This window comes from Enterococcus sp. BWT-B8 (genome assembly GCF_020567625.1).
In the GTDB taxonomy this organism is placed as follows: domain Bacteria; phylum Bacillota; class Bacilli; order Lactobacillales; family Enterococcaceae; genus Enterococcus_L.
In genome coordinates this window covers 657,624-772,966 of the sequence record NZ_JAJDJV010000001.1, presented here as the reverse complement: position 1 = coordinate 772,966, position 115,343 = coordinate 657,624, and the positions used below count along the sequence as shown (strand labels likewise).

Below are 115,343 nucleotides of genomic sequence, written 5' to 3'. Positions count from 1 at the left end.
TTCAGTTTATCTGCAAACAAATTTAAAAAAAATTGTTTGCAGATAATAAGTATCTTATTATATAAAAGCTACCCATAGTGCTAATTAAAATAGTTTAAACATGCAAAAAAAGAAAGTTCTTGCTACACTAGCCTCAAATCGGCTAAGAAACAAGGTAAGAAAGTATGCAAGAACCTTCCAACTCTCATTTATAACTTTCGAAAATTTACTGCTTCGAGTATCACGGTTGTATAAAGAATATACTCCTGATACAGTCAAAAACCGAAAAAACAAACATTTAGCGAAACAATCGGATGTCGTTATTCTAACTTGTTATCTTTTTGGCGTTCTTCATTCATGTACAACGCTCATTGGCATTTATCGTTTAGCTTGCTCTATTTATGGAAACGAGCAAATCGTCTATCTAAACAAGGGATTACCTTGCTTGCGATTCCTAGAAAATCTATGAAAGAAGCGAATAAAATAGATTATTCTCCCTTCAAAAAACAAAGAAAAGCAATTGAAACCGTCTTTTCTTCTTTAGAAATCCTTGGAATAGAGGGGATTCACGCACATTGTATTCAACGTATTATGACAAGAGTACAACTAACGGTTCTGCTTTATAATCTTTTGTTGGCTGAAGCACATAAAGAAGATAGTGAAACATTAAAATTTTCAATTGGACTTGAGAAATTAAGTGCTTAATTAACTAGCACTATGGGTAAAAGCTGTTTTTGAAGAGGAGCTTGTCAATTAAGTGTTTGTTTTAGAGTTGGTTAATTGTAATAAGATTTTTTTACTTAAACATTAGAGCTGCTAAATACGAACAGGTGTGCTATAATAATGTAGCTAGAAAATAGAAAATAGAAAAGAGTGTGTTGCATGACAAAATCTGTAAGTTCTTCAATTGAAAACAAGCAAACTATTGCTGCGTTTTTCTCTGGTGTAGGAGGAATTGAGCTGGGTTTCAAAAATACTGGCAAGTTCAGAGTGGTATATGCAAATGAATTTGATAAGAATGCAGGTATTACTTATCGAGAAAACCATCCTGATACGCCGCTTGATGAACGAGATATTCATGATGTAACAAAAAAATTATCTGAAGTTCCAGATGCAAATTTGATTGTAGGAGGCTTTCCTTGTCAAGCTTTTTCAATAGCAGGGTATCGAAAAGGTTTTGAAGATGAGCGTGGAGATTTGTTTTTTGAGTTGCTCAAAGTTATTAATGCAAAAAAACCTAAGGCTATCTTTATTGAGAATGTAAAAAATATGGTGACTCATGACCAAGGAAATACGTTTAAAGTTATTCGCGAAGCTTTAGTTATGAGTAATTATTTTATTAAATGGAAAGTTTTGAATGGGAAAGATTATGGAAATGTTCCTCAAAATAGAGAGCGTATATATATTGTGGGATTTCAATCAAAGGAAGCATATGATGCTTTTTATTTTCCTGATAAAATTGATCTAACTAATAGTTTGGAAACAGTTATTAATTTTGGGTTAATTGTAGATGAACGTTATTACTATAATGAAGAAAAAACCCCTTTTTGGGATAAACTCCAATCTAACATCATCTCACAAGATACAATTTATCAATGGAGAAGACAATATGTTCGTGAAAATAAATCTGGAGTTGTTCCAACATTAACTGCTAATATGGGGACTGGGGGACATAATGTTCCTTTAATTTTAACAAATGATGGTCAGATACGAAAACTAACACCCAAAGAAACATTTAATGTGCAAGGTTTTCCAGCAAACTTTAGATTACCTGAAATATCTAATGGACAATTATATAAGCAGGCTGGTAATAGTGTTGTAGTTCCTGTAATAGAACGAATTGCTGAAAAAATAGATGAAGCTTTGAGAAAAGCAACTAATACACGTATTGATATAGCGCAAGGAAAATTTTCTGTTATGCATACTATTATGCATGGCCGATTCAGTGGACAATCTGAACTTGTTCAAAATGTGAATACTACAGATGAATTAGAGAAGTTTGAGAAGGAATATGGAATTCAGTTTATGAGTCACGAAGATTATATTCGTAATGTACAAAAAAATAGATATATGGATTTTTACAACTATGAATAAGTAATATTATTTCTAGAAAAATAAGAATTTTATTGATTTAAAACTAGCTTAACTATGATAGGCTAGTTTTTTTTTGCTATACTAGGAATATAGAAAAAAATAAGAGCAGGTGAATTATAGTATGTGGTTTGAATTAAATAAAACAAAAAAAGAAAAGTATAAAGATCTTATTACAAATTTTGCTAGCTTAAGTGAAGCATTTTCACAAAAAGCTGAAGGAGATGTTGATACTAAAATAGATGAATCAGTTGCTCCAATTGTAAATTCAAAGTTTCAAGAAACAGCTTTTCAACGATCTTTTGGAGCAATAGGGGAAGATATAGCAAATACAAGTTATGACGTTTCTTTAAAAATTGATGAAAATCATAAATATTTAGTTGGAATTAAATCGTTTGGCATACATTCTGGAGAACAAAAAATCGCTCAATTTAAAGCAAGCAGTGTTTCAGAAGGCTGGAGCATTATTTTAGCAAAAGCTAAAAGTAATGCTGAAAGGTTAAGTGATAAGAAATTAGCTGATAAAGAAAATGAACCGTTGTATAAAGAAGTTGCATTGAAAATTGCCAAGTTGCGCAATGAACGAATTGCTTCTTCAAAGGAGCTTATAAAGGGATTTGATACCTCTGATGAGGTATATATTAAATCAATCTACCATGTTCTTATGCCTTCAAAAAAGGGGGAAATAGCAGAGATACACGTTGGAGAAACTGACTATCTGCCAATTGATATCAATGCTATTAAAATTCTTGGGTCAACTACTTTAAGAAATCCAGTTAATTTTAAATTTACTGATGGACAGAATGTTTATAAATATGCTGATGCTGACTCACAATTATTTATGAACTTTCAAAATAGAGAAATTATTGTTGATACTTGGAGTGTTAACTATGTAGAAGATGCATTTTCTTTCTTTGAAAACCTGCATAAGCAGACTTTGGAAATACCAAATGAAAAGAAAATTGGAGAAACTGTTTCTTGGATGATTGCAAATGAGAACGGCGAGGTAGAAGAAAACTCTGGATATAACGGTTTTGATGGAGCTTCAAAACTACCCAAAACAGATAATTATCGTAAAAAACGCATATCCTCTTTTAAGAAAAAATATGAAAATGAATTGTCAAGATCAGATATGGGATTTATTATTTCTAAATTACAAACTATATTGCTAAAAGAATATCCTGCAAAGGACGATAAAAGAGAGATGAAACGTATTAGAGATAAGTTGCGTGATAGAGTCACTTCATTGAAAAATGAAGAAATTAAACAAGCAGTTTTTGCTATGGTATATCGACCAGTAAGTGAGATGTATATCCCAATTCCTGATTCTAGAAAATTTCATAACTCTCATCCAGATTTTTTTGGTAAAAGTATAGGAACCTTCAAGAGTAATTCTAGTAAGCTTGCGTTAAACAAAAATGAACGAATATTTGACTTAGAATTTTTACCAAGTGAAAATAGGATTGTTGCATACATCAATCAAGATAATGGTAAAAGTATTCAGTCAATAGGCCAACAAGATATTTTAGGAGAATGGATTTTACGAGGAGTATTTCAATTAAAAGAATATGAACCATTAACAGGGCAAAGACTGGATGAGTTGGGAATAAATGCTATTCGCTTAATCAAGTATGATGATAATGATAAAAAAATTGGATTAGAGTTTATATGGATTGATGTTGAAAATCCCCCTGAAGATGCTATTGGCTGGGTAAGTCGAAAAAAGAAGAGTTAAATTACAAAGATTTATTCTCTATTTTTTAATATAGAAAAATAATTGTTGGAAATAAAAAAATGAAGGTGGATTATTATGATCGAAACTAAAAAGTATAGATCACAAATGATGTCTAGAATTAGATCTACTGGAGGTAAGGCAGAGACTCTTTTGGCAAAAAGCTTATGGCATGAAGGGATTAGGTATTTTAGGAATTATAAAAAATTACCTGGAAAGCCAGATATTGCTATTACAAAACATAAAATTGCTATATTTGTTGATGGGGAATTCTGGCATGGTTATGACTGGGAAAATCAAAAAATAAAAAGAATACACACCAATCGGGAGTATTGGATTCCTAAAATTGAAAAAAATATTGAACGAGATAAAAAAGTAAATCAAGAATTAAAAAGCTTAGGATGGACAGTAATACGATTTTGGGAAAAGCATGATGTTTGGAAAGATTTAGATGGATGTATCGAAAAAATCAAAGCTGAAATTACTCAAAAATAGATGCATAGGTAATACATAATTCTATTTAAGATTAAATGGGAAAAAATAATTAATACAGGTATTTTCTGAACAGGAATTTTGATGAAGTAAGATACAAAAAGGAATCAAGAGAGAAAAATCAACAGAACTAAAAATCAAGGAGGAACAAGTTTATGATCAGACATATTGTCGCGTGGCATTTTAAGGATAATTTTACCGATGAGGAGAAGACAAGCCTTGGACAGAAGATAAAAGAAGAGCTGGAAGCATTGAAAAGTGTTATTCCAGGAATTGTTTCATTGGAGGTCATTACTGAGCTGTTGGATACAAGTACACATGATGTCGTTTTGTGCAGCTTGCATGAGGACGAGGAAGCGTTAAAAGCATATCAGACGCATCCGGAACATATTCGCGTAGGCGGTTTTATAAAATCGGTAACAGCGAATCGAGTTTGTGTTGATTTCAAACAAAAGAGTGTGGGACAATAATCAGATTTTTTTCTGACTATTGTCCCACACTCAAATAATAATAGTTATCTTTTTTATCTTGTAAGTTCTCTAGACCAATCTCATTACTGATAAGAAAATAACTATCGTAATCACAGTCAACTGCCAGCCATTCAGTTTCTTTGTTAAAAAAACTTTCTTTCCATAAAGCATTGTATAGCTGATATTCAGCAAGAGAACGGACCACCAGCTAAAGAGCCCGACGCCTACCTTGTTATCCATTTGAGAAAACACAACAGTAAGAATCAGAAAAAGCAATCCAGCCAGCATTAGTCCGAGGCTTAGAACTTTCTTTTGAAATGGAACATATATTTGAGGTGCTGGAGCTTCATGTCGTTCTGTTTTATTAATAGGTGTCTCTACAGTTCTGGATGTAGGTTCATTTGCAAATGCTGTATGTTTCGTCCTATCTTTTATTAAATAAGAGGTGTTGCAATAATTGCAAACGAAGGAATCACCTTTTTTTGTCAGCTCATTGCTGCCGCAAGCCTCACAGTATAATTTATCCATATCCATACCAACTTTTCATATTATTTGTTTCCTGGATAGTATACCCTTGGGAAAGTAGGAGAAGCAACTCATTTTTTTGTATGATAAATGAATGATTGCAAATATGAGCATTTTTTGGAGCTGTCAGATAAATGAATGGAGTAGAGCTAAACGCTGAAGCTGATCAAATGCAGAAAGTGTTTAGTGTTTGCCGTATTCAGTCATTTGTTGAGCTTCTTACCTGCAATCATTTGTCTGAGCTGTTCATTTTCTTGTTTGATATGCTGCTTGTAATCAGCATGAAAAATTTGAAAAAGCTGAGCGCAGGCGTGGTACTCCTGGATAATTTTTCGTTTATTTACTGGACTGCTTTGGTCGGAGAAAAACTGTTCGAGAACAGTTAAGGGTTCCTGCCAGGAAGTTAATCTTTCCATTGTTTCCTGCAGGGCAAGGAGATCATGATAGGGGATTGCTTTGATACAGTAGGGCTGATTTTTCATTTTGATTTTCCTTTCTTCTTTTTATATGATGAGATAGATTTTACGTTTTATTTTAGAAATTCGACAATTTTGTCAGATTCTGGCAGAAAAATGTATCATCGTGTAGAAATCTTTTGAAAAGTTCGGTACAATAAAAGAGCTGATGCTTTGCATTGGCAAAGGGCAACTTGTTTAGATGGTTACAGCCATTTATTCAGGGCTTTGTTGTTCGGTTGGCGCCGGATGACGAAGTGCCCTTTTTTATTTTTCATAGTTCTGGATATTAAATCAACAGGATAGAAAAAAAGACGATAACAGGAATGTCCTGATACCGTCTTCAACAGTCTGCAAATAAACCTGATTCTGCTTTAGTATGGGAATAGGAGAGCCGTGAATTCTAAGGATGGGAGAATTCCAAGCATACTAAGGAAAATAAGAATTATTTGGACTATTGGCGACTTGCATGGACAGTTACAGCTGTTTCTACAAGGCTTCATTAATCCGGTTGGCGCCGAATCAAGAAGTGCCAATTTTCTATATTTAATTGTTATTAATTTCTATCCTGCATCTTTAGTATAGGTGAAAGAATCGGCGGTTGCAAGGCGAACAAAAATTAAATAACAACGGAGTTTCGGTCCTTTTATATTATAAAGAAAAAATAACAAAAGAAAATTTATTCATTAATAAGGCCTTCGATTTTCAACGGAAAAATTGAATGAGACAGGAGAAATTTCTATAAGCTCTCTTGGATTAGTGGGGGTTAAAAGCAGCTGCTTTTTCAGACATGCCCTGATTCTCTTTGTTGGTTTCATTTGTATTTTTTCAGATTCTTTATAATAATCATAGAAAGATATGTTTTATAGTGAAATACGTCACAAATAATAAGATAAAGATAAACTAAGAGTTGATACGGACTGTAGAGGGATCAATCTTTAAAAATAAAATGCTGTCTTTTTGTTTTTTAGTAAGAAAAAGTGATCATAAGAAAGACAATTTTGTTATACTGTGAGTAGATGGAATAAAAATGGAGGAACGTAAATGTCAGCTAATGAAAAAATTTCTGCAGCTAATTATTTGACTGTAGACAATGTGGACAGATATCGAAAGATTATGAGCTTTTTCTATCAACGACATTTGCAGATGAATGGTTTATTATATCGGCTGGATATTCTGAAAATGATGCAAAATGAGTATGATTTATCTTATTCAAGTCAGGAAATAGATCAGGATCTTCAAAATCTGGTTGACTGGGGAAACATCACGAAGAGACAGGAATTGATTCGACCGAAATCAATTGAGGAATATCGCAATAAGCACTTTCGTTACCAAATTTCAGAAACAGGAATTCTCTTTGAAGAGCTTTTGGTAAAGGTAAGTAAACTGAAAGAAAGTACGCGGGGAGAGCTGGATAAAAATAGATTTGTGCAGTTATTGGATGCTTTAACAGAATTGAAGAATATCTCTGAAGGAGACGGGTTGGAACTTGCCAGAACATGGGAGAAGGTTCGGGAAATCTTTATGAAAATTCAGAAAGATACGTCTGATTACATCGGTTACATTAACAGTAACGAGATTGACAGTCAGATAAAAACAGAAAGTTTTTTGCTGTATAAAGACCAGTTTATCAACTATCTCAGAGAATTTATTATTAAACTCCAGGAGCTGTACTACAAATTAAGACATTCAATTGAAGCGATAGCACCGGAACTTCAAGCGGATATCCGCTTAAGTCTTTATGAAAAAGAAAAACGGACCCCTCATCTTGAAGCGATCGATGCTGAAGAAATTGCTGAACGCTTTAATGGTGAATTATTTGCGTTAACTACCTGGTTTTCCGGAACAAAGGAGCGTGAAAGTGAATATAATTCTTTAATGCGTCAGACAGAGCAGATGATTGCCAAAATGACGGGACTGATCCATTATTTTGGTCAGGAGCTGAAGCAGTATCGCAGTAGAAAAAAAGATTATCTGCAGTTGGCAAACTGGTTCGCAGCAGCGGAAACGTTAGATGAGGGGCATCAAATGTTTGCGGCAATTTTTGGTTTAAGCCATACACGACATATTTTTGTGCCGGAACCAAGTGAAGCTACAGGCAGCAAGGATGACAGCTGGCAGCTTTCACCAGCTGAATTAGTTCTTGGAAAGCGTGGAAGAGGAGGCGGTGGTGAAAGAAAAGCACGGTCGTTTAAATTAAAAAATAAAGAGCAGGAAAAACAGCTTGAAAATTATTTGACTGTTGAAAAAAAGAAAGAACAACGTGTAAGCAAATATTTTAAAAACGGAAAAATTATTTTCTCAGAACTAACTGATTTAGATAAAGACTCACGAAAAATTTTTTTAAAGTGGATTAGTCAGTCAATAGGGGATTCCCAGCACCTTGTTAATACAGAACTGGGCTTTCCGGTAAAAATAACAATTCATAATGACCGACGAATTAAGATATCCTCTGAAGATGGCGTCCTGGAAATGCCGGAAGTCATTATTGAAAAGGAGGGACAGTAATGGAGCCAGCAGAATACACCCGTGGATTACGTCTGCTTTTTGAAAATTTTTGGATCATTAAAAAAGATATGCCGGCAGAGTATATTTTTCTCAAGCGTCATCAAAAAGCACTTGAAAAGGAAATCTGGCAGCGGTTCGGATTATATCTTGTTGTTCGCCCTCAGTTTATCCAATTATTGAGACGGCCGCACACGCTGGCTTCATGGATGGGGCTTAGTGAATTTACTGATAAAATGGACTATGTTCTTTTTGCTTGTGCTATGGGATATATAGAAGAGCGTGAGCCGGGAACACCTTTTATGTTGAATGAATTGATACAGGAAATCGACCATTTGCTGCCGGAGAACTTATTCGTTGATTGGACTAACTATCAGCATCGGAAAAGCTTGGTTAGAGTATTAAAAAAGATATTGGATTTGAAAGTAATCGAAGATATTCAAGGAACTGCAGATGAGTTTGAAACAAATGTTGACAGCCGGGAAGTGTTGTATATTACGACATCTCAAAGTAGATACTTTTTAGGCAAATCACCAGCCTCTTATCGGGACTATGACACCTTCTCTGCTTTTTGGAAAGACGTTAATCAGTCAAAAGGAATCGAGAAAAATCAGGAGCTGTATCAACGCTTGATGATGGAGCCGGTTATTTTGCGAACGAAGGAAAATGAAGAGCTCTTTATTCGCTTAAGAAATTATAGAAAGTATTTTATGGATTTTGCCGATCAGCAAACTATTTTTCAATTTGAACTGACAAAGGATATGGCCTTGTTCACGACAGAGCAGCGGGATGGTATGGAAGAAGTATTTCCCAGTCGAAAAGTGATTGATGAGCTGCTGATTCAGTTGGCAACAATTTTTCAGAAAAAAGAAAAGTCTGTTGATGAGTATGGGCTGGTACGGCTATCTAGAGGAGAGTGGCTGGAGCTGGTCAAGGAGTCGCGAAAAAAATACTTGAATTACTGGTCAAAGGAATTTGAAGAAATGTCTCTTGAGCTTCTTGCAGAAAAATTACTGATACGGGCTGAAGAATGGCAGTATGTCATTGAACGAAATGATTCTGTAGTAATCACACCGCTCTTTTCAAGAATAGCAGCAGTAATGGAGGAGAATTGAAATGAATGAGGCAACGAATAAATGGCAAATGAATCGTGTGGGATTGTTGAATTTTTGGTATTATCAAAATCAGGTTTTTGACTTTGCTGGTGGGAAAATGCTTTTACGGGGAACCAATGGTTCAGGTAAATCATTAACGATGCAAAGCTTGTTGCCGGTGCTGCTGGATGGTGTAACAGCAGCTGCCCGTTTAGATTCGTTTGGGAGCCGGTCGCGAAGAATGGAGGATTACCTTTTAGGAGAAAAAGGTGTTTCAGATCGGGATGACGGTATTGGTTATTTGTACCTTGAATTGAAGCGAGCTGATCGGGAAGAGTATTTGACCTGCGGGATTGGGATGTCTGCCAAGCGGGGCGGGAAATTGACGAAATGGTTTTTTATACTGGAGGACAATTCTCGAATTGGCACGGATTTTTTTCTTCATACCGAAATTAGAAAAGAGGAGTGGCAGCCCTTATCCCGACGACGATTAATTCATGCGATTGAAGGTCGGGGCCGTGTGTTGGATCGGCAGGGAGAGTACAAGGAGTATATTAATGACCATGTATTTGGTTTTGAAACACTTGAGCAATTTGATGAGCTGATTGCTTTACTGATTAATTTACGCAGTCCCAAGCTGTCAAAGGAATTTCGCCCGACAGTTATTTATGAAATTTTAAAAAATTCCCTGCCTCAGCTGACAGAAGATGATTTGCTTCCGTTATCTCAGACAATTGAGAGTATTGATTCGAATCGAGAGCGTTTGGAAGAACTGGTTCGTGAACAAAAAGATTTGAGGAGCATTACCTTAAGCTATCAAAAATACCGTGATGAACTAGTGGGACAGATAAGCGGAAAATGGCTATCTCTTTCTTCAAATTATAACAAAGAAACGCAGCTGCTGAAAAAAGACAGAACTGAACTGAAGAAAAAGCAAGCCCGTCAACAGGAAATTGGCACACTCATTCAGGAAAAACGGATATCTCTTGAGGTGGCACAAAGAACGATCCAGGAGTTGAGTCACCATGAAGGCTTTCAATTAGTAGAGCGAGGGCATGAGTTGGCAACAAAGATTGAACAACTTGAAATGGATCATTCACAGCTTCAGGAGCAACTGAAAAAGAAACGGCTGAGAGTAGATCAGCAGCAAAGAAAAGTTGCAGAATATCAGAGCAGACGGGATCAGCTGGAACGAGAAACAGTTGCTTATTTAAGCAGCGGCGAACAATATACGGAACTGCTGAATATGGAACTGCTGCATCAAGAGATGACGAAAAAAATGACAGATGTATTTAGTCAAGCTGATTTCAGCTATTGGCAAAATGAAGTGAAAAAGAAGCGCGAGCACTTTGAAAAGGTACTTGAAACAATGAAGCATACGCAGTTATTAAAAGAACTTTATCAGGAGCGAGATAAAGAATTTGGCGCCTTGCAGCAGCTTATTGATGAACAGCATCGGGATATTCGGCAATGGCAGGATGTACAGGTGCGAGAAATTGAGCGATGGAAGGATTCATTTGATACATGGCGTAAGCAAATTCAGATGGAAATCACTGAAACCAAGTATGGAGAACTGTTATTTAATATTGATCAGTTGGCGGAAGCCCATTCAAAAGAGGAAATAGTTGTTCGCCCGTTATATGAGGAATATCAGCGGAATGTGAAAATTATCGGGCAACAACAGCTTCCTTTAGAGCATAAGCTGAATGAACTTGGAGAAGAAACAGCAGCTGCTGTTTCAGCAATAAAGAGATGGGAAAAAGAAGAAAAGCCATTGCCCGTCAGGTCGGAGGCTAGAAAAATAAATCGAGAAACGCTGAGAGAAAGCAATGCCGTTTGTCTTCCTTTTTTTGAAGCAGTCGATTTCAAAAAGAGTATTTCAGAGCCGCTGAAAAATAAATTAGAAGGGGCATTGGCTTCATCAGGGATTCTGGATTCTCTGATCTCAGCAGATGAATTGATTCTTTCTGATGATTTAAAGCTCACGCCCAATCCTCAATTTTTTCATGCCACATTAGCTGATCATATGGAAGTAATCTCAGATTTGCCAAAGGATATTGAACAATTGACAGCAGATATTTTGCAGACTATTTTAGTGGATGAGGATTTATCGGAAGGAACACCTCAGATATTCACAGATGGGTCCTTTCAAATGACAACCATCAAGGGAGCAGCTGATCCAAACTATCTGGCCTCATTTATTGGTGCTGCCAGCCGTGAACGATACCGACAAGAGCAAATCAAATTGCTTCAGGAGCAAATTGCTGCTGCTGAAGAAAAGAAAGAATTGATTAAAAATCAGCTTCTTCAATTGGAGCAGCAGCGATTGGCGGTTGAAACAGCTTATTTAGAGTATCCTAAAGGGGATGAAGTATATACAGCGTTTGATGAGAAACTTAAGGCTTTGACGAAGCTGGAAACTTATACACATGATGCTGAGTTAAAACAACAGCAGGTCATTCAAGCGAAAAAAGATCTAAGTAAACAGCAGATTTTTGAACAGGAACTAACTTATGGGGATGGGATCAAGCCGACGCTTTCTGCCTATCAGGAGGCATTGAAATATATTGCTGATTATATGGACGATATTGGAGATGCCTATCGTAATTATCAGCAAAAATATGGTATTGAACAGTTTCTTTCTGAGACGCGTCAAAACCTTGCGGACAGCCAAGAGGATGAAAAACATTTGAATCAGGAGTTAATTGATTTATCTAATTCTCTCAGTAAATCAAATGAACTTTTGAAAGCAAACTTAGCACAGCAGAAAATTCAGAATGTCGAAGAATTGCAAAGAGAACTGGAAAAATATAAAAAAGATGAACGTGCACTTTCCAGAACCTTGGAACAGCTGAATCATGAAGACCGGCAGCTGATTGGACTGGTGTCTCAGCTTGCACAGGTTGTATCTGATAAAGAAGGCATAGTAGAAGGATTGAGGATTGAGGAACAAAAATGGCATTCTCTGTTGAAGGCAGAAGCAGGATACAAGAGTGAGGCGCCTGAATTTTTTAAGAAATATGCACAGGAAAAAGCAAGGAAGCTTGATATTGAACAGCTGCGTAAACAGGAGCAGGACTTTGATCGAAATTATACAATTGCAGGAGATCAGTTGAGAGAATACAATCCCAAAATTATTCAGGAACGCTCGATCCCTTTGAATACGGAAGAAGAACACAAGGAATTAGAGACGGACTGGCAAATGTATAACTTTCAAAAAAGACTTGTTTTTGAACTGGAGGAAGAAATACAAACGCCCTTTGAACTGCAGGAAATTTTACTGGAGCAATCTGACAGGCTTCAACTTTATTTGAAAAAAGAAGATGAAGATCTATTTAAGCAAATTATTTTTGATTCAGTAGGGAAGGTGCTGCGAGGATTAATCGAAAATGCATTTAAATGGATTGAAAAAATGAACCGACTGTTATTGGACCAGAAAAATTCCTCTGGATTATCTTTGTCGATTCGCTGGAAAGAGCTTCAGGGAGATTCAGCAGAGGAACTGGATACAAGAGATTTGCTTCAGTTGTTGAGAAAGGATCCTGTAACCCTTTCAGAAGCAGATATAGCATCAATTGTTACCCATTTTCAAGCCAAAATAAGTCTGGCAAAGGATATGTTGGAGCTGGAGGAGGCAACGGATGATTCTTTATATAATGCAGTGAAAAATGTATTGGATTATCGTAATTGGTTTGATTTTGAATTAAAATATAAACGAGCCAATAAAGGGTTTCAGTGGCAGCCGTTAACGGATAACCGCTTCTTTATTTTTAGCGGAGGAGAAAAGGCTGTAGCGATGTATTTGCCTCTGTTTGCCTCAGTATATTCCCGCTACCAGGAAGCTTCAGAAAATGCACCCTATATCATTACCTTAGACGAAGCATTTGCTGGAATTGATGATTTGAATATTTCAGAGCTTTTTAAAGCCTGTGAGGAATTAGGTTTTAATTATGTAATGAATTCTCAGTCACTTTATGGAGAGTACAGCACAGTTTCTCAGTTAATGACGTATGAATTAGTCCGTCCGTTGAATGCCTCCGTCGTTTCTACTGTAAAATACTACTGGAATGGAAATAAAAAGGTTATGATACTGGAGGGAAATGAGTGGAGCAGCGTTTAAAAGAAGCGAAAGCTTATTTTGTAGATGAAGTCTTTCAATTGTTGGCTCAAAAGTTAGAGAAGAATTATTATCAACAAGGGACTTTTGGGAAAACTATTGGCAAAAAAGAATTTTCAACAGTGGATATGTCTCCGCTGATTCGTTTTTTGGGAATTCCTGATCATGAATGGATAAAGAAGAAACGTCTGTCTATTAAAACACTAGAGAACAGCCTGCTAAGCAGCCGCTTTCAGCTTTCAATAGTGGAGTTTGTTACATTGCTTTCTGGAAATGACCTGTTTACAAAAGAAGAGGAACAGGCTCAAAAGGAGTCTGCCTATTTAGAATTCTTAAAAGCGGTCAATCAAATTTCGCCTGTATTTAAAGAATATCTTGATGAGAAGCAATTAAAAAGCTGGCATCAAATGGTTCCCAAAAATAACTTGACAGCTTTTAAAAATGTTAGCCTGGCATTGAATAATATTCCAGCAGTCTTTACGCGGTTGCCGGTATTTGCTTATAAAATGACTGGTGATCCACATGCGTTTGATGAGACGCAGCAATCAGGGCGCCTGTTGTTACAGATGCTGGGGAAAATGTATCCGGAGGCAAGTTGCTTAGCTGAAAAGAGAGAGCTGTCAAAAACGGAACAATTCAATGAATTGTTAACAAAGGTTTTCCTGCTGCGAGATGATATTATGAACTTTGTTGCCGTCAACGGTTTAATAGGGAATGACAGGAAAGGTCAAAATATCATGTGGCTTGAGGCAGTTAAGAGGCACAGCTCGTGGAATGTTCCATTGAAGGAGCTATTGGAAATGCAGCAAATTTTTCCTGCATTTGGCAATTATGTTGTAGTAATTGAAAATTCAGGGGTTTATTCTATTTTGCTTGACCGTTTTCCTGAGCTGCCAATGATCTGTTCAAATGGTCAGTTCCGTTATTCCGTTTGGGTGCTGCTGCGTAAATTAATTGATAGTGGCGTCACTCTATATTATTCAGGGGATATGGATCCGGATGGCTTGTTGATGGCAGACAAGCTTCTTCAGATATTTCCTTCTCAAGTTCAGCTGCTGGCTATGAAAGAATCACTGTTTCATAAAGCAGCAGTAAAACGGTCGTATGATCCTAAAATAGTGAAGAAACTGCGACAATTGAAATCCTCTGAATTAATTCAGCTTAAACCGTTCATTGAATCAGGAAAAATTGCCTATCAGGAAGGGTATATTCAGGAATTGATCGAAGAAATTAACCATTTATACAAGGGAAGCTTTTAAGCACTTGTTTTGAAAAGAAATATAAAAAATATTATTAGGATAGAACCTGTCTGAAACCACTAGTGGTGAATAGTTTCTCTGCTTTTATACAACTTGTTTTGTTTAAAGAAATGATGAACAGATTCACTGACAGAGTTCTCAGACCTATCTTAGTATGTTGAAAGGAAGCTGCTTATATGAAAATTGGATTTATTGGAACAGGAAACATGGCAGGTGCAATCGTACAGGGAATTGTTGCCCAAAATTTTGTAAAAGGAGAAGAGGTTTATCTCTTTGATATTCTGACAGACAAGGTTCAGGAGCTTGGCTGTCAGATTTCCGGAAATGTCTGCTCTTCAGCAGCGGATGTTATCAAGCAGGCAGACGCAATTGTTCTTTCTGTAAAGCCGAATATTATTCAAAAGGTCATGGAAGAGACAAAGACAATTTTGCTGGATAAAAAACCGTTGCTGATTTCAATTGCTGCTGGAACAACTTTAGATAAATTAGCCGGACTTGCCGGAACAAATGATTTGCCGATTGTTCGTGTGATGCCCAATGTCAATGCGATGATCGGAATGGGTGCAGCTGCTGTAACCGGTAATGAGACCGCATCCAAAGAGCAGGTTCAGTATGTTGTGGATTTGTTTAATGCAGTCGGAAAAGCTTGGGAAGTAGACGAAAAAGATTTCTCTGCCTACACTGCGTTGGCAGGAAGCTCTCCGGCCTATGCGTATCTGTTTATTGACAGCTTGGCTCGTGCTGGTGTTAAGCATGGATTGACAAAGGATAAAGCATTGGAATATGCAGCACAGGCTGTATTGGGCAGTGCGCAGATGATTATGGAGTCAAAAGAAAATCCATGGACCCTGATTGATAGAGTTTGTTCTCCTGGCGGTACGACGGTTGCCGGATTGCTGGCTTTGGAAGAAGAAGCATTCATCTCAACCATTGTGAAGGGAATTGATGCAACCGTAGCCAGAGATGAAGAAATGAAAAAAATGTGAATTTCAACAAAACATGATGGGCGAATCTGAAAACAACGGAGGAACTAGGTTTGCTCCCACGCATCACTGAATGCTCAGCCCATGTTAGGGGGACATACAAGACGTGCCAACGCTTTTCTAAATAGACGCGTTTGTAGGAAGAATCGAATAAGGTGAGGCTTGTAGATACAAGGATTTTCTGTAGTAAACATCCATTTAGTATAATTGCCAATCCCACTTTTGTAGGAACATTTAGTGGGATGTATGATTCGTTCCTCATAAGTAAAAAAGGAAAAGTTTCAGATGTATGCTTAGACACTACTTCATATTCAGAGAAAAGTTTTTGAATTTTTTTTCCCGTATCAGCCAAATCAACAACCTGCAGCATTTCGTCAATCATTGAATAATCATGAATCCCTTTCTGGATACAGATGATTTTCATGTTTTCGTAAGCAGACAGCTTTGCGTAGGCAGCGGGTTCTTCAATCACAGCAACAATAGACTGTAGTGCCTGAGAGTAGCCAGCTTTTTTTACTTTTTCCCATTAAGACGATTTTGCCGCCGGATTCTCTGGAAAGACCAGTAATTCGTTTCGTAAGCATTGTTTTTCCTGAATCGTTACATTCAATTTAATCTATAATTATCTCCTTTTTTGACTGTTGATGAGACAGTCCTCAATGCATGCTCTTTTCCTAAGCGTTTCGATTCATTTTTTAATGAGTAAGATAGGCTCATTTATAGTTATTCGCTCTTTCTTGTACTGTATTTTATGAATGTCTACTCTTTTTTTGGAGTTGCTCCGTTTCTTTCAATATCTTTCCTGTACCAGCTGTTTCTTAACCAATTCTTAAATCATCAATAAAATGGGTTCACAGAACATAGGAAGAAAAAATTCAATGTTCATTTTTCGGAAGCGTCCCCAAATAGGAAGAGGTATACTAACTAAGTGTAATAAAGGATTCAGTATTAATTCAGCATCAATCACAAAAGTCAGCTATTCTATTTTTTCGGCAACAGTACAATATAGAAGGAAAAAGCAAAGGCAGAGAAGCTGAATGGAAAAAGGAAGAGGGAATTTAGATGATTACCGAAGAAGCCGTAAGAAAAGAATTTTATCAGGCGCTGCTTGAACGAAAAACAGAATATGATGGGATTTTTTTTGCGGGAATTAAAACGACAGGTGTTTTCTGTCATGCCACTTGTCCAGCACGCAAACCTAAATATGACAACTGTCAGTTTTATGAAACAGCAGAAGAAGCACTTTTGTCAGGCTTCAGACCTTGTAAACGGTGCAGGCCATTATCATTTCCTCGTGAGATCCCTGAAACGGTTCAGAAAATGGTGGATTTGGTAGAAGCCCAGCCGGAAAAGCGTTGGAAGGACAGCGATTTTTCAGCACTTGGGATTCACGCTGCGACAGCCAGAAGACAATTTAAAAAGGTGTATGGAATGACATTTGTACAATATGCCAGAGCAAGAAGGATGGGGATCGCAATGAAAACAATCAAGAATGGCGAAAAAATTATAGATACACAACTGGATATGGGCTATGAGTCCACCAGCGGATTTCATGATGCATTTACAAAAATTATGGGAAGAAAACCTGTTCTTTCGAAGGCAATGAAAGTATTGTATGCAGATTGGGTGGATACTGTTTTAGGTCCGATGATGAGTATAGCGGATGATGAATTTCTTTACTTATTGGAGTTTGTCGATCGCCGCGGCTTGGAACGGGAAATTGAACGGTTGAGAAACCGGCTCAGTGCCCAGATCATTCCAGGAAAAACAGCGGTCTCAGAGCAAATCAAAAGAGAGCTGGATTTGTACTTTAAAGGAGTGCTGACAACATTTAAAACACCCATCACTTTAATGGGATCAGATTTTCAAAAAGATGTCTGGCATCAGTTGCAGTTGATTGAACCAGGGCAAACCTCGACGTATAAGGAGCTGGCAGAAAAAATAGATAACCCTAAAGCTATTCGAGCAGTGGGGACTGCGAATGGAGCGAATCAGCTGGCAATTATCATTCCCTGCCATCGGGTGATTCAAACCGGAGGGGGGCTTGGCGGATATGCTGGTGGGCTGGAAAGAAAACGCTGGCTGTTGAATCATGAAAGGAAGAACAGAATGAAGTAAATTTATGTAGGGATAAGCGGATAAATGAATCTTTCAGAAAACTTTGGAAGGTTCGTTTTATTTTTCTGTTCGTCATATAAAAAATAGCTTAGAAGTTTTTCAAGTTTTCAAGATAATAAGCAATTGTAAGCAGCTTTGTTTATTTCAACGTTTTAATATGTCAAGATACGATGCGTAAAAGCAATTTAAAAGTAAATTTTATACTTTGGCATACAGCTTTTCTTACAGTTGAATTGTTATTTAAATTTTGAGCTTTTTGTTTGGATTCATTCGTATTACATGATATAATTTTTTCGATTAAAGAAAGGGAGAATAGAAATATGTTATCAAAAAAATTAGCATTAGTAGGTTTAGCAGGAGTAGCAACTTTGGTATTGGGAGCATGTGGAGCAGATAATGATACTTCAAGCGACTCAACATCAACTTCAGAAACAACAGAAGTAAGCTCAACAAGCAGCAGTGCAGATGTGGTTTCAACTGCTTCAATCAGTGATGATCCTGCAGTATTGGAAGCAGCATTGTCAGCAGACGGCAACTGGCTTATCGCAGCAACAAGTGATGTAACCTTTGAGTCTGATGTAACAGTTGCCGGAGAATTCCATGATAAAGGGGAAGAAAGCGGCGACATCTACAGAAAACTGGCATTGTATTCTCAAGATGCAGATCGTAATGTGACTGCAGAATACACAATTACAGTTCCAACATTGACTGTAGAATCTGAAAACTTCAATATCGTTCACGGTACAGTGAAAGGTGATATCGTTGTTAAAGCAAATGGCTTTGTTTTAGACGGAGCAACAGTTGAAGGTAACGTTGTGTTTGAAACACAAGAATATCAAGATTCAGCAGACGTAACTAAAAATGATTCATCTGTAACAGGAACAGTGACAGTCAGCGAATAATTTTATTTGAGAGATTGTTAATAGCAGTAATTTAAAAAAGATGGGAGATAACTCTAAGAGTCTTCTCTTATCTTTTTTTGCGTTTAAGCGGAGAGTGTAAAAAAATCGTGTAAGTAACCCCTATCCTGGGAATGAGGTTGCTTTACGATTTTTCTTTTCCTGCAATAAAGGAGAGAGGGGATGAATCCATGGCGAAAAAGAAACAGAATCCTGTCCCCGTAAAGCTGGCTGAATCCATTCTGAATGTTTACAAATCTTACCAACCTGAATCCGTTGAGGATATGCAGGAAACACTAAAAGACACGTTTTGTCCGTTGTTTGAAAAGATACTGCTGGGAGAGCTAACGAATTACTTAGGCTATGACACTCATTTAAAATAAGACAAAGAACACGGAAATCAACGCAATGGTTATGAAAATAAGGTGCTTAAAACTAGTTTTGGTAAAATGTCTGGAATGGCAACCCTTTTCTTTTGCTAAAAAACACCAGTGAAATGAACCTTTTTCAGGTATTTCATTGGTGTTTTTCTATGGACCTATGTCATAGTTCTGTTTTCTATAAAAAATTAACTCTGAAACAGATGATTTAGACAGTTATCTATTTTCTATCCAAACCTGTTTTAAATAATCAAACGTTAATTCTTTTGTAGTGGCAACCAAGGGGATGTCTGTGCCTAAATCTTCTGTTTTTCCAACGCCCACCGGCAAAGCGCCGCTTGTTTTGATTGATGCAATACCGGCCTGTGCATCTTCAATACCAATGCAGTCTTTTGCTTCCAGACCAAGCTGCTGTGCAGCAGCCAGATAAATATCCGGAGCGGGCTTCCCGGCTGCAACGGATGCAGGATCAACAATTGCATCAAAATAGTCTGAAAGCTTCATTTTATCCAAAAGCGTTGGACCATTTTTACTGGCAGAAGCCAAAGCAATTTTGATTCCTGCTTTTTTCAGTTCTTTCAGCAAGTCCAATATTCCGGGATAGACATCAGCGGGGGATACCTGTTGAATCATCGTTACATAGTTGTCATTTTTCTCTTTGGCCAAGGACGCAAATTCTTCTGCCGTATAGCGGTCAGACTGATCTCCATGTGCTAGAATCAGCGCAAGTGAATCTTCTCGGCTGACCCCCTTAAGCTTTTCGTTAAATTTTCTGTCAATGGTAATTCCCAACTGATCAGCCAGTTTTTTCCAGGCACGATAGTGGTATTCGGCTGTATCTGTTATGACGCCGTCTAAATCAAATAGTACGCCTTGAAACATAGGATGATTCCTCCTCTATAATGTGTTTGTTCTATTTCTGTCACTGATGCATTCTGCTGATTACTGGATTTACTTATGGAAACCTGCTTTGCTCATCGTGAGAAATTGCTGCACAGAGCAGTGGCAAGATAGAATCCAACTCCTCTTTAACAGTTTAAGCTGAAAAAAGCATACCTCCTTTTTTGTTAAATTTCCATTATCTCAGTCTCTACTTTAATAATAAGTGCAAACGATTTCGTTGTCAATTTTTAAAAAATAGCCTTCCAATCGTTGATTCCAGTTGTTTTAATGGTTTTTAAAAGAAAAATCGTGTTGTTGTTTACTTTTTATAAAGCAAGATATATAATTAATAACGAAAACGGTTGCGCTGATATCGAATAATTACTGTTCATTTTTAATGTCTTAAGCAATTATCGTGTGTTTATTAAAGAAGAGGTGGGAGAATGTGAAAAAATATTTTAATTTTGAATTTCTGCAAAAATTTGGAAAGGCTTTAATGGTCGTTGTAGCAGTGATGCCGGCTGCCGGACTCATGATCAGTCTGGGAAAATCACTTCCGTTAATTAATCCTGATCTTGGAGCACTGGTCACTACAGGCGGTGTTATCGAAAACATCGGTTGGGCAATTATCGGCAATTTACATATACTTTTTGCATTAGCCATTGGCGGGAGCTGGGCGAAAGAAAAAGCAGGCGGTGCTTTTTCTGCTGGAATTTCATTTATTTTGATTAATCGAATAACAGGTTCTATTTTTGGGGTTACTTCAGATATGCTGAATAATGAAGACGCTTTTACTCACACGTTATTTGGAACAAAAATTATGGTGAAAGGATTCTTTACCAGCGTACTGGAAGCGCCTGCATTGAATATGGGGGTTTTTGTTGGAATTATTGCCGGCTTTGTCGGAGCAGCAGCCTATAATAAATACTACAGTTACCGCAAGCTGCCGGATGCTCTGTCCTTTTTTAATGGTAAACGTTTTGTGCCATTTGTGGTAATTATCTGGTCTGTACTGGTATCACTGCTCTTAGCAGTAATCTGGCCGACTATTCAGGCAGGGATTAATAATTTTGGCTTGTGGATAGCTCAATCACAGGAAACAGCTCCTGTCCTTGCACCGTTTTTATATGGAACGCTGGAACGTTTGCTGCTGCCATTTGGACTCCATCATATGCTGACGATCCCTATTAATTATACGCAGTTGGGCGGCACTTATGAAATCCTCTCGGGAGCGCAGGCGGGAACTCAGGTATTCGGCCAAGATCCGTTGTGGCTGGCATGGGCAACTGATTTAGTTAACTTGAAAGATGCTGGTGATGCCGGTCAGTATGCTTATGTTTTGGAAAATTGGACACCGGCCCGTTTTAAAGTCGGGCAAATGATCGGTTCATCCGGAATTTTGATGGGGATGACATTGGCAATGTATCGAAATGTTGATGCAGAAAAACGCCACAAATACAAATCTATGTTTGTTTCCGCTGCTTTAGCTGTTTTCCTGACCGGTGTAACTGAACCGCTGGAGTTCATGTTTATGTTTGCGGCAGTTCCGTTGTATGTTGTGTATTCTGTGATTCAGGGTGCGGCTTTTGCCATGGCGGATATTGTCTCTCTCCGAGTACATTCATTTGGCAATATTGAGTTACTGACACGGACGCCGATTACAATTAAAGCTGGACTGGGAATGGATTTGGTTAATTTTGTAGTTGTCACAGTGCTGTTTGGTGTGATTACTTATTTTGCAGCGAATTTTATGATTAAAAAATTCAACTTTGCGACACCGGGCAGAAGCGGCAACTATGAAAATGAAGGTACTGAAAGCTCAAATATTGACGGGACAGTAATGAACGCCGATCAGCAAATCATCAATATAGTAAATCTGTTGGGTGGACGTGAAAATATTGCGGATGTTGATGCGTGTATGACAAGATTGAGAGTTTCCGTGAAAGATCAAGAGAAAGTCGGAGATGAGCAGTATTGGAAAAAAGCCGGTGCAATGGGCTTGATTTTGAAAGATAATGGTGTACAGGCAGTTTATGGACCTAAAGCGGATGTGCTGAAGTCGGATATTCAAGATTTATTAGAATCAGGTGTCAAGATTCCTGAGACTGATTTTGAACAGGAGTTTATTAAGGCAGCAACAGGTGTATTTAGCCATACCGAAGAAGCTTCAGGGCTTATAAAAGAATTGAGAGCTGTTGCAGACGGTGAAGTGATTTCAATCGAAGAAGTACCTGATGAAGTATTTTCACAAAAGATGCTGGGCAACGGCTTTGCGGTCGAACCTGTATCAGGAACCGTCTATTCACCAATAGATGGAGAAGTAGTCAGTGTTTTTCCGACAAAACATGCGATCGGACTGAAAACAGAAGAAGGCTTGGAAGTACTGATTCACATGGGTTTGGATACCGTTGAAATGAAAGAACCAGCTTTTGAAATCTTTGTTCAGGTTGGACAGAAGCTGGCAGCAGGAGAAAAAATAGCGCACGCCGACTTGGCAAAAATCAAGGCTGAAGGGAAAGGAATTACGATAATTGTCGTCTTTACCAACAGTGAAAAAGTTCAAAAATTTACACTGGATAAAAAGGGGAGGCAATCAGGAAAAACAGTGATTGGCTCCGTAACAGTATGAATTAGATATAAAATTTAATAGGAACCTGAAAATTAAGAATTATTGATTTTTTGTTATGCATGCTGTGTTTTATTGTAAAACAGTAGAGGCGGCATACTGTGATATTTTTAATAATTCAATGAAAGTCGCAGCAGCTTGGAAAAAAGAAAGGACTGAATTGATGCGGGTAATGACCTTAAATACACACAGCTGGATGGAATCAAAGCCTTTGGAAAAACTCGAAGTACTGACAAAAGTAATCCTTGAAAAAGATTATGACTTGATCGCATTGCAGGAGGTTAATCAGCTGACTTCTTCGGAAACTGTTGAAACAGACGCTTATTTTGATACAGGAGCTCTTGCGGAGTATACGATTCATGAAGACAACTTTGCTTTTCTTCTTGCAGAAAAACTAAAGACGGCGGGCACTTTTTATTACTGGTCATGGATGCCTGTGCATCTGGGGTATGGGCAATATCATGAAGGATTGGCACTGTTTTCTAAAGTACCTGTTAAGGCTCAAGGGGCTATTGTTTCAAAGGAAAAAGAGTTTTCTGATTATCGGACGAGAAAGCTTCTTCTGGGCAGAACTGTTTTAGATGGACAAGAGATTCTAGCAATCTGCTGTCACTATTCCTGGTGGTCAGAAGAAACAGCGAAGGGATTCCAATACGAGTGGGGGCAAACACTTAAATTATTGGATAAAATCAAGTGTCCAAAACTTTTATTGGGTGATTTTAATAATCCAGCTGAGTATCAGCAGGAAGGGTATGAGTTAGTAACTAAAAGCTTTTTAGATAGTTATGCAGCTGCGGATACAACGAATAGTGGATTTACTGTATCTAAAGCAATAGATGGCTGGTCCGGTAATCAGCAGCAGCTGCGAATGGACTACATTTTCAATGATGAAAATTTCTATGCCGAAGCCTGTGAAGTTCTTTTTGATGGACGAGGAACCCCGATAATAAGCGATCACTATGGAGTGGAAGCAGAGCTGTTCTTCTCAGAATTAATAGAAAAAGAAAATAATACGGTCAAAGCAGAAGCGGAAAGTCTCTATTAGTTGAATTTCCATATTTTTCGCTAACAATCTTATTATATTAGTCGTTGTCGAAGCTGTTTTGTAAATAAATGAAACACGCTTCGAAATACCGTTAGTTCAAGAATCTTCTATATTAATTTCAAAAATTGGGGGTAAACTCAAATCTATTAGTATTGACAAAGCAACCGTTTGCATTTATTCTTATTAAGATAATGACAGAATTTTCTATAAATAATGAATGATTCTTTAATAATAATAAAGAGGGAAGAACTATGAGTGTGACAATTAAGGATGTAGCCAGAGAAGTAGGGGTGGCGCCTTCAACTGTTTCGAGAACGCTGCAGGATCATCCAAGTATTTCAAAAGAGACGAAAGAGCGTGTAAGAAAAGCCATGGATAAGCTTGGGTATGTTCCAAATGCCTCAGCGCAAAATCTGGCGAAGAAATTTTCCAATACAATTGGCGTTGTCTTCCCTGTTTTATCTTCTGATGACAGGAAGAGCAATCCTTTCTATCTGGAAGCAATTACGGCTATGAATCAGGAGGCGGGGAAGCAGGATGTGACTATCTCATTTGCTTCGGGTGAGACGCAGGAAGAACTGTTGGAAAATGTTCAGCTGATGTATAAACAAAAACGAGTGGATGGTTTTATTCTGCTGTATGTCAGAAAGAATGATCCGGTCTTACAGTATCTGGTTGAACAGAGCATCCCTTATACGGTGATTGGTCAGCCCTATCAATACAGCAACGGCACCAGTTGTGTGGATAATGACAATCAGCTTCTGGGAAGAACAGCCACGCAATATTTGATTGATAAAGGTCACAAAAGAATTTTATTTGTGACCAATTATGAGAAAGAAAATGTGTTTCAGGAACGCTGCTATGGGTATCAAAAATCAATGGAAGAATCTGGTTTAGAGCCATTTCCTTATGCAGTGTTGAAACAGCCGAGTGATTATATAGAATTTGAAGAAACGTTGAAAAAGTTGGAGCCGACAGCCTGTATGGCTATTGATGATATGTTTGCCTTACGTGTAATTCAGCTGGCTAATTTGTATGGCTATAAGGTGCCGGATAATTTATCGGTGATTAGCTTTAATAACTCAATTTTCACCACACTGATTCATCCCTATATCACCTCTATTGATATTCACACGGAAGAACTTGGAAGGATAGCGGTACAACAGTTTATTCAGCAGCTTAAAGCTCCACAGGCAATGAAGCAGAAAGTCCTGATTCCGCATACATTGATTGAAAGGGAGACGGTGTTGGACAGGGCAAAAGCATAAAAAAATTTAGTTGAAAATCCGTGAGTTCAGAAATTTTATTGTCTGGCTTCATGGATTTTTCAGCTTTAGAAGTGGTTGAAAGGTTCTAAGCAATTATCGTTTCCAGCGCCCAACTAATTGTATCATTAAAGACAGTCTGGTATTCCTTTACTGTTTTTTGTTTGTAATCAAGTGATCGCTGATAATTAGCAGCGATACCACGTTCAATATAATTTTGGAACAATGCAGAATCTATCGGAAATATATCTTATCTTGAAAAAGCTGAAAATAAGTAAAATATAAAGATTTAGCAGGGAATCTGAAAGGTGAACGGAAATAATTTCTCTTCAGGTTTCTTTTTTGAGGATACGGCCAAAAGCTGTGTAGATGATTTAATAAATATTTTTTTGTAAAATTGTGTATAACTGAGCATAGATAGAGTAAGATTGTTTTGTATACATGTTTGTTAGCTGTTGGAGAAAGTTGTTTATGAAAGGACAGAAAAAAATGAAGCTGATTTTAGATAATGTAACTAAAGGATTTGATGGGAAAACCGTATTGGAAAGTACTGGCTTTACTTTTGAAACAGGTAAGATTTATGGATTATTAGGACGTAATGGAGCGGGGAAGACAACGCTGTTTAACTGCATCTCCCGTAATCTTGTTCTTGATGGAGGAACAATTGGTGTCGAACGTGATGGAATGATAGATACTGACTATGAAAATACTGAAATCGGATTTGTTTATACACAACCACATTTGCCGGCTTTTATGACCGCTTATGAGTTTGTAAAATTTTTTATTGAGATAAACAGCGCTCGAATAAAAAAGCCAAAAACACCTGAGGCTTATCTGGATTCAGTGGGAATTCAACAGGAAGATCAGCATCGTCTGCTCAAAGATTTTTCTCATGGGATGCAGAACAAAGTGCAGATGCTGGTGACATTGATGATTCAGCCTCCGGTACTGTTGTTGGATGAACCGCTGACATCTTTTGACGTGGTGGCAGCTCACGAAATGAAGGAACTTATTTTAGAGATGAAAAAAGAGTCCATCATTATTTTTTCCACACATATTTTGCAGCTGGCGCAGGATCTGTGCGATGAAGTGGTACTTTTACATCATAAAAAGCTCAGTCCAGTCGATTCTTTCAGAATTCATGATAAAGATTTTGAAGAGGAAATTGTGGATTTGTTATCAGATAAAGCTGCTGAGCAGCCTGTTGAAGAAAGCGGGGAGTGAAGATGAACAGCTTAAAAGTTTTTCTGGGAAATTACTGGTTCTTTAAACAGACTAAAATTGCATCTAAAGTAAACGGTCTTCTTTATTATTTGAAAAAGCTGCCTTTTTTAGGAAAGCATATTCCTATTGAAATTTATAAAAGCTATGGGATCAAAGAGGGGATTGCAATACTGGTTTTGATTTTTGATTATCTAAACAGCTTCTTAGCCAAATTTGTTTGGCTGGGTATGTATTTGGGCTTTGCTTACTTGGTACGAACATTTATTTTTGGAGAGCCTTCAGCGACTTTCTTTGATGTGCAAACAATGAATTTGGGTCTATTCTTTTGGTTCGTTTTCGTACCGATTTTCCTGGGCTTTTACATAGGCTATTCTTTTACAGCAGAGAAGCCGCTGGTTGATTTTATTGAACAATTTGGCTTAGCCAGAACGACCGTCGTTCGAGGAAATATGCTTTTAAACACAGCTATTCAAATGATTGCTTATATTCCGGCAGCGCTGGTTTACGGGTTTATTCTTGGCAACCCCCTGGCAATACTTTTCTTTATTATACTTTCTTATGCAGGGCTTAACTACGCCTTTAGATACTTGGGCCGTATTATTTTTACTTGGAATCTGTCGAAACGTGTCCGTCTCATTTTAGGAACAATTGCGGCTTTTGTGATTTTAGGATTTACTGTGATATTTGTATGGATAAGGCTTTTTGAGATGCTTATACCATTTCTGACGTCAATGATTGGGAATAGCTTATTTTTAATTTTTCTTATAATCGTCCTGTATCAGTTGCTGTATTTCAAAAAGGAAAATGAGTACCTTTTATACTGGATTAACCAGGCAACGATTAGCCTTGAAAAAATAGCAGAGCAGGCAAGTGACAGAAATTCTTATGTTGGTGAAGGTCTTGCTATGCAGAAAAAACTGACAATGACAGCAACTAGCCAGTTTGAGCATTTGAAGGGCAATGAATATTTGAATGCCTTGCTTTTCAGTCGTTACAGAAGTATTTTGAATAAAGCCCTAAGGTTTCGCTTTTACTTTATTGGAGCTGCCTGGGTTCTTGCAATGATTGCCAGCTTTGCGGGGTTGTTTAAACAAGTAACGGCACATGAAATGACGGCGACATTGCCCATCCTCTTTTTTCTGATGTATCTGATGACTTTTGGGAAAAAAGTAGTCCAAATGGTTTTTGTAAACTGTGATGTATCGATGCTGTATTATCCGTTTTATCGGGAGTCAGGGACAATCTTAAGAGGATTTAATTATCGTTTCAGTCAAACATTCTATTACAATGGTATTTTATCTTTAGGGATCTTCAGTGTCTACCTGCTGCTGAGTGCGATGAATCAGTTTTTCCTGACATGGGAGTTTTTTGGAGTACTTATTCTATTGCTTGTATCACTTTCTTTGTTGTTCTCATTTCACGAGCTGTTTGTGTATTATTTGCTTCAGCCGTTTACAGGAGATATGGCAATTTCGAACCCTCTTTATAAAATAATTGCAGGGATTTTCTATGGAGTTTCTTATATGAATACACAGCTCCAAGTAACCGGATTTTATTATGCGCTGGTTGTTTCAGGACTAAGTTTGCTTTATGTAGGAATCGGATTTATTGTTATTTATAAGAAAGCACCTCAAACCTTTAGAATTAAATCCTAGAGAAAGAGAATTGAAGAATAAATATAGGAGGTCGGGACAAAAGCGATCAGCTCCGAGAATTAAGAAGGAATATCCGAAAATTGTCAAGGAACACTATTCATAAAATGAATAGTTGTGAATTGATACCTCCCTGGAGGTCTTCATATTTTCAGGATAGTTCGGCTTAATTCCGAAGGAGTTGCTCCTGCGGTTACTCGTCGCAAAAAGAATTTTTGCTTTTGTACCGCCGTTTATTCGGGTTTAGATATGAAGAGAGTTTGGAACTTTGATTCTGTCCCAAACTCGTTTTTTTGAAGAAAAAATGAACTGAAGCACAAACAGAATAATTGTAAAAAGCGTCTGCTGCTATAGTTTTACAAACAAAAAAAGCCTAACAACATAAATTGTCAGGCTCGAAATTTAATGGTTTAATTAAGCTTTGTTAACGTTAGTCGCTTGAGGGCCACGTTGACCATCTTCGATATCGAAAGTAACTGCTTGACCTTCTTCTAAAGTTTTGAAGCCGTCACCTTGAATAGCTGAGAAATGAACAAAAACGTCGTTTCCGTTTTCAGCTGTGATAAATCCAAAGCCTTTGTCTGAGTTGAACCATTTTACTGTACCTGTTTCCATAATAAAAATCCTCCTTATGTTTCCATAAATATTTTGCAATTACTTGAAGGGTGAAAATGTGGAGGATGTTTACTTTAAAATGAAACAACTACACATATACTACCGAACAAAAACTACATCTATTACTATAACACAGAAACTTTGATTTGCATAGAGAATAGCTGACTTATTAAATTTTTCATTAGTATAAAAGAAGTTTGTTACTATTGTTATTTTTTCTGTTATAATACAAATATGTTAAGCGATAAATATGAAAGCAAAACAGAAATCACATTGATGAAATCTATTCCGAAGGCGCAGTCTTGGAGCTGCATAGATTTGAAAGCAGGAAGGGTTCAAGTTGTATAGATGAGATTGATTTTTCGTTAGCTAATAGATAGTTTTTACCTGATTTTCTAACTAATACAATATTTGATCTACCTTAATAAGAAATAAGAATACTTAACTAGTACCCGGAATACTGACAAACCAGTATTCCGGGTACGTCTAATTTCAGAGGATAATTTATAAACTTTATTTTATAGAAATGTGTAAATAAGCTGTACTATACAAATGAAGAACTATTTTATAGGAAGGAGATGGGGATGTATGATGAAGAATGAAGAAATTCAATTAGTTAAACCACTGACAAATTCGGGACAGGGCTATAATGATGTGAATCAACATGTTGAAAAGTATCGAAACATAGCAGCTCGGGAATGTAGAAAGTAAAATTTTCAGATTAATTCTCAGGATGAATACAAGCCTGATATATTAAAAGACTTGTTTCATCATTTAGGAGTTGGCTGTTATATTGAATCAAATTTCTTTATGAAATTTAAGAAACTATCTGCATAAGAATACTTGTCTAATGAAAAAGAAAGTGTTGTTCCAAGAGATGGATTTATTTTTTTATTATATTTGTAATTGAGCCCAAAATATGTAAAAGGAACTATTTACTTTAAACTGGTGCGAATCGCTCTTTTGCTTTTATATTCCCCATTTTTTAGTGCTTCAGCAGCCGAAAGTAAAATAAACAGTTTCTTTCATTGACAGCTCTTTTTTAAAATAATAAATGTTAAAAAATTTGCAGTATAAAAAAGCAAGCCGCTGATGAATAACAACGACTTGCTTCACTAAGCCTACTTATTCTAATATCGTAAGATTCCCAACAGTGATTTTTCATCTGGTGAAGATGGCTGGTCAAGGACAAAAACATTTCCACCCGTTTCAATCACTTGATAAGCAGTATTGTTTAAAAGCTTGCGGTAATCGAATTCTTTTGATGTCATTTTATTTGTCTCATTCACAAAATTTGATGTTGAAATAAAGAAATGTGACAGACGACCTTCTGCTGCTGCAGGTACAATGTCTACCATTTGATCCAGAAATTTCTTATCCAAAAGCTGATTGTTATTTTGGGTCTGTTGATTTTCCAGCTCCTGATTAATTTTTTTCGCTCCTGCTTTGATGTCTTTTATGGAAGCTTGAGCAGGTGAGAGTGAAACAGAAGGTGAGGCTTTAAAGTACGGATTTTTTGCTACTTTCTTAAATATTGTTTGGTTCTCAGGCAATGCATATAAATAAATTGGAAGTTTATTAGGGTTATCAAAAGCATCTTTTAAATAGGCATCAATTGCCTGATAGTAATTTGTCCAGTCAATTTCCACCTCTTCGTCTTTTGGGTTTACCCCGTGGTAGATAACGCCTTCTTTTCCTGAATTGGCAGCACTGGCACTTCCTCTACTGGAGTAATTTAAGTTTCCACCGGTTAATTCATCACCTAAAGTGCTTACCATGTCAGTCGGTGCAGTTTTAGGAAGCTCGACTGCTGATACTTCATGATTGTTAACCAGATAAATTGACAAGGAATCTCTGTTTAGTGCAAGAAGATAATAGTTATGAGCAAATTGATTATCTTTGATAATACCAAGCAGATAAGGTTTCTTACCAACATAGTACTGATTGTCTACAGGGACATTTTGTTTATAAATAAATGTTTGATCCTTGGTGAATATAATAGTGAGACTTTTGGTATTATTACGCCAGAATGCTGCATCTGCTTCTAATGTATCGATTTTTTCCTGAAATGGTGCCCAGTCAAAGTCGCTGAAACGTTTTTCAAAGCGGGCTTTTGCAGACTTTCCAAGGTTCTTAAAAGCCAGAATATCTTTATTGACATCCTGGTGGGCGACATGCACATTCAATACAAATGTGACAAAAGGACCTTGAATTTTATCCGAGAACAATTCATTAAAACGAGTTTTTCCATTATCTGACATAATCAATTCCTCCTATAGTGAAATGTTTTCTATCTATATAAAAAGTGTAGCATAGAGGGGCTAAAGTAGAAAATGATATGATTAGACATTGAAGATATATATTCTATTCTTTTCTCATGGAAATTTTAATAAATCCATATGGATTCCTCATGTGATTCTCTATGGTTTATATTAGAATTGAGCTATGCCAATTATCCCGAATTGGTTTTTCATACTTACTCCTACCAAGAGTAAATAACAACCTTCATTTCCACCACATTACCCGATGTGGTGGTTTTTTGCAGCTTTTTTTCAAAAGCTTTCTGTCGATGCTTATTTGTGTTTAAAGATTTTTCGGTTTTAATGTTAGTATATTCAATAAATTCTTATATGAAGTCAATTTGATATGCAGCACTTCAAAGCAAGCAATAATGAGTTCTTGTATTTCCAAGATTTTTTGATGGACAGATAAAACTGCCTCTATAGGGATTCTCTCTAATTAGAATAGAAAGTCATCCGTAATTTTTTCGCAAATCTCCGTTCTTATGTTTTGATTCTTTGAGTATTTGAAGATAGTCTCAGAAGCAGTTCATTCTGCACCTCTCACAGGTAATTTTCTTTATCATAAATTATACTATATTATTATTTAATAAATACGCAGGAATATTACTGCTCAGTTATTTTTGAATCAATGTTTTTTTACTTCAAATCAATCCTGTACTAAAATGTTTTTTTTCTGTTATACTTTTAAATAGAAGATTGAATGAACGAAGAGATCGTTATTTCTAAAGTGAAGAAGGGAGAATTAATAATGAAGTTGATTTTTCATGGACATTCTTGTATAGAAATACAACTGGACGATGGAACCAATATACTGTTGGACCCCTTTATTACCGGGAACCCTGTATCAGATTTAATTGCTGATGAAGTGGAAACAGATGTAATTCTTGTTACACACGGACACGATGATCATATTGGCAACATGATTCCTGTCGGGAAACGAAATAATGCGAAAGTAGTAAGTATAGTGGAGATTGCTGAATTTGCTGCTGAACAAGGACTTTCCAGCCATGGAATGAATCTGGGAGGGAAATATGATTTTCCATTTGGACGAGTGACATTTGTCCCGGCGTTACACAGCTCCTGCTACAAGTTTGAGAATCAGAAGCTGTATATGGGAGAACCTGCTGGAATTATTTTTCAGGCTGAAGGAAAGACAATCTATCATGCGGGAGATACTGCACTTTTTTCAGATATGAAGTTGTTGGGTGAGCTGTATGAGATTGATGTGGCTTTTCTGCCGATTGGCGATAATTTTACAATGGGACCGGAAACAGCTGTGATTGCCGCAGATTATTTAAAAGCAAAAATAGTCGTGCCGATTCATTACAATACGTTTGACTTAATAAAGCAGGATGCGGAAGCCTTTGTTCAGAAGTTGAAAAACAACTCAGGGAAAATATTGGCAGTCGGTGAAATGATTGAACTCTAGGAGGATAATATGGCGACAAAACATGATCAGATTTTACAGCATATTGAAGGTTTACCGATTGGCGATAGAATTTCAGTAAGAAGTATTGCAAAAAATCTTGGTGTCAGTGAAGGAACCGCCTATAGGGCAATCAAAGATGCTGAAAACATAGGGCTTGTTTCAACTATTCAGCGGGTGGGAACAATTCGTATTGAACGTAAGCTGAAAAAGCATATTGAAAAATTAACCTTTGGTGAAGTTGTTCGAATCATTGAAGGCGATGTTCTGGGAGGTTCAGGCGGCTTAGATAAAGTTCTCAACAAGTTCGTTATTGGAGCTATGACCAAGAAGGCGATGCTGCGTTATATCACTCCCGGCTCCCTGATGATTGTAGGAAACCGGGATGAAGTACAGAAATTGGCTTTGGAAAATGGCGCAGCGGTCCTGATTACTGGTGGTTTTGATACAACAAAGGAGATTGAAAAGCTGGCTGATGAATTGGAAATGCCGGTTTTACGGACTACTTATGATACATTTTCAGTAGCAACTATGATCAATCGGGCTTTAAGTGATCAGTTGATTAAAAAGGATATTATGCTGGTCAGTGATATCTATACAACACTTGAAAAAACTAATTATTTAACAGTATCCAACACAGTAGCAGACTACAAGCATTTGTCAGAGGAAACGAAACATTCCCGATTTCCTGTTGTAAATAAGAATATGCGTCTGGTGGGCATCATTACAGCAAAGGATGTAATCGGAAAAAATGATACTATGCTGATGGACAAAGTTATGATAAAGGAACCAATTGTTGTTAAGAAAACAATGAGTGTAGCTAGTGTCAGTCATCAGATGATTTGGGACGGACTGGAGGTCATGCCGGTTGTCAAAGATGATTTTTCCTTGGTGGGTCTGGTTTCCCGTCAAGATGTGATGAAGGCAATGCAGCTGGTACAGCGGCAAACTCAAATCGCAGACACGATTTCTGATCAAATTTCAGGAGAAATTGTGACTGTAGAAGAACAGAGTCCTGAAACCGGGAAGCTTGAAACTCCGTCTTTTAAGTTCCGGGTAACACCGCAAATGGTTAATAGTGTTGGGACGATTTCTTTTGGTGTTTTAAGTGAAATTATTTCAAATGTAACACAGCGGACAATGGTCGTGAACCAGAAAAGAAACGTACTAATTGAACAGATTAACCTTCATTATTTACGTCTGATTCAGCTGGAAAGTGATTTGAATATCCGTCCAAAAATATTGGAATTAGGAAGACGTTCCGCAAAACTGGATGTGGAAATTTATCTGGAAAATGCAATCGTGGCTAAAGCCATTGTTGTCTGTCAGGTTATGGAACGATCGTAGGAGGGGAAGTAGCAGTATGAGTGTGAGAAAGGATATTTTCTCAACAATAAAGAACTATGAAACGATAATTATTCATCGGCATCAGCGGCCGGACCCAGATGCAATCGGCTCTCAGGTTGGATTTGCAGAAATTCTTCGTGCCAGCTATCCAGAAAAACGAGTGTATCAGGTGGGAGGAGCTGTCGAAGGACTTGAATTTTTAGCAGAAATGAATGAAATTGAAGATAGCATTTATAAAGATGCGCTGGTTATTGTTACAGACACAGCAAATTCGCCAAGAATCAGTGATGATCGCTATTCTTTGGGGGATAAATTAATCAAAATAGATCATCATCCGAACGATGAACCTTACGGAAATCTTGTTTGGGTAAATACCGAAGCCAGCAGCTGCAGTGAGATGATTGTTGATTTTTATGATGAGTTTCAAGATGAGCTGGTAATGACAGATAATGCCGCACGATTGTTATATGCGGGAATTGTAGGAGATACAGGACGATTTCTTTATCCGGCAACAACGCCTCACACACTGGAAACAGCAGCTGAGTTGAGAGGCTATTCTTTTGATGCGACCGGTCTTAACCGTAAGCTGGAGGAGATGTCTTTATCTGTTGCCAAGCTTGCCGGATACGTTTATCAAGCGTTGGCTGTTGACGAGCAGGGAGCGGCTCAGGTGATTATTTCCAATGAACTTTTAAATGAAAATGGCATTGTTGATGCACAAACAGCAGCTATCGTAGCTTTGCCTGGTGCTATTGATGAAGTACTTGCATGGGGGATCTTTGTTCAGCAGCCTGAAGGCTATTATCGCGTACGGTTGCGCTCCAAAGGTCCTGTAATAAATGAAATTGCCAAGCGGCATCATGGCGGCGGACATCCGCTGGCAAGCGGCGCAAATGCCAGAGATATGGAAGAAGTCAATGTCATCTATCGGGAAATACAGGCGATCTGTAAGGCATTTCGCAAACAGCAGATAAAATAGGGTTGTTTAAAAATTAGCATTTTTAAAAGAAGAAAATTGATAAGCTTGTGCAATATATACTGAAAAAAGAACATTTTTGGAGTAGTCGATAAATTATTCTCTTAGAGCAGTTTTTATTTTAGTAAAGTAATAAGAAGTGTAATTTATTTCTATCTTTCATTTTTCAGTTAAGTAAGCTAAACTTATACGGGTATTGGTTTAAAGAAGGGTCTTGAACCAAAAAGGATTAGTTATTACAGCGCTAATCTCAATAAATACGAATAGCCCGCTGCATAGAAGCAAGTGGAGACTGACTGAAAGAGGAGATAAAATGGATACTTTGCCAAATTGCCCGGAGTGCGGGTCCGCGTATACTTATGAAGATAGGGGAATGTTGATTTGTCCGGAATGCGGTCATGAATGGACTGTCGGTGAATCAGTGGAGGAAACGGGGCTTGTTGTTAAGGATTCCAATGGGAATGTCCTTGAAGACGGCGACACGGTGACAGTCATTAAAGATTTAAAAGTGAAAGGAGCCAGCGGAGCTATCAAGCAAGGAACAAAAGTCAAAGGGATTCGTCTGGTTGAAAGCAGCGACGGCCACAATATTGACTGTAAAGTAGATGGTTTTGGACCGATGAAGCTGAAGTCTGAATTCGTGAAAAAAGCTTAATAAAAAAATCCTTCCTGCTAAACAGCGTGGAAGGATTTTTTTAACAAGTTAATCATAGAATTGTTTAGAAGCAAAAAAAATGGTAATTTAATTGTCAGTCAATTCTATTTCATAACAGCTCTACTTTTGCTCAGGATGTCCATGTTTTCTCGATTGTTGGAATAGATAAATCCGTTTAATTCCCCGCCCGCTGTTAAGTATGACTAAAAGAATACCAATAATTAAAGGCAGCCATAAAATTTCGGGAGGATAACCATAAAGTTTATAGGTATCTATGTTGGAAGTCCAAAGGGTTTGCTGCACCTGAAAGCTGAACAGGGTCATAAATGTAGAAATCAGTAAAAGAATGAATCCTATATAGTAATGAATGCTTGTTTTTATTCTGACTAATTCGAAAAAAAGATATAAAATCATTAAAAATATCGGTACACCAAATGCAAAATAGCTGTTTAGCATAATCTATCCCTCCCTTTTCTCTATAATAACTTTAACCAGTATATTTTTCAAAAATTACTTTCTTTCAACAATCATCAGAAATGACAAAAGTACATTTATTCTATAGACTGTAGAGGAGAAAGTGGGGAAGATACAATGTATATTTACGCAGGACCAATTAGGACAGCACTGATTATTTTTCCTTTTTTGGCATTTGCGATATCCTTTATTTTTATTATCTATGAATATCGAAAGTATGGTACGTTTCTTTTTTGGAGGGCACTTATTTTATATTCATTCGTATTCTATGTGCTGTGTGCTTATTTTCTGGTGATTCTGCCATTACCGCCTAGGGAAGAAGTGGCACATTATACCAGTCAGATCATTGAACTGCGTCCGTTTTATACCGTTGTTCGTTTTTTTACTGAAACAACCTTGGTTTTAGGCGATCCAAATACTTATATACCTGCTATGAAACAGGGGGTAGTTCTTGAACCGCTTTTCAACATCGTACTTTTAGTACCATTAGGTATTTATCTACGCTATTATTTTAAATTTTCATTTAAAAAAGTCGTTCTGACAGGTTTTCTTCTGTCATTGTTTTTTGAGCTGACACAGCTTAGTGGACTGTATTTTATATATCCTCGTTCTTATAGGCTGGCAGACGTAAATGATCTGATCAATAACACATTGGGAAGTATGATTGGATATGCCATTACTCCTTTGTTTACTTTTTTGCTGCCAAGCAGAGAAGAGATTGATGAAGAAGCATATAGAAAAGGAGCACAGGTGACGGTTTTCAGGCGGCTGTCTGCTTTCGCTATTGACTGGTTTCTAATAGGTATTGTTCAAGCCATTATTACGACAGTCCCTCGCTTTAGCAGTCAATATCGGATGTGGGACGATCAGGTACATCTTTCTGACAATCGAATTTGGTTTTTTCCAATTGTCTTAATTGTCTTTATGCTAATTCCGACATTCACGAATGGTCAGACTATGGGAAAAAAGATTGTAAAAATCAGGATTGTGGAAGAAGGGAAAGCTAAAATCAGTTTTCAGGCGCTGTTTTTACGCTATGGTTATCTGTATTATATTTTTCAGTTGAGCAGTATCTATGCTTCTTATGCTGATGTATGGTTAAATTCAGCGAATCCAATACTTCAAGCCGTGAGCTTGATTCTGTTTATTTTCAGTCTGATTATTATTCTAATGTTCATATTCAGTATTGGTTATTCAATTTTGAAAAAGCAACGGCAGTTTTTTTATGAACGGGCCAGCCACACGTATACAGTCAGTACAATTACACCAAATAAAAAGTTTGAAAAAAGCACAGAGGAAGTATAGATTTTGTGTTATAATGCTTGAGGGCTAACGTAGAAAAAAGAAAAGAGGTGGGGAAAATGAGTTCATTCGAACAATTTCAATTTCAACCATTTATCATGAAAGCTTTAGAAGAAAAAGGCTTTAAAGAGCCGACAGAAGTACAGGAAAAACTAATTCCTGTAATCAACAAAGGAAAAAGTGTGGTAGGTCAATCACAAACCGGCAGCGGCAAGACACATACCTTTTTACTGCCGTTAATGGATAAAATCGATCCGACTCTTGATGAGGTTAGTGTAGTCATTACAGCACCCAGTAGAGAGCTGGCTGGTCAAATCTATCGTGAAGCGGTGCAAATCGCTCAGTTTAGTCAACCGGAAATACGTGTAACAAATTTTGTCGGCGGTACAGATAAGCAGCGTCAATTGGCTAAGCTTGGAAATCAGCAGCCTCATGTGGTCATTGGTACGCCGGGACGTATTTTAGATATGATTAATGAACAAGCGTTAAAAGTGCATACTGCATCTGCTTTTGTTGTCGATGAAGCAGATATGACGCTGGATATGGGCTTTCTTGAAGAGGTGGATCAAATCGCAGGAAGACTGCCTGCTCATCTGCAAATGATGGTTTTTTCAGCGACTATTCCAGAAAAATTGCGTCCATTCCTTAAAAAATACATGGAGAACCCAGTCGTTGAACATATTAAACCAAAAGCCGTTATTTCTGAGACGATTGATAATTGGCTGATTTCGACAAAAGGAAAAGACAAAAATCGCCTGATTTATCAGCTGCTAACAATAGGTCATCCCTACTTGGCAATTGTTTTTGCCAATACAAAACAGCGTGTGGATGAAATCACTGAGTTTTTAAAAGGACAGGGATTGAAAGTAGCAAAGATTCATGGAGATATTACGCCCAGAGAGCGGAAACGTGTGATGCGTCAGGTTCAGAATCTGGAATTCCAGTATGTTGTGGCAACAGATTTGGCTGCCAGAGGAATTGATATTGAAGGTGTATCACATGTAATTAATGCAGAAATTCCTGTAGAATTGGATTTTTTCATTCATCGGGTAGGGCGGACTGGAAGAAACGGCTTGGAAGGTACAGCGATTACGTTGTACGAGCCATCTGATGATTATATGATTACTCAGATTGAACAGTTGGGAATAAGCTTCCATCCTAAAGAAATTAAAAATGGCGAGATTGTAGAAACTTATGATCGTAACCGTCGTACAAAACGAGTGAAATCAAAAGATGAGCTTGATCCAACATTGATTGGCTTGGTGAAAAAGAAGAAGAAGAAAATCAAACCAGGCTACAAAAAGAAGATTGATCGTGCGATTTCGGCCAGCAATAAACAGAAACGTAAAGTTGAACGCCGACAGCAAACGCGTACAGCGAGAAAATCAAAAAAGAATTCAAATCAGTAAACTATTACAAACCTGAAGAGTCTGCGGCACTAGATGTCTGAGGCTCTTCATTTATTGTGGAAGAATGTTCGTTTTAGCAATTATTCAAAAGAGAGGCATGTTGAATTTTTTTGGGGGGATGAGCTTTGCGACAGAAAGCTTTTTATAGATTTTCAACAATGTTTTCTTCAAGTGTTCTATGCTATAATAACCAAGTTAGCATGTAAATGGAGGAAAAAATAAAATGGATGGAATCTTGCCCTTGTGGAAAGAAAAAGGAATGACCAGTCATGACTGTGTCTTCAAACTGCGAAAAATTTTACATACAAAAAAAATTGGACATGGCGGTACATTAGACCCTGATGTTTCAGGGGTTTTGCCGATTTGTATTGGTAAAGGAACCAAAGTCATTGAATATATGGTAGATTCCGGTAAAACCTATGAGGGAGAGATTACACTGGGCTTTTCTACAACAACGGAAGATGCCGGAGGAGAAGTGGTTGAACAGGAAATTATTGCAAAGCCATTTTCGCTGGAGGAGATTGATCAAGCGATGAAGCAGCTTACAGGTGAAATCACGCAGATTCCACCAATGTTTTCTGCTGTAAAAGTAAATGGAAAACGACTATATGAGTATGCTAGAAATGGTGAAGAGGTAGAGCGTCCGGAAAGAAAAGCGATGATTCATTCCTTCAAACGGACAAGCGTACCGATGTTTAATAAAGAAGAGGGAACACAGTCATGGACCTTTGAAGTTGTTTGCGGCAAAGGGACTTATGTCCGAACGCTTTCGGTGGATACCGGGAAAGTTTTGGGAGTTCCAGCACATATGTCTGAACTGGTTCGAACAGCCAGCGGCGGTTTGAAAGCAGAGCAATGCGTAACGTTGGCAGAAACTGCTGAAAAAAAAGAGCTGGGAAAAATTGATGACATCCTATTGCCCATAGAGATAGCAGTTGCTGAATTTCCAAGAGTCGATTTGACGGATAAGCTCTATGCCAAAGTGAAAAATGGTGTGTTTTTATCGCTTCAGGAATTGAAGCTTAATAAAATGCCTGAGGACTTAATTGCGCTGTATTATCAAGATTTGGTAGTCAGTTTATATAAACAGCATCCAGAAAAAAAAGAGTTGTTAAAGCCAAGTAAAGTACTTAGAAATAATTAAATAGAAGGAAGATTTGTCTTATGAAAATTGTTTCCATTCGTCACCCCTATGATCCGGCACAGATACCTGCTGATAATGTGGTAATGGTATTAGGCTTTTTTGATGGCGTTCATCAGGGACATCAAAAGGTAATTGAAACAGGCCGAAAAATTGCAGATGAAAGAGGTTTGAAGCTGGCAGTCATGACATTTAATCAGCATCCCTCCATTGTATTTCAAAAAGTAAAGCCAAATGAAATGAAATATTTGACTAGTCTTAAACAAAAAGAAGAACGAATGGCTGCTTTGGGGACTGATATCCTTTATGTTATTGAATTTACTTCTGATTTTGCGCATCTCAAACCACAGGATTTTGTAGATCAGTATATTGTTGATTTGCATGCTAAAGTAGCTGTTTCAGGGTTTGATTATACGTATGGACCAAGAGAAATCGCTGATGTGATGCATTTTCCGATATATGCCAAAGAACGTTTTGATATCATAACTGTTCAGCGTGAAGAGATGGACGGAGAAAAAATCAGCTCTACCAGAATTCGGGAAATGATGGATTTTGGGGATATGGAAGAAGTTGCTGATTTATTGGGCTATGTGTATGAAATTGAAGGTACAGTTGTTCATGGAGATGCTAGAGGGCGGCTGCTTGGATTTCCTACTGCGAATATTCGTGTGAAAAGCACTGTTCGACTGCCTCGTATCGGGGTATATGCCACACAGATTAAAATCGGTGAACATTGGTATGTTGGAATGGGATCAATCGGTCATAATGATACATTTGGTGACGGGCGCGAGCTGACTGTGGAAGTTTATATTTTGGATTTCCACAAGGACATCTATGGGGAGCAGGTTGTTGTTCGTTGGAATCATTACCTGCGTGACCAGGTAAAATTTGATGGAGCTGAACAGCTGATTGAACAGCTGAAGCAGGATGAGCAGGATACAGCTGACTATTTTAAAAACAGACATAGTAATTCATAATTAAACGAAGTATATTCAATCAGTTTAATTCAAAAATAAAATCGAAAAAGCAAACAGGCTGACTCGTTGAATTGGTATGCTCCCAACATAGTAGACACTAGAAAAAACAAAATTTCTAATCTACTATGATGGGAGTTTTTGTATGCGCCGATAGTAAAATTTAGTGTAGAAGAAAAATTATTTTCCGTTCATCAGGTCCTTCAGTCAAGGATCTCTACCAATGCAGAGGCTAAAAGAATTGATGTGGCAAATGAGACCTTGAAAGACTGGATTCGTAAATATGAAGCAGGCGGAGTTGAACGAGGTTGTGACAGAAGTGTTCTGTCTCAAGAACCAGGTAGGTATCATGCATCATCTACTCTGACGAGTCAATCGTAGTGATTTATTTCCAGAACTGCTGTCTCTACGAGTCTAACGATTCTCGAGACAAAACATTACGCTGCAGCCATTTTTCTGCGTCTACGGTTCTCACTACACTACACTACACTTCGTTTCGATCTCATCAATTTCTAAACGGCAGAGCCATTAAGAATTGAAGGACTTCGTTCCGATCCTCGAAGCATGTATGAACTTGCTCCTACGGTTTCTTCGAATGCTCGTCGCATGTCTAGGGGGCATGTAGGAACTTGCTCCTACGCTTCTTCGAATGCTCGTCGTATGTCTGGGGGGCATGTATGAACTTGCTCCTACGCTTCTTCGAATGCTCGTCGCATGTCTGGGGGGCATGTATGAACTTGCTCCTACGCTTCTTCGAATGCTCGTCGCATGTCTGGGGGGGCATGTATGAACTTGCTTCTACGCTTCTTCGAATGCTCGAATCATACAAAGACTGGAACACCGTTTATTCGGTTTTAGGGATCTCAGACATACTTATGTCAAAGTCCCTTGGACAAGTTATCCAGAGGAACTCAAAATTAGCGCAGTCAAAGCAGTTGTAGATAATGCGAAATCACTCAACGAGGTGATTGAAACATTCTCAATTTCTTCCCACAGTGTTTTAAGACAGTGGATTTCAAAGTATACTAGTAGGGAAGATATCAAATCTACTAGTAAAAGTTAGATAAAGTCAAAATTGGTTATGCAAGAGTTTCCAGCCAAGAGGATTGGAATAGAGGTTCAAAAATCTGCTTTAAGTGATTGCGACATTCTCTTCGCAGAGAAAGAAAGTAGCGGAAAAGATCATTGTCTAGAGTTAACCGATGTCCTTCATCTAGCGAAAGAATTATCAGATAAAAATAATGGGGTATGCATGTGGTACAAATAAAAAATCCAAGCGGTCAAACACTCCAAGGCAAAGGCTAGGGAGCGAATAACCACTAATGTCATTTTTCTATCAGAGCTTTGCATACCATCTCACTAGATGTTCCTGCACCAGTGGGACTGGCAACAATCTCTTTGAGATGGATATAAATGTCTGCCCATTTATTTTATCAGAGTATTGTATACCATCCTGCTAGCTTGATACTGGGTAAGCAGGACTGGCAATAAGTGAGGATTTGTGATGATGAAATCTATGGAAATTACGAAAATGCTCGCCACTAGAGTTTTCAGACAGTTCCTAAAGTTGTGCAATTTTATTTTTCTGTTCTTCAGTCAGTTCAAAATCAAACAAGTCAAGATTTTGTTTTTGCCGTTCTTCATTATGAGATTTGGGAATAACGACTACTCCGCGATCCAGCTGGTATCGTAAAATAATCTGAGCCCATGTTTTGCCGTATTCTTCACCAATTGAAGTCAGTATTTTTTTGGCTTCAGGACTGACTCTGGTTAAAGGCCCCCACGCTTCGGGAACAATGTTGTTTTCTAAAGAATAAGCGATAATGTCATCATTCCAGAGACCTGGATGCGATTCGATCTGATTAACAGCAGGCTTAATGCGAGAATGATCAAGTAGATGTTTCAGCTGTTCTTCGTTAAAATTGGAAACTCCAATGGCTTTCAATACACCCTTATCAGTATACTTCTCCAGTACTTTCCATACCAAAGTAATTTCTTCCAGATTATTCCAAGGATGATGAATCAGAAACAAATCAATATAATCTGTTTTCAGCGTACGTAGGCTTTCTTCAACACCTTTTTGAACAGCAGCTTCATTCGATGTATATTCTGGCTTTCCCGGCAGCTTTGAAGTGATAAAAAATTTTGACCGGGGAATACCGCTTTTAGCAATTCCAGAGGCAACCACAGATTCATTTCGATAGCTGATTGCCGTGTCAAAATGACGATAGCCTGCAGTAATCGCTGTCTCGATTTCAGTGGTATCTCCGTTTATTTTACCCATATAGTCACGATTTTCCTTACCAAAAGTATTTGTCCCGCTGCCGATAATCGGCAGTTCAATGCCTGTGTTTAACCTTATTGTTTCCATACAGCACCCATTCCTTTCTTTTGGAGCTTTTTTCTTATCTTAACAAAAATGAAGAGAGGAGACAAAGAATGCTGCTCTTTTTTGATAGGTTTATCATAGATAAGAAAATAGCAGATTCTTTAGTCAAAGCATATTTTGGCAATGCTGACCATATCCGAAAGGCATTACTAATATTCAAGTTCAACCTGTATAATAGAAGTAACGGATTTTATAGAAAATGCTTATTTTTAACAAAAACATCATAAAAGGAAAGTGAATGCCTTTTTTAATGAATGATGAACCAAAACAATTTGATTGCCAAATAAAAGAATGAGTAATTGTGATTTTAGGAAATATTTTGTTCACTATCATTATGAAGCGAACAAAGGGAAGAATATATCATTATTGTTAATTAAATGGAGAAAGGGAGGCAAGTATGGAAAAGCAGGAAATTGTTAAGCATTATTTTGAATGTTGGATCAGTCGAGATTTTTCAAAAATAGAAGAGTATTTTAATCAAGATATTACTTATAGAGAGTGTTACGGGCCAGTGTATAAAGGAATCGGTGAGATTTATCAGTGGCTGGAACATATGCTGGAAAAGCAAATAGTTTTGGAGTGGTCTATTTATAGAATTTTGGAAGTTTCAGAAGATATTCTAGTTGTTGAATGGTACTTTAATGCGAAAGAAAAAGAAGAATATGCGTTTGATGGAGTTTCTGTGATTGAATTTTCAAAAGGAAAGATTCAAAGTATCTGTGAATATGAGTGTAAACATGTGACTTATCGTCCTTTTCTCAGAAAGTAAAGTGACGGTTTATCCTTTCAAAATCAGAATTAAATAGAACAGATTCAAGACTTCCTCAGGTAATTAAAGTGATGAATCGTCGCGTTTTCGGAATATTCTCTAAGAAGATATTGAAGATATTCTCTGATCAGTTGTCCTTATTTGGTGAAGCTTCTCCTTTTAATGATCTAGAACCCGCCCGCCCCAGGAATAGTCTGATGTAGGTCAAATTTTTCCAGAGGTTGAGCAGCGTTCGTCAATAGAGGTTCTCCTGATAAAGTACCTTGCAGCTTTCTTCTTTTGATACATCAAAAGTTAAAATAAATGATATTGTTTTATTCCTTCTCTTATACTGAAAGACCTTCACTGAATCATTTCGATCCAGCTTCCCTTTACATGGGTTCGAAGTCCCTGCCTGCTTAAACCAGATTCTAAAATGTTAGTGTTTGATACGAATTCTAAATTTATGAGGTTATACTTAAGCTTCCTTTCACCTTTACTATATCCTGTAAATAGAAAATAGTGGGGACTGTGACATAAGTATGTTTGAGTCCCAAAAGCCGAATAAACGGTGTTCCAGTCTTTGTATGATCCCGAGCGTTCGTAAGAATCGTAGGAGCATAAAGAGATATGCTCCTGCGATTACTTGTTGCATGGAGAAGTTTTGTCACAACTTCACTAATCTTAGTATGTTTCTTTGTTCATCTTATTGATTAGAAATACGATAATAATTGTTTAAGCTGCCAAATTTTGAGAGCAGCATTTCATTGCTGGTTGTGAGTGTTCCCATGTTATTTCCGTTTAGGATATTAGTTAACTGCATACTATCAATGTCAGTCCATTTTTTACTTGCTTCACCAGCAGTATCAGCTGTTTCCCAAACTTTTAATTCTTTACCATGGTAGGTAAACGAGCTTGCCCGGTAAGCGTACATAAATGAAAAACGTTTTGTATTCAAGCTTTCAATTGAGAAATATGCTGGGTTATTAAAGACGTAATCGATCCCATGTGAGAAAGAGAAGCCTTCTGCAGCCAAGCTGGTGGAAACGTCGAATACTGCATCCTGTAGGACCTCCACTTTTGCATTTCCAGCTGTATACTCAGTACGAAGCATAGGTCCGTTTCCTTTAGCTGTAAAGCTCGCATTTTCCTGAACTTGCAAGAATGAGAAGCCGTAAACGGCATTTTGTCCATAGCCGGTACCGCTGTAGCCGGGGTATAATTCAACAATCGCATTTTCTTCAACAATGAATTCTTTTTGTGTATTGCTGTTACCCATTGAAATAACAGTTGAGCCGCTGTCATTGCTGGAACCGCCGCCTTCAGTTGTACCTTTATAAGTTGATCCGGTTTTAAAGGTAACATTTTGAGCGTAGACATTGCTGCCTTTAGTTGAACGAATTTCGTTATCACCTTCGAAGGAAACAACTGCACCTGTAACATTTTGACGAATGAACAATGTGCCGTCAAATTGGATATCCTGTACATTAACATTCATGCCATAAGACTGATTGGCAGAATCGCCGGAATAGATGCTTCCATAATTATTTTGACCTAAGACATGTCCATTTTTAATCGTCAAATTAATACGTTTACCAAGTAATTCGTTTTTTGTCAGGTAGTAGCTGGCGGTATTTAGTGTATAGCCATTCAAATCAATAACAGTATCATCCTGTAATTGAATGTTTGCAGTTAATTGCAGATCAGTCATCAGTTGTAAGTTTGTCAGATTACTGTTGATAGCGGTCTGAAGTTCTGTGAAAGACCGGATCTCAGTTGGGCTGTTTTGGTCATAGGTGAAATTGATGCTGCCAAGATAAGCCAGTTCAGTAGTCTCGCTGGTTGAGGGTCTGCTTACTGTTACATATATATCATGTATTCCGTTTGTTTTAGCTAAATCAATTGTATGATATACCCAAGTGTTTACATTACCTGTACGAGTCAGTACTTTTTCTCCGATAATCGGTCCATCCGCTGAATCAACTCGAACAGTCATTGTTGTATTGTCATATGGCACTGCGGCATTTAATTGAATACTGCCTAAATTCCCATCTAAATCAATATTTTTATAAATAAAGGTATTGTTTGGGCTGATCGATGATTTTGTATTCTGACTGTTTTCAAAAGTGACAACAGTTTCTTTGCTCAAACCTCTGTTTAACAACTGTCCCTCAAAAGAAATAGAAGAGAAGAGAAGATTCATACCGTAATTGGCATTAGTAGAGTCTACACTGTAGAAGCTTCCGTATGGATTTTGCCCTTGAATGATTCCGTTGCGTACATCAACTGAAATCTTTCTGCCCAAAGCTTCGTCTTTGTAGAAATAATAATTGGCAGTATTTAGAGTAAAATCATTTAAATCCAGTTTCGTGTTATCTTTCAGCTGCAGGTTTGTAGTGAATTGAATATTCGTCATCAATTTTAAATTAGTTAGATTGCTGCTGATAGCAGTTTGAAGCTCTGTAAATGAACGGATTTCAGTCGGTTCGTTTTCATCGTAAGCAAAATTGAGAAAACCAAGGCGAGCCAATTCAACTGTCTCTCCAGTTAAGGGTCTGTTAACTGTCACATAAATGTCGTGGATTCCTTCGGTTTCTTTTAAATCGATGGTGTGATATAACCAGGTATTTATATTTCCAGAATGAGTCAGTATTTTTTGACCGATAATCGGACCATCTGTTGAATCAGTCCGAAGAGTAACCGTCGTGTTGTCGTAAGGTACAGAAGCATATAGTTGAATACTTCCAAGATTTTTTCCAAGATCAACTTCTTTATAAACAAATGTATTATTTGAACTGATTGAAGATATAGAACTTTGAACATTTTTAAATTCTACAACTGTTTCTTTGCTTAATCCTCTATTTAAAAGTGTTCCTTCAAAAGCAATAGAAGAGAAAGATAAATTCATACCGTAATTGGCATTAGTAGAGTCTGCACTATAGAAGCTTCCGTATGGATTTTGCCCTTGAATGATTCCGTTACGTACATCAACTGAAATCTTTCTGCCCAAAGCTTCGTCTTTGTAGAAATAATAATTGGCAGTATTTAGAGTAAAATCATTTAAATCCAGTTTCGTGTTATCTTTCAGCTGCAGGTTTGTAGTGAACGAAATATCGGCCATGAGTTTTAAATTGGTAATATTACTATTGATTGCAGTCTGTAATTCAGAAAATGAATGAATTTCAAGAGGTTTCTTCTCGTCAAAACCAAAGTTAATGGCTCCTAAGTTCGCAATTTCAGTAATGGTACTTGTAGAAGGGCGTGAGAATGAAACATATATATCAGCAATTCCTGTATTTTCAGTAAGCTCTACTGTATGATATAGCCAAGTATTCAAACTACCTGAGCGAGTCAGCTTTTTTTCACCTATAATTTCTCCGTCCACAGCACCTTTTCGTATTGTGACTGTTGTATTGTCATAGGGGATGGAGGAGAATAGCTGAATGCTGCCTTTATGAACAGATAGATCAACGTTTTTATAGGAAATCCATGCATCCGGGACAATTCCGCCAATGTAGAATGAATTATTTTGATACGTATTAAGTGATCCGAAAGCAGTATAATAGTCATTTGCTTCAGCAATTCCAGAAATAACTTCAGATTTTCCTTTAAGTCTGGCATAAACATTATTTGCTAACAGTGCAGCTCCGCGTGCGTTTGGATGGACACCATCCGGAATCAGAATGTCTGCGTCTTGAGTTATGGAGTTGTTATCTATGACTGAAACATCAACATCGGCTTTTTTGGCGGACTCAAGAATTTTTGGCAAAATCAGTTTCAGATTTTCATTACTGATATCATAGTTTGTATGAACAACTTTTGGCGGCAGACAAACATAAACGACAGGTTTTGTTTCCATTGCTTTATAAGCGTTAATCAAATTCACATAGTCATTAATATAGTTATCAATTTTTGTGAAATTATATGGTTTCGTATCATTGGTACCTAACTGGATAATTACGATATTTTGGTTAACAGCCAAGCTGTTTTTATATTCAGATGTACGAATGTACGGATCATTTCCGTTATTTAGCAGGGTCTTACCGGAGTTTCCGTAGTTTACAACATCATAATTGCTGCCTAAACGGTAACCTAACTGTCTCGGATAAGAGTTTATTAGGGCATTCTCTACATTCATTCCATAGGTAATACTGTCTCCGATAGCTGCTACTTTAACTTTTTGATCTGATGGAAAAATAGTAATAATTCCTTTTACTTTTGCATTTGTTTTTTTAGCAATTCCTTGAATCTCATAAGTGCCAGCTTTCGAAAATATGGATTCATCTATGGAATCCCAGGAAACGTTATCTTGTGAGATCTTTTGATCTTCAGATAAATAAGTAATGCTTTCTGGTAATGCTGATTTTTCATTTTCAACAGTTACTATGTTTACGGGGGGATAGAAATCTTTTGATTCGGCATAGGCGGCTGTATTATTTTCCAAAAATGCTAAAGCAAACACCATAAAAGTGAAAACTAATACGAAAAATTTTGATTTTTTTTTCATGAATATTACTCCTTTGTGTAATTGTTTATCAGTAAAGGATTTTTCAATAAATAATTGGCAAATAAACAGTGATTAAACACTATATTTTTTTACTGTTATTTCCTTTTTAAAAATATCCCGCTAACAGTCTAGCACAAAAGAAAATTGTTTATTTATCTATTTTTTCATTATATTCTCTAAAATGTGAAATTCATAAATAAAATCATGATAAAGTGAATAAAAAACGAAAAATATAAATATTATTCGATATATTTATTTGGTGTATGCTGTTTTGGATTTTTTTATGATTAATTTCAATTGCTGAAACGAACAAAGATGAACTAAAAGTACTGATTAATATTGTTTGTTATTTAGGTTATAATATTAAGAAACATATACCTCTTAAGAAGATGAATGTTTCACATTCAAAGCCTGTCGCCTGCATACAGCTGTCTCTTTGTATATAGAATAAATTTATCCTCAGCAAGAGCATTGCATACCATTCTGCTAATGCTCATAGATGAGCTAGCCTCTATTCAAGGAATACTTATCGAGACCACATATATCATTTCACTAGATATTCCTACACAAGTGAAACTGACAAAGCAGGATTAGCAACTCCCTACTTGCTTTTGAAGCTGCTTACTCCTGTCATTGAAGCATACAAGTAAAAATTTTTTACCATTGAAGATCATTTATAGACTATCTTTTAATGTAATTTATAAGTTGGTTAGAGCGTTGCTTGAGAATCATTTTATGTTCTATAATAAAGCGTTGCTCAGAAAACTTAAATCAAACTGTAACGACATTGACAGAAACATGTGATAAGATGGGTCTGTGACATTAGTATATCCAGAACCCTTAAAAACAAATAAATGGTGTTCCAGTCTTTGTATGATCCGAGCATTCGTAAGAAGCGTAAGAGCGAAGCCTCCATACTTCGAGGATCGGAACGAAGTCCTTCAATTCTTAGTGGCTTTGCCATTTAGAAATTGATGAGATCGAAACGAAGTGTAGTATAGTGAGAACCGTGGACGTAGAAAAACGGATATAGTGTACTGTTTTGTCTCGAGAATCGTTAGACTCATAGAGACAGCAGCTCTTCTACGCTCTTCTACGCATACAGCTCTACTACATCAAGTGAGCTAGTTTCATTCAAGGAATATTTATCAAAACTACGCATACCATTCTGCTAAAGTACGAATATAAGCAGAAGCGGCAAAGTAGAACTAGCACTTGTCGGTCCTAATCTGTGCCGAGTAATCGCAAGCAACATCTCGGAAATAAGCCGAATACTCTCAAAAATATGGGAAGCTCCAAGTAGATATCAATCCACAGCTATTCATTTCATGACTAGTGTTCCTTGACAATTTTCGTATATTCCGACGTATTGTCATAAATCACTACGATTGACTTGTCAGAGTAGATGTGCATGATACCTACCTGGTTCTTGAGACAGAACACTTCTGTCACAACTTCTTTTTTATTTGAGAGAGTTTTGCAATGATTCATTGTGGAATAGACACTACGATTTTTGACCTCGGAGGATTCAGTAAATGACAGCAGAACCAAATACTATGAGTACTAGCAGAGTCTCAGCTTACATTCACATTCCCTTTTGTGAACATATTTGCTACTATTGTGATTTTATTGCTTAGAGAAATCAAATTAACGTATACATTTTAAAAAACAACAGACAAAATTAGGAGAATCGTTGATTTAAAGCGATTCTCTTTTTATTTTCCAAAAGAAAAAATAAGAGATATATGAACCACTAAAAATGCTGATTAGTATAAAAATGTACATGCTTTTATGAAAGTGGTACGGATTTTTTTTAGAAGTGAATTTTAGTTAGAATAGTGAATGGAAATGGAAAGTTCAAAAATTATCTTAATAAAATAACAGGATCATACTTTTGTAAATGTGAAAAAAATCCTGAAATTTTTACTAGTGATAATTGATTATACACTGATTTCAATATTTCTTAACAGAAGAAGTAATCAAGTCTTACAAAGTTAAACTAAACATTAAGTTTGTTATAAAATAATTCTAGAGCTTTTTTTCTAAAACAGTTATAATTAATTGTAAGTTATGATAGAATAAGAACGTATGTTCGGGAAGAGGATGGATATGGAGAAGGATGTTATTCAAAAAGTTAAATTCTCTGATTTAGATGTCAATGATCAATTTTTTGATTCTTTAAAAAAAGACTATGACTTTGAAAGATGGTTTCTAGGTAAAAGTAGTGAGGATGCATATATTTTTAGAGATAATGGCATTTTAAATGGATTTCTGTATTTGAAAGATGAATACGAGGAGGATCAAACTATCTCTCCTGAATTCGTTAAAAAGAGACGCTTAAAGATAGGGACATTCAAAATTAATGCACATGGAACTATTTTAGGACAACGTTTTTTGAGTATTGCTTTACAAAAGATGATTGAAACCAATCAAGATTTTATTTATGTTACAGTTTTTGAAAAGCAAGAGGGCCTAATTCTGCTCTTAGAAAAATTTGGGTTTCAAGTTTGGGGAACTAAAGCAAATGGAGAGTTAGTCTATTACAAAGATCAAACTATTTTTGAGAATATTTATAAAGACTATCCTAAAGTTAATTTAGAAAGTAATAAGTATCTATTATCTATAAAACCTGAATTTCATACTAAGATGTTTCCTGACTCTAAATTGCGTACTGAAAAAAATCATGTAGTTGAAGATTTATCTTTCACCAATACAACTGAGAAAATATATATTACTAATATGTCTGGTGTTAAAGCAATGAACATAGGAGACTTGATAGTGATATATCGGATGAAGGAGTATAACGCCCGTTCAGCTGAATACAATTCAGTAGCGACTACTTTATGTACGGTAGCAAGCGTAAAACAAATGAATGATTTTAAAGATGTCGATGAGTATCTTAGGTATTGTGGAAAAGGTTCTATCTTTAGTGAACAAGAGCTTAGAGGTTACTACCAATCAAAAAAATATCCATATATTATTAAAATGCTGTACAACTTGGCACTACCTAAACGAATTATTAGACAAGATTTGATAAACAAAGTAGGATTGAACAGGGGAGCATATTTTGGTGTCCTGAATTTGACAAACAATCAATTTGAAAAAATATTAGAAATAGGTGAAGTATATGAAGGTTTTATTATCAATTAAACCTGAATTCGTAGAAGAAATTATGGAAGGTAGAAAAAAATTTGAGTATAGAAAAAATATATTCAAGCGAGATGATATTTCGTCTATTGTAGTTTATGCCACGAAGCCGTATGGAAAAGTGGTTGGTGAATTTGAAATTGAGAGTATCATTAAAGATTGTCCATCTAACATTTGGAAAGAAACGAAACAATATTCTGGAATTTCAAGGAAGTTTTTTAATGAATATTTTGATGGACGTGATACAGGATTCGCTATTCAAATCAAAGAATTTATTAAGTATGATGTACCAATGGATTTGAATTATTTCGATAAAAAGATAAAAGCGGCACCTCAGTCTTTTTGTTATATTGAAGGGTAACTAAAATAAATGAAATATATTTTACTAGCGGGAATTCATGGTGTTGGAAAATCTACCTTATTGGATCAGATTGACAAAGTATATCCAATTGAGGCTTATACTATCAGTTCTTTAATAAAGAAAGCTGATCAACAAATAGATACTATAAATAAGCAAACAAAAGAAATTGCAGAAAATCAAAATCTATGGAAAAAGGAACTTAAAAAGATTGATTCATTATCAACAAAAATAATCCTAGATGGGCATTTTACACTATTAAACAATACTGGAGAAATAGTTCCTCTACCATTTGAAACTTTTGAAAATGTTGATATTGTTGGCGTCATTCTAAAAAAAGAAATTCCAGAAGTGATTCAGTCTCGGCTATTTAATAGAGATAACCATACTTGGGTGCTTGAAAGAATTCAAAAATTTCAAAAAGTTGAAGAAGATACTGCGAGAAGCTATTCTTTGAATGCAAAAATACCTCTTTTTGTATATGACAATATTAATCAATTTGACAATCTAATCAATTTTATTGATGAGAGGTGATAAGTTTGGAGCACGAGCTGAAGATTGATACAGAGTATTTTGAAGCTGTGTTAAACGAAAAAAAGAATTTTGAGATACGATTTAATGACCGAAATTTTCAAATTGGAGATACTATAATCCTACAAGAAATAACTAAAGATAGAGAGTTTACTGGTAGAGAGCTGACTGCCACAATATCTTATATAACAGACTTCGAACAAAAAGAAGGATTTGTAGTATTTAGTTTCAATAGGTTAAAATAATTTTTTAAAACCACAGAACTTGGGAAAAAGTCTGTGGTTTTCTTGTATCTTAGAGACTTTAAAACCAATTGATAGGATATAGATAAGGTTATCAATGGAATTAGCTTTCTATGTTTGAAGGGTATATCATAAAATGTAAAATACGAGCACGACCAATAATAAGAACACTTTCATATTAAACTAAAGAGAAAAAACAAATTAATAAGAAAAAAAGTTAAGCGATCTCGCTGTTGAGTGTACTCACAATGATGATCGCTTTTTTGTATTTTTGTAAAAGGAGAATGTGCGTGATAAGAAAAAGAGCACCACCATTTAACATTTCAATTTTTATTAGAAATTATTTAAGGAGGCTAATTATGAAACGATTTAACGTGAAAAAAGGCATTAAAAGAACTCTTGCAGGAATTGCACTTGTAAGAGTAGGGGGCATTGCTTCTGCTATTCCAGTTTCAGTGAATGCAGAGACAACGTTTCCCCAGAACGTAACGATTGAATATTCAAACAATCAATTATATCGAATGCAGGGAAAGTTTGAAAATGAGGAACAGTATGATAGGCTAGATGCCCCTTTGTTTGCTGTTTATAACGGAATGAGGCAGCCAGTCTTTTGTTATGAACCTACAGTAAATATTGTAAACGAAGTAACTCCAAACTATACGTCTAATCCATTACCAGATATCGCAATAAACAACGTGCCAAATATATTTCAACATTATGGTCAAAAGCTGGCACAGATGCTGATACGCAAGTAGTCGCACAAACCATGTTTTGGAAAGAAGCAAATGGACTAAATGTCAACTCTATTTTAAGAATGGATGGGACACCTCTTTCAAATTATCAAGCAATAAAAGATAAGATTAATCAAGTTATTGCGGATTATGAGAAGAAACCCAGCTTCACAAATCAAACAATCAAAGTTGTTCTCGGTCAATCTGTGACAGTAACAGATACGAACAATACCAATCTAAACTCTTTTAAAGAGACAAATAATTCTACAAATAGTGAATATAAAATTAATGGTAACAACCTAACCTTCACACCAAATGTTGATTCTACAAGTGGTTCTTTAAAATTTAGAAAGTCTGTAGGATTTGGTACACCTGTTGCCTATAAATTAGCAGGTCAACAATCTGTTGTTGCAGGAGCGATTGATATTCCAAATGAATTCACTATCAATTTAGAGGTCATAAAAAATGGGAATCTGAAAATTGTTAAAAAAGATAAAGAGTCAGGAAAGCTAGTTCCAGATACAGTTTTCCATGTAACATTTGATAATAATAAATTTCCCGCAAGAGACGTTAAAACAGGAGAAGATGGCACTATAACCATTACTGAGATTCTTCATGGAACGAAAGTCACCATTACAGAAAAGGAGGTGCCAAAATCTTACACCATTGACACAACACCAATGGTTACAACTATTAAAGCAAGTGAAGCCGTTGAAGTCATTTCAACTAATTATCGTGAAAAAGGACAGATTCAATTGAATAAGGAAGGTGTTGAAACAGGAATCACACAATGGAACGAACACTATTCATTGGCTGGAAACACTTTTGATATTCGTAAAGATGATCCGAATGGTACGATTGTTCAAACCATTATCACTAATGAAAAAGGATATGCTGAAACAGCTTAAAAAGTCACAGAAGTATTAGAATTAGGTACCTATTATGTAACTGAAAATAAGGCTAGTGTAGGGTTTGTTAACTCATTTAAACCGATAAAAGTAGAATTAAACTATGCGAATCAAACAGTTCCTGTTGTGATTGTTAAGGCAAAAGGAACGAATCAAGGAAATTACTGGACAATCTTCTTTAACGAAAGTAGACAAAGACACTGGTACAAAAGAGACACAGGGAAAAGCATTGCTTAAAGAAGCGGAATACACGCTTTATTATAAAAAAGATAGCTCAACTCATAAGGCAGGCGATCCAGTAAAATGGGCAGATAATTTTAAGCCAGAATTAGTAAAGGGTATTAAAAAGTTAGGCAAAAATATTACGCTTGAGATCGGTGAGGAAAATCAGGTAGCTGTTAAGCACCTTGCTATTAACGACTATTATTGGCAGGAAACAAAAAGTCCAGAAGGCTATTTGATTGATCAAACGAGATATGATGTTTCTATAAAAAAAGTAGATGATTCAAAAGAAAATGCTGTCATTACAAAAAATGTGGTAGCGAAGGAACAAGTGATTCGATTCAATTTTGATTTCTTTAAATTCACTCAATCTGCTACAGGATCAGCAAGTACAGGATTCAATGATTTAACCTTCAAAGTAACGCCATTGGACTCAACAAAACCAATCACAGGGGCCAAAGATACCGCAACAACAGAATATGATCCTAAACTTGGCTTTGATGGTTATGGAAAATTTGAACAGTTGCCTTACGGCGATTATAAACTTAAAGAAGTAGAAGCACCAGCAGGATTTCAAAAAATTACTCCTTTATTGATTCACTCCACTTTTAAAGAAGATAAACAAGATTATTCTAAGAGTGAATACGTCTTTACAATAACAGAGAAAGGGCAAAAAGAACCAATTAAAACAGTAAAGGTTCCTTATGAAAAAATGACAAACACTCATTTTTCTGTCCAGTTAAATCGGCTTCTTCTTTATGATTTTCCAGAAGAAGAAAATGCACTAACTTCTTTAGCAACATGGAAAAATAATGAGAAAGAATTAACTTCTTTGGACAATACAGAACTCATTGACCAGCTTAGCTACAAACTAAACAAAACACAAAAATGGTTTGTTGTTTCTAAAGCAATTGATGTAGAAGCAACAAAAGCAGCACAGAAAAAGGATAAAGAAGCTGAACCAGTAGTCATTGAAGAAACAAGCAAGAGTCTATCTAATTCAGAGAAAACAGGTACTTGGACGATTACTCATAAACTAACAACTACTCAAGCGCTGACTAAACAGATCGTTTTGTTCAATTACATTTATGAAAGTGAAGAAGCTTATAAAAAAGGGGGAGGAACCTGTAGCTGTTGATAAAAATTTAGAGAATCAATCTCAAACAGTCAAAAGTATGGTGAAAAAAGCCGTCTCTATTCAAACAAAGGCACATTTGAAAGATTCTTCTCAGACCTTTACTCATGGGGAGGTAGTAGATACGTATGATGATGTAGCGATTACTCATGATTTACTGGACGGCTCAAAAGAAGCTTTTGAAACGATTTTAGTAGTCATTGATCCAAATGGTACAACAAAAGAAATTTGGCATTCTAGAAAAATTGATTATGTAGTGAATGATCGAGAGTTTACTAAAAGTAGTACTGGTTCAGATGAAGAACAGAATCTTCCAGAAGCAGTGCTACGATGGAAAGACAAGGTCACAAAGGAAGCCACAAAAAATGATATTCCAGAAGCTGTTCCCTATTTATTAGGGCTTATTATGGCAGAAACAGGGGGGAACTCAGAAAAATATCCAGATATAATGCAGTGTTCAGAAAGTCAAGGAAGGGCACCAAACGCTATCCAAGACCCGAACGAATCGATTGAGGTTGGCGTTAAATACTTTGCGGATATGTGGAAAGGGCACCGAGTTTACGATGTTTTAAATGTTGTACAGGCCTATAATTTCGGTGGTGGCTTTTTAAGTCATTCTGGCAAAGCATATTCTTTAGAGAGTGCCATTCAATTTTCCAAGAATCAGGCGAACGGTAAGACGGTCAACTATACAAACCCTGTGGCTGTAGGTTTGGGTTATGATTATCGTTATGCTTATGGCAACATGTTTTATGCTCAAATTGTGAAACAATACATTTCTTCAACTTCTAGCAGCAGTAATAGTGGCAGCAGTGGAAACTCAGCGATTGCCAAAGCAGCGTTAAGTGAATTATCTGAAGGGATTCATGAAGGTGGAGAAAAATACTGGAGTTGGTATGGCTTTACTGGTCGTGTGGAATGGTGTGCAACGTTTGTCTCTTATGTCGCAGAAAAAGCGCATGTGAAAATGGAACGATTTGCTTATTGTCCAACTGAAATTAACAATTTCAAAGCAAAAAGTCAGTGGCAAAATGGGGGGATAGAGCCAAAAAGTGGAGCAATTATCTTCTTTGATTGGGATGGAGATGGTATTAGTGATCATGTGGGGATTGTGGAAAAATTTGAGAATAATACGGTTCACACAATTGAAGGAAATTCTGGTGATAGGATTGCCAAGAGGACGTATGAGAAGAATAGTTCCTACATTTTAGGATACGGGAATCCGTAATTTATAGTGTGAATCTAAATATTCAGTAAAGAAATTAAATAAAGCATCTAGCAGTTTGATATAAGTAACCGTTAACTGATCCAAAAAGAGAGATGAGTTAAAAATTATGCAACGTGTTTTGACCCATCTCTCCTTGAGTATTCAATTATTCATTTTTATAGTAGGTAATAATGTTCATTCTTCATATTGGCGAAGAAGATGGCTTTTATTTGAATTTAGTTGATTATGGATTTTAATTAGGATATCCAGATTAGAAGAATCCATTTCAATCCCTAAGTTAACTTCATTTCCAATGATTCTCTCGATTTCAATAGTATTCAGCACATAATTTTGTTCAATATATTGTAATCTCTTGCCCATCGAAAAGTTTTTACTAGAATAGGATAAAAACGGATATTTTCGGTAGTTATTTCTTTCATCAAAAAGATGAGTTCGTGGAATACAGACACCTAAAGATGCTAATTGTTCTTGAATCCGATATTGGTAGAGCCACTGAAAAAAGAGCGTACATTCAATTAATTTCTTTGATCCTTTTGTAATTCCTAATACACCGCCACCAAAAGCAGGTGCTTGACCTGGAACAGGACAATAGTCGTAATCATTACCGATTATTTGATTTAAATGGTTCGTATAGCAAATAATGATTGACGTTTTACGATTGTTAAAATTTTCAATTTCAGTATCCCACCATGCTTCATTCTGAATCTTTGCGTTTTGTCGAATTCTTTTATAAGCATCTAAGGTTTGGACAAATGCCTCTGACGTCACTTCAAAGACACCATCTACAAGTTTAATTTCTCCTCCTAAAGAATAGAAGTAGGGAAGAAATTCAGATGCTAAAAGGATGCCATCCCCTTTATTGATTGATAGTGGGTACGGAATACTTTTTTCTGGAATATTCACAGATTGATAAAATTCAGAGTAGTCTGCAAGTTCACTATAGGATGTCGGTGGGAGCAACATCTGATTGTATATTTCAGAGTAAGCTTTTTGAATTATTGGGTTTTCGAAAACATCTTTCCGATAAAGCATCATTTGTATAGATGGGTCAGCAGGGAGACTTAGAAGCTGCTGATCAACGTAACAATAATTTCTCCAATTTTTCATATTATCAGCTAATTCTTTAATTTCAGGAATATTGGCTAAATCTAAAAATAAGTTTGGACCTAGCCAAGGGAAATAGCTGACATCTAGTTTGATCATATCGTAGTCTTCAACTTTTTTTTCAATAATTAGCTCATTAAGCTTTGTAAAGGGCAAGTCAGTAATTTCAATCTCAATATTTGTTTCCTTAGTAAACTTAGTTGCTAACTGTTTTAAAGCTTTTGAAAAAGGATTCTTTAAAAGCAACAACCTAATCTTTCTTTTTTTCTCTAGTTTACCAAATTCATGAGTAGCGGTTGGGTAGATGTTAATGCGTTCTTTTTGTATTTTAAATTTTTTAGGATTTGTTGGTAATGCCTGAATTAGTTTAATAATTTTTAAAGCCAGTTCATTACTTGAAAAGTAGTATTTGGTAATTTTCAGGAAATCATAAAAATGATATCCCGTGTTGCATGAAATGAGAATAAACTGGGGAATCTCACCAGTATAGCCTTCATAGAATGTTAACAATTTTTCAATTATATCTTTAGAAAAAACGATAAATTTTCTATGCTTTAAAGAAGCAAAACTTTCTGGAATATCTTTTTCTTCAAGATTTACTACATTTAACTGTTCTTGCTTTTTCGCCATAACTATTTCATAAATAGAGAAATCATTTTTATCAGAGATAATAGTGTACTCTTTTATATTACTTGTTATTTTAAAAAAGCTATCCATATTCATTTCTATAGTATTTTTTTCGTTATCGGGGCTACCGATAGTAATTAATTTAGTTACTGGGATAGCATTAATTAGCGACTTGTCTTTTATTGAAGCTAGACAGACAGCAGCTTTATATTGCCCTTGCTTTAACAAGTTTAGTAAGTCTTGTATGTCACTGTAACTTTCAACTTCTATGATTTTTAGTTCCATACCATTAAATTTTAAGTCATGTAATAAATCAATAATTAATGGGCCCAATGCACTATTCAATAATGGGACTATTAACAAAATAGTGTTCGATATTTTCTTTTTCATGACCTGTGCATTTTCATTCCTTACATAGCCAAGCAATTTAGCAGCTTCCTCAACTTTTCGTATAGTCTCGATTTTTACATTTCCTTTTTTACTCAGCACATTGGAGACTGTTCCAATACTCACCTTTGCTGCAGCAGCAATATCAGAAATTGTTATATTTTCCATTTACATACACCTCACTCTTATTCTACAGTAAAACAGAAAAAATTGAAACGTTTAAATTTTATGTTGACGCTTTCTTAAAATGTTGTATAATTATCTCAGGATTAAAATTAAAACGTTTCAATTGATCTTTTAGTAAAAATTAAAACGATATAAGGAGAGTGCGGAATGAAAGTAAATTTGAAACTAGCTGCAATTGCTGCAGCGGCAATGATGTTATTAGTTGGGTGTGGAAATTCAGATAATAAAAGTAGTAATGGAAACGATAGTAAAAATGAAAAAATTATTGTTTATTCAAATTCAGTTAGTGATGGTCGGGGAGAGTTTCTAACGGAAAAAGCAAAAGAAAAAGGATTTGATATAGAAATAGTGGATATAGGCGGTGGTGAATTGTTGAACCGAATTATTGCAGAAAAAGATTCGCCGATTGCAGATGTTGCTTTTGGTATGAATCAAATGATGTTTAACAAAATTGAGGAAGAAGATATTTTGGAATCTTATAAACCATCTTGGCTAGACAAAGTTGATTCATCATTAGTTGATAAAAATAATATGTTTTCCCCGTTACAAGAACAACGTGTCTTTATGATATATGATGCTGATAAAATAAGTAAGAAAGAGGTTGTCAAAGATTGGCAACAACTTTCAAGTGAAGAGAAGGATAACTATATTATTCCAACAGGATTAGGTGGGGCTACGGCAAACGCAATTGTCTATAATATTCTGATGAATTATCAAGATAAGTCAGGGGAAATGGGGATTTCTAAGGATGGTTGGAAAGAAGTTGAGAAGTATTTAAAAAATGGGATAGTGCCTGAAGAAGGTCAGTCTGAAATTGCTGAACTTGCAAATGGAAATGCTGCATATTCTTTTACTTGGTTAAGTAATGTTCCCATTGTTGAAGAGAGTCTTGGAATTAAGCTAGGAGTTGTAAATCCATCTTATGGAGTTCCTCAAACTGTCGAGCAGGTTGGAATTATTAAAAAGGATAAGATGAAAGGTAATATTAAAGAATTTGTCGATTTTTTGGGAAGTGCTGATATTCAAGCAGAGTGGGCAGAAAAGTTCGGTTCTGCACCAGTAAATGAAGATGCTAAATCTTCAATAAATCCTCGGATTCTCGAGATTTTAGAGTCAACTACGCCACAAGATAATGACTATGATTTTATTAACAAGCATTTGGATACGTGGGTAGAATACATTGAATTAAATTATCTAGGAAATTAGTTAGGGGACGGTAAAGAATGATAACATTTAAGAATATAGAGATTAGGTATGGCGACTTTGTTGCTGTACCTGATCTGAATTTTGAAGTAAAAGAAGGAGAATTTTTTACATTACTTGGTCCATCAGGATGCGGAAAAACAACTACTCTTAGATCTCTTGCAGGCTTCTTAAAACCAAGCAAAGGCAGCATTGAAGTGGATGGATCAGATATTACCAAGGTTCCTATTGATGAACGCCAAGTTGGAATGGTTTTTCAAAGTTACGCTCTTTTTCCAACCATGTCTGCATATGACAATATTGCCTTTGGTTTGAAAATTGAGAAAAAATCAAAAGATTATATTGAAAAGCGTGTGTTAGAACTTGCTAAAATGGTAGATTTAACACCTGAGCAATTACAAAAAAATGTTTCAAATATGTCGGGTGGACAGCAACAAAGAGTTGCGATTGCACGAGCTTTAGCAAAAAAACCAAAAATTTTAGTGATGGATGAGCCACTATCAAATTTAGATGCAAAATTAAGGAAATCCTTACGAAAGGACATTAAAAACTTTCAACAAACTTTTGGGATTACAACTGTTTATGTTACTCATGACCAAGAAGAAGCACTAATGCTATCCGATAGAATTGCGGTTTTCAACAATGGAAAGATTGAACAAATAGGGAACCCAGAACAAATTTATAATGAGTCAGCTACTGAATTTGTTTGTAAATTTATTGGTGAGGCTAACCATTTGCTAGCGAAAGATTTGAAAATACTCGGATTAGATCCAACTAGTTTTCAAGCGGATAACACATTTTATATTCGTCCAGAAAAAGTTTCGTTTTCAAGAACAGAAAGTAATCATAATGGAATTGCTGGCGAAATTGTTAGCAAAGAATTCTATGGTATGTATGGATATTACCAAATTGATGTTTCTGGAACTAGATTAGTCTCATTTCAGCGTGAATCAAAAGCGGAGCAACACCAAATTGGTGAAACAGTCTATGTTTCTATCGAAAAAGAAAATATTTTGAGTTATCTAACTGAAGGGTAGGAGGTGAAGGCATGGAGTTACAACGTAAGAAAAAAAACGTTCATTTTCCTAAAAAGATTAATATTGGCTTAATAGGGTATTTAATCATATTAGGTTGGTTTATTGTTGCATTTATGATTATTCCAAATTATGAAATACTGAAAACAGTTTTTATCTCCGATGATGGATTTTCAAGCGAAGTGATTCAAAAGATATTGTCATCAGGTCGAGCTACTCAAGGTATTAAAAATTCGTTTATTCTGGCTGTTTCATTGACAATAACAACTACAATTGTAGGGATTTTGGAAGTTTTATTTTTGGATTATTTTAAAATTAAAGGAAAACGATTTTTGATTATTTGTTATATGATTCCTTTAGTTTTTGGCGGTATCATGCTTGCCAACGGCTATCTATTTACTTATGGGTCTAGAGGGTTTATAACGAGGCTGATTACGAGTGTATTCCCTGCGGTTCCTTTAGACTGGTTTGGAGGCTACGGTGCAGTATTGTTTTTAATGACATTTGCATGTACGACAAATTATATGATTTTCTTTAGAAATTCATTTAAAAGTATTGATTTTCAAACAGTTGAAGCAGCAAAAGGACTAGGTGCTTCAAATTTCACTATTTTAACAAAAGTTATTTTACCAGCCCTTAAACCAGTGTTATTAACATGCATCATACTCTTGTTTCAGACAGGGTTAATGGCTATGTCAGCTCCATTAATGGTTGGGGGACGTAAATTCGAAACAATCGGACCTTTAATTTTAACATTTACGCAAAGACCAACATCGAGATCATTAGCCGCAGTCCTTTCATTATTTCTTGGAGTTTTTCAGTTAATACTACTTTACATCATTCAGCGGAATGAAAAGAAAGGCAATTACCTCTCTATCTCTAAGGTGAAGACAAAAATTGAACCGACACAAATTAGAAGTAAGTTGGGAAACACTATAGCACATATCGGCGCTTATTTATTTGCATTCATCAATCTATTACCTCTTGTAGTAGTAGTTCTTTTCTCATTTACAAATTTCCAAACGATCTCCTCAAGAGAGCTGAAGTTTAACAGTTTCAGTTTGCAGAATTATAAAAATATTTTAACGGATAGTTCGTCATACCGTCCATTTATTACCAGTGTGGTATATTCTGCAATTGCTGCTTTAGTTGCTGTTTTGCTAATGGTAATAGCAGCAAGAATCGTTTTTAAATATCAAAATAGGTTCACTGTATTATTAGAAGTTTTACTTCATATACCATGGGTACTTCCCGGATTAATGTTTGCTTTGGGGCTAATCCTATCCTATTCAAAGCCAAAACTTATTATGTTTAACCAATCATTGACAGGCACATTAGTTATTATGTTAGTTGCCTATATAGTGGTCATGTTGCCAAATACTTTTCGATTTATAAAAGCTTCCTATTTTTCTGTTGACCAAAATTTGGAAGACGCAGCAAAAATTTTAGGTGCAAAGTCAATCTATTCCTTTATTAAGATTGTTTTACCAATTATCTTACCAACTGTGTTGGCAATGATTGCGATTAATTTCAACGGAAAGTTAGGAGATTATGATCTATCTGTATTTTTATATAATCCTGCAGCAAAGCCTGTTGGAGTTGTGATTCGTAGTAACTCAAGTGCAGAAGCTGGAGTAGAAGGGTTGGCAATTAACTTTGTCTATTCCGTCATTCTAATGATTATTAATTCGCTTGTCTTTTTCTTTGTATATGCAGATGGAAAAGATAAAATTAAACATTTATTCAATGGAAAGAAGAGGCAATCAGTATGAACAACCTAAGCAGAAAGTTTGAAAATCTATTAGCAAGTAAAAAATTTTTAATTATGCTTCATAGAGGCGCGCACGGAGGAAATATCGTAGAAAATACAGCTGATGCCGTAAACATAGCAAGGAAACAAGGTTCAGATATTGTTGAGATTGACATTTCAATGTCTACTGATGGGGATTTCTTTGTTTTTCATGATGGTGGAGAGCCTAGATTATTAAATGATAATCGAAACATAAATACTATGAGTACAAAAGAAATTAGGAGTAAATATTATTACAACGAATTAGGGCAAGTTTTGCATAAAAAGGTTCAAAAGTTTGAAGAATTACTTTCTGGTGTCTCTAAAGATGTTTTTTTTAACATTGATCGTTCATGGGATCATTGGAGCACCTTTCTACCTTATCTAGATCAATTCAAAGAAAGGTATGAATACTTCATTTTAAAATCACCAGTAGAAAAAGAGTTACTGGAACTTTTGGATAATCATCAAGTAAATTACATGTATTTCCCGATTATTAATAACGAAGAAGAATTAGATTTATTGGAACAATATAAAAATATCAATGTGATAGGCTTTGAGGTTATTGAAAGAGACGATATGTTTACGTTTATTAATTCTAATCGCTTTGATAAATACAAATCTAATGGTTATCTATTTATTGTAAATGCTATTAACTTAGATGATGATACTAAGTTATTTGGTTCATTAAGTGATGAAGTGTCTATTACAGTAAATCCTGATTTAGGTTGGGGAAAAATCTTAGAGATGGGTGTCAATGGTATTCAAACGGACTGGATTGATTTACTTTATAATTATCGAGAAAATAAGTTTACTAAAAACTGATTATTGAATATAACTGGAGGCGAGACAAGAGTTCTCCCTCCTTTTTATTTAATAGAGAAAGGAGTATTTCATGTTAAACCTCAGTATTTTCGAAGTATTTACTAGACTCCTAATTTCTATGATAGTTGGCGGAATTGTTGGTTACGAACGTGAACAAAAAAATCGACCTGCTGGAATGCGAACGCATATATTAGTATGTATAGGTGCAACGATTATTGCTTTAATTCAGCAAGCTGTTTCTGAAGAAGCCTTTATGATTGCAACCAATTATCCCGATTTAAAGGACTTAGTGAAATTTGACCAAGCTCGATTAATTGCACAAGTAGTAAGTGGTGTCGGGTTTTTGGGTGCAGGAACGATCATAATTACCAAGCAGCGTGTGCTCGGGCTGACAACAGCAGCATCGTTGTGGGTAAGTGCTGCTGTAGGCATCGGTGTAGGTATGGGGTATCTTAAAGTAGCAATTCCAGGTTTTATTTCTATCATGATTTCTTTATCTGTCATCAAAAAAATTATTAAAGTTCCTAAAGTACGAAACTTAGAAATTCAATATCTTCATCGAGTTGAGACGAAAGAATTTATCAATAATTATTTCGAAAAGCATAATATTGAGATTGAAGAGGTTACTTTTGAAGTACAGGTAATTAACGGAGAGAAGATATACAAAAATACCTTTAATATCGATCTTCCAAGACTTCTTTCATACGCGGATATTATTGAAGAACTATCAATGTATTCAAATATTCAACAAATCCGTCTAATTTCAGTGAATGATTAAGACAGGTTAGACAAGGATGTAAAATGTTAATACGCACTTGTTAATATTAACCTGTTATCTGCTTAGTCTTTTTTGATTTACTAAACAATTACTCTCATTATTGAATGACTTATAGATTGTCTTTTTTCTAAAATTTGCATTTATTTAATTGCATAATTTTTTATCGAAACCTGTTTTTTAGTGAAAATATCTGAGTTCAGTCAAGCTAAAAAATAAAATGGTGGTGAAAAAAATGGTAAAGATAAAACAAGTCCAATATTTAAACCAACCACTCTTAGTATCTACTATTTTTCCTCATCCAAACTTACTCTTGATTATTCAACCAACTAAGTCGGAAAATGATAGACCAAAAATGTCATTTATTTTGAGTGCTAACAGAAGCAAGGTTGAGAAATCGCAAATAGAAGGAAACGGTGAGTATATAGAAATTTTGTTTGATGTAGAAAAAAATATGAACTTAGTGAAAACATGTATATTCCCTTAAATGTTACCGAGGAAATGCAACAGCTAGCTTATTTGTTGTTTACCTACTATTATTCGATTCACATTGAATATTCAATCAACTATGTATTACAACTACTTGTCTATGACACGATAAGAGCAAACTCAAAAACGTTATTGGTCAACCAGACATTTATTTCTTTAGTTGTATTCATTACAAAAAATATTCATTTTTCTTTGACTATTGAAGATTTATGTCAATTTCTACATGTTAGTTCGTCAGCCTTAACTCGTTTATGTAAAAAGAATTCTGGACTGAGTCCTAAAAAACTCTATAGAAAAATTCAATGTTACGAAGCTAAGAGACTGCTGCTTAATACAGATATGACAATTCAAGAAGTATCAAAAGAGTTAGGATTTAAAAATTCTTTTCATTTCTCTAAAATTTTTAAACTCATTGAAAACATTTCACCAGCTGATTTTAGACGAGAAGCGATTGAGAGTAGTAGATAGTTAAATAGATAGGAACTTTCCATTCAAATATAAAAAGCGTACAAACAAGTCACCTGTTTGTACGCTTTTTACATTTATCACTAACCAGCAAATAAATTTTAGAATATCTTTAGAAAGCATTTCTGTTTGCTTCAAGAGTATTTGTATAATCGTCAGATTCATTCAATGCTCTATTCTTCACCAGTTGGGCGTGATAAAACTAGGTTACAGACATTTAGGAGGTGAAAGAATTGGTCGTAGTAAAAAAAGTTCATTATATCGAATCGCAAGCTACAGCCATTCCTAAACTTCCAACGTCTAAGTTGTCGTTACTGATTCAACAAGAAAATCGAACTGAATGTGAACCGCAGCTTTCTTTCATTTTAGCGACCTCGCTTGAGAGAATGAAAGTAGCAAAACTGCAAAAAGAGAATCAGTTACTAGCAATAGATATTGAATGTGACTATGAAGTGAAAAACTCGTTGTTCCTTCCATTAGATGCTACACAAGAAATAAAGCAACTTACTTCACTACTGTTTACTTATTATGCTTCTAAGCAGGCAAACTACCCAATTGATCAGGTTGTGGATTTGTTAATCAATAAACTTGTGAATGTAAATTCGGAACTAGTAGCCAATGAACAATCTTTTCTGTCTTTGCTTGTTTTTATGACTAAAAATGTTAATCGTTCACTATCAAATGATGATTTTTCTAGGGAATTGCATATCAGCTATTCAACGCTTCTTAGAATGTGTAAGAAATTTGCAGGGCTAAGTCCCAAGCAGCTTTTTAACCAAATTAGACATTATGAAGCAAGGCGGTTACTATTCACCACTTTACTGACAAACTATGAGATTGCAGAGCAGTTGGGTTTTAAAAATGCGTCCCATTTCTCAACTGCTTTCAAAAAAATGGAGGGAATTTCTCCACATGAACTTCGTAAACAACAGCTATCAAAGAAAGAAGGGAATAATTATGAATGAAAAGGAAAAAGCAGCCGTTTATCAGCAAACGAATTTACTCCTTCAAAAAATCAGCAGCTTGATGAAAAATTATGAAGACTGGAAAAGTTACCTATTGGGAAATAATGAGCGTGAAGTTCGTCCAAAAAAGTCAGGCAGCTCCTTAAAAAAAGCAGCCGAATATCAGCAATATATGACCGAAAAATCGACAGAGCAACCGACAAATTCCTATCAGATTGTTGCGACTAAAATTGCCTCATTACTGAAAAAAAGCGACGTACCATTATCAACTCAACAGATTTTCAACAAATTAACTGAGGATTACAAGCTCTCAATAACGTACTCAATCTGTCGCATAACATTTTAAGAAGCATGCATAACGATTCCAGCATTAACGTTGAACGAGCGCACAGAGGCTATTGGCAGTACCGATTAAAAAGACTTTGAAATCAATGATTCATTGATTTCTTAAAGCCCCTTTTAAAGAGGTTTTAAGAAGTGAATGAACCATGATCACTTCAATTTTGTTCTTTGACAACTGAATAATTAATTGTTGAATATATTCCTTTACAGTAGAGCTGAAATTCCTATGAATTTGTCGGTAGACAAATACTCAACAAAAAGATACAAAAAACTTGGATAGTATTTTTGTACTAGCAAACGCCTTAGTTAATATACTATTCAATGAAATACAAAATTAAATAAGCTTTATATAGATTAAAATATTAATTTTTGTGAATTACCAAAAGGAAGTGATAGAAATGGTTCAATCTTTTCCACCTAAATTAACTACAACAGAAGACCATTCAGAAGCAGAGTGGGTTAATAAAAATGGACTTATTTTACGTTTTGAAGGCTTGAATCGGAATACGTTAAATGTGTGGTTGATGGAGATGAGGGACACTAAAGAATTTGAATCCTTTGTTGTTAATCCGACCCATAAATTGGTTTGGATAAATGTAGAAGGATTTTTAAAATTTTTAAGATGGAAAGCACACGAAAGAGGGTATTAATAATGAAAGAACATTGGGGAAAGAATTTTATTACTACTCATTATATGTTAAAATGGTAGATGGGCATATTGATGAAACCCGCATGGGACAACCTTTTGTCTGTTGTTTTATTTACCACTCATTAACTATACTTTCTTATATGTTCAATAGATTATTAGACAAGGAGTTAAGTAAGTTATGAGGTATAGAGAAGACTATTTAAAAGGGTCTTTTACAGTAGTTGATGAAGATGGTTATAAGCGAACATTTCAGAGATATCGTGATCCGATGACAGAAAAGCTGAAAAAGAAATCTGTAAGCTGGAAGCGCCATAAACTAAAAAGTGAACGACAGGCGCTTAAATTTCTTAAAGGACAGATAGAGAAAGAATTGTTTGAGCAGCCATTATCAGACTCTATTGAGATTGAAACATTTGGTGAACTTGTTGATCTTTGGTATCGTGTGTGGAAGCCGACTGTGAGAGAAACGACAGCTGAAAGCCAAATGAAGCTATTAGAACGATTCATTTTATCATTCTATCCTAGAGATATGTCTTTGACAGTTCTAAATCCGTTATTTATTGAAAGTATTTGGGGAGAGATATTGAACCTCAAAGGAGAACGAAGTAAAAAGCCTTTAGAAAAAGCGACTTTAGAAAAAATTAGATCGCTATTCAAACAAATAATGTATTACGGATATAGAAATGAATTAGTTTCTTTTGATCCACAAAAGGCGGAAATGAAGATTCCAAGAGATCGTGGAATAAAAGCTATAGAACGAAGAAAAAAGAAATTTTTGGATCACAGTGAAGTGAAGATGTTACTTGAATGTATTGAAGAAAAATATGATAGGAACAAAGCCGTCAATAAGATGGGCCATCTGTATTCTGATTTAGTTGAATTTATGATCCGAAATGGGTTGCGTATTAATGAAGTAGGAGCATTGACGATTGATAAAGTAGACTTCGGATCGAATCAATTAATTATTAGTGAGGGACTTGTTTCAGCAGGACGAGCAGTTAAGGATTATAAGCTTAACGCCACAAAGACAGCTGCCTCTACACGAGAAATTGATTTAGATGATCGTTCAATGGAGATTATTCACAATCGAATTGAAGCAAACCAAGCACGGCAAGAAGAAATGAGAAAAAGGCGATCTGGAGATTTAATCAGAAGCTATATTCGGAGTGATAATGGAAAAACTTATGAGCAAACTGTTCATGCTTCTAAGTCATTTTGTGAGACGGACTATTTATTTCAGACACAAAATGGCAATCCAGGTGTTTATCATTCATTTAACGAATTTATGAATGGGCATGGGAATAATTCAACGCCAGTAAAATGTGTAAATGATATTTTAAAAGAAAAATATCTGTTATTTAAAAAGCATATTACGACCCATACATTTCGCTATACGCATATCTCTTTGCTAGCAGAATCTGGTTTGCCTATCAAAGCGATCATGGAAAGAGTGGGTCATTCAGACATAAAAACAACGCTTCAAATTTATAATCAAGTAACAAAGACTTCTCATGAACAAGTCCTAAAAGAGATATCAACTTGGCAATTTGTGTAAGGAAAAAAATGAAAATATGTGTACATGCGTTTCTATAGTTATAAGAAAAGCGGTACGGATTTTGATTTTGGAGGATACATAAGCAATGATAAAAAATGACAAACCCAGTAACAGTAAGGTCTCAGCTTACATTCACATTCCCTTTTGTGAACATATTTGCTACTATTGTGACTTTAATAAAGTTTTTCTTGAAGGACAGCCGGTAGATGAGTATATAGACGCATTGCTAAAAGAAATTAGGCTGACCACTATTAAAAATTCTGGGAGACCAGTTGAAACTATTTACATAGGCGGGGGTACACCAACCTCTTTATCAGCGGGGCAATTGGATCGACTGCTTTCAGGAATAAGAGAACTTTTACCGTTTAATGATAAAAAAGAATTTACAGTAGAAGCGAACCCAGGTGATATAACGGTTGAAAAGCTGCGTGTAATGAAGAATTATGGAGTAAACAGATTATCAATGGGGGTGCAAACATTTGATAATCAGCTGCTGAAGAAAATTGGGAGAAAGCACACAGCAGAAGATGTATACAAAACGATGGCATTTTTGGAGAAAGAAAATTTTGAAAATGTTAGTATTGATTTGATTTATGCACTGCCAGGACAAACAATTAGAGGGTTTCAAGATACGCTTCAAAAAGCAATTGAACTGGATTTACCGCATTACTCCTTGTACTCACTTATCTTGGAGAACAAGACAATGTTTATGAATTGGGTCAGACAAGGGCGGTTAACCTTACCAGATGAAGATGCAGAAGCAGGAATGTTTGAAGAAACAATTGCGATGATGGCAAAGTCCGGACGTCATCAATACGAGGTTAGTAATTTTGCGTTGAAAGGAAAGGAGAGCCAGCATAATCTTGTTTATTGGAATAATGAGCATTATTATGGATTCGGTGCAGGAGCAAGCGGCTATCTGGGCGATGTTCGCTACAGGAATTTTGGTCCCATTCAACATTATTTGGAGCCTTTACGAAAGGACAATCTTCCTGTTTTAGAAAGGGAAGAACTCACCTTAAATAATCAAATTGAAGAAGAAATGTTTTTAGGGCTGAGAAAGCTTGCAGGTGTGAGCAAGAAACGTTTTGAAGAAAAATTCAATACTTCAATAGAAAAAATCTATGGTTCGGTTGTTCAAGAGCTGGTTCAGGCTGGACTGGTGATTGAAAATCCAGATTCCCTTCAGCTGACAGCTAAAGGCTTATATATTGGTAACGAAGCCTTTGAAGCTTTTCTTCTTGATTGAAAATTTTCAGTTTTTATAAGAGAAATAACTGACCGCAGAGAAAGTTAGCACTCGATCGACAAGAGTGCTAACTTTCTCTGTTTTTTTCTTGACAATTCTTAGAGAACTTGCTATATTAGTATTTGTATTAGCACTCGTTAAATAGGAGTGCTAATGAAGGGTGGTATATATGCTTACAGAAAGACAAAAAGATATATTAAGGCTTATCATCCAACACTATACAACTACAGGTCATCCTGTGGGGTCTAAGAAATTGTTGGAGGATGGGATCAAATCCAGTTCTGCTACAATTCGTAATGACATGAAAGCATTGGAAGAACATGGTCTTCTACTAAAGACGCATTCCTCTTCTGGGAGAGTCCCTTCGCTGATGGGATATCGCTACTATGTGGACCATTTGCTTCAACCGACTAAAATGGCGCCAGATGAGTTAAGCCAAATTCGTCAGTCGTTTGGTTCGGAAGTTAGAGAAATTAATGATATTATTGAACAAGCAGCCAGTATTTTATCAGAATTGACCAGCTATACCGCTTTCTCCCTCGGACCGGAAGTGAAAGAAAAGAAACTGACCGGGTTCAGAATGGTTCCTTTGAATGAGCGACAAATTGTTGCAATCATTGTTACGGATAAGGGAAATGCGGAGAGTAAAGTATTTTCGATTCCTGCTTCAGTTTCAAGTGAAGATTTAGAGAAAATGACAAATATTATCAATGAAAAACTCGTGGGACAACCGTTGTTGGTTGTTTATCATCGTTTGAGAACAGAAATCCCTATGATTCTGCATAGATATTTCCAGACGCCGGATGGGATGATGAATCTGTTTGATTCGATGCTCGGGCATGTGTTTGAAGAGAAAGTATTTGTAAGTGGAAGGCTTAATCTTCTTGATTTTGGTATCAGCATGAATAATGATCAGTTGAAATCTGTCTATTCATTTATGAAAAATACAGAAGAACTGACCACTTTACTGGATACTTCTGAAGGAGTAAATGTGCCGATTTCTGTTAGAATTGGTTCTGAAATTGGAAATAACTTACTAGATGATCTGAGCATGATCACTGCAACGTATGAAGTTACAGGACACGGGAAGGGAACGATTGCTTTATTGGGTCCGACCAGTATGCCTTATTCAAGAATGTTCAGTTTGATTGATGCTTTTAGAGGCGAGCTTGCTTCACAATTAGGTTCTTACTATCGATTTCTTGATGGGTAAGATGAAAATGCTGTTCTTAAAAATAAAAATAAGTCTGCGAAATGAGAAGGGAAGTTGCTAGATTGAGCAAAAAAGAAGAAACGCAGGATGAGGTTCAAAATCCGGCGGAAGAAACTGAAACAGTTGCTGAAACAGTGGAAAGCACAGAAACAGAACTGACGGAAACAGAAAGACTGACCGCTGAACTCAGCGAAATGGAAGATAAGTTTCTGCGTGCCAGAGCAGAAATTGCGAACATGAACAGTCGTTTTAAAAACGAACGCGAGCTTTTGGTTCGTTACAGATCTCAGGATCTGGGCAAGGCAATCCTGCCTGCTATGGATAATCTGGAGCGGGCAATGGCAATAGAAGTTGAGGATGAACAAGGAGCCAGCCTAAAAAAAGGAATTTTTATGGTTCTTGAAAACCTTACTCATGCACTGAAAGAAGAAGGGATTGAAGAAATTCCTGCAATGGGAGAATCATTTGACCCAAATCTTCATCAGGCAGTACAGACAGTTCCGGCTGAAGGCGATGTTCAGGCGGATACGATTGTCGAAGTGCTGCAAAAGGGCTATAAGCTGCATGATCGTGTACTTCGTGCAAGCATGGTAGTTGTGGCTCAATAATCAACGATTAATCGAAAACTAAAAAAAGTAAACAAGACTAAAAACAAAAGACAGGAGACATGCAACATGAGTAAAATAATCGGTATTGACTTAGGTACAACAAATTCAGCAGTAGCAGTATTGGAAGGCGGAGAAGCAAAAATTATTGCCAATCCTGAAGGAAATCGTACAACACCTTCAGTTGTGTCATTTAAAAATGGTGAAATTCAAGTTGGTGAAGTAGCGAAACGTCAGGCAGTGACAAACCCTCACACTATATCATCTATCAAACGTCACATGGGTGAAGCAGGCTATAAAGTAGAAGCAGAAGGCAAGTCTTACACACCACAAGAAATTTCTGCAATGATTCTACAGTATTTAAAGGGTTTTGCTGAAGAATATCTTGGTGAAAAAGTAGAAAAAGCAGTTATTACAGTTCCTGCATACTTTAATGATGCACAACGTCAAGCGACTAAAGATGCTGGTAAAATTGCCGGTCTGGAAGTTGAACGTATTGTAAATGAACCTACTGCAGCTGCATTGGCATATGGTTTGGATAAAACAGACAAAGAAGAAAAAATCCTGGTATTTGACTTGGGCGGCGGTACATTTGACGTGTCTATCCTTGAACTGGGAGACGGCGTATTCGATGTATTGTCAACTTCAGGTGATAACAACCTTGGTGGAGATGACTTTGACAACAAGATCATTGACTACATGGTTGCAGAATTCAAAAAAGAAAATGGTATTGACTTAGGCAAAGATAAAATGGCGTTACAACGTTTGAAAGACGCTGCTGAAAAAGCGAAGAAAGATCTTTCAGGTGTAACAAGTACACAAATCAGTCTGCCGTTTATTACTGCAGGGGATGCAGGTCCATTGCACTTGGAAATGAATTTAACACGTGCGAAATTTGATGAATTGACAGCTGATTTAGTAGAACGCACAAAAGTTCCTGTACGTCAGGCATTAAAGGATGCTTCACTGTCAGCTTCAGACATTGATGAAGTAATCTTGGTTGGTGGTTCTACTCGTATTCCAGCAGTAGTGGAAGCAGTACGTAAAGAAACAAACAAAGAACCAAACAAATCAGTGAACCCGGATGAAGTTGTGGCAATGGGGGCTGCTATTCAAGGCGGAGTAATCACTGGTGACGTGAAAGATGTCGTTTTACTTGATGTTACTCCGTTATCATTGGGGATTGAAACAATGGGCGGTGTGTTTACTAAGCTGATTGACCGTAATACAACAATTCCAACAAGTAAATCTCAAGTGTTCTCAACAGCTGCTGATAATCAGCCTGCGGTAGATATTCACGTTCTTCAAGGTGAACGCCCGATGGCTGCTGATAATAAAACGCTGGGAAGATTCCAATTAACAGATATTCCTGCTGCACCACGTGGTGTTCCTCAAATCGAAGTAAGCTTTGATATCGACAAAAATGGTATTGTAAATGTACGTGCGAAAGATTTGGGTACACAAAAAGAACAAACTATTACTATCAAATCTTCTTCAGGTTTATCAGATGAAGAAATCGAACGCATGGTTAAGGATGCAGAAGCAAATGCTGACGCGGACAAACTGCGTAAAGAAGAAGTTGATTTGCGTAACGATGTAGATGCGTTGCTGTTCACTGTTGATAAAACATTGAAAGAACTTGAAGGTAAAGTAGATGCAGATGAAGTGAAGAAAGCAGAAGAAGCTCGTGATGAACTGAAAGCTACTGTAGAAGCGAATGATATCGAACTAATGAAAGAAAAACGTGATTCACTAAACGAAATCGTTCAAAATCTGACTGTGAAGCTTTATGAACAGGCTGCTCAGCAACAAGCACAGGAAAACCCTGAAGAAGCACAAAGCGGAGCAGATGATGTGGTGGATGCAGACTTTGAAGAAGTAGAAAAAGACGAAGACTAATTATTGAATGGACAATAGAATGTAAAGAGGTCGGGAAAGAGGTTGGGACAGAAGTGAATAGCAGCTTCTGTCCCGATGTTCGTTCTGAACAACATTTTTCATGAATCTTTTCGTTCAATTGAATAAGCGGCAGTCTCCTTATTTTACATAAATGTATTTAGGTTTTATCTGAATTATGTTATGATAACAACGGTACTTTAGTTGTTAAGAGGCTGTATTGAATTGAAAAGAATAGCTATTTTTCAACAGCAGCTGTTCAGATTTAAACAGATGTGCAGTCTGAATATAAGACTGTGAAGGAATTACTAGTTGGAGGGAAGCCAATGGCTACGAAACGAGATTACTATGAAGTATTGGGATTGTCCAAGGGTGCTTCAGATGATGAAATAAAAAAGGCTTATCGAAAGCTTTCCAAAAAATACCATCCGGATATCAATCAGGAAGCAGATGCTGAGGAAAAGTTTAAAGAAATTTCGGAAGCGTATGAAGTATTAAGCGATGCGCAGAAGAAAGCGGCCTATGATCAATATGGTCATGCAGGAACCGATCCAAACTTTGGCGGCGGAGCTGGCGGATTCGGTGGATTTGGAGGCGGCGGATTCAGCAGTACTGGAGGATTCGGTGGTTTCGAAGATATTTTTGATTCATTCTTTGGAGGCGGTGGCGGTCGTTCTGTTGATCCTGCTGCTCCCAGACAGGGATCAGATCTTCAATATACGATTCAATTGAAATTTGAAGAAGCAATTTTTGGTGTTGAAAAAGAGATAAAGTATAAGCGAGAAGATGTCTGCGGAACTTGTCACGGAAATGGAGCAAAGCCGGGGACGCAACCTGAGACTTGTCATAAGTGTCATGGTTCAGGAAGTATCAATGTAGAACGTCAAACGCCGCTTGGTCGTGTAATGAGCCGTCAGACTTGTGATGTCTGCCGCGGAACAGGGAAAGAAATTAAAGAGCCGTGTCCAACCTGTCATGGCTCAGGTCATGAGAAAAAGGCGCATCGTGTAAAAGTCACAGTGCCGGCTGGTGTGGAAGATGGTCAGCAAATGCGTTTGGCTAATCAGGGAGAAGCCGGAATGAACGGCGGACCTTACGGTGATCTGTATGTTGTGTTCCATGTAGAGGAAAGCAATATTTTTGATCGTGATGGGGCTGAAATCTATTATGAACTACCGTTAAGCTTTGTACAGGCTGCACTGGGAGATGAAGTTCAGGTTCCAACCGTGCATGGAGATGTGAAGCTGAAAATTCCAGCAGGTACACAGACAGGTACAAACTTCCGATTACGTGGAAAAGGTGCACCACGTTTACGCGGAGGCAGCAGCGGCGACCAGCATGTGAAAGTTAAACTAATTACTCCTAAGAATCTGAGTGAAGAGCAAAGAGACGCATTGCGTGCTTTTGCGAAGGCTGGCGGTCAGGAAATCAGTGAACAGCAGGAAGAAGGCTTTTTCGATAAGATGAAAGATGCTTTTGGCAGCAAGAAAAAGAAATAATCGATTGATGAACAATCTGTTAATTGATGTAAAATAGAAAAGGTCAAATCAGGATATACATATTCTGATTCGGCCTTTTTCTGTTTTGGATTATAAAAAACTCGTCATACTAAATTGCCGTGAAGGAAGGGGCATTTTCAGCAGTTTCTTGAGAGAGAAATTTTGCAGAATAGATTTTTTATTTTTATCATAATTGGAGAACAAATGTATATTTTTTCATAGCGTATAGATAACAACTGTAAATTCTTATTCATAGAATGCCAACATCTCTTTCATCCGGCTGACAAGTTCTTTTTGAACAAATTCAGGTTTCAGGCATTTACATTTTGTTCCAAAGCCCAAGAGCATGTGATAGCCGTAATCATCTGTCATAAAATACGGAAATTCTACAAGAAACCGATCAGAGTCCTTTTGAGAGACAAATTGAAGGTCGTTAAAACGTTCTGCCAGTTTGTCTTTGATTGAATAATCGACTTCAAGCAGCAGAGGTACAAACTTCTTTTCGTTTATAACACGTTTCCCCAAAGCTGCTGGGGGAGGGGTTCGTTTTTTGAATATTTTATCGACAATTGATATTTTTTTTATTCTGGACAATTTAAAAATTCGGAATTCTTCTTTTTGCAGACAGTAGGCCTGGACATACCAGCTTGATTCTTTTAGGATTAATCGATAAGGTTCAATCAATCTGCTGGAATGATTGCCAGATCGATTTTCGTAATCAATGGATAGAATCTGATCCTTTTCCAGTGCCTGTTGGATGATTTCTATTGATGCAGCAGACAGCTCGCTCCTAATCCATGGTGTCACATCAATGACCAGTTGATCAGACTTCATTTCGATTTCATTTTTTACTGCTTTTGGTATCAATGATTTCAATTTTTCTATTGTATAAGGGGAATGCTTCAGATTAAGATGTTTATTCAGGTTGTTCAGACCGTTTAGGAGTGAGACTAAATCAGAGGTAGTAAAAAAATGCTGGTCAAATTTATAATTCTCCATAATACGAATCCCGCCATTGCTTCCGGGAAGAGCAGCAACTGGAATTCCAGCCTGACTAAGTGAGTCTATATCTCGATAAATTGTTCGAACAGAAACTTCAAATATTTCTGCCAGTTTTGGCGCAGTGATTTGTTCCTGTTCCAATAAAAGCATTGTGATGGCAAGCAGGCGTTCACTTTTCATTTTAACCTCCTATTTCAAATGAGAATGTGGATATTCTTTAAATAAAGAATAAAACCCTGACAAATAGATGTCAAGGTTCCTTTGATAAGATTGCTTTGTATCAAACGAAATGAGAGTAAAAATTGGAGGAATGAACAATGGATTTCAAGAAAATATTTGAAGAAGTGATGGCAGAGCAACAGGAAATTGCACTGGCAACCAGTGTAGCAGAGCAGCCGAATGTGAGGATTGTTAATTTTCTTTACTCACCGGAAAGAAAAGTAGTTTATTTCTCAACCTTTGAAGGAAATGACAAGGTGAACGAAATGAGTGTGAACTCTAAAATTTCTTTTACAACAATAGTAGGTGAAGGAGATGACGCGCATGTTCGGGTACTTGAAGGAAGAGCGAAACGAAGTGAGCGTTCATTAAAGGACATAGCAGATCCGTTGATCAAAAAATTTCCATTTTATGCGGAGATAATTGATAATTCTGCTGAGCATATTGTTGTTTTTGAACTCAGTTTTAATAAAGCAGTAGTTATTTCCGGGATGGAAATAAGAGAAGAAATCGTTATTTAAGGAGCACTTAATGTGAGCTATTGGATAGGTGTGGTATCAAAGGAATATGTGGAATTGGGAATGGCAGGGGGCTTTTGCCAGTTATGTAGGGTAAATAGGCACCACTTGAGCGGATGAAAGAAGGGGGAGCGCTGATTTATTATACGCCAAAGGTAAGTTTGAAGACGAGGAGCCTCATCAAAAATTCATGGGAATTGGATAAGGTGTTGCAGGCAGTGCCTATTTGTTTCAATTGGCATCTGATTTTATTTCCTATCGAAAAGGTAGTAGATATTTATCGGTAAGACAATCATTGCCGTCAAATGCAGTCATTCTTTCTCAATTTTAGCAGAGAAATTGTTTAAAGCTTCGATTTGAGCATTTTGAAATTCCAAAAGCATTATTTGACTATATCATATCGGGGATAGTTGAGGTATTTCATCTATTCAGTCAGTCCCAACAGTTAGATCAAAAATTCTAACTGTTGGGACTGGCTCTTTTAAATTACTGCTTTTTTATGGGAAATCAGGATTGAAACGATTATATTTAAATAGAGCATGCGGTATACTGATAGTATTAATGACAAACCGTATAAGCAGAGGAGGAGCGATGATGAAAAAGTATGTCTACGCAATCAGTGATATTCATGGACAGTATGACTTATTTCAAAAGCTGATTAACTTTTATGATGAAGAAAAACACCAGCTGGTATTAATAGGAGATTTGAATGATCGTGGATCAAAAAGCAAGGAGTGTTTTTTACTTGGCAAAAAATTAGTGGAAGAACATGATGCTGTTTACCTGATGGGTAATCATGAAGAAAATTTTCTTAATTTTTTATTGCAGCCTGAAGATTGGTATACTGGTTATGTCCGGTATGGCGGAAAAGAAACGATTGAAAGTCTGCTTCATAAAGGAGCAACAGAAGAATATTCACCAACCGAAATTGCACTGATGATCCGAAGCCGCTATAAAGAGCTGATTAAATTCTTGAAGGAACGTCCTGTCTATTTTGAGTGGAGAGATTATGTTTTCGTTCACGCAGGAGTAGATTTAACGAAGAATGACTGGCGTAAGACAAGCCCGCATGACTTTGTTTGGATTCGGGAAGCCTTCCATCAGGGGAAGAATAATACGGGGAAAACAATTGTATTTGGGCACACGATTACACCTATGCTTCATGGCGATATGCAGACAACTGATTTATGGATTTCTGACGGGAAAATTGGAATTGACGGCGGCGGAGTGTTTGGGGGTTCCGTACATGGTGTAATCTTTGATGAAAAGGGGATTGTGCAGGATATTGAGTATCAAAATATGAACGGACCTTGGCAGCCAAGCTTATAAAATAATTTTAGAAAACTGATGTCTTATATAAAGCCTGTGTCATCATTTACTTATGACAGATATAGGTAGTTACGATGCATGAACTTGGACAACATTTTCAATAGTACGTAAAAAAGAAGCAGTGAATGATAAGAATGCAGAGTGAGCTGCTCTGGATAAGGCGATGCAAAGAATAGAAAAGACACATTTAGCAACGGGTTTGAAATATTTCTGAAGTTAAGAGAAGGAGTATTGGAGAAGTATTCTCTCTTAGAATCAAAGAGTAAAAAGAGGCCGGTTTTATGGTTGGGAATTCAATCGAAAGACAAGCAAAATCAGGAGTTTAAGCAGCAGAATCCCTGCTGTCTTTTTACGGTTTCATTTGATTGAGGAAATCAGTTGAGATTTTTTCGTACGTTAAAATTTATAAGCTCGTATACTCATTTTCCCTTTTTGATACAGGAGTTTCCTACTAAAAAAGTCTTGATTATGCTAAAATAGACAGGTATGTATGCTAAAGAAAGAGGTTGAATAAATGGCAGATAGTTACAATCAGGAAGTAGTAGACCTGCTTCAAAAGGAATTGACAGGATTCCGGCCTAATCAAATTACCACTGTGCTGACGCTGTTGGGCGAAGGAAATACAGTGCCTTTTATTGCCCGGTACCGTAAAGAAATGACCGGCAGTTTAGATGAAGTCCAAATTAGAGAAATTGAAGAACGTTACACGTATCTTGAAAACCTGGAGAAGAGAAAAGAGGAAGTCCTGCGACTAATCGAAGAGCAGGGAAAACTTTCTGAAGAGCTGAAAAAAGATATTTTGTCTTCAACAAAGATGCAGCAGGTAGAAGATCTGTATCGACCTTATAAGCAAAAGCGTCGGACAAAAGCAACAATTGCAAAAGAAAAAGGGCTGGAGCCTCTAGCAGACTGGCTAGCAGAGTTGCCGCAAACAGGTGACGTGTCTGCTGAGGCAGCCGGCTATGTCAATGAAGAAAAGGAAGTCGGCAGTTCAGAAGAAGCATTGCAAGGGGCGCATGAAATTCTGGCTGAGCGAGTCAGTGATGAAGCGAAATTCCGTAAATGGATTCGGGATTTTACCTTTAACAAAGGTCAGTATGTCAGTGTGGTTAAAAATGCTGAAAAAGATGAAAAAGAAGTTTATGAAATGTATTATGATTTTTCCGAGCCTATTAATAAGATGGTTTCCCATCGTGTTCTGGCAACAAATCGGGGAGAGAAAGAAGAAATTCTGAAAGTTTCTTTGCTGGTGGATGAAAGTAAAATCCATGACTACTTGAAACGTCAGCTGATTGGTAAAAATGAACAATCAGTGACTGCCTGCTATGTTGAAGCGGCTTATCAGGACAGCTATAAACGTTTTATTGGTCCAGCGATTGAACGCGAAATTCGTAATGAGCTGACTGAAAAAGCAGATGAACAGGCAATTAAAATATTTGGAGAAAATTTGCGTAATTTATTATTGCAGCCTCCATTGAAAGGGAAAGTTGTTCTGGGCTTTGACCCGGCTTATCGTACTGGATGCAAGCTGGCTATTGTCGATCCAACTGGAAAGGTGTTGGCTATTGATGTCATTTATCCGCATAAACCAGCTTCCGGAGACAAGAGGGCAGCAGCAGGTCCGGCATTTAATAAGCTGGTTGAGAAGCATGGAGTGGAGATGGTTGCAATTGGTAACGGAACTGCGAGTCGTGAATCAGAGCAATTTGTTGCTGAACAGCTGAAACAACTTCCAAGAGATATCTTTTATGTAATTGTCAATGAAGCAGGTGCTTCTGTATATTCAGCAAGTGAAGTTGCCCGGACAGAGTTCCCGGATCTTCAAGTTGAACAGAGGAGTGCAGTCAGTATTGCGCGTCGATTGCAGGACCCTCTGGCAGAGCTGGTAAAAATTGATCCTAAGGCAGTTGGTGTCGGTCAGTATCAGCATGATGTTTCTCAGAAGAGATTGGCTGAACAGCTGACATTTGTTGTAGAAACAGTAGTGAACCAGGTAGGAGTTGATGTTAATACAGCAAGTCCGCAATTACTGCAATACATTTCAGGCTTAAATAAGACGATTGCTCAAAATCTTGTGACTTACCGAGATGAGAACGGAGCGTTTACTGCTCGTAATCAAATCAAGAAAGTTCCTCGCTTAGGACCTAAAGCATATGAACAGGCAATTGGATTTTTAAGAATTCCAAATGGCAAAAATGTGCTGGATAATACTGGGATTCATCCGGAAAGTTATGATACAGCGAAAACCGTACTGGAAAAAGCTGGAGTTGATTTGAAAGATCTTGGCTCTTCCGAAACGACTGAAAAGATTAAAGCGTTGAAATTGCAGGAGCTGAAACAGGAACTGGATGCCGGCTCTGAAACGCTGAAGGATATCTTGTCTTCTCTGGCTCAGCCTGGAAGAGATATGCGTGATGAGATGTCTGCGCCGCTTTTAAGAAAAGATGTTCTGTCTATGGAAGATCTGAAGTCGGGAATGGAGCTGCAGGGGACGGTTCGGAATGTTATTGACTTTGGTGCTTTTGTTGACATAGGTGTGAAACAGGACGGTTTAGTCCATATTTCCAAGTTAAGCAATAGATTTGTTAAGCATCCTACTGATGTTGTAGCAGTTGGCGATGTTGTTACAGTATGGGTAGAGGAGATTGATGTGAAAAAAGGTCGAATCAGCCTGACCATGCTGCCAAAAGCAAAGGGGTAGTTTCTCCGATGGAAAAAGTGAGAATTAGTAAAATGATTGAAACAGACGAACAGCTGCAGGAAGCAGTTGAGCAATTATCTTGGTCCTGCTTTAATAAGCCGTTTATTCATAAAGCATACTTCAACAGCAGACTGAGAACATCTGGAGGCAGATATCATTTATCCACACACAATATTGATTTTAACCCGAGAGTGGCAGCAAAATATGGAGCAGAAGAATTGATTGGCGTGATTAAGCATGAGCTGTGTCACTATCATCTGCATTTAGCTGGAAAAGGCTATCAGCATAAAGACCGTGATTTTAAAGACCACCTGAAGCTGATTGGCGGAAGTCGTTATGTTCGTCCGCTGACAGATGAAGTTTCTGCGATATATGAGTATCAGTGCAGTGACTGTCAAACAAAAATAAGCCGAAAACGACGAGTCAATATTAACCGCTATGTTTGCGGCAAATGTCATGGCAAATTGAAGCTGATTGAGAGATAGAAGTAAAGTCCGCCGGATTCAACGGTCGTTGAATCCGGTGGACTTTTTTATAATACAGTTATTTGTTGTCTGCGATGTTGAATTAATTCAGAGTCATACTCAATCTCTTCATAGATCTGAGTATTGTCTTCGTAAAATCGTTGAGCCCATTGTCTGTCACTGAAAAAGTCAAGGAAAGTTTCTGTTGATTCCTGCTCCTGATAAGGTGAGTTTAGAAAATCAGGAAGATCATCAAAGTCGTCTTTACCGATAATAAAAATGTTTTCCGGATTGTAAAAATGATAGTAGCGGATTTTTGAATTGGTCGTAACTAATTTCTTTTTAAAGAATAAGGATTCCAGCGTTCTGAGTGTTAAGCCGGTTTGACCGGAACGCATAATCTCCAGAATACCCTTGCTCTGTGCTACTAAGCTTAAATAATCATTGTAGGGGAGATAGCCTTCTTGATCATTCCCCTTCCCTTTTAAAATAAAGTAGTGACTGTCTATGTGAAGGGTGTTCAGAATTGCCAGAACAGTTTTTGCGACATCCATTCGTCCATTGTTTGAAGCGCCGAAGAACAAGTCGTGCTTCAACTCCCTATCTGGAAGAGTAAGTTGCTTTGAATAAAAGCTTGAGTTATGTTTCAAACTAAATTCTTGTGCTTCTATAGGATCAAAGCTGTAAATATCATCAATATTTTGTTCGGCCTGTGTTTGACGAAGCAATAGAATCTTTTCCTCCGTCATGTGATTCCAAAAAAACAAAATCAGTTTTGCCTGTGTTAAAGGTCTTACAATTTCAGCCATTATTGGCTCAAAACCATAATCCAAAAAAACAATCTGGTAGTAACGGGACAGCTTGTTTTTCCAGTATTCTGAATCAAAAGGAACGCGAAGCAGCTGATTACCGGCGATTACGTCAATACCAGATAAATTACCAAAGAAGTATAAATGTTTATCTTTTGCAACAAGTAATGTCGTTCTGTCTTGCATACTACTCTCCCCGCTTTCCAAAAATAGTGATATTTTTTCATTATATTATCACGTTCTTTTAATTTATGAACCTATTTTGCTTGAAATGATAAGAGAAGGCTGCTGATAGATAAGAAAAAAACTGGTTCTGTGACTGCTAGAACTGGTTTTTAAAACTTTTGTTGATACAGGGAAAATTTTTGCTGAGAGATGACAGAGTTCTTTGTCTGAGTATAAGGAAAATCTGAATAAGCAGTAAAAATTTGTTTTCTTTTTTTGATGTTCAATTCGCTAAAAATATTGTAAGTATGCATTTTAACTGTACCAATAGAAAGATATATTTCGTCAGAAATTTCCTGCTTTTGTTTGTGGCAGGAAGCAGAGTCAGATTTCTTTTTGAGAGAAGCCATAATACTGACAGAGATGTTCAAATTACATAGTTCCATCGGAGTTTTTCTCTTACCTGCTGTTTTTGTACTATCAGGATGTCATGGGTAAAATAGTTCATTAGAAATAGACAGACTAAAATAAAATAGATACCTTCGTACTTATCACAGCTATTCATTTTTAAAGATAAAGGAATGTATTGGTCAATATTAAATATGTATAGATATCTTCCAGTAAAATTAGAAGACCAAAAATCAAAGAGAGAAGAACTGCCTATTTATATATATTGCAGAATTTAAAGACAGTTTATCAATGTATTTTTTCCACTTCAGACAGCTGAAAGGATCAAGATAAATCATCAGCAGTTGATTTTGAAGATAATAAAGCCAGATTTTTAATGCTGAATTTGGAAGCAGAGGAACATTTAGCAGTTATACAGATAAGATAATTAAAAGAATATAGTTATGAGGATAAAAATCCAAATGTGATTTTTGAAGGTCCGGCGAAACTGCATCTGTGGAATGCGTTCGAGGATATATTATCTGCTTTATTTCACTGGCTGGAGTGTCTGACGGATATTAGAAGAGCAGCAAGTGGCGGAGAATGGTATGTTCATCGGGATGATACAGGTGCATAGTGGAATAAAAAGACATGCTGGCAAATGCCGATATGATGAATTGAATAAAAGCGTTTAGAGAAAAGAATCAAAGCCAAGATTGTTTACAGGATTGACAATTTCAGCCAACTGTTTTACTATTACAGAGGTGTATTTTTGTTAAGATAAATTCTTTAGTGACATATTTCGAAGGATTCTCTTACTATTGCGGTCATGGCGGAATGGCAGAAAGGGCACAGAAGATATCAAAAGACGCGGACGTGATGGAATGGCAGACATGCAAGATTGAGGGTCTTGTGGGCGTATGCTCGTGTGGGTTCAAATCCCATCGTCCGCATTAAATTAAATTAATTTTTATTTGGCGTTCTTTATCGAACTTTATTTGTTTGATAAGTGAGCGCCAAAATTGTTGTCTTTCGGAAATCGAAAGAAATCTGTTCTTTGTATGATTCGAGCATTCGAAGAAGCGGAGAAGTAAAGTCCCTCCATGCTTCGAGGATCGAAACGAAGTCCTTCAATTCTTAATGGCTCTGCCGTTTAGAAATTGATGAGATCGAAACGAAGTGTAGTGTAGTAGTGAGAACCGTAGACGTAGAAAAACGGATACAGTGTACTGTTTTGTCTCGAGAATCGTTAGATTCGCAGAGACAGCAGTTCTTCTATGCTACGCATATAGTTCTACTACATCAAGTGAGCTGGTTTCATTCAAGGAATACTTATCGAAACTACGCATACCATTCTGCTAAAGTAAGAATATAAGCAGAAGCGGCAAAGTAGAACTAGCACTTGTCGGTCCTAATCTGTGCCGAGTAATCGCAGGCAACATCTCGGAAATAAGGCGAACTATACTGAAACTATGAGCAGCTCCAGGGAGGTATCAATTCACAGCTATTCATTTTATGAATAGTGTTCCTTGACCATTTTCGTATAGTTCGCCTTATTGACATAAATCACTACGATTGACTTGTCAGAGTAGATGATGCATGTTACCTACCTGGTGTCATAAATCACTACGATTAACTTGTCAGAGTAGATGATGCATGATCCCTACGTGGTTCTTGAGGCAGAACACTTCTACTCCTTCGGTTACTCATCGCATGGAGACGCTTTGTCACAACCTCTAAAGATTGATAGTTAGTAATGTGAGAAGTCATATTTTCCTTTCTACAAAAAAATACGTGTGATGCGAATTAAAACTATGTGCACTAACTATCAATAACTTTCAATGTGTAAGACAAGCTGTTAAGAAAATTACTTCCCCAAGTTATTCTCTTGATAAAAGTATAGCCGTTAAATAATAAGTAAATTTGAAAAAAATATGCAAATTTGCATATTTTTGCGAATCAATAATGACTGTTATTCAAGATTTTACTAAGAATTAAGAACTCTGTATCTAGATATAATGGAGTTTTGGATTCTGCAAGTTAACAGAATTGTAAAACCGATTAATTTATATTTATTCTCATGAACAGACTTCTCTTTGAAATGAAGCAATTAGGCACCTCTGTCAGTTAAAAAAGGAGTATAATTTGGTCAGAGCATTGGAATTGGCAGCGATAAAAAGGAGTGTCGGTAATAAACGCTGGTCAGTTGGAAAAAGTGACATTGACAGAGATAATCGATGTATCAATCGCAGTTCGCATCTAGAAGTATATATGTTATCCGATAATAAAAAAACAGGGGATTTTACAAAAAAATGTGTTTAGAAAAATGTTCACTATTTTTTGTGATCTTTTTTTGTTATGGATTTTTTTCAGTTGGAAAATTGCTGCCGATTTCTATTTATGACACCTTTGGATTTCTGAGTATTTCTTTAATTTTAAACTGAGCAGTCTATTGATTCTGGCTGCACGAAATTGGTAGTTGAAACACTGATTTTTAAAGATTTTGTTTTGCTGTTGTAAGAACAAATAAATTCTGTTAAAGAAATACAAAAACTGTCTGCCTGATACAGCGAACAGCTTTTGTATTATCTGTCTGTTGAACTTTTTTTAAACTACACTGAACGATTAAAGCTTGGTTATTCCCCCGAGAAGATTGCGGGTTGCTTCTTCAATCAAACAGGTAGTTGAGTTTTTTTATTTACAGTCTTTTGAAGAAAAATGGGGAATAGAAAATACAGGATTTACTAGCAGCTGGTTTAGCTGTATGCAGATTCAGCATTTTTCATTTTCTGATTTATTTAATGATTCTATTGAAGAGAAGCTGTGTACACGACGAATAGTTCATCGATATAGGTGCTATTTGCTTCACCTATTGCTGCTCGATATGCATCAAGTTTGTCCTGATAATTGCTGAACACCTCAAATGGGATGAAATATTCCAGTAAACAGCTCTTGTCATAATCACCTTGTTTTAAAAGCTGCTTGAATTCTTCCAAAGTCATTCCCAATTCAGACAAGTCTGTTCCAGCAGCAGCAAGTGAAGCTTCTGCATCAGAATCAGACAGCTCTTCATTTTTTAAATAAAGTAGAACAGCGGTGATATATTGCAGCAATCGCGCTTTTTGAAGAATCATTTTGTTGCACAGATAAACAGCCAGTTCTTGTTCTGAAAACTCATGACCTTCAGTTTCTAAGCTGGAAACTATAAACTGGAGATCATTTACTAAAGTATCTGCAGCTGCAGATAAGCGATGATTGTCCATATCCTCTGTAAAGTTGGCATTGGGATACTGGTTCTTTAATTCTTCCCAAAGCATGGTATATTCAGATAACTGAAATAATTCTGAAATGATCGTTTGTGCGTACATCTTTTTGCTCCTTACTCTTGATAAGAGTTATTTTTTGTAACAGAGAATAGATAGTGAGGCATCTCTAGTTCCCTGTAAGTTTTAATAAAATATTTTTGAGGCAGCATGCCGTTCCGGATTGCTACCTTCATGGAGGCTAGATTAGTATCTCTGATAATAGATACAACTGTCTCAGCTTTTAATTCGTTAAAGGCATATTGCTTGCAGCGTTGGGCAGCTTCTATAGCGTAGCCTTTATGCCAGTATTCTTTTGCCAGATGATAGCCGATCTCAAGAAATGTTTCTCCTTCAATTTTCTGATTTGTTAATCCACATTCTCCAATAATCATACCGGAGGATTTTTTCCGAAGCCCCCATAGACCATAGCCATTTTCAGTGTAACTTTTCAGATTCCATTTCAGCCAGTTTTCTACTTCGTCATCTGAGAAACCATGTTCATAAGCATACATCACTTCAGGATTCTGTAAAAATGACTTTAGTCCGGTAACTGTTTCCTGTGACCACTCAAATAATTCCAATCGTTCTGTTTCCAACTGAATGGACATATTTGGCTCCTCCTTTGTAAAATGATAACTCTAACAGTTTAACATGGTTTCACACAAAGATAAAAGTACATTTGGGAGTGATTGCTAAATTGGAAGAAATAGTTTGGATACGCTGCAAACCTTTAAATTATTATAATTGTGGATAAATCCTAACCTATGCTGATTCTGATAGGATGTGTTTATTGTTGTTTAAATTTATTTAAATTATTATTTTGTAATTATTTTTTGGTAATCTGACTTACCAGATCTGAGTGTTATTCAAATTCATACAAGCGGTTATCTTTTGCCAGTCGCACTTTGTCAGGGCTGCAGAAAATAGGAAGTACTTACTTGATCCTATTATGCTTAGCAGTCAGTTTAATGGGACAACAATTGAATACTCTTCTGGGGAACAATTTTACCAAGGATAATAGGTTGTTAAAGTGGACTGCGATTCCATTTGATACAGAGGTACTAACACCAGATTAGTCTGTCATAAAAGATGATTCTGAATATCATGGCTATACTGAAATACCAATTGTCTGGAAATAATTTGAATTAGAAGACAAGGGGAAAGGCTGGTTGTAAACGTTGAACGACAGCTTAGCGTGCTTTTTTCATGAAAACAGAAGGAAAAGTAGCTATAATCAGCAGTCTGACAGCATCTCAGAAAACTGCTTGACAACTATTACCGCATATTGTACTATAGGCTAGCGTGGTAAAAACAGTTTGAGCTGTATTTTAATTACTGTGAAAGCCTGATATAGCTGTAAATTTACTGGAGAAATTTAGTAATAACGCAGGAAATGCTGTAAATTGAGTTGCGGTCATGGCGGAATTGGCAGACGCGCTAGCTTCAGGCGCTAGTGGTAGAAATACCGTGGAAGTTCGAGTCTTCTTGACCGCATAAAAGCCCTTATTCTTTTAGGAGAATAAGGGTTTTTTGTACGAAACGTCTGAACCGAAAACAGACATATGATTGTTTCGATTTAGAAATAGGCTAGACCGGGCTTCAAAAGACGAAAAAATAGCGAATTCAATAAAATAATTAAATTTTCAGATACTATTTTTGACAGGATGGAAGACTGTTCAAAAAAGTTTAAAGATTCAGTCAATTTTTTATTGCATTTTTTTCTATACTGGCGTAACTTAGACAGTATAAATTTTAAAAATGAGGGATTCAGTATGAGAAATTTTGAAAAGTCAAAAAAACTTGAAAATGTAAGTTATGATGTTCGTGGTCCTGTTTTAGAAGAAGCAGACAGAATGCAGGAGGAAGGCATCAATATCTTGAAATTAAATACTGGGAATCCCGCCCCATTTGGATTTGATGCCCCAAATGAAGTGGTTCGAGATATGATTATGAATGTACGCAACTCTGAAGGATATTCTGATTCGAAGGGAATTTTTTCAGCGAGAAAAGCCATTGAACAATATTGTCAGTTAAAGAAATTTCCTAATGTGACGATTAATGATATTTATACCGGGAATGGGGTCAGCGAGCTGATTACCATGTGTATGCAGGGCTTACTTGATAACGGAGATGAAGTATTGGTGCCAATGCCGGACTATCCTTTATGGACAGCATCTGTTTCCCTGGCAGGAGGAAACCCCGTTCATTACATTTGTGATGAGCAGGCAGAATGGTATCCTGATATTGATGATATCAAGTCAAAGATTACATCCAACACAAAAGCGATTGTAATTATTAATCCTAACAATCCGACAGGTGCTTTATATCCCAAAGAATTGTTATTGGAAATCGTGGAGATCGCCAGACAGAACGATTTGATTATTTATTCAGATGAAATTTATGATCGTCTGGTAATGGACGGCTTAACTCATGTTCCGATTGCAACATTGGCTCCTGATTTATTTGTTGTGACGTTAAATGGATTGTCAAAATCTCACCGTGTGGCTGGCTTTAGATGCGGCTGGATGGTTCTAAGCGGAGATAAAACAAGAGTGCAAGGATATATTGAAGGATTAAATATGCTTTCTTCTATGCGATTGTGCTCTAATGTACTGTCTCAGCAAATTATCCAAACAGCATTGGGCGGTTATCAGAGTGTAGATGAGCTTCTGCTTCCAGGCGGACGAATTTACGAACAGCGTGAATTTATTTATAATGCAATCAAGGATATTCCCGGGTTATCAGTTGTTAAGCCGAAAGCAGCCTTCTATATTTTCCCTAAAATAGATGTTGCCAAGTTTAATATTTATGATGATGAAAAATTTGTTCTGGACTTTCTTCATGAACATCATATTTTATTAGTTCATGGCGGCGGGTTTAACTGGAATCAGCCGGATCATTTTCGAATTGTTTATCTCCCTAAAATGGAGGATCTGAAATATACAACCGAAAAGATGACAGAGTTTTTGAGTACGTATAGACAAAAATAGCAGTCAAAGACTGGGGCCTCCTAAAGGTTTCCAGTTTTTTCATTTTATTAAGAATTGAAGATAAACTGTTCGAGTATACAGAGTGATTACTGCATAGAGAACAATAGAATATTTATTTAAATGTTACAGGAACTATCTGTTTGAAAATTATTTATTTTATTGCTTAGTCATAATGTTTCGCACAGCTTGAATTTGGTAATGGAAATCGTATAAAATAAAGACCGCTTAAAAAGTATTTAAGCAGTCGTCATTTCTTCTCTTTTTGCAATTTTAGCTTACTTAGTAGTCATTTTTAGTCAATCATTGTACATTCTTTTTTGCTGATGACCATTCGATTTGTATATTTTTCTTTCATATCAGAGCTGGGATCATTAACCACAACTAAATATGAATTCTCATACTCTTTTTCTACATAGCCAACATGATTGTCTTTTTCCCAAGTAAAGCTGACTTTTTGTTCTTGTGCGATAAATAACACTCCTTAGTCTTAAAAAATAAAGTGATGTTGACAGTTGGTGAAGTGAATGAAGTTTCTTGCAGTTTATTATGCAATAAAGTACAATAAATTCAAAATGCGAATTCGCATATTTTTAATTAATTAAATGTTTTTGATAATCATTTTTTATAAAATGTTTTATTAGGAGTGAGAGTATGAATTCTTTTGGAAGTGTTATCAAAGAGATACGGAAAAAAAGAAAACTGACTCAAAAGATGCTGTCGGAAGATATTTGTTCGCAAAGCGTTTTAAGTCGGATTGAAAATAATGAAGAGCTTCCGAATGTGGTCGTGATGCAGCAAATCTGTCAGCGACTCGGTGTGACGATGGATCAAATCATGCAGTTTCAATCGAAAGAAGTTCAGGTAGTGACACAGATGTTTGAAAAATTTGGCAACTATTTCCGCCACAAGGAATATGATAAGCTGATTCAATCCATAAAAGAAACTGGTTTGGAAGAACGTATTTATCTGGATACGGACTGGCAGCGCTACTATTATTATTTGGGAAGTTGTGAATTTTATTTATACCATAATTATGAACGGGCTGTTTTTTCCTTAAGAAAAGGGCTGTCGTATACCTATCAGACAAATAAGAGTAATCTTTCCGATCTTGAAATTCAGTTAATCAGCTGTTTGGGCAGTGTCTATGGCTTGATGGGGAAAAATGATGCAGCTGAGAAATATTTGAAGCTAAGTATTTATTATTTTCATGAATTGCCAAATGAAAGAATCAATGCGGAACTTACAAAGATCTTTTTTAACTATGCCTCATTTCTTCTTCAGGAAAACAGACCGAATGAAGCGCAGGTTCTCATTGATCAGGGTATTGTTTGGGCACGAAAAAAGAACAGCTACTACTACTTAGAAGAATTATTTGACCTGAAAAGCAAATTGTTGACAATGACCGGTAATGATAAGGATGCAGAAGTCTACAGTAAATTAACTGAACAGATAGGCCAAATAGCAACGATGAAATTATAGAAGGAATGGTCTACACCATTCTTGACTTATAGGCTGAGAAAGAGTAACTTAAACAGTGAGATAATTAAAGAAAGAAGGATGGTTATGAAAACATTTGTCTTTGCAGAAAAGTTCTTTTTGAAAAGTGATGTAAAAGGGCCGGGTTATCTGGAAATAACCGATGGAATATTTGGAGATTTTTACAAAGAACTGCCTGAGGGTGAAGTTCAGGTTATTAAAGAAGAAGGAAAGTGGATTGCCCCGGGACTGGTAGACACGCATATTCATGGATTTATGAATCATGATGTAATGGATAATGATGCAGAAGGGATAAAAGTTATGTCGGAAGGACTTCTTTCCTGTGGAGTGACTTCTTTTCTGCCGACAACATTGACGTCCAGCAAAGAAAGATTGAAGGCTGTTGCTGAAACAATCGGAAAGGTTTATCAGGAAGTTCCTGGAGCTAAGATTCAGGGAATTTACTTTGAAGGACCATTTTTTACTGAGGAACATAAAGGGGCGCAAAATCCTAGTTATTTTGGAGATCCTGATTTGGCTGCTTTCCATGACTGGCAGGAAGCTTCCGGCGGTTTGATCAAGAAAATTGCATTGGCCCCTGAACGTAAAGGTGTTAAAGAATTTGTCAAAACGGTGACTGACGAAGGCGTAGTTGTTTCCTTGGGACACAGCGATGCAACACTGGAGCAGGCTGCTGAAGCAGTAGAAGCCGGAGCAAGTGTATTTGTTCATGCTTACAACGGAATGAGAGCATTGAATCATCGCGAACCCGGTATGGTGGGGGCGCTGATGTCATTAAAACATGTTTTTTCAGAGTTAATCTGTGATGGTCATCATGTTCATCCCAATGCGGCGGATATACTGATGGAAAAAGCCGGACATGACCATGTTGCGTTAATTACAGATTGTATGATGGCCGGCGGTATGCCCGATGGCGATTATAATCTGGGCGAATTTCCGGTAGTTGTCAAAGATGGAACAGCCCGTCTTGAATCCGGGAATCTTGCAGGGAGTATTCTTAAGTTAAAAGAAGCAATCAAAAATGTAGTGGACTGGGAAATTGCGACCCCTGAACAGGCAATTATGATGGCAAGTCTGGTACCGGCAGTCAGCTGTAAAATTGAAGATAAATGCGGAATGATCGCAAGCGGTAGGGATGCAGATTTTATTGTTCTAAACCCGTCAATGGAGCTGGAAGCAACCTATCTTGATGGAGTAGAACGATACCGAACAGAAAAATAAAACATAAAAAACTCTCGGGCTTACATCAAGCCCAAGAGTTTTTATTGTTCATACAGGGGGTAATGTAGGCGATTCGATAGTTCCATCCTCATAGGCAATAAAGAAATCACTTAAAAAATAAGGATAAATCTCAATGTCGGTCTTATAAAGTGATTGAGGAATAACAAAGGTCTCCGCCTTGTTCCCACCGATGAAATCTCCATCAATTGTTTGACACACAACAAGAAAGTCAGCTTCTTTCCAGTCATTCACTTCTTCCATGGACAGTGTCTCTTCAGAGCTCAGAAAATTTATGCTGGTTTCAAAGATTTCTTCAATATTCATTTGAAAGACGAAAAAAGGATCATCGTCGGACTGCTCCTGTTCAGCTGAGGCTAAAGCTAAGAAGCTGTGAGGGTCTTTTTCAGTAAGTTCTTCTTTCAGTTTGTGAAAATCCATTTTATTCACCTACTTTTCGTTTTTAATACGCACCAGAAAATTAACAGTTGTATTTCTGGATAGACCTTTTGCTTCCAATTCAATTTCTTTACATAACAAGTCAGAACCTTCGTAAATGGGGGTAACTCGGTAACGGATTGTTTCCCCGTCATCCATAGCTTTTCGCACCTGATTCTCATATTTTGTCATGTAGGGAGTATTTACAGGTGTTTGATAAAGGGTTGTCAGATTTCTTGCATCATCTCCAGTGCCGCCCATTTGTCTGCCGATAAGATGTCCGCGAGAATGATTATAGGGTTCTTTTCCGGAAATAAAGCCGGGAGGACGAATCTCCTGCTTTGCAGAAGTACCAGTATTGACCATTTCTGGTTTAAGTAAGGCCTCAGCCCCTGTTGCTCTGCCCAGAGAATCCAGCTCGTGATAGGTGATCCATCCCTTTTTACTGTCTTTTAGTTCACTGTCAGTGAATGTTGCAGTTCCCAGTTCTTCCGGTCCTGGGTTTGTTGACTCCCCATTTGAAGGAGGGCTAGGAATGCTTTGTTCTACAGGTGCAGGCTCCATTCCAAAAAGCTCCTGAATCTGATCGGGTACCTGTATACCTAAAACACTTAATACTAAAATAATCAGCACGCCTGCCAATAGCAGCATGGGGTGATGTTTAAGAGAATCATTTTTCTTTGCCATACGTTTACTCCTTCATTTTACACTCATTCAAATATTATACGAAAAAAACGGACAAAGGAAAAGGCATTTAAAGATTTTCTAATGGAAGAATATCGGGGCAATTAACTGCTAACTGTGATAAAATTTTTAATGAGAGGATAGATGCAGATGAGTTATATTGATGTAATAAATGAATACAAAAGATATCACATGGGAAATACAGTGATCACGGCCAATGACGGGATTACCTTTTCTGTAGAAAAGGGTGAAGTAGCAGTTATTTTGGGTCCCAGTGGAGCCGGGAAATCGACAGTTTTAAATATTTTAGGCGGTATGGATTCTTGTGATGAAGGACAAATTATTATAGATACGACAGATATCGCCAAATTCAACAGCAAGGAACTGACCACCTATCGCAGAAATGATGTCGGTTTTGTTTTTCAATTCTATAATCTGGTTCCCAATTTAACAGCAAAAGAAAATGTGGAGCTGGCTTCACAAATTGTTTCAGATGCATTGGAGCCTGTCGAAGTATTAAAATCTGTTGGTTTGGGTGACCGTTTGGATAATTTTCCGGCACAGCTTTCTGGAGGAGAGCAGCAGCGTGTAACAATTGCCAGAGCGATTGCAAAAAAACCAAAGCTTTTACTTTGTGATGAACCAACTGGGGCATTGGACTACGAAACCGGGAAACAAATTTTGAGCATTCTTCAGGATACAGCCAGAAACACTGGTACAACAGTAATTATTATCACGCATAACTCGGCTTTGGCTCCGATGGCTGATCGGGTTATTCGAATCAATGATGCAAAAGTGCGGAGTATGACTACAAATGAGCATCCTGTTCCGGTTGCCGATATAGAATGGTAGGTTTTATGGAATGAAAAAAACGGCACTGTTAAAAACAAGTTTACGTGAAATCAGACAAACAAAGACACGTTTCCTGTCAATTACGGGGATTATCTTTTTAGGAGTAATGCTCTTTGTCGGCTTGAAGGCGACAGGTCCTGACATGATTGATACGGCTGACCGCTATTTTTCCAAACAAAAACTTGCAGATGGCCGAATCGTTTCTACGTTGGGACTAACAGAAAAAGATCTTGAAGCAGTAAAAAAATCTGAGGATGTTTCTGAGGTTTTACCTCGATATACAGCAGATGTGATGATTTCAAGTGAGAATGTTGCGATAAAATTTATTGGGAAAGATTTGTCTGCAAAGGATCAGCTGGTGGATTATGTAGTTACTGATGGCAGAATGCCTGAAAAAAGCGGAGAAATTGCATTAGACAGTTTGGCTGCTTTAACGAATAGTTACAAATTAAATGATACAATAGAGCTTTCGGACTCAGATGATCCGGACAATCAATTGAAGGTCCATGAGTTTAAAATTGTTGGCTTTGTTCAGTCACCTGAATATATCGAGGATATATCAAGAGGAAATACTACGGTTGGCAAAGGTACATTGGATTACTTTGCAGTCGTATCAGAAAATGATCTGGATCTTTCGGCATATACTGAAATTCTGTTTTCTTTTAAAGGTTTAGAGGGTAAAGGAACATACAGTTCTTCGTATGAAGCAGCGAGAGACAACGGAATTGCTGAACTGGAAAAGCAAACTGCCGCACGCCCAGAAGAAAGGGTGGAAGAAATTCGTTCAGAAGCTGCAGAGGAGCTGGCAGCTGCAGAGAAGCAGATTCTTGATGGTGAAAATGCTTTAAAAGAAGCAGAACAAAAATTGAAGGAAAGCAAGACCGACTTGGATGAAGGATGGTCTGCTTTGGAAGAAGCTGAGGCAGCTTTTGCTTCGCAGATATCAGCAGGTGAAAATGAACTGGCAGAAAATCAGGCAACGATCGATGCTTCTGAAGCAGAGCTGGTTAGTCAAAGAGCTCTGTTGGAACAAAAGAAGGCAGAGCTGGAGGCCGCAGCCGGGCAAGTAATAGAGGGGCAGAATGCTTTAAATCAACTTCAGTCAAGTCGGGCTGAACTGGTATCAAACTGGAACCTTCTGCAGCAGAAATTTGAAGACTACCAGGGTCTGACGGCCTCTATTACTGCTTTGCAGATGATTGAAGACGACTATTTTGCGAGCGCAGTTGCACAGCAGTCAGCTGAATGGATTGGGATTTTACAGCAGAACCAGGCATCAGCAGAGATTATGGCAGCAGTTCAACAATTGATCAATCAGCCTGTAAAAGAAAATATTGCTGTTTATGTAAATACAGTTAATCCAGTATTGCTTGAAATTCAAAACCAGCAGAATCAGCTAAATGAAGGAATTCAAACAATCGATGCTCAAGCTACCCAAATTCAACAACAGATTGCTGAGTATAATGCCGGTCAACAGCAGATTATTTCTGCCGAAAGTCAATTACAGCAGGGGGCGGCTCAACTGGCAGACAGCAAGTCACAGCTGGCTGCAGGTTGGGCACAGCTGGAGCAATCTCGTGCAGAAGGACAGGCACAGCTGAATGCTTCCAGACAACAGCTTACTGAAGCTGAAGCTGCCTATAATGAAGGACAGGCAGAATTTGAAAAACAGAAGAAAGAAAAAGAACCTGAACTGGCAGCTGCCAAAAAGGAACTGAATGAAAAGAAGCAGGAACTGGCGGATTTAAAAGAACCGACCTATTATTATTTCACCAGAGACGACAATCCCGGGTACAAAGAATATAAAGAAAATGCTAATCGAATTTCTTCGCTGGCCGTTGTTTTCCCGATCTTTTTCTTTTTGATTGCAGCTCTTGTAAGCCTGACAACTATGACAAGAATGGTGGAAGAGAAGCGAACAGAAATTGGAAGCTTGAAAGCAATCGGTTATAAAAATTCAGAGATTGCGTTTAAATTTCTTCTCTATGGTATTACTGCAAGTCTTTGCGGCACAGTTCTTGGTTTAGCCGTCGGTTACTATCTGTTCCCGGTAATTATTTTTAATGCCTATGGTCAGTTATACAATATTCCGAACTTTATTACACCATGGTACCTTGACTATAGTCTGATTGCTGTAGTGGTTGCTGTTTTATGTACAGTGGGGGCTTCACTGGTTGTGCTTCGGATTGATTTATTTAGTACACCAGCTGTTTTGCTTCGCCCTAAATCGCCGAAAGCCGGAAAAAGAATATTATTGGAACGTCTGACACCAGTCTGGAAACGGATGAGTTTCATTGGAAAAGTCACGGCTAGAAATTTATTTCGCTATAAGCAGAGAATGCTGATGACGGTTTTAGGGATTGCCGGCTGTATGTCGCTGATTATCACTGGATTTGGACTGAGAGATTCCATTTCAGAGATTGTAGTGATCCAGTTTAATAAAATCTGGCATTATCAGGCAGTGGTTACGGCTTCTGATAATGAAACGGATGATGAATATAAGGAATATCAGGCTGAGCTGGATCGGATAGATGGGCTGAAAAGCGTCATGTCTCTCCATGCGGAAATATTTGAAACGACAGATGAAGCAAAAGCGGTGCAGAATGTTTCAGTTTATGTCCCGGAAAAGCCAGATGAAATCTCTTCATTTATTACGTTTATCAATCGCCGGACTAGTGAAGAATACAAATTGGCAGACGATGGTGTAATTATTAATGAGAAGTTGTCTAAGTTGTTCGGGTATAAAGTAAATGATGAACTTGTTTTAAAAGATTCTGATAATCAGGAATATACTTTTAAAATTAAAGGAATTGCAGAGAATTATACAGGACACTTTGTTTATATGACACCGGATTATTATAAGAAAGTTATTGGGGAAGCCCCGGTTTACAGAACAGATTTTCTTCTGTTTGATAAGAAACCGACAACGAAGGTTGAAACAGATACAGCTGAAATACTGATGGAAAATCCGGGTATTCTCAATATCTCATTTCTTTCCAGCTCCAGTGATAGTTTGAGTGACACGATCAGCAGTCTTAACGTAGTTGTCTGGGTTCTGATTGTGGTATCAGGCTTGCTGGCATTTATCGTTTTATACAATCTGACGAATATCAATGTATCTGAGCGAATTAGGGAATTGTCAACAATCAAAGTACTCGGCTTCTACGACAATGAAGTGACGATGTATGTTTACCGTGAGAATATTATTCTAACGATCATTGGGATTTTATTTGGTACGGCTCTGGGCAAGATTGTTCATAGATATGTGTTGGAGACAGTGGAAGTGGATATGCTGATGTTTTTTCCAACCATACATTGGATTAGCTATGTGTATTCTGCATTAATTACCTTATTCTTTACTTTTTTTGTAATGATTCTAATGCATAGAAAGTTGGAAAAGGTCGATATGATTGATGCGCTGAAATTAAATGAATAGATTTCTAAAAGATAAGACTAAAGCGTTTATTTAGAAAGATATTGTTTTATTGGACAGTATAGTGTCTTTCTCTTTATCGAGAGGCTGTTAAAAAAATCAATATTTTAACTGTATTACTCAACTTTCGAATTTTAAAATCTAAGCTTATCCATTGTTATTATTGAATCCAAGAAGATTTTAAAAGAACCCTTGAGTTATAAATTAACTTCTGCGAGCTTTTTTTAAAATTGGAAGGCAACGAATACGGAAGCGGTCGTAGTTACAGTTACTTGACTAATTCAATACGAAGTCATGCTGCAAATTTCCAAATAAAATTAATACAATAAATTAAGTTATGTTTTTCTCTTTCGGCACCAAAGCTTCGTTGTACTTTTCCAGGTTCGAAAGCTGATTCTGTTTTTTGAATCTAGAAAGATAGTAAGAAAATCTGTGTTATAAAATGAGATTTGAAGGTTAGTCAAGCTATATACCTTTTTCTAATAAAATAAACTATTATTTTGCTTCTGATTATTGTTTTTCCGATATTCCCTGTTATTTATGTGTAAATATTGGTAAACTATAAATAGCGTCAAACAAGAAAGGAAGTGAGAAGGTGATACAGGGAATACCGATTCAGACGATCTACTTGTATATCCTGATTATCTGTGCAGGGATTGCAGTACTTCTTTTGCTGATAGGTGATATTTTTGATTTTGACGGTCCCATTGATCCAATGCTGCTTATACCATGGATTGCCTTTACGTCACTCTTTGGCTATCTGGGAGAATACATAACGGACTGGAATCATTGGCTCATTTTACTGGCTGGCGGAGCCATTTCAACCATCATTGTCTTCGTATTGAATTTCTATTTGTTCAGCCCTATGAGAAATGCAGAATCTACGATATCTATCTCAGAAAGAGACATGGAAGGAAGTACCGCAACAGTGATTACTCCGATTCCGGTTAACGGCATGGGAGAAATCCAATTCAAAAGTGTGACTGGATCGCTCAGCAGACCTGCAGCTTTCTATACTCCTCAGGAAAAGGAAGTGGAAAGAGGTCAGGAAGTATTGATTATTGAGGTGCGTGATCGAGTTTGTTATGTTGTACCCTATGAAAATACACTTAAGTTATAAGGGGATATGAGAAATTAAAAGGGAAGTAATGAAGCAGCTGTAATCTCTTGAAGAAATAGTTATAAGCTGCAAAGTTGTTTTAGGATTGGGAATGTATGTCTCTTAAGAAGACAGTCCATCTTCAAGGCGTGGGCTGCCTTAATGCCAAAAAGAAAAAGGAGTTTGATAGTATGGATTTATTTATTTTTGCCCCAATTGCATTGGCTGTATTTGTTTTATTAATGATGTTGATTATTTTTGTTTCCAAGTACCAGACAGCAAAACCGGATGAAGCGTTAATCATCAGCGGAAGCTATCTAGGCTCAAAAAATGTGCATAAAGACGATCGTGGAAATAAAATTAAAATTGTGCGTGGTGGAGGAGCCTTTGTTCTTCCAGTTTTCCAACGTTCAAACCGGATCAGTCTGTTATCAAGTAAACTGGATGTTTCTACTCCTGAAGTTTATACTGAGCAAGGGGTTCCGGTAATGTGTGATGGAACATCGATTATCAAAATCGGTTCATCTGTAGAAGAAATAGCTACAGCTGCAGAGCAATTTTTAGGAAAAACTCGGGAAGAACTGGAAAATGAAGCGAGAGAAGTACTGGAAGGTCATTTGCGTTCTATTCTGGGTTCGATGACAGTGGAAGAAATTTATCAAAATAGAGATAAATTCAGCCAGAGTGTTCAGGAAGTAGCCAGTGTTGACTTGGCAAAAATGGGGCTGATTATTGTCTCGTTCACGATTAAAGAGGTACGCGATAAAAATGGTTACTTGGATTCATTGGGTAAGCCTAGAATTGCTCAGGTAAAACGAGATGCGAATATTGCCGAAGCAGAAGCACTGAAGGAGACAAGAATTAAAAAAGCAGAAGCTGAAAAAGATTCACAACAGGCAGAACTGCAAAGACAAACAGAAATTGCTGAAGCATCGAAGGAAAAAGAATTGAAGCTTGCAATCTATAAAGAAGAACAGGATATTGCCAAAGCGAAAGCCGATCAGGCCTATAATCTGGAAAGTGCCCGAGCACAGCAGGAAGTTATTGCTCAGGAAATGGAAATCAAAGTTATTGAACGCCAAAAGCAAATTGAGTTGGAAGAAAAAGAAATTACGCGTCGTGAGAAACAATATGATTCTGAAGTGAAGAAAAAAGCTGATGCTGACCGTTACGCGAAAGAGCAAGAAGCACTTGCACAAAAAGCGCGTGAAGTCGCAGAAGCGGAAGCAGAACGCTTTAGAGTGGAAAGCTTGGCTGAAGCGGAAGCAAACCAAACACGCTTAGCCGGTCAGGCTCAGGCGGAAGCTATTCTGGCTCGAGGAAAGGCCGAAGCAGAAGCAAAACAAAAAATCGCCGATGCTTTCAAACAATATGGTGAAGCTGCAGTACTAAGCATGGTTCTGGAAATGCTGCCTGAATTAATGAAAGAAGCAGCACAGCCTTTGGGTAATATTGATAGAATTTCTGTTGTAGATACTGGTTCCGGCGGAGAAAATTCCGGAGCAAACCGTATTACCAACTACGCAACCAACCTGCTTGCAGGAACTCAGGAAACCCTGAAAGAAACAACTGGTTTGGATGTAAAGGAACTCATCGAAAACTTTACAAAAAGAGGAACCAGCAGTAGTGTAAATTACTACGAAAACGGTGACTCAGCCGATTCAAAAGAATAGGATAATAAGAAGATTAATCGATCAATTAATGAGACTGGGACATAACTCAAAAAGTTATATTCCAGTCTCTTAAAATCCAGATAAACGGTGGGAGCAGAAGCAACTCCTTGGGAAATAAGCTGAAATTCTCTAAAATTTATGGAGCAATTTTCGTGAATTCCTTCTTATTTCTCGGAGTTAAACATTTGTCCCAACCTCATTATACTGAAAAGTACCTGTCCAGTTTTTTTGCAGTTTGGATAACTAAATGTAAAAAAGTTGAACTGCTGTACTAAAGATTTAAGTATGTGTCGTAATTAAAAACAGAGTTAAGGTCAGAGCATTAGCTGTTTCTAGAATTTTTACAGCTAATTTGAATCCAGTTAGGGATGAAGTCAATGTTCTTTGCTGAGCTGCTCCTGTGTTGGCTCCGCATTTTTTGGATTAGAAGCCTAACTTAGTCTTAGGTTGATCGATACGCTAGAGAGAATGTCGGTGAAGAAGAATAATTAGATGCAAAAAATGGTAGAATCAAAAGTATCAGCTCTTATTTTTCATAAGAAGAATAAATTTTCAGAGATAAAATTTATTTATATAAAAGTTATATTAGTTTAAAAATAAATGAAAAAGATGAAGAAGGTTGTTTTTTCATTTCGAGAAAAATGATTGAAATAGAAAATAAACTATATAATAGTACATAAAATCTAATTCCAGCTGTTGTAAAAATATTCAGAACCAGAAAAAATCTTAGGACACAGCTGTTGCTTCCTGACACATAAAAGGATACATATTAGCATTTTTGAGAACTAATTCAATTTTTGAAAATCGCTATATAAATTTAAAGTTTTTTAATAACTTTTGGAGTAAAGAGTGTAATTTCAGACGTCATTTTGGTTTGCAGAAGAGTTTTTTTGAAGTATCATAGATGTGTCAGGATATAATCAGTATTGCAATTTTCCTTTTTTTATCATCAGATGAAATCAGTGCAAATCAGTGTGAATACTCATCTTTATCCGTAAATCAATAGTAAAGGTTGTTGTTATGTGGGAGGTTGTTTTTTTTGTTGTTATCATATTCCACACTATTTCCAATAGTTTGAATTGGAAATTTCAAATGAAAAGAGTAAATAATAAATATTTTAAACAGATGTATTTGATAGAAAAAATGCATCTATATAGAAAATAGAATACCTATTCAGTCTCTTTCTTCTCGTCAATTCTTTTGTTTATTTTCTTTCGCAGCTTCTCCAGTTCTTTCTCTTTTTTTTCCAGTTCCAACAAATCTTCGTCGATTTGGCGTTGTTTTTCAATTGGCTTGGAACGTATAAGAAAATTTATCGAGATTGCCACAAATGTTCCAATAAATGTGTCAAGAACCCGTTCAAATGCATAATAGACAGATTCACCCTGCGGCACACTTAATGCAATCATCAGCAATGTCGCGATTGCAGAGATAATTCCGGGGTTGTTGCCGATGCCGTCTGATAAAACAATAACAATGATAACCAGAAAAGGCAGGAAAAAGAGTTCAACCATAAAATCATTGGAGAAATATTTCAAGACAAAGAAGTATAATAGAGCAAGCATACCGCCAATCGAATTTCCGATTACCCGTGATTTGCCAAAAGCTAGGCTGGAAGTTAGATCCTGACGCAGGGAAAAAACGGCTGAAAGTGCTGCAATCATGGGACCTCCCCGATCAAAAATCTTGAATAATAAAATACATATCATAACTGCCAGAGCACTTTTCATTGTCCGCATGCCCAAACGGAATGGACCGATTACCATAATTTTCTCTCCTAAAAAAATATTTATTATTCCATGATAACCGAAATAGAGGTAAAATTACTAGTGATGAATTTTAGAATCAATAAATTTTTACGAGGAGATGTATAAATGAAAATAGGATTACGAACCGTTAAAACAGCTTTCAGCGCAGCTGTTTCAATTGTTTTAGCCTCCGGATTGGGTTTGCTGAATCCTGCTTCAGCTGGAATCATCTCCGTTTTAAGTGTGACAGCAACAAAGAGATCCTCGTTTTTAACAGGAATTTATCGGCTGCTTTCTTTGGCACTTGCTACAGGTATTGCTTTTTTATGTTTCTATATTTTGGGATTCACGCCTTGGGCATTTGGCATCTATCTGTTATTGTTCATTCCGGCGGCAGTTTCTTTGAATTTGTCTGACGGGATTGTAGTCAGTTCAGTACTCGTCACACATTATCTGATTGCTGGATACATAACTTGGGAATTGATAGCCAATGAATTTCTATTGATGATTATTGGAGTGGGAATGGCATTGCTGATGAACCTTTACATGCCGGATGTGGAAAAACGCTTAAAGGAGGATCAGGAAGTAATAGAAGCAGTTTTTAGAAAAATATTACATGATATGGCAATGTACTTAAATAAAAATCAGAAGGAGCGAAGTTTGTTTGCTCGCTGTGATGATTTGAAAAGCCTGATAAATGAAGGGCAGGACTGGGCAAAAAATCATGCGGAAAATCAGCTGCTGTCCAAAGACAGTTACTATCTGGACTACTTTACTATGAGAAGAATTCAAAGTACCATTTTAAAGGATATGTTAAGACTGTTGGAACGTGTGATTGTCGAACCGGAGCAGGTTAAAAATATTCAGGAGCTTCTAGCCTATACCTCTCAAACATTTTCAGAAGCAAATGATGGTAGGGAAATATTGGACAGAATACGTGCAGTTTACGAAATTTACAGAGAAAAACCTCTTCCGGTGTCCAGGAAAGAATTTGAGAATAGAGCGGAGCTTTTCCAGTTTTTGCAGCTGTTTTATTCATTTATTGAAGTGAAGGAAGAATTTGCAAAGGATAACTTAAATAAAATCAATGGTAATAACCGGGAAGAAGGCTGAGCTTTTCGGAAAAGCTAAACGATGAGAAAAGTTTGAAAAGAAAATACACAGACATAAGGCGGAGTAGTATGGATGATTCTGCCTTTTTTTATTAAAAAGAGTAAGCGGTCAGCCTCTTTTATGACAACCTTTATTTATAAAGATGGAAATGTTAGAATAGTTTTGTTAGTTGAAAGTATTTTTTGAAACATCAATTACCAGAAAAAAAAGGCTTTATGGAGATTCAAGGGGAGAATACAATGGAAATAAATGAAAAAGATTTTTTGCTGGAAAAAGCAAGACAGGCCGCAGACAGTCTTGGTGCATTTTTAGATCAGGAACAGGAAGCAGCTGGCAGTTTAGCAGAATCAAATGACAGTCGAATCAAGAAGACAATTTCCAGAAAGCCTCAGGAGGACATGGTCCACCTGAGGGATGAGAGAAAAAAACTTCTGTAACAATAACTTGTAACTGATTTGAATCGGTTGTTAGATTGAGATACTCATCTAAAGTAAGACTCAAAAAGACACGGGAGAAGAATGCTGGAGCGCTCCAGCATTCTTCTCCCGTGTCTTTTTATGATTAGGGTGTGTCTGAAACCTATTGAGAATTGAAATTAAAAGTTGTTCCTACGCTTCTTCGAATGCTCATCGCATGTCTTAGGGACATACGAGACATGCTATATGCACAGCCTCGATAAATATTCCTTGAATAGAGGCTCGCTCATCTAGGAGCATTAGCAGGATGGTATGCAATGCTCTGATTGAAATAAATTTATCGGAATTTATTCCCAGTACAAAGGGATAGCTGTACGTGTAGACAATATAACGAATGTGGGGACATAGTAATATTCCTTCTTTAAGCAAAATTAGCTCTATCCATTTTTTCGAAAATATTCGCCGATAGAGTTTCCAGACAGATTCTAATTATTGTTGTGCCCATTTTTGCTGTATCTGATCCAATAAATCAATGGTATCGATTGTCATGAATAATGAGCGGTTTGGTTGATCCCCGCTAATAGCAGCAATCATGTTGCTTATTTCATAATTAAGTGCCTGACTGGTATCTCCTGACACAATCGTTTCTACTGTTCCGTCATTAAAATGTATTTTTGCAAGATCAGCTCTTGGATAGTCTTCAATAGTGATATAGGCATTTTCAAATGAAACAATCCCCACTTTAGGAGCTTTTGATTGAAAACTTAACGTTACTGCAGCCATTTCCTGTTTCTTATTTTGCAGAATGGTCACAGATTGTTCGTCAACTCCGGTAGAAAACGGCTGCATGACAGAGGCTGCCACAAAAGGCTGCTCTGTCATGAACCAGCGTGCAAAAGAAACAGCGTAGGTTCCGATGTCCAGCAGAGCGCCTCCAGCCAAGTCTGGATTAAAGAAGCGGTTCTTAGGATCTGGCTCTTTGTAACTTCCAAAAGGAGCCTGAATCATTTTTAGTTTTCCGAATTTTCCTGTATCAATCAGCCGCTTTAATTCAGTGTAAAGAGGCATGTTGAAAATCGTCATTGCTTCTGCGAGAATCAAATGTTTTTTCTCAGCAAGCTTTACTGCTTCCAGCAATTCTTCGCTGTTCATCGTAATTGCCTTTTCACATAGTACATGCTTTCCTGCCTTGAGAGCAGATAGAATATGTGCAATGTGCTGTTTGTTTGGAACCGATATATAAATAACATCAATGGTTTCATCTGCCAGCAGTTCCTCATAGGAGCCATAATAAGCAGGTATTTGATACGCTTCTGCGAAGTGTTTGGCTTTGTCAGCAGAACGTGAAGCAACTGCTTTTAAAACACTTTGTTCCTGTTGGAAGCCCGCAGCGAACTGATGGGCAATCTCGCCAAGACCAATGATCCCCCAGTTATAGTTTGTCAAGATAGTTTCCTCCTAAATTATTTGATTTCTTTTATTATACTAAATAAAAGAATGTCTACGAAAAGATTTAACGTTAAAAAAGAAAAAAGCTTTCTTTTTAATAATTAATAAGTGCTTTTTTTAGCCATTTTAAGTAAAATGAGAGAAGGAGGGATGAAGATGCATCAAGTATATGTAGATATTATTGTCAGTGCAATTATTGAACAGTTCTTTTCAGAAGAACATTTTTATTTGGAACATCTAAATATAGATAAGGATCAGTGGGAAAACTGGAAGAACGGCAGAGGAAATCTGAACAATGAGGATATGCAAAAAGTAAAGAGTCTTTTTACTGATTATGAGTGGATGCTCACTCAAAAAATTATGCGGCAAACGGTCTTATTTCCTGAAAAGCGGAATATTGCTGTCTCCGAATATAAACGGTTGAAAACAATGATAGCCAGAAAATGGATGAAAAGTGATGTTGGACGGGCGGAGCTGCTTCCGTTTAACAATTCCATCCAGGATGATGAAGGCTTCATCAATTTAAAAGTTTCAATTGCTTATGGAGAATGGGGATTTGATGATATTATCACATTCCGATTGCCGTCTAAACTACAGCCGCAGCTTGAGGGATCAAAAGTTGAATTGCTGGATTGGATGGATGAAAATTTAATGGAAACCTACGTAATGGATTAGACTGGATTGATTCTGCAGAGAAAAACTGTTATAATTACTGACTTGTAAAGTAATGAGAGCTATTTGCCAAGACAGAGTGATCTGTGTACAGGAAAACAGTAAATAAAAAAGTAGGGATTTTATGAAAGTTAAAAGGGGTAAAAAAAGACAATTTCCTGTTATTTTGTTGGGGTTGTTGATTGTTACAGGAATATTTGTTTTTTCTTTTCGTATGTATTTTGGAGATGACATTGAAAAGACTATCAATACACAGGACAACGCATCTGTATCAAAGGAAGAATTTATTGATCGAATCAGGCCCCATGCTCAAGAGCTGCAGGCATCCTATGGTGTACTGCCAAGTATTATTATTGGGCAGGGAATCCTTGAATCGAACTGGGGGCAGAGCACACTTGCAGCTGAATACAACAATCTTTTCGGCATCAAGGCGTATGGTGATGAAGAGAAGGTCAATCTTGAAACCAAAGAGTACATAAATGAGTTGTGGGTGACAATCCAGGGAGACTTCAGGGTTTATGATACATGGGAGGAGTCAATGGACGATCACACACGTTTGTTTGTAAATGGTGTCACTTGGAATCCAAGACTCTATGAAGATGTTCTTTTAGCAAACAATTATAAAGAGGCTGCACAGGCATTGCAGTCAGCCGGTTATGCGACAGATCCGGATTATGCAGATAAAGTAATCCATGTAATTGAGAGTTATGAGCTTTACCAATACGATCAGTAGCTGAAGCAGTGAAAGGAAGTGCTGAGATGGAAAAAAAGTGGGTACCAGAGGTCATGACACTTTTGAAACAGGACATTATTAAAGTTCCAGAAGTAATCAATGAGGCGAGCGGTATTCTAATTTTCGGGAAAAAGATTCGTTCGATTATTTTTACAACAGATATATCAATTATCAGAAATACAAATGCTGATGCTGTTATCGCAGTCTATCCATTTACACCACATCCTGCAATTACCAAAAGTATCATTGAAGCTGCTGATATTCCTGTTTTTTCAGGAGTAGGCGGCGGGCTGACACAGGGGACACGCTCTGTATACATGAGTATGTTTGCAGAGGCGCAGGGCTCACTTGGTGTGGTGCTTAATGGACCAACGCCGATTGAGACAATCCAAAGTGTATGTGATGTGGTTGATATTCCTGTGATTAGTACTGTGACGTCAAAATACACCCCTCTGGATGATAAGCTGAAGGCGGGCGTTTCTCTAATAAATATCAGTGCCGGTAAAGAGACGCCAGCCACTGTAAAATATTTTCGTGAAAAGTATCCAGAGCTGGGGATTATTGCCACTGGAGGACCTACAGAAGAAGTGATCGGAGAAACGATTAAGGCTGGGGCGAATGCTATCACTTATACGCCGCCGTCAAACGGTGAATTGTTCAGTAAGAAGATGCTGAAGTACCGTGAACAGGAAAAAAAAGATATGCTGTAAAATGATTGAATCAGGATGGGAGTAGAAGACTCCTGTCTTGATTTTTTCTTTTTAAGATCGGTCTGAAAATTTTTGAATGCTCGTCGCATGTCCAAAGGGCCTATGAGACATGCTGTATGCGAACGATAAGACGAAGAATATGGGACCATTCTTTCTTTAAACGGAATTCGCCTATATCTGCTTTTGAAAGGGCTTGCTTCAGGGGTTTTTAGACAGACCCTAAATAAAAACTATTTTTTTATTCTCTTTTATAAGAAAATTCTAAGTATGGTTGTCTTGTATTTTAAATAAAATTGTGGATAATTGAATCTATTATATTTCTTAGTATGTATAGGGTCATAACAGGGGGCCGTTTCTGCCCAGTACCATAAATTCCGGACTATAAGCGAAGAAGTGAGTTCAATAACGCCCCCTTTTTTGCTTTGCAAACTTTTTTTAGTTTAGGAGGGACGATAGAAATGAAAGAATTAGTGGAAAGAATAAAAAAAGACGGGCATGTTCTAAGTAATGGCGTTTTGAAAGTAGACAGTTTTATTACCCATCAGGTGGATGCCGAGTTGATGGAACGAGTGGGGAAAAGGTTTGCTGAAGTTTTTGCAGATAAAGGAATAACCAAAGTAGTGACAATCGAAGCTTCGGGGATTGTTCCTGCGATCTATGCAGCTCAGGCATTAAAGGTTCCAATGATTTTTGCCAGAAAAGCGAAGAGCCTGACGATGTCCGAAGAGCTGTTGACGTCCTCTGTCTATTCCTTTACAAAGCAGGTAACCAGCCAGATTTCCATTTCAAAAAAATTTTTAACTGGGGAAGATAAGGTTCTGATCATTGATGATTTCCTTGCCAACGGTCAGGCGGCAAAGGGACTGGTCGAATTGTGTCAGCAGGCAGGAGCCGAGGTATCAGGTATTGGTATTATTATTGAAAAATCTTTCCAAAGCGGGCGTGCGCTGTTAGAAGAAATGGGCTTAAATATTGTTTCTCTGGCACGGATTGCTTCTCTGGAAAATCAGCGTGTAGAATTTCTTGAGGAGGACGCATAAAAATGGAGTTGGATAAACAGCAAATTCGTTTAGCAGTGATAGATACAGAATGAAGTCTGAATAATATGAAGTTGTAAAGGCGAACATTTGATGAAAAAAGGATGATAATATTCGATATTTCTTTGACATGATTTCGTCCTGTTGCTAAAATGAAGAGGAGAAAAAGCCATAGAAAGGAATTTAATATGCCAACTGTAGTATCTGTGATTATGGGGAGTATTTCTGACTGGGAAACAATGAAGCTGACCTGTGATATTTTAGAAGAATTTCAGATTCCTTATGAAAAAAAAGTTGTTTCTGCTCATCGAACGCCTGACTATATGTTCCGTTTTGCTGAATCGGCCAGAGAACGTGGAATTAAAATCATTATCGCGGGGGCCGGCGGTGCTGCCCACCTGCCGGGAATGGTTGCAGCAAAAACCACACTTCCGGTTATTGGTGTTCCTGTGCAATCCAAAGCACTGAATGGCTTGGATTCGTTACTGTCAATCGTTCAAATGCCTGGGGGAGTCCCTGTTGCTACAACAGCAATAGGAAAAGCGGGTGCATCCAATGCTGGACTACTTGCAGTTCAGATGCTTTCCATGTATGATTTAGAGATAGCGAAAAAATTAGAAGAGCGACGTAAATCTCTTGAACAAATCGTGATGGAAAGTAGTGATGATCTTGAATAAGCCTGTATTACCGGGGGCTATGATTGGAATAGTCGGTGGAGGACAATTAGGCAAAATGATGGCCTTAAGTGCGAAGGAAATGGGGTTTCGTATTGCCGTATTGGATCCTACGGCTGATTGCCCGGCAGCACAAGTGGCGGATTGGCACTTATTGGCGGAGTATGATGATTTAGAAGCATTGGAAGAAATGGCCAATCATTCAGAAGTAATAACCTATGAATTTGAGAATGTAGATGTGGACAGTCTGGTTCATATTCAGGATAAAGTAGAGATTCCTCAGGGAACAGATCTGCTGGCAATTACTCAGGACAGGCTGTTGGAAAAAAGCTTTCTGGAATCCAATAATATTGTGATTGCTCCTTACGCAACAATTGTCAGCCCAACTGATATTCAAGATGCCATTGACGGCATTGGGTATCCGTGTGTGCTGAAAAATACTCGAGGCGGTTATGATGGAAAAGGGCAGTATGTGTTGTACAGTCCTTCAGATCTGGCACCGTCAATGAATTTGTTAAAAGAAGGAACCTGTGTTTTGGAGGCCTGGATTCCGTTTGAAAAGGAGATATCTGTTTTAGTTGCCGGAAATGGCACCGGAGATATTCAGACATTTCCTGTAGTAGAAAATATCCATAGAAATAATATTCTTCATGAAACGATTGCACCGGCAAGGGTGGATGAAGACGTGAAAGAAGAAGCACAACGAATTGCCCGATTAATCGCTGAAGAAATAAATTTGGCAGGAACACTGGCAGTGGAAATGTTCTTAACGAATAATGGTGGAATCTATGTAAATGAGCTGGCACCGAGACCTCATAATTCTGGACATTATACGCTCGAAGCTTGTTCTTTTAGTCAGTTTGATGCACATATTCGAGGGATCTGCGGCTGGTCAATTCCTGAGATCAAATTGCTGTCTGATGCAGTAATGGTGAATATTATGGGTGATGAAATTTATGAAACCATGGAATTTATTTCAGAAAAGCCTAACTGGCATTTTCATTATTACGGAAAGGCAAAGGCAAAACCTGGAAGAAAAATGGGACATATCACGATTCTGACAGAAAATTTATTTGATACATTAGAAGATATTTATCAAACCAGTATTTGGGATTAAGAAAGGATAATACAATGATCGATCGTTATTCAAGACCGCAAATGAAGAAAATTTGGACAGATGAAAATCGTTATCAGGCTTGGCTTGAAGTGGAAATATTAGCTGATGAAGCATGGGCCGAGCTTGGAGAGATTCCAAAGGACGATGTGAAAAAGATTCGGGAAAATGCCTCCTTTGAGGTAAAAAGAATTCTTGAAATAGAAGAATCTACCAGACATGATGTGGTTGCGTTCACCAGAGCAGTTTCTGAAACGCTGGGAGAAGAACGGAAATGGGTCCATTATGGTTTAACCAGTACAGATGTTGTAGATACAGCCTATGGATATTTGCTGAAACAGGCGAATGATATTTTAAGAGAAGATCTTAAAAATTTTGCTCAAATTATTGCTGACAAAGCAAAAGAGCACAAGTACACTGTTATGATGGGACGTACACATGGCGTCCATGCAGAACCGACTACCTTTGGCTTAAAACTGGCATTATGGTATTCTGAAATGAAGAGGAATATCGAACGTTTCGAGCATGCAGCAAAAGGAGTGGAAGCAGGCAAAATCAGTGGTGCTGTCGGCACGTTTGCGAATATCCCTCCCTTTGTAGAAGAATATGTTTGCGGAAAATTGGGGATTCGACCACAGGAAATCTCTACACAAATACTTCCGCGGGATTTGCATGCTGAATACTTTTCTTCTATTGCTCTGATTGCCACCAGTATTGAGAAATTTGCGACAGAAATTCGCGGTCTTCAAAAGTCGGAAACAAGGGAAGTAGAAGAATTTTTTGCAAAGGGTCAGAAAGGTTCTTCTGCAATGCCGCATAAGCGTAATCCGATCGGTTCGGAAAATATGAGCGGGTTGGCTCGTGTGATTCGCGGACATATGGTAACAGCATATGAAAATGTTACGCTTTGGCACGAAAGAGATATTTCACATTCTTCAGCAGAACGGATTATTATGCCGGATGCAACGACTTTGCTGGATTATATGTTGAATCGCTTTGGCAATATTGTTAAGAACTTAACTGTATTTCCAGAGAATATGAAGAGGAATATGAATGCGACTTTTGGTTTGATATATAGTCAGCGTGTTCTGTTGAAGCTGATTGATCATGGAATGACGAGAGAAGAAGCATACGATTTAGTGCAGCCTAAAACAGCTTATGCCTGGGATCATCAAACAGACTTCCGTCCACTTTTAGATGAGGACGAAAAAATTACTTCAGTCTTAAGCAAGGAAGAACTAGATGATGCCTTTGACTATAATTATCATCTTAAAAATGTAGATACTATTTTTGAACGTGTAGGTTTATAGCCAATAATAGAAACAGAACCTCCTGAAATCCAAGCCGAATTCAGGAGGTTCTGTTTCCAGAAAAAACGTCACCGCAGATTTTCTATTCTGCGGTGACGTTTTTCATTTATGCTAATACTTCCTCCATGTGAAATGATTTTTCCGGATTTTCCTGTAATGTTTGCAACAGGCATTCAATAAATGCATAACTGCATTCATGTTTAGCCAAATATACTTCAATACGGTAGCCATTTTTGAAAAAGTGCTGTTCATGTATTTGATTGATCATTAATTCTACTTGTTGGTCATTCACATAATTGAAACATCTTTTTCTTCTTTCAGAATATTTTTTTACACCTCTTTTAATATTCTTAAATGTATAATACGTATGATCCTGATTCATATGATGCACAGTTTTTAAGGCCAGCAGATCATTGTAAAGCCGTATCTTTTCTTTCTTCGTAAGTGATGCCAAGAAATCTTGAGCAATCGTTGTATAATCCTCTTGCATAATGAAGTCCTCCCTACAATCAAAGAAACGTTATCTATTTTTTCTACTGTCATTATTGACTTAAGAATACCATTGAACAAACGAATTGTAAATGCTTACTATTTGTTCTTAATAATTGATTATTCTTCATTCAACTGATCAATTCGCTTAAACACGAACAATTTTATATTCAATTGTGATTATTGTTCATATTTCATTGACTGTGTTTTGGGAACTTGTTAAAATATAGACAAAGTAACGGACGAACAATTTTGAATGTCATAGTAATAATATTTGGAAAGGAAGTACATCATTGTTGGAAAAGACAGAGTTAATTTACACAGGGAAGGCAAAAAAATTATTTACTACAAATCAGACAGGTCAAATATGGATCGAGTATCTTGACCAGGCGACGGCACTGAATGGTGTAAGAAAAGATGAGATTTTAGGGAAAGCCGAACTGAATAATCAGATTACTTCGCTGATATTTAAAGAGCTGGCTAAAAAGGATATTCCCAGTCATTTTATTAAACAGCTTTCCAAGACCGAACAATTGGTGGAGGCAGTAGCTATTATTCCTCTTGAAGTGGTTGTTCGTAATGTTGCAGCAGGAAGCTTTTCAAAAAAACTGGCTATTGAAGAAGGAACACGGCTGACCTTTCCAATTATCGAATTTTACTATAAAAAGGATGAGCTGGATGATCCTTTTATTAATGAGGACCACATAAAGTATCTGGAACTCGCAACTGATGAAGAACTGATTGCTCTCAAAGAAGCTGCGCTAAAGGTGAATCAGGTATTAATTGAGCTTTTTGATCAAATAAATATACGGTTGATTGATTTCAAAATTGAGTTTGGACGAAAAGAGGACGGTACAATTCTATTGGCAGATGAAATTTCTCCGGACACTTGCCGTTTATGGGACAAGACCACAAATGATCATCTCGATAAAGATGTCTACAGAAAAGAATTGGGCGAAATTGTACCAGTATACAAGGAAGTATTTTCACGATTAAAAAATAAATAAGTATAAAGGAGTTTATCGAATGTATTTTGTTAAAGTTTATGTAACTTATAAGGATTCTGTATTGGACCCTCAGGGAGAAGCGGTTAAGGGTGCTATTCATCGTTTAGGCTATGAGGAGATTGAAGAAGTTCGTATTGGAAAGTACTTTGAGATAAAAGTTGCTAAAACAGAAAAACCAATCGAAGAAGCAATTGAAACAATATGTGACCGTTTATTGGCCAATGTCAATATGGAAACGTATCGCTACGAAATTACGGAGGAAGCGTAACATGAAATTTGCAGTCATTGTTTTTCCAGGGTCAAACTGTGATATGGATATGCTGTGGGCGGTTAAAGATATTCTAGGAGCTGAAGCAGAGTATGTTCGCCATGATGCAGCCAGTCTTGAAGGCTTTGACGGAGTGCTGCTTCCAGGAGGCTTCTCATATGGCGACTACCTTCGCTGTGGAGCAATAGCCCGTTTTTCAAAAATTATTGACGAAGTTATTCGTTTTGCAGAGGAAGGAAAGCCGGTTTTTGGTACATGTAATGGTTTTCAAATTCTGACTGAAGCCGGACTGCTGCCTGGTGCATTGATTCGGAATCAGTCTCTTCATTTTGTCTGTAAAACAGTGGGGTTAAAAGTGGAAAATGCTCAAACCATGTTTACAACAGCTTATGAGAAGGGTGAAGTGATTCAAATTCCAGTAGCCCATGGTGAAGGAAACTATTATTGTGATGATGAAACACTTCAAAAATTGAAGGACAATAATCAGATTGTCTTTACTTACGCAGATGAAAATCCAAACGGAAGCCTGGAAAACATTGCAGGAATTATCAATGAGAAAGGAAATGTTCTGGGAATGATGCCTCACCCTGAACGGGCAGTGGAAAGTCTGCTTGGATCAGAAGATGGATTGCGTTTCTTCCAGTCTATTGTTACTAATTATGGAAAGGTGACGAATCAAGCATGATGACAATTAACGAACCGACTGCTCAGGAAATTAAAGAGAAAAGAATTTATGCGGAGTGGGGGCTGACTGACGAAGAATATCGCATGATTGAAGAAGATATTTTAGGCAGAATGCCAAACTACACTGAAACGGGTCTCTTTTCAGTTATGTGGAGTGAGCATTGTTCTTATAAGAATTCAAAGCCTGTTTTAAGAAAATTTCCTATTTCAGGCCCGCAGGTGATTCAGGGACCTGGAGAAGGTGCGGGAATTGTTGATATTGGAGATGGTCAGGCAGTCGTTTTTAAAGCCGAAAGTCACAATCATCCTTCGGCAGTTGAGCCTTATGAAGGTGCAGCAACAGGTGTTGGCGGGATTATTCGAGATATCTTCAGCATGGGAGCTCGTCCTATTGCTATATTAGACTCTCTTCGTTTTGGTGAACTGGATAACCAGAGAACAAAGTATCTTCTTGAGGAAGTAGTCGCCGGTATCAGCGGATATGGAAATTGTATTGGAATTCCTACTGTTGGCGGTGAGGTCGCTTTTGATCCTTGTTATGAAGGAAATCCTCTGGTAAATGCGATGTGTGTGGGTCTGATTAACCATAAAGATATTCAAAAAGGTCAGGCAAAAGGTGTCGGCAATTCTATCATGTACGTAGGAGCTAAAACCGGGCGTGATGGTATTCATGGAGCAACCTTTGCTTCGGAAGAGTTCGTGGAGGGGGAAGAACAGCAGCGATCAGCCGTGCAAGTTGGTGATCCGTTTATGGAAAAGCTGCTTTTGGAAGCCTGTCTGGAACTGATTTTGGAGCATTCAGATATTTTAGTTGGGATTCAGGATATGGGGGCAGCAGGTTTGGTGTCTTCCAGCTCAGAAATGGCTTCAAAAGCCGGATCAGGGTTAAAACTCTATTTAGATGATGTTCCTCAGCGTGAAACTGGAATGACACCTTATGAAATGATGCTTTCGGAATCTCAGGAACGGATGCTGATCTGTATTGAGCGGGGACATGAAGAAGAAGTGATCGAGCTTTTCAAAAAGTATGATCTGGATGCAGTAACAATTGGTGAGGTAACAGATGATGGCTTATATCGTTTGTATCATCATGAAGTGGAAGTGGCCAATCTGCCGGTAGATGCATTGGCTGAAGATGCACCTGTTTATCAGAAAGAAAAGAAAGAGCCGGCTCGTATTCAAGAATTTGCGAATTTAGCAGACTTTGAACCGTCTGTGACAGACAGCAGCGAATTACTTCTGAAATTATTGCAGCAGCCCACTATTGCTTCTAAAAAAATGATTTATCAAACCTACGATTCACAGGTAAGAACAAATACAGTTGTTTTGCCGGGAAGTGATGCAGCTGTTTTACGTGTAAGAGGAACGAATAAGGCGCTGGCAATGACAACAGACTGCAATGCCCGTTATCTTTACCTGAATCCGGAAGTTGGAGGACAAATTGCAGTCGCTGAAGCAGCAAGAAACATTGTTTGCTCCGGCGGTCAGCCGCTGGCAATCACAGACTGCTTAAATTATGGCTCACCGGATAAAACTGAAGGATTTTGGGAGCTGTGGACATCAGCTGATGGTATTGCGAAAGCCTGTGAGCTGTTGGATACACCGGTTATTTCCGGAAATGTATCTCTTTACAATGAAACGAATGGAAAGGCCATTTATCCAACACCAATGATTGGTATGGTTGGTTTAGTGAAAGATATTGCTCATGTGACTACGCA

Annotated in this window: 97 protein-coding genes, 2 tRNA genes, 2 pseudogenes and 1 riboswitch (1 of these 102 only partly in view); of the genes and pseudogenes, 82 read left to right on the top strand and 19 right to left on the bottom strand. The window is 37.0% G+C overall.

The window, feature by feature from the left end:
- The first annotated feature begins 190 nt into the window (after nt 1–190).
- The 5 genes and pseudogenes from LI951_RS03415 to LI951_RS03395 all read left to right on the top strand — a co-directional run bounded on the left by LI951_RS03415 (nt 191) and on the right by LI951_RS03395 (nt 4,764).
- Nucleotides 191–684 (top strand): annotated as a pseudogene (locus LI951_RS03415) (hypothetical protein).
- 177 nt (nt 685–861) lie between these two features.
- Nucleotides 862–2,073, top strand: a complete 1,212-nt coding sequence (locus LI951_RS03410) for a DNA cytosine methyltransferase (RefSeq protein WP_229441263.1) — start codon at nt 862–864, stop codon at nt 2,071–2,073.
- Nucleotides 2,074–2,194: 121 nt separating this feature from the next.
- Nucleotides 2,195–3,805 (top strand): hypothetical protein, encoded by a 1,611-nt coding sequence (locus LI951_RS03405; protein ID WP_229441262.1) that lies wholly within the window; start codon nt 2,195–2,197, stop codon nt 3,803–3,805.
- 75 nt (nt 3,806–3,880) lie between these two features.
- Nucleotides 3,881–4,297, top strand: a complete 417-nt coding sequence (locus LI951_RS03400; RefSeq protein ID WP_229441261.1) for a very short patch repair endonuclease — start codon at nt 3,881–3,883, stop codon at nt 4,295–4,297.
- A gap of 152 nt (nt 4,298–4,449) precedes the next feature.
- Nucleotides 4,450–4,764: a Dabb family protein gene (locus LI951_RS03395; protein ID WP_202068162.1), complete on the top strand. Its 315-nt coding sequence runs from the start codon at nt 4,450–4,452 to the stop codon at nt 4,762–4,764.
- 69 nt (nt 4,765–4,833) lie between these two features.
- On the opposite strand, the gene LI951_RS03390 is transcribed toward LI951_RS03395, so the two are convergent.
- Nucleotides 4,834–5,292 (bottom strand): hypothetical protein, encoded by a 459-nt coding sequence (locus tag LI951_RS03390; RefSeq protein WP_202068163.1) that lies wholly within the window; start codon nt 5,290–5,292, stop codon nt 4,834–4,836.
- 131 nt (nt 5,293–5,423) lie between these two features.
- On the opposite strand from LI951_RS03390, the gene LI951_RS03385 reads away from it, so the two are divergent.
- From LI951_RS03385 to LI951_RS03345, 9 genes and pseudogenes are all read left to right on the top strand, one after another.
- Nucleotides 5,424–5,675: a hypothetical protein gene (locus LI951_RS03385; protein ID WP_202068164.1), complete on the top strand. Its 252-nt coding sequence runs from the start codon at nt 5,424–5,426 to the stop codon at nt 5,673–5,675.
- 1,113 nt (nt 5,676–6,788) lie between these two features.
- Nucleotides 6,789–8,252, top strand: coding sequence for a TIGR02677 family protein (locus LI951_RS03380; RefSeq protein WP_229441260.1), 1,464 nt, complete (start codon nt 6,789–6,791; stop codon nt 8,250–8,252).
- A complete protein-coding gene (locus LI951_RS03375) occupies nt 8,252–9,364 on the top strand; it encodes a TIGR02678 family protein (protein WP_229441259.1) in 1,113 nt (370 codons plus the stop codon). Before LI951_RS03380 ends, LI951_RS03375 begins: the two co-directional genes overlap by 1 nt.
- 1 nt (nt 9,365) lies before the next feature.
- On the top strand, nt 9,366–13,463 hold the full coding sequence (locus tag LI951_RS03370) for a TIGR02680 family protein (protein WP_229441258.1): 4,098 nt from the start codon (nt 9,366–9,368) through the stop codon (nt 13,461–13,463).
- Nucleotides 13,448–14,719 carry a TIGR02679 domain-containing protein gene (locus tag LI951_RS03365; RefSeq protein ID WP_202068169.1) on the top strand — a complete coding sequence of 424 codons (1,272 nt, stop codon included), beginning with the start codon at nt 13,448–13,450 and terminating at the stop codon, nt 14,717–14,719. Before LI951_RS03370 ends, LI951_RS03365 begins: the two co-directional genes overlap by 16 nt.
- Before the next feature lie 176 nt (nt 14,720–14,895).
- Nucleotides 14,896–15,705, top strand: coding sequence for a pyrroline-5-carboxylate reductase (gene proC, locus LI951_RS03360; RefSeq protein WP_229441257.1), 810 nt, complete (start codon nt 14,896–14,898; stop codon nt 15,703–15,705).
- A gap of 1,059 nt (nt 15,706–16,764) precedes the next feature.
- Complete coding sequence (locus LI951_RS03355) at nt 16,765–17,820, top strand: bifunctional transcriptional activator/DNA repair enzyme AdaA (RefSeq protein ID WP_202068171.1); 1,056 nt, start codon at nt 16,765–16,767, stop codon at nt 17,818–17,820.
- A 320-nt stretch (nt 17,821–18,140) separates the two neighbouring features.
- Entirely contained in the window at nt 18,141–18,722 is a 582-nt protein-coding gene (locus LI951_RS03350; protein ID WP_202068172.1) for a polymer-forming cytoskeletal protein, read from the top strand.
- Nucleotides 18,723–18,910: 188 nt separating this feature from the next.
- Nucleotides 18,911–19,171: pseudogene (locus tag LI951_RS03345) on the top strand (transposase); the annotation flags it as partial.
- Between the two features lie 144 nt (nt 19,172–19,315).
- Here the strand turns inward: LI951_RS03345 and pgmB are convergent.
- Nucleotides 19,316–19,981, bottom strand: coding sequence for a beta-phosphoglucomutase (pgmB, locus tag LI951_RS03340; protein ID WP_229441255.1), 666 nt, complete (start codon nt 19,979–19,981; stop codon nt 19,316–19,318).
- Between the two features lie 445 nt (nt 19,982–20,426).
- Between pgmB and LI951_RS03335 the strand changes: the two genes are divergently transcribed.
- The 5 genes from LI951_RS03335 (at nt 20,427) to LI951_RS03315 (ending at nt 27,796) form a co-directional block, all read left to right on the top strand.
- Nucleotides 20,427–22,610, top strand: a complete 2,184-nt coding sequence (locus LI951_RS03335) for a PTS transporter subunit IIBC (RefSeq protein WP_229441254.1) — start codon at nt 20,427–20,429, stop codon at nt 22,608–22,610.
- A 55-nt stretch (nt 22,611–22,665) separates the two neighbouring features.
- Nucleotides 22,666–23,652 carry an endonuclease/exonuclease/phosphatase family protein gene (locus LI951_RS03330; RefSeq protein ID WP_229441253.1) on the top strand — a complete coding sequence of 329 codons (987 nt, stop codon included), beginning with the start codon at nt 22,666–22,668 and terminating at the stop codon, nt 23,650–23,652.
- A 251-nt stretch (nt 23,653–23,903) separates the two neighbouring features.
- Complete coding sequence (locus LI951_RS03325) at nt 23,904–24,920, top strand: LacI family DNA-binding transcriptional regulator (protein ID WP_229441252.1); 1,017 nt, start codon at nt 23,904–23,906, stop codon at nt 24,918–24,920.
- A 486-nt stretch (nt 24,921–25,406) separates the two neighbouring features.
- Complete coding sequence (locus LI951_RS03320) at nt 25,407–26,141, top strand: ATP-binding cassette domain-containing protein (RefSeq protein ID WP_202068188.1); 735 nt, start codon at nt 25,407–25,409, stop codon at nt 26,139–26,141.
- Nucleotides 26,142–26,143: 2 nt separating this feature from the next.
- Nucleotides 26,144–27,796 (top strand): hypothetical protein, encoded by a 1,653-nt coding sequence (locus LI951_RS03315; RefSeq protein WP_229441251.1) that lies wholly within the window; start codon nt 26,144–26,146, stop codon nt 27,794–27,796.
- A gap of 411 nt (nt 27,797–28,207) precedes the next feature.
- Here the strand turns inward: LI951_RS03315 and LI951_RS03310 are convergent, their stop codons facing one another.
- A complete protein-coding gene (locus LI951_RS03310) occupies nt 28,208–28,408 on the bottom strand; it encodes a cold-shock protein (protein WP_086275065.1) in 201 nt (66 codons plus the stop codon).
- A 588-nt stretch (nt 28,409–28,996) separates the two neighbouring features.
- Here LI951_RS03310 and LI951_RS15060 point away from each other — a divergent pair.
- The gene (locus tag LI951_RS15060) at nt 28,997–29,119 is read left to right on the top strand and encodes a hypothetical protein (protein ID WP_267491683.1); all 123 of its coding nucleotides are present in this window, start codon (nt 28,997–28,999) and stop codon (nt 29,117–29,119) included.
- A 419-nt stretch (nt 29,120–29,538) separates the two neighbouring features.
- Here LI951_RS15060 and LI951_RS03305 read toward each other — a convergent pair whose 3' ends face one another.
- Nucleotides 29,539–30,669: a hypothetical protein gene (locus LI951_RS03305; protein WP_229441250.1), complete on the bottom strand. Its 1,131-nt coding sequence runs from the start codon at nt 30,667–30,669 to the stop codon at nt 29,539–29,541.
- A gap of 790 nt (nt 30,670–31,459) precedes the next feature.
- On the opposite strand from LI951_RS03305, the gene LI951_RS03300 reads away from it, so the two are divergent.
- From LI951_RS03300 to LI951_RS03285, 4 genes are all read left to right on the top strand, one after another.
- Nucleotides 31,460–32,140 carry a metal-dependent hydrolase gene (locus LI951_RS03300; protein WP_229441249.1) on the top strand — a complete coding sequence of 227 codons (681 nt, stop codon included), beginning with the start codon at nt 31,460–31,462 and terminating at the stop codon, nt 32,138–32,140.
- A 9-nt stretch (nt 32,141–32,149) separates the two neighbouring features.
- Nucleotides 32,150–33,484, top strand: coding sequence for a DRTGG domain-containing protein (locus tag LI951_RS03295; RefSeq protein WP_202068180.1), 1,335 nt, complete (start codon nt 32,150–32,152; stop codon nt 33,482–33,484).
- Nucleotides 33,485–33,500: 16 nt separating this feature from the next.
- Nucleotides 33,501–34,463 (top strand): DHH family phosphoesterase, encoded by a 963-nt coding sequence (locus tag LI951_RS03290; protein WP_229441248.1) that lies wholly within the window; start codon nt 33,501–33,503, stop codon nt 34,461–34,463.
- 310 nt (nt 34,464–34,773) lie between these two features.
- Nucleotides 34,774–35,115, top strand: coding sequence for a zinc ribbon domain-containing protein YjdM (locus tag LI951_RS03285; RefSeq protein WP_229441247.1), 342 nt, complete (start codon nt 34,774–34,776; stop codon nt 35,113–35,115).
- Between the two features lie 120 nt (nt 35,116–35,235).
- Here LI951_RS03285 and LI951_RS03280 read toward each other — a convergent pair whose 3' ends face one another.
- Nucleotides 35,236–35,571 (bottom strand): hypothetical protein, encoded by a 336-nt coding sequence (locus LI951_RS03280; RefSeq protein ID WP_202068183.1) that lies wholly within the window; start codon nt 35,569–35,571, stop codon nt 35,236–35,238.
- Between the two features lie 135 nt (nt 35,572–35,706).
- On the opposite strand from LI951_RS03280, the gene LI951_RS03275 reads away from it, so the two are divergent.
- The 6 genes from LI951_RS03275 (at nt 35,707) to LI951_RS15350 (ending at nt 41,478) form a co-directional block, all read left to right on the top strand.
- Nucleotides 35,707–36,894, top strand: a complete 1,188-nt coding sequence (locus LI951_RS03275) for a VanZ family protein (RefSeq protein WP_229441246.1) — start codon at nt 35,707–35,709, stop codon at nt 36,892–36,894.
- Nucleotides 36,895–36,950: 56 nt separating this feature from the next.
- Nucleotides 36,951–38,300: a DEAD/DEAH box helicase gene (locus tag LI951_RS03270; RefSeq protein ID WP_229441245.1), complete on the top strand. Its 1,350-nt coding sequence runs from the start codon at nt 36,951–36,953 to the stop codon at nt 38,298–38,300.
- A 223-nt stretch (nt 38,301–38,523) separates the two neighbouring features.
- Nucleotides 38,524–39,444, top strand: coding sequence for a tRNA pseudouridine(55) synthase TruB (gene truB / locus LI951_RS03265; RefSeq protein ID WP_202068931.1), 921 nt, complete (start codon nt 38,524–38,526; stop codon nt 39,442–39,444).
- Between the two features lie 20 nt (nt 39,445–39,464).
- Nucleotides 39,465–40,418 carry a riboflavin biosynthesis protein RibF gene (ribF, locus tag LI951_RS03260; protein ID WP_202068929.1) on the top strand — a complete coding sequence of 318 codons (954 nt, stop codon included), beginning with the start codon at nt 39,465–39,467 and terminating at the stop codon, nt 40,416–40,418.
- 138 nt (nt 40,419–40,556) lie between these two features.
- Nucleotides 40,557–40,796, top strand: coding sequence for a transposase (locus LI951_RS03255; RefSeq protein ID WP_229441244.1), 240 nt, complete (start codon nt 40,557–40,559; stop codon nt 40,794–40,796).
- Nucleotides 40,797–41,235: 439 nt separating this feature from the next.
- Complete coding sequence (locus tag LI951_RS15350; RefSeq protein WP_420705909.1) at nt 41,236–41,478, top strand: transposase; 243 nt, start codon at nt 41,236–41,238, stop codon at nt 41,476–41,478.
- 498 nt (nt 41,479–41,976) lie between these two features.
- Here LI951_RS15350 and LI951_RS03250 read toward each other — a convergent pair whose 3' ends face one another.
- Nucleotides 41,977–42,786 carry an aldo/keto reductase family protein gene (locus LI951_RS03250; protein WP_229441243.1) on the bottom strand — a complete coding sequence of 270 codons (810 nt, stop codon included), beginning with the start codon at nt 42,784–42,786 and terminating at the stop codon, nt 41,977–41,979.
- 415 nt (nt 42,787–43,201) lie between these two features.
- Here LI951_RS03250 and LI951_RS03245 point away from each other — a divergent pair, with 415 nt between their 5' ends.
- Entirely contained in the window at nt 43,202–43,573 is a 372-nt protein-coding gene (locus LI951_RS03245) for a nuclear transport factor 2 family protein (RefSeq protein ID WP_229441242.1), read from the top strand.
- Between the two features lie 685 nt (nt 43,574–44,258).
- Here the strand turns inward: LI951_RS03245 and LI951_RS03240 are convergent.
- Nucleotides 44,259–48,059: a carbohydrate-binding protein gene (locus tag LI951_RS03240; RefSeq protein ID WP_229441241.1), complete on the bottom strand. Its 3,801-nt coding sequence runs from the start codon at nt 48,057–48,059 to the stop codon at nt 44,259–44,261.
- Nucleotides 48,060–50,168: 2,109 nt separating this feature from the next.
- Here LI951_RS03240 and LI951_RS03235 point away from each other — a divergent pair.
- The 8 genes from LI951_RS03235 to LI951_RS03210 all read left to right on the top strand — a co-directional run bounded on the left by LI951_RS03235 (nt 50,169) and on the right by LI951_RS03210 (nt 56,561).
- Nucleotides 50,169–51,209: a hypothetical protein gene (locus LI951_RS03235; protein WP_229441240.1), complete on the top strand. Its 1,041-nt coding sequence runs from the start codon at nt 50,169–50,171 to the stop codon at nt 51,207–51,209.
- On the top strand, nt 51,187–51,567 hold the full coding sequence (locus tag LI951_RS03230; protein WP_229441239.1) for an ASCH domain-containing protein: 381 nt from the start codon (nt 51,187–51,189) through the stop codon (nt 51,565–51,567). Before LI951_RS03235 ends, LI951_RS03230 begins: the two co-directional genes overlap by 23 nt.
- A 9-nt stretch (nt 51,568–51,576) precedes the next feature.
- Entirely contained in the window at nt 51,577–52,098 is a 522-nt protein-coding gene (locus LI951_RS03225) for an ATP-binding protein (protein ID WP_229441238.1), read from the top strand.
- A gap of 5 nt (nt 52,099–52,103) precedes the next feature.
- Nucleotides 52,104–52,340: a DUF3850 domain-containing protein gene (locus LI951_RS03220; RefSeq protein WP_229441237.1), complete on the top strand. Its 237-nt coding sequence runs from the start codon at nt 52,104–52,106 to the stop codon at nt 52,338–52,340.
- 356 nt (nt 52,341–52,696) lie between these two features.
- Nucleotides 52,697–53,092: a hypothetical protein gene (locus LI951_RS15345; RefSeq protein ID WP_267491682.1), complete on the top strand. Its 396-nt coding sequence runs from the start codon at nt 52,697–52,699 to the stop codon at nt 53,090–53,092.
- Between the two features lie 11 nt (nt 53,093–53,103).
- A complete protein-coding gene (locus tag LI951_RS15340; protein ID WP_267491681.1) occupies nt 53,104–53,976 on the top strand; it encodes a SpaA isopeptide-forming pilin-related protein in 873 nt (290 codons plus the stop codon).
- A gap of 130 nt (nt 53,977–54,106) precedes the next feature.
- Nucleotides 54,107–55,336: a prealbumin-like fold domain-containing protein gene (locus LI951_RS15335; RefSeq protein WP_267491680.1), complete on the top strand. Its 1,230-nt coding sequence runs from the start codon at nt 54,107–54,109 to the stop codon at nt 55,334–55,336.
- A 37-nt stretch (nt 55,337–55,373) separates the two neighbouring features.
- On the top strand, nt 55,374–56,561 hold the full coding sequence (locus LI951_RS03210) for a lysozyme family protein (RefSeq protein WP_267491679.1): 1,188 nt from the start codon (nt 55,374–55,376) through the stop codon (nt 56,559–56,561).
- 174 nt (nt 56,562–56,735) lie between these two features.
- On the opposite strand, the gene LI951_RS03205 is transcribed toward LI951_RS03210, so the two are convergent.
- Entirely contained in the window at nt 56,736–58,847 is a 2,112-nt protein-coding gene (locus LI951_RS03205) for an extracellular solute-binding protein (RefSeq protein WP_229441236.1), read from the bottom strand.
- Between the two features lie 165 nt (nt 58,848–59,012).
- Here LI951_RS03205 and LI951_RS03200 point away from each other — a divergent pair, with 165 nt between their 5' ends.
- The 16 genes from LI951_RS03200 (at nt 59,013) to dnaJ (ending at nt 75,418) form a co-directional block, all read left to right on the top strand.
- The gene (locus LI951_RS03200) at nt 59,013–60,071 is read left to right on the top strand and encodes an extracellular solute-binding protein (RefSeq protein ID WP_229441235.1); all 1,059 of its coding nucleotides are present in this window, start codon (nt 59,013–59,015) and stop codon (nt 60,069–60,071) included.
- Between the two features lie 17 nt (nt 60,072–60,088).
- Nucleotides 60,089–61,105, top strand: coding sequence for an ABC transporter ATP-binding protein (locus LI951_RS03195; RefSeq protein ID WP_229441234.1), 1,017 nt, complete (start codon nt 60,089–60,091; stop codon nt 61,103–61,105).
- An 11-nt stretch (nt 61,106–61,116) separates the two neighbouring features.
- A complete protein-coding gene (locus tag LI951_RS03190) occupies nt 61,117–62,874 on the top strand; it encodes an ABC transporter permease (RefSeq protein WP_229441233.1) in 1,758 nt (585 codons plus the stop codon).
- Complete coding sequence (locus LI951_RS03185; protein ID WP_229441232.1) at nt 62,871–63,716, top strand: glycerophosphodiester phosphodiesterase family protein; 846 nt, start codon at nt 62,871–62,873, stop codon at nt 63,714–63,716. Before LI951_RS03190 ends, LI951_RS03185 begins: the two co-directional genes overlap by 4 nt.
- Nucleotides 63,717–63,786: 70 nt before the next feature.
- Nucleotides 63,787–64,494 (top strand): MgtC/SapB family protein, encoded by a 708-nt coding sequence (locus tag LI951_RS03180; RefSeq protein ID WP_229441231.1) that lies wholly within the window; start codon nt 63,787–63,789, stop codon nt 64,492–64,494.
- Between the two features lie 232 nt (nt 64,495–64,726).
- Nucleotides 64,727–64,978, top strand: coding sequence for a hypothetical protein (locus LI951_RS03175; RefSeq protein WP_229441230.1), 252 nt, complete (start codon nt 64,727–64,729; stop codon nt 64,976–64,978).
- A complete protein-coding gene (locus LI951_RS15330) occupies nt 64,963–65,448 on the top strand; it encodes a helix-turn-helix transcriptional regulator (protein ID WP_420705902.1) in 486 nt (161 codons plus the stop codon). Before LI951_RS03175 ends, LI951_RS15330 begins: the two co-directional genes overlap by 16 nt.
- 230 nt (nt 65,449–65,678) lie before the next feature.
- Nucleotides 65,679–66,410 carry a helix-turn-helix domain-containing protein gene (locus LI951_RS03170; protein WP_229441229.1) on the top strand — a complete coding sequence of 244 codons (732 nt, stop codon included), beginning with the start codon at nt 65,679–65,681 and terminating at the stop codon, nt 66,408–66,410.
- On the top strand, nt 66,403–66,756 hold the full coding sequence (locus tag LI951_RS03165; RefSeq protein WP_229441228.1) for a hypothetical protein: 354 nt from the start codon (nt 66,403–66,405) through the stop codon (nt 66,754–66,756). Before LI951_RS03170 ends, LI951_RS03165 begins: the two co-directional genes overlap by 8 nt.
- A gap of 394 nt (nt 66,757–67,150) precedes the next feature.
- Nucleotides 67,151–67,402 (top strand): hypothetical protein, encoded by a 252-nt coding sequence (locus tag LI951_RS03160; RefSeq protein WP_229441227.1) that lies wholly within the window; start codon nt 67,151–67,153, stop codon nt 67,400–67,402.
- A 177-nt stretch (nt 67,403–67,579) separates the two neighbouring features.
- Complete coding sequence (locus LI951_RS03155) at nt 67,580–68,956, top strand: tyrosine-type recombinase/integrase (protein WP_229441226.1); 1,377 nt, start codon at nt 67,580–67,582, stop codon at nt 68,954–68,956.
- A gap of 85 nt (nt 68,957–69,041) precedes the next feature.
- Nucleotides 69,042–70,205 carry a radical SAM family heme chaperone HemW gene (hemW, locus tag LI951_RS03150; RefSeq protein ID WP_229441225.1) on the top strand — a complete coding sequence of 388 codons (1,164 nt, stop codon included), beginning with the start codon at nt 69,042–69,044 and terminating at the stop codon, nt 70,203–70,205.
- 169 nt (nt 70,206–70,374) lie between these two features.
- Nucleotides 70,375–71,418, top strand: coding sequence for a heat-inducible transcriptional repressor HrcA (gene hrcA / locus LI951_RS03145; protein WP_229441224.1), 1,044 nt, complete (start codon nt 70,375–70,377; stop codon nt 71,416–71,418).
- Nucleotides 71,419–71,480: 62 nt separating this feature from the next.
- Nucleotides 71,481–72,026, top strand: coding sequence for a nucleotide exchange factor GrpE (gene grpE / locus LI951_RS03140; protein ID WP_202068926.1), 546 nt, complete (start codon nt 71,481–71,483; stop codon nt 72,024–72,026).
- Nucleotides 72,027–72,092: 66 nt separating this feature from the next.
- Nucleotides 72,093–73,922 carry a molecular chaperone DnaK gene (gene dnaK / locus LI951_RS03135; RefSeq protein ID WP_229441223.1) on the top strand — a complete coding sequence of 610 codons (1,830 nt, stop codon included), beginning with the start codon at nt 72,093–72,095 and terminating at the stop codon, nt 73,920–73,922.
- Nucleotides 73,923–74,245: 323 nt separating this feature from the next.
- Nucleotides 74,246–75,418, top strand: a complete 1,173-nt coding sequence (gene dnaJ, locus LI951_RS03130; RefSeq protein ID WP_202068923.1) for a molecular chaperone DnaJ — start codon at nt 74,246–74,248, stop codon at nt 75,416–75,418.
- A gap of 246 nt (nt 75,419–75,664) precedes the next feature.
- Here the strand turns inward: dnaJ and LI951_RS03125 are convergent, their stop codons facing one another.
- Nucleotides 75,665–76,600 carry a helix-turn-helix transcriptional regulator gene (locus tag LI951_RS03125; protein ID WP_202068922.1) on the bottom strand — a complete coding sequence of 312 codons (936 nt, stop codon included), beginning with the start codon at nt 76,598–76,600 and terminating at the stop codon, nt 75,665–75,667.
- Nucleotides 76,601–76,737: 137 nt separating this feature from the next.
- Between LI951_RS03125 and LI951_RS03120 the strand changes: the two genes are divergently transcribed.
- The 4 genes from LI951_RS03120 (at nt 76,738) to LI951_RS03105 (ending at nt 81,672) form a co-directional block, all read left to right on the top strand.
- Complete coding sequence (locus LI951_RS03120) at nt 76,738–77,160, top strand: pyridoxamine 5'-phosphate oxidase family protein (RefSeq protein ID WP_229441222.1); 423 nt, start codon at nt 76,738–76,740, stop codon at nt 77,158–77,160.
- A 591-nt stretch (nt 77,161–77,751) separates the two neighbouring features.
- The gene (locus LI951_RS03115) at nt 77,752–78,486 is read left to right on the top strand and encodes a metallophosphoesterase (protein WP_229441283.1); all 735 of its coding nucleotides are present in this window, start codon (nt 77,752–77,754) and stop codon (nt 78,484–78,486) included.
- A gap of 514 nt (nt 78,487–79,000) precedes the next feature.
- Nucleotides 79,001–81,187 carry a Tex family protein gene (locus LI951_RS03110; RefSeq protein ID WP_229441221.1) on the top strand — a complete coding sequence of 729 codons (2,187 nt, stop codon included), beginning with the start codon at nt 79,001–79,003 and terminating at the stop codon, nt 81,185–81,187.
- Between the two features lie 8 nt (nt 81,188–81,195).
- A complete protein-coding gene (locus tag LI951_RS03105; protein WP_229441220.1) occupies nt 81,196–81,672 on the top strand; it encodes a SprT family protein in 477 nt (158 codons plus the stop codon).
- 47 nt (nt 81,673–81,719) lie between these two features.
- On the opposite strand, the gene LI951_RS03100 is transcribed toward LI951_RS03105, so the two are convergent.
- Both LI951_RS03100 and LI951_RS15325 read right to left on the bottom strand, forming a co-directional pair.
- Complete coding sequence (locus LI951_RS03100; protein WP_202068913.1) at nt 81,720–82,646, bottom strand: oligosaccharide biosynthesis protein Alg14; 927 nt, start codon at nt 82,644–82,646, stop codon at nt 81,720–81,722.
- 149 nt (nt 82,647–82,795) lie between these two features.
- Nucleotides 82,796–83,035: a LuxR C-terminal-related transcriptional regulator gene (locus LI951_RS15325; RefSeq protein WP_420705908.1), complete on the bottom strand. Its 240-nt coding sequence runs from the start codon at nt 83,033–83,035 to the stop codon at nt 82,796–82,798.
- A gap of 461 nt (nt 83,036–83,496) precedes the next feature.
- On the opposite strand from LI951_RS15325, the gene LI951_RS03095 reads away from it, so the two are divergent.
- Together LI951_RS03095 and LI951_RS03090 are read left to right on the top strand one after the other, a co-directional pair.
- A complete protein-coding gene (locus LI951_RS03095; RefSeq protein WP_229441219.1) occupies nt 83,497–83,649 on the top strand; it encodes a hypothetical protein in 153 nt (50 codons plus the stop codon).
- Nucleotides 83,650–83,882: 233 nt separating this feature from the next.
- Nucleotides 83,883–83,965: transfer RNA gene (locus tag LI951_RS03090), tRNA-Leu, on the top strand.
- Between the two features lie 1,854 nt (nt 83,966–85,819).
- Here LI951_RS03090 and LI951_RS03085 read toward each other — a convergent pair.
- Nucleotides 85,820–86,380 carry a hypothetical protein gene (locus tag LI951_RS03085; RefSeq protein ID WP_229441218.1) on the bottom strand — a complete coding sequence of 187 codons (561 nt, stop codon included), beginning with the start codon at nt 86,378–86,380 and terminating at the stop codon, nt 85,820–85,822.
- Nucleotides 86,381–86,391: 11 nt separating this feature from the next.
- Entirely contained in the window at nt 86,392–86,925 is a 534-nt protein-coding gene (locus LI951_RS03080; RefSeq protein WP_229441217.1) for a GNAT family N-acetyltransferase, read from the bottom strand.
- 802 nt (nt 86,926–87,727) lie between these two features.
- On the opposite strand from LI951_RS03080, the gene LI951_RS03075 reads away from it, so the two are divergent.
- Together LI951_RS03075 and LI951_RS03070 are read left to right on the top strand one after the other, a co-directional pair.
- Nucleotides 87,728–87,811, top strand: a tRNA-Leu gene (locus LI951_RS03075).
- Between the two features lie 278 nt (nt 87,812–88,089).
- Complete coding sequence (locus LI951_RS03070; protein WP_202068292.1) at nt 88,090–89,307, top strand: pyridoxal phosphate-dependent aminotransferase; 1,218 nt, start codon at nt 88,090–88,092, stop codon at nt 89,305–89,307.
- 292 nt (nt 89,308–89,599) lie between these two features.
- Here the strand turns inward: LI951_RS03070 and LI951_RS03065 are convergent, their stop codons facing one another.
- Nucleotides 89,600–89,785, bottom strand: a complete 186-nt coding sequence (locus tag LI951_RS03065) for a hypothetical protein (protein WP_202068389.1) — start codon at nt 89,783–89,785, stop codon at nt 89,600–89,602.
- 173 nt (nt 89,786–89,958) lie between these two features.
- On the opposite strand from LI951_RS03065, the gene LI951_RS03060 reads away from it, so the two are divergent.
- Nucleotides 89,959–90,786: a helix-turn-helix domain-containing protein gene (locus LI951_RS03060; protein ID WP_202068294.1), complete on the top strand. Its 828-nt coding sequence runs from the start codon at nt 89,959–89,961 to the stop codon at nt 90,784–90,786.
- Nucleotides 90,787–90,870: 84 nt separating this feature from the next.
- Nucleotides 90,871–92,025, top strand: coding sequence for an N-acetylglucosamine-6-phosphate deacetylase (gene nagA, locus LI951_RS03055; protein ID WP_229441216.1), 1,155 nt, complete (start codon nt 90,871–90,873; stop codon nt 92,023–92,025).
- A gap of 48 nt (nt 92,026–92,073) precedes the next feature.
- Here nagA and LI951_RS03050 read toward each other — a convergent pair whose 3' ends face one another.
- Nucleotides 92,074–92,463 carry a hypothetical protein gene (locus tag LI951_RS03050; RefSeq protein ID WP_229441215.1) on the bottom strand — a complete coding sequence of 130 codons (390 nt, stop codon included), beginning with the start codon at nt 92,461–92,463 and terminating at the stop codon, nt 92,074–92,076.
- Between the two features lie 9 nt (nt 92,464–92,472).
- Entirely contained in the window at nt 92,473–93,147 is a 675-nt protein-coding gene (locus LI951_RS03045) for a DNA/RNA non-specific endonuclease (protein ID WP_202068298.1), read from the bottom strand.
- Between the two features lie 147 nt (nt 93,148–93,294).
- Here LI951_RS03045 and LI951_RS03040 point away from each other — a divergent pair, with 147 nt between their 5' ends.
- The 4 genes from LI951_RS03040 (at nt 93,295) to LI951_RS03025 (ending at nt 100,201) form a co-directional block, all read left to right on the top strand.
- Complete coding sequence (locus tag LI951_RS03040) at nt 93,295–93,996, top strand: ABC transporter ATP-binding protein (RefSeq protein ID WP_202068299.1); 702 nt, start codon at nt 93,295–93,297, stop codon at nt 93,994–93,996.
- A 10-nt stretch (nt 93,997–94,006) separates the two neighbouring features.
- A complete protein-coding gene (locus LI951_RS03035) occupies nt 94,007–97,432 on the top strand; it encodes an ABC transporter permease (RefSeq protein WP_229441214.1) in 3,426 nt (1,141 codons plus the stop codon).
- 592 nt (nt 97,433–98,024) lie between these two features.
- Nucleotides 98,025–98,549 (top strand): hypothetical protein, encoded by a 525-nt coding sequence (locus LI951_RS03030; protein WP_202068301.1) that lies wholly within the window; start codon nt 98,025–98,027, stop codon nt 98,547–98,549.
- A gap of 170 nt (nt 98,550–98,719) precedes the next feature.
- Nucleotides 98,720–100,201 carry a flotillin family protein gene (locus LI951_RS03025; RefSeq protein ID WP_202068302.1) on the top strand — a complete coding sequence of 494 codons (1,482 nt, stop codon included), beginning with the start codon at nt 98,720–98,722 and terminating at the stop codon, nt 100,199–100,201.
- Between the two features lie 1,169 nt (nt 100,202–101,370).
- Here the strand turns inward: LI951_RS03025 and LI951_RS03020 are convergent.
- Nucleotides 101,371–101,967 (bottom strand): FUSC family protein, encoded by a 597-nt coding sequence (locus LI951_RS03020; RefSeq protein WP_202068304.1) that lies wholly within the window; start codon nt 101,965–101,967, stop codon nt 101,371–101,373.
- A gap of 108 nt (nt 101,968–102,075) precedes the next feature.
- Here LI951_RS03020 and LI951_RS03015 point away from each other — a divergent pair, with 108 nt between their 5' ends.
- Nucleotides 102,076–103,062, top strand: a complete 987-nt coding sequence (locus LI951_RS03015) for an aromatic acid exporter family protein (protein ID WP_229441213.1) — start codon at nt 102,076–102,078, stop codon at nt 103,060–103,062.
- Nucleotides 103,063–103,301: 239 nt separating this feature from the next.
- Nucleotides 103,302–103,499 carry a hypothetical protein gene (locus tag LI951_RS03010; protein WP_229441212.1) on the top strand — a complete coding sequence of 66 codons (198 nt, stop codon included), beginning with the start codon at nt 103,302–103,304 and terminating at the stop codon, nt 103,497–103,499.
- 468 nt (nt 103,500–103,967) lie between these two features.
- On the opposite strand, the gene LI951_RS03005 is transcribed toward LI951_RS03010, so the two are convergent.
- Nucleotides 103,968–104,924 (bottom strand): Gfo/Idh/MocA family protein, encoded by a 957-nt coding sequence (locus LI951_RS03005; RefSeq protein ID WP_229441211.1) that lies wholly within the window; start codon nt 104,922–104,924, stop codon nt 103,968–103,970.
- 159 nt (nt 104,925–105,083) lie between these two features.
- Here LI951_RS03005 and LI951_RS03000 point away from each other — a divergent pair, with 159 nt between their 5' ends.
- The 7 genes from LI951_RS03000 to purB all read left to right on the top strand — a co-directional run bounded on the left by LI951_RS03000 (nt 105,084) and on the right by purB (nt 111,177).
- Nucleotides 105,084–105,602, top strand: a complete 519-nt coding sequence (locus tag LI951_RS03000; RefSeq protein ID WP_202068312.1) for a hypothetical protein — start codon at nt 105,084–105,086, stop codon at nt 105,600–105,602.
- Between the two features lie 121 nt (nt 105,603–105,723).
- Nucleotides 105,724–106,332, top strand: a complete 609-nt coding sequence (locus LI951_RS02995) for a glycoside hydrolase family 73 protein (RefSeq protein ID WP_229441210.1) — start codon at nt 105,724–105,726, stop codon at nt 106,330–106,332.
- Between the two features lie 26 nt (nt 106,333–106,358).
- Nucleotides 106,359–107,042: a hydrolase gene (locus tag LI951_RS02990; RefSeq protein ID WP_202068316.1), complete on the top strand. Its 684-nt coding sequence runs from the start codon at nt 106,359–106,361 to the stop codon at nt 107,040–107,042.
- 306 nt (nt 107,043–107,348) lie between these two features.
- Nucleotides 107,349–107,444: riboswitch (purine riboswitch) on the top strand.
- Nucleotides 107,445–107,500: 56 nt separating this feature from the next.
- Complete coding sequence (locus tag LI951_RS02985; RefSeq protein ID WP_229441209.1) at nt 107,501–108,082, top strand: xanthine phosphoribosyltransferase; 582 nt, start codon at nt 107,501–107,503, stop codon at nt 108,080–108,082.
- Between the two features lie 185 nt (nt 108,083–108,267).
- Nucleotides 108,268–108,756, top strand: coding sequence for a 5-(carboxyamino)imidazole ribonucleotide mutase (gene purE, locus LI951_RS02980; RefSeq protein ID WP_202068320.1), 489 nt, complete (start codon nt 108,268–108,270; stop codon nt 108,754–108,756).
- Nucleotides 108,740–109,870 carry a 5-(carboxyamino)imidazole ribonucleotide synthase gene (purK, locus tag LI951_RS02975; RefSeq protein ID WP_202068322.1) on the top strand — a complete coding sequence of 377 codons (1,131 nt, stop codon included), beginning with the start codon at nt 108,740–108,742 and terminating at the stop codon, nt 109,868–109,870. Before purE ends, purK begins: the two co-directional genes overlap by 17 nt.
- Nucleotides 109,871–109,884: 14 nt before the next feature.
- Entirely contained in the window at nt 109,885–111,177 is a 1,293-nt protein-coding gene (gene purB, locus LI951_RS02970) for an adenylosuccinate lyase (protein WP_202068324.1), read from the top strand.
- A gap of 106 nt (nt 111,178–111,283) precedes the next feature.
- Here the strand turns inward: purB and LI951_RS02965 are convergent, their stop codons facing one another.
- Entirely contained in the window at nt 111,284–111,667 is a 384-nt protein-coding gene (locus tag LI951_RS02965) for a hypothetical protein (RefSeq protein ID WP_202068326.1), read from the bottom strand.
- Between the two features lie 295 nt (nt 111,668–111,962).
- Between LI951_RS02965 and purC the strand changes: the two genes are divergently transcribed.
- The 4 genes in view from purC to purL are tightly spaced (at most 19 nt apart) and all read left to right on the top strand, a layout consistent with a single transcriptional unit that may run on beyond the window.
- The gene (gene purC, locus LI951_RS02960) at nt 111,963–112,673 is read left to right on the top strand and encodes a phosphoribosylaminoimidazolesuccinocarboxamide synthase (protein ID WP_202068387.1); all 711 of its coding nucleotides are present in this window, start codon (nt 111,963–111,965) and stop codon (nt 112,671–112,673) included.
- A 19-nt stretch (nt 112,674–112,692) separates the two neighbouring features.
- Nucleotides 112,693–112,941: a phosphoribosylformylglycinamidine synthase subunit PurS gene (purS, locus tag LI951_RS02955; protein ID WP_202068328.1), complete on the top strand. Its 249-nt coding sequence runs from the start codon at nt 112,693–112,695 to the stop codon at nt 112,939–112,941.
- A 1-nt stretch (nt 112,942) separates the two neighbouring features.
- On the top strand, nt 112,943–113,626 hold the full coding sequence (gene purQ, locus LI951_RS02950) for a phosphoribosylformylglycinamidine synthase subunit PurQ (RefSeq protein ID WP_202068330.1): 684 nt from the start codon (nt 112,943–112,945) through the stop codon (nt 113,624–113,626).
- Nucleotides 113,623–115,343, top strand: the 5' portion of a protein-coding gene (gene purL / locus LI951_RS02945) for a phosphoribosylformylglycinamidine synthase subunit PurL (protein WP_229441208.1). Its footprint extends 502 nt past the window's final position; the window shows 1,721 of its 2,223 coding nt (coding positions 1–1,721); the start codon lies at nt 113,623–113,625; its stop codon lies off the right edge, out of view. Before purQ ends, purL begins: the two co-directional genes overlap by 4 nt.

Excerpts from the sequence above, each read along its gene's own strand:
- LI951_RS03410 (WP_229441263.1), top strand. The coding sequence starts at position 862 with ATGACAAAATCTGTAAGTTCTTCAATTGAAAACAAGCAAACTATTGCT.
- LI951_RS03405 (WP_229441262.1), top strand. The coding sequence starts at position 2,195 with ATGTGGTTTGAATTAAATAAAACAAAAAAAGAAAAGTATAAAGATCTT.
- LI951_RS03400 (WP_229441261.1), top strand. The coding sequence starts at position 3,881 with ATGATCGAAACTAAAAAGTATAGATCACAAATGATGTCTAGAATTAGA.
- LI951_RS03395 (WP_202068162.1), top strand. The coding sequence starts at position 4,450 with ATGATCAGACATATTGTCGCGTGGCATTTTAAGGATAATTTTACCGAT.
- LI951_RS03390 (WP_202068163.1), bottom strand. The coding sequence starts at position 5,292 with ATGGATAAATTATACTGTGAGGCTTGCGGCAGCAATGAGCTGACAAAA.
- LI951_RS03385 (WP_202068164.1), top strand. The coding sequence starts at position 5,424 with ATGAATGGAGTAGAGCTAAACGCTGAAGCTGATCAAATGCAGAAAGTG.
- LI951_RS03380 (WP_229441260.1), top strand. The coding sequence starts at position 6,789 with ATGTCAGCTAATGAAAAAATTTCTGCAGCTAATTATTTGACTGTAGAC.
- LI951_RS03375 (WP_229441259.1), top strand. The coding sequence starts at position 8,252 with ATGGAGCCAGCAGAATACACCCGTGGATTACGTCTGCTTTTTGAAAAT.
- LI951_RS03370 (WP_229441258.1), top strand. The coding sequence starts at position 9,366 with ATGAATGAGGCAACGAATAAATGGCAAATGAATCGTGTGGGATTGTTG.
- proC (WP_229441257.1), top strand. The coding sequence starts at position 14,896 with ATGAAAATTGGATTTATTGGAACAGGAAACATGGCAGGTGCAATCGTA.
- LI951_RS03355 (WP_202068171.1), top strand. The coding sequence starts at position 16,765 with ATGATTACCGAAGAAGCCGTAAGAAAAGAATTTTATCAGGCGCTGCTT.
- LI951_RS03350 (WP_202068172.1), top strand. The coding sequence starts at position 18,141 with ATGTTATCAAAAAAATTAGCATTAGTAGGTTTAGCAGGAGTAGCAACT.
- pgmB (WP_229441255.1), bottom strand. The coding sequence starts at position 19,981 with ATGTTTCAAGGCGTACTATTTGATTTAGACGGCGTCATAACAGATACA.
- LI951_RS03330 (WP_229441253.1), top strand. The coding sequence starts at position 22,666 with ATGCATGCTGTGTTTTATTGTAAAACAGTAGAGGCGGCATACTGTGAT.
- LI951_RS03325 (WP_229441252.1), top strand. The coding sequence starts at position 23,904 with ATGAGTGTGACAATTAAGGATGTAGCCAGAGAAGTAGGGGTGGCGCCT.
- LI951_RS03320 (WP_202068188.1), top strand. The coding sequence starts at position 25,407 with ATGAAGCTGATTTTAGATAATGTAACTAAAGGATTTGATGGGAAAACC.
- LI951_RS03315 (WP_229441251.1), top strand. The coding sequence starts at position 26,144 with ATGAACAGCTTAAAAGTTTTTCTGGGAAATTACTGGTTCTTTAAACAG.
- LI951_RS03310 (WP_086275065.1), bottom strand. The coding sequence starts at position 28,408 with ATGGAAACAGGTACAGTAAAATGGTTCAACTCAGACAAAGGCTTTGGA.
- LI951_RS15060 (WP_267491683.1), top strand. The coding sequence starts at position 28,997 with ATGATGAAGAATGAAGAAATTCAATTAGTTAAACCACTGACAAATTCG.
- LI951_RS03305 (WP_229441250.1), bottom strand. The coding sequence starts at position 30,669 with ATGTCAGATAATGGAAAAACTCGTTTTAATGAATTGTTCTCGGATAAA.
- LI951_RS03300 (WP_229441249.1), top strand. The coding sequence starts at position 31,460 with ATGAAGTTGATTTTTCATGGACATTCTTGTATAGAAATACAACTGGAC.
- LI951_RS03295 (WP_202068180.1), top strand. The coding sequence starts at position 32,150 with ATGGCGACAAAACATGATCAGATTTTACAGCATATTGAAGGTTTACCG.
- LI951_RS03290 (WP_229441248.1), top strand. The coding sequence starts at position 33,501 with ATGAGTGTGAGAAAGGATATTTTCTCAACAATAAAGAACTATGAAACG.
- LI951_RS03285 (WP_229441247.1), top strand. The coding sequence starts at position 34,774 with ATGGATACTTTGCCAAATTGCCCGGAGTGCGGGTCCGCGTATACTTAT.
- LI951_RS03280 (WP_202068183.1), bottom strand. The coding sequence starts at position 35,571 with ATGCTAAACAGCTATTTTGCATTTGGTGTACCGATATTTTTAATGATT.
- LI951_RS03275 (WP_229441246.1), top strand. The coding sequence starts at position 35,707 with ATGTATATTTACGCAGGACCAATTAGGACAGCACTGATTATTTTTCCT.
- LI951_RS03270 (WP_229441245.1), top strand. The coding sequence starts at position 36,951 with ATGAGTTCATTCGAACAATTTCAATTTCAACCATTTATCATGAAAGCT.
- truB (WP_202068931.1), top strand. The coding sequence starts at position 38,524 with ATGGATGGAATCTTGCCCTTGTGGAAAGAAAAAGGAATGACCAGTCAT.
- ribF (WP_202068929.1), top strand. The coding sequence starts at position 39,465 with ATGAAAATTGTTTCCATTCGTCACCCCTATGATCCGGCACAGATACCT.
- LI951_RS03250 (WP_229441243.1), bottom strand. The coding sequence starts at position 42,786 with ATGGAAACAATAAGGTTAAACACAGGCATTGAACTGCCGATTATCGGC.
- LI951_RS03245 (WP_229441242.1), top strand. The coding sequence starts at position 43,202 with ATGGAAAAGCAGGAAATTGTTAAGCATTATTTTGAATGTTGGATCAGT.
- LI951_RS03240 (WP_229441241.1), bottom strand. The coding sequence starts at position 48,059 with ATGAAAAAAAAATCAAAATTTTTCGTATTAGTTTTCACTTTTATGGTG.
- LI951_RS03235 (WP_229441240.1), top strand. The coding sequence starts at position 50,169 with ATGGAGAAGGATGTTATTCAAAAAGTTAAATTCTCTGATTTAGATGTC.
- LI951_RS03230 (WP_229441239.1), top strand. The coding sequence starts at position 51,187 with ATGAAGGTTTTATTATCAATTAAACCTGAATTCGTAGAAGAAATTATG.
- LI951_RS03225 (WP_229441238.1), top strand. The coding sequence starts at position 51,577 with ATGAAATATATTTTACTAGCGGGAATTCATGGTGTTGGAAAATCTACC.
- LI951_RS15345 (WP_267491682.1), top strand. The coding sequence starts at position 52,697 with ATGAAACGATTTAACGTGAAAAAAGGCATTAAAAGAACTCTTGCAGGA.
- LI951_RS15340 (WP_267491681.1), top strand. The coding sequence starts at position 53,104 with ATGTTTTGGAAAGAAGCAAATGGACTAAATGTCAACTCTATTTTAAGA.
- LI951_RS03210 (WP_267491679.1), top strand. The coding sequence starts at position 55,374 with ATGGTGAAAAAAGCCGTCTCTATTCAAACAAAGGCACATTTGAAAGAT.
- LI951_RS03205 (WP_229441236.1), bottom strand. The coding sequence starts at position 58,847 with ATGGAAAATATAACAATTTCTGATATTGCTGCTGCAGCAAAGGTGAGT.
- LI951_RS03200 (WP_229441235.1), top strand. The coding sequence starts at position 59,013 with ATGAAAGTAAATTTGAAACTAGCTGCAATTGCTGCAGCGGCAATGATG.
- LI951_RS03195 (WP_229441234.1), top strand. The coding sequence starts at position 60,089 with ATGATAACATTTAAGAATATAGAGATTAGGTATGGCGACTTTGTTGCT.
- LI951_RS03190 (WP_229441233.1), top strand. The coding sequence starts at position 61,117 with ATGGAGTTACAACGTAAGAAAAAAAACGTTCATTTTCCTAAAAAGATT.
- LI951_RS03185 (WP_229441232.1), top strand. The coding sequence starts at position 62,871 with ATGAACAACCTAAGCAGAAAGTTTGAAAATCTATTAGCAAGTAAAAAA.
- LI951_RS03180 (WP_229441231.1), top strand. The coding sequence starts at position 63,787 with ATGTTAAACCTCAGTATTTTCGAAGTATTTACTAGACTCCTAATTTCT.
- LI951_RS03175 (WP_229441230.1), top strand. The coding sequence starts at position 64,727 with ATGGTAAAGATAAAACAAGTCCAATATTTAAACCAACCACTCTTAGTA.
- LI951_RS15330 (WP_420705902.1), top strand. The coding sequence starts at position 64,963 with ATGTATATTCCCTTAAATGTTACCGAGGAAATGCAACAGCTAGCTTAT.
- LI951_RS03165 (WP_229441228.1), top strand. The coding sequence starts at position 66,403 with ATGAATGAAAAGGAAAAAGCAGCCGTTTATCAGCAAACGAATTTACTC.
- LI951_RS03160 (WP_229441227.1), top strand. The coding sequence starts at position 67,151 with ATGGTTCAATCTTTTCCACCTAAATTAACTACAACAGAAGACCATTCA.
- LI951_RS03155 (WP_229441226.1), top strand. The coding sequence starts at position 67,580 with ATGAGGTATAGAGAAGACTATTTAAAAGGGTCTTTTACAGTAGTTGAT.
- hemW (WP_229441225.1), top strand. The coding sequence starts at position 69,042 with ATGATAAAAAATGACAAACCCAGTAACAGTAAGGTCTCAGCTTACATT.
- hrcA (WP_229441224.1), top strand. The coding sequence starts at position 70,375 with ATGCTTACAGAAAGACAAAAAGATATATTAAGGCTTATCATCCAACAC.
- dnaK (WP_229441223.1), top strand. The coding sequence starts at position 72,093 with ATGAGTAAAATAATCGGTATTGACTTAGGTACAACAAATTCAGCAGTA.
- dnaJ (WP_202068923.1), top strand. The coding sequence starts at position 74,246 with ATGGCTACGAAACGAGATTACTATGAAGTATTGGGATTGTCCAAGGGT.
- LI951_RS03125 (WP_202068922.1), bottom strand. The coding sequence starts at position 76,600 with ATGAAAAGTGAACGCCTGCTTGCCATCACAATGCTTTTATTGGAACAG.
- LI951_RS03120 (WP_229441222.1), top strand. The coding sequence starts at position 76,738 with ATGGATTTCAAGAAAATATTTGAAGAAGTGATGGCAGAGCAACAGGAA.
- LI951_RS03115 (WP_229441283.1), top strand. The coding sequence starts at position 77,752 with ATGAAAAAGTATGTCTACGCAATCAGTGATATTCATGGACAGTATGAC.
- LI951_RS03110 (WP_229441221.1), top strand. The coding sequence starts at position 79,001 with ATGGCAGATAGTTACAATCAGGAAGTAGTAGACCTGCTTCAAAAGGAA.
- LI951_RS03105 (WP_229441220.1), top strand. The coding sequence starts at position 81,196 with ATGGAAAAAGTGAGAATTAGTAAAATGATTGAAACAGACGAACAGCTG.
- LI951_RS03100 (WP_202068913.1), bottom strand. The coding sequence starts at position 82,646 with ATGCAAGACAGAACGACATTACTTGTTGCAAAAGATAAACATTTATAC.
- LI951_RS15325 (WP_420705908.1), bottom strand. The coding sequence starts at position 83,035 with ATGGCTTCTCTCAAAAAGAAATCTGACTCTGCTTCCTGCCACAAACAA.
- LI951_RS03085 (WP_229441218.1), bottom strand. The coding sequence starts at position 86,380 with ATGTACGCACAAACGATCATTTCAGAATTATTTCAGTTATCTGAATAT.
- LI951_RS03080 (WP_229441217.1), bottom strand. The coding sequence starts at position 86,925 with ATGTCCATTCAGTTGGAAACAGAACGATTGGAATTATTTGAGTGGTCA.
- LI951_RS03070 (WP_202068292.1), top strand. The coding sequence starts at position 88,090 with ATGAGAAATTTTGAAAAGTCAAAAAAACTTGAAAATGTAAGTTATGAT.
- LI951_RS03060 (WP_202068294.1), top strand. The coding sequence starts at position 89,959 with ATGAATTCTTTTGGAAGTGTTATCAAAGAGATACGGAAAAAAAGAAAA.
- nagA (WP_229441216.1), top strand. The coding sequence starts at position 90,871 with ATGAAAACATTTGTCTTTGCAGAAAAGTTCTTTTTGAAAAGTGATGTA.
- LI951_RS03050 (WP_229441215.1), bottom strand. The coding sequence starts at position 92,463 with ATGGATTTTCACAAACTGAAAGAAGAACTTACTGAAAAAGACCCTCAC.
- LI951_RS03045 (WP_202068298.1), bottom strand. The coding sequence starts at position 93,147 with ATGGCAAAGAAAAATGATTCTCTTAAACATCACCCCATGCTGCTATTG.
- LI951_RS03040 (WP_202068299.1), top strand. The coding sequence starts at position 93,295 with ATGAGTTATATTGATGTAATAAATGAATACAAAAGATATCACATGGGA.
- LI951_RS03035 (WP_229441214.1), top strand. The coding sequence starts at position 94,007 with ATGAAAAAAACGGCACTGTTAAAAACAAGTTTACGTGAAATCAGACAA.
- LI951_RS03025 (WP_202068302.1), top strand. The coding sequence starts at position 98,720 with ATGGATTTATTTATTTTTGCCCCAATTGCATTGGCTGTATTTGTTTTA.
- LI951_RS03020 (WP_202068304.1), bottom strand. The coding sequence starts at position 101,967 with ATGGTAATCGGTCCATTCCGTTTGGGCATGCGGACAATGAAAAGTGCT.
- LI951_RS03015 (WP_229441213.1), top strand. The coding sequence starts at position 102,076 with ATGAAAATAGGATTACGAACCGTTAAAACAGCTTTCAGCGCAGCTGTT.
- LI951_RS03010 (WP_229441212.1), top strand. The coding sequence starts at position 103,302 with ATGGAAATAAATGAAAAAGATTTTTTGCTGGAAAAAGCAAGACAGGCC.
- LI951_RS03000 (WP_202068312.1), top strand. The coding sequence starts at position 105,084 with ATGCATCAAGTATATGTAGATATTATTGTCAGTGCAATTATTGAACAG.
- LI951_RS02995 (WP_229441210.1), top strand. The coding sequence starts at position 105,724 with ATGAAAGTTAAAAGGGGTAAAAAAAGACAATTTCCTGTTATTTTGTTG.
- LI951_RS02990 (WP_202068316.1), top strand. The coding sequence starts at position 106,359 with ATGGAAAAAAAGTGGGTACCAGAGGTCATGACACTTTTGAAACAGGAC.
- LI951_RS02985 (WP_229441209.1), top strand. The coding sequence starts at position 107,501 with ATGAAAGAATTAGTGGAAAGAATAAAAAAAGACGGGCATGTTCTAAGT.
- purE (WP_202068320.1), top strand. The coding sequence starts at position 108,268 with ATGCCAACTGTAGTATCTGTGATTATGGGGAGTATTTCTGACTGGGAA.
- purB (WP_202068324.1), top strand. The coding sequence starts at position 109,885 with ATGATCGATCGTTATTCAAGACCGCAAATGAAGAAAATTTGGACAGAT.
- LI951_RS02965 (WP_202068326.1), bottom strand. The coding sequence starts at position 111,667 with ATGCAAGAGGATTATACAACGATTGCTCAAGATTTCTTGGCATCACTT.
- purS (WP_202068328.1), top strand. The coding sequence starts at position 112,693 with ATGTATTTTGTTAAAGTTTATGTAACTTATAAGGATTCTGTATTGGAC.
- purQ (WP_202068330.1), top strand. The coding sequence starts at position 112,943 with ATGAAATTTGCAGTCATTGTTTTTCCAGGGTCAAACTGTGATATGGAT.